Below are 110778 nucleotides of genomic sequence, written 5' to 3' on the forward strand. Positions count from 1 at the left end.
GCACCACGCAGTGACGCTGAACATACGGGGCAACTCGTACCGGCTGAAAGACAAACTCAAGGCCGGCCTCATCCGAACCAACGACAACGAGGGTTAACAACCGGGTGGGGAAATTTAGATTGCCATGGGTGGGGAAAATTGAAATGCCCTTGACAAGTTCGACTGGAGCGAGGAAGGCTGGGGGTGGGCGGCATCTACTACCGCGTGCAGGTGGCGCACATGAAGCTGTGTGCCTCGCGGGCGTTCTGGCTGGTGGCCTATCTCAGCCAGGGCCACGAGATGCTGTTCGACGCCCACACGCGGTCGTTTGCAGCGCTCGGCGGCGTGGCCCGGCGAGGCATCTACGACAACATGAAGGCCTGCGCGCACACCACCGCGCTCATCGATGCGTCCGGCAAGGGAATCGACTCGGCAGAGCCCGACAAAGCCAGTATGTCCGGAAAACTTTCGAGGAGTTCAAGGCGCATGGCGTCGATAGGCTCGACGGCCACGATGTTTCCGCCACATTGACGCAGTACGGGAATGAACTTTCTGTGCCCGCACCGAGTTCCAAGGTCGTGCGCCCAGGACCGAAGCCGACCACGTCTCGGAGCCATTCAGCCGCTTCAGGCGGATAGCCGGGTCGCCCGCCGGCATAGGTCTTCGCGGCCGTTTGGTAGCCTTTGACTGAGGTGTGGACAGGCACTGGGTCTCCTTCGAACAACAATGAAACGCCGACGCGACCCATTCGGGACGGTCCCAAAATAGCGGTCAGCCATTGCGCCTACCTGACTCTCCGGCCGTGCGGGTGGGTGGAAGTGGTCTTCGCTGCGTGAGTTGCATGCGCGAGGTATATCTCGGCGGGTGCCGGTTTGGCGCTGAAAGGATGCGTGAAACCTGTTTGAGCAGCAGGGGGCCGGCACGTGTCAACTGCGTGCTGTGGGTGATAGAACGAGCAAGCGCGCTCCAAGTCCGCGAACTGACTTGCACGCACTCATTACTGGAGGACTATTTTGATCAGCGCCAACAAAAGTCTCGCTTTCTTGGAAGCACGGATCCGGCAGTTAACCAAGGAAAAGGGGGATCTGGAACGCGAACAGAAGCGGATGAGGAAGATTGAACTTGAGGTTCTTGCGGATGCCTATGCACGTAAGCTGAGGGCCGCTGGCTTCACGATAGAGCAGGGGGCCGCTGCACTTCGAGGCTACAAGCACTTTGACGCGAAGCCGGCCAGCCGACACGTTCAGAAGCCTTCGATGGCGTCAGCCGACAGGTCGGTCTTCGCTACGGCGACACGCCTTATGGGCGACGATGCGAAGGCCTGGCTAGAGCGTCCTCACCCCCTGCTGGGTGGCATCTCGCCAGACGAGTGCTGCGCGTCCCCTGGAGGTGTCAAGAAGGTTCAGGCGCTTCTTGCCGCGTACTCTGAATGACGGGGCTATTGAGCGGGGACCTTCGGCGGGCTCTCATTGCACCAGATATTCTTTGGGCCTAATCTGCCACGTCAGAATAGTTGTCGCATCTGACCTTCAGCCGGTGGGCCGCGCCGCTTCAGCACGCGCAACGGCATGAATGGTCTTTTGGACCTTCACGGAGTCGTCTAGGCAGGACGCATTGACCCACCGGCTGGGCCGCCGAATCGCTGTTTTCCGAGTGGCGAGTGCGTGCCTGCTTTTCTAAATCAGGGCCGCCATATCTCGCAGGTGCGCGGCGGTCTGAGGCAGGCCGCGCTTTTCGAAGAGGGCGATCAAGGCCGCGGCGTCGTACTGTGGCCTTGCCCAGCGCTCGCGCATGCGCTTGAGTGCGGCAAGCGCGGTCATTTTCTCGAGCATCAGTTGATTGAGCACGAATTCGTCGGGCGTCTGGACCTCAATGCCGAATGGGTCCAGGATTTCGTTGGGGAAGTCCTTCCCGTTCCACGTCACGATGGCGTCCGCGTGACCTGCAATCGCAGCCGCCAGCACATGGCGGTCGTCAGGGTCTGGAAGTTCGAGCCCCGCGATCAGGTGTTCGTAGCCGGAAACCAGGCAATCTGGAATGGCCTCCTCCATGGCGTGCGCCGCCGCCGTGACCTTGTGGTCCATGCCGGGCCGGTCCCGCAGCAAACTGCGCGTCCATTCGTCTCGGATGTGGGCAGACCACTTGGCACTGTAGAGATCGGCGTTGGCCAAGCTCAGGAGCACATCGCGCAGCAACGCCGGGTACAGCACGTTGGCGTCGAGTACCGCCGTGTACCGCGCGCTCCCTGCCACTCACAGCTCCTCGCCCATCTCTTGAGAGAGGTCGTTGAGTTGTTTGAGGGCGCCCGCGGACCGTTGCTTTTGCTCCTCCTTGTATCGCATCAACTCCTCGAACTCGATGCGGCGATGGCGGTTGATCAGCCGACACTTCAACCGGCCCGCTTCGATCTCCCGGATGACAAAGGGGCGGGACACATTGAGGAGCGCCGCGGCCTGCTGCGTCGTGAGCTCCAGCTTCTGTGGGACCAGCATCATCGGCTCACGCTTGGCCATCTGACGCAACACGTCGGCAAAGAAGCGCAGGGCGCGCGGAGGCACAAGCAAAACGGGCGCTTCGCCGCCTGTTTCCTCATCGATTTCGATCGTCACTTTGACGGCCTTCGACTTGGAATGATCCAAGGCCGCCACGAGACATGCTGTCGCAGCACCCGCCATTTCCGCCTCCATTTCAGTAGCGGGGTCGAGTATCTGAGTCATGGTGCATCCTTTCTACGAGCGACGTCGTCGAGTTTAAATCGAAATAGACGCACCATTCGCACTATTCGAAACAGCTTGAGTGCTAGCGAGAGACCCAGGCGACAACCATCGAACGGCGGCTGCGATGGGTGGAGACGGCAGCGAGAAAGATCTGCTGGAGCTCCCTGTTCCCGTGCGCCGATTCTTCGGTCACGCGCTGGAAGTCGCGAAGCGCGGTGAGCAGCACAACCCGGCCAGGATGCGCAAGGGCATCTCGACGGAGCCGGCGTGCTGGAGGTCGGTGCGGACGGAACCTTCCCTTGCTATCTGTCGGCGGCTGAAGGCTTCGACCTGTCGCTCGCAAGGCGGCGACCCCTGCAAGGTGTGCGATCGGGTGCGTTGCCAAGCCTGCGCGTGCCGGCAGTTCCTGCCGTCCGGCTCTGCGGGCTTTGCCCCGGGCCGACGATGGCGTCCCGGCCTCCCGGCTTCGATCCCTCACGCCTACGGCCGCCGCCGTGCGACGGCCTGCGCGCTCCGCTTGCCCTTGGACAGGGGGTGGAGGGGGGGCTGGCTTGCTGGTTCCCTTCATCCTTGCACACCGTTCTCGCGGTCAAGGTCGGCGCGTGCTGCGCACGCTGGCGGCCTCACGGCCGTCTTCGAACCTGTGACCGCTGCGCTGCGGTGTGCCGGTTCCGGTCCCGGGCAATTCCGCCCGGTCACTGGAGGCCGTCATGGCGCACGATCTGTTCTCTTCCCTCGATCACCTTGGTTCTGCACCCGCTGCTTCGCTACTGGTCCAGGATCGTTCTGGCGAGTACCGACCGGCAACGGCCGATGAACTGCTTCTCGCGGCGCAGCAGGTGCTGGCGGGTCACGTGCGGGGCTCTGACGTGATGGACTCGCCGGCCGCCGTGCGGGAGTTCTTGAAGCTGCGTCTGGGTGTACTGCCGCATGAGGTGTTCGCCGTGATTCACCTGGATGCGCAACATCGGGTGCTGGATTACGTCGAGATGTTCCGGGGCACGGTGAACCAGACGTCGGTGTATCCGCGCGAGATCGTCAAGGAGGCGTTGGCGCGGAACTCGGCGGCATTGCTGCTGGTTCACAACCATCCATCGGGTACGGCGGAGCCGTCGCGGGCCGACGAGGTCTTGACGCGGAATCTCAAGGAGGCGCTGGCGCTGGTGGATGTCCGGGTCCTCGATCACCTGATCGTTGCCGGTCCCACGGTGCTGTCGTTTGCCGAGCGCGGCCTGCTGTGAGCGGAGGGGGCGGCCCCTCCTGCGGCTCACCGCGTCTCCTGGGGCTCTATGGCACAGGGCCCTCGGGAAGGTGATGTCGTGCTTGACGGGGAAGGGCTTGCTGCTCCCTTCATCCTGTCACGGCGTGCTCGGTCGTCAAGGGCGGCGCGCCGCTGGCGCTTGCGGCCGGACGGCCGCCTTCGGCCCCTGACCCCCTGCGCTGCGCCGTGCGGATCACGGTCCCGGGCAATCCCGCCCGCACAACCGGAGATCCTCATGGACGAAAAATCTTACGTGTCGCTGGAGCAGAAGTCGTGCCTTGTCTGTGGCCTGACTTTCGATACCGGCAACCTGCTGCTGGACAAGCGCCTGCGGCCGAACCTGGCGCGTCATACGACGACGGGCTGGGGCCTGTGCGCCGAGCATCAAGCGCTGTTCGAAGACGGCTTCGTCGCGCTGGTCGAGTGTGATCCCGAGCGCAGTGGCGTATCGGCAGGTATCGCGACGCTCAGGCCTGAACAAGCCTATCGGACAGGGCGTCTTGCACATCTCAGAAGGGAGGTGTTCAAGCGCCTTTTCAATGTGTCCATCACCGATGGGCAGGCGTGTGTCTTCGTCGAGCCTGGCGTGATTGCCCAGTTGGAGGCGATGGCGGCTGCACCACGCTGATCGGCGGCGACGGCCGATGACGCGCCGCCTGCTCCGGGCGGCGCGGATATGCGCCTCGAGGCCTTGGCCTGCAGGTCCGGCGCCTGCCCGGAAGCGGTGCCCCCTGCATGCCAGCGGGCGCGTCATCGTCCCTCGCCTTACGCGCGGCGTAGAACCTTGGCGGGCGCATTGGCGGCGGGCGACTGGGGCCGGCGGTTGGCGCGTCGCCATGAGTCATGCAGGCAGAAGCAGGCGGCCGAGCGGGGGATGGGCGCAACCAGGTTGACGTGGGCCGCGCCTCCCTGGAGCGTCTCGGGCACGTCTTGCCGTCGACGAATGCGGTGTTGCGCGTCGCTCCGCCCAGGACACGATGTCGACTGTGCTGTCCGGGTCTTGCCCCTGCGCCGAATGTGCTGGCTCTGCGGGTGTGGCCTGCGCCCTGGATTCCTTGCGAGTGACGGTCCGCTCCCCCGGCCTTGTCTTTGAGCGTGAATCCTGGCGTGGGCACGGCAGGCCTGCGCTTCGCTCTGCTGCGCTTCAGCCCGCCTCGGGCTTGATCGCCGCAACCGGCCTGCCCAACAAATTTCCCCTGCGCTGCGCGCATTCCTCGCGAGGCAAATTTGCCGGGCCTGCCGGTCCTCCACTGCGTTGCGGCCTCCGGTGCGACGCGCCCGACCCGCGCCGGCCGGATCACCGCACAAGGCCGCGATGGGCGCGGACCTGGCACCACCTCGAAAGGAAACACCATGAGCACCATCGGCCAATTCACCGCCTCGAGCAACAGCTACACCGGCACCGTGCGCACCCTCACGCTGAACGTCAAGGTCCGCATCGTGCCCAATGACAAGGGCAGCGACAACGCGCCGGACTTCCGCATCGTGGCCGGCAATGGGCTGGAGATCGGCGCGGCCTGGAAGAAGGTCAGCCGTGCGGAGCGGCCTTACCTGTCGGTCACGCTCGATGACCCGTCGTTCCCGTCCACCATCTATGCCCGCCTAGTCGAAGGCGAAGACGGTGCACACCAACTGATCTGGACGCGCACCAAGGTCGACTGACCGTCCAGCAAGGCGCCCCGCTTCGGCGGGGCGCCTTGCTGTTGTTCGGCGGGACCCAGGCCGGGCTCGCGGATGAGAGATATCTCTTGTCCCGGTAGCATGTCCTATTCGGCGTGAAGACGCTTCTATGGCTTGGCGGCTTTCAGGATCAGGCAGGAGGCCCGAGTCTGTGAAGGCTTGAGAACGTAGAGGCGTAGGGGCGGCTTGTTGACTCATCGGGGCATCGGTTCATCGAGCTCTCACAAAGGCGTGTGCGTGTTTGATCGGCGGTTGTGCGTCTGCGGCGATGCCGCACCGCGCTCTTGTGCTGACGCATCGAGCCACCCGGTCATGCGTGTCCGGGCGTCTCGACCCTGGCGGGCGCCGATCGCTGACGCCTTCGCGCCTTGCGGCGCTGCGCGCTGCGCTTGCGGGAGGATGCTGTGGAAAGGCTGGCTTGCTGTGGCGCCCATCGTGCCACGGCGGTCTGGCCGTCAAGGTCGGCGCGTGCTTTGCACGCTGGCGGCCTGGCGGCCGTCCTGCGGAACCTGTGACGGCGGCGCTGCGCCGTGCCTCGGCGGTCGCTGGGCAATCCTGCCCGGCAACCATGAAGAGGTTCATCATGACGACGCTCATCACCGAAGAACAACGTGTGCAACTGCTGGAGAACGGCCGGCAGTCCCGCGATGAACGGCAGTTCGATCCGATACCGGTGGTCAAGCTGTTCACGCCCGACGCAGGCGCGACGTGGCTGTTGACCGAAATCGACCCCGATGACGTAGACCGTGCCTTCGGGCTGTGCGACCTGGGGTGGGGCTGCCCCGAGCTGGGGTGGGTGAGCCTGCGGGAACTCGGAGCGTTGCGTGGTCCGCTGGGCCTGCCTGTCGAGCGTGATCTGGGCTTCCATCCGACGAGGTCCATCACGGCCTACGCGGATGAGGCGCGTCGGGCGGGGCGCATCGTGGCGTAGTCGCCGGGCGCCTGTGACCGCGTCGCGGGCCTGGGCTGAAGATTGGCGTGTCGTGGCGCTCTTCGACGGGCACTCGCTGGTCCACAAGACATGTGAGTCCGCAGGCGTGCAGTCCAACACAGTCGCTGCGCGCCATGCACGTCCCGGGCTCGCAACGGCACCGCTGGGTCGGCGCGGGCATCTTGCGCGGGGCGTGGCTCTGCCGGATCGCAATGCCCAGCCCCGGCGCGATCGATCAACGCAACTTCGCGGCCTCGCGTTCAGCCTTGGCCTCCTTGATTCGCAGTGTGCCGAGCTGCTCCAATGCCCACGTCTCGAGAGCTTTCGCATCGCGCGCCGTAGCGGTCGCCATCTCGACCACTTGGCCCCAGTAATCTTGGGTGATGCGGTTGTCTGAGGCCAGCGCCCGGGCCAGGATGGCCATTTGCCCGCACGAAGTGATCTGCATGTGCAGGATCGTGATGCCCGTGGGGTGATTCAACTCTGCGATGGGCAGGGCAGTGAGAAGCTGCTTGAGATCGTCCACCGTGGCGAGCAGGGATTGCGCGCCGACACGGTCCTGACGCTCAGCGATGTGGCGTGCCGTGTCCCACACCGAATGGGAAATTGCCGCGGCCTGCGCGGCTGCCTGGAGGTGGCGTATGTCCTGGCGCCGCTCGCGCTGGAGTTCGAGCTGCCTTTGGGCCTCGGCTTGCTTGCGCAGCATTCGCGAGCCGCCGTAGATCGTGACGGCCGCCACGCCGGCTTGGAGCCATGCGGGCGACCAGCTCATGAACTGGTCCATCGTGACGGTCATGCGAGCTCCTCCGGACGTCGACACCGCAGCATAGGGCCAGATCGTCCGAAATCATTCAGTGTGCACGACGACGGCGCGGCGGCGCGGCTATCGTTCAAGCCATCGAACCGGGGGATGCGCGACGATGATTCTTTGTACCTGGGCAGGTTTCACCGACACCGCCACCGACAGCGCGCTATGCGCCAGTTGGTGGCAAGCGTGGGGTTCTGTGCTTGCCATCGTGGCCGCCGTGGTGGTGGCTTTCGTTCAGCACCGGCAGAACCTCAAGGCGCATCAGCGCGCGGCCGACGATGCGCACGCACGTGCGTTGGCCGCACCCTTGGCGATTGCCGAGCATTTGGCTCGGAACCTGGCCGACCTCGACGCACTGGTGCGTCAGGCCGCCGACGAGCCGGCAACAAGCCCGCTGTCTTCTGAGATCCTGCTTCAAGCCGGAATAGAGTTGGAGGCCACGCGTCAGGACCTCGATGTGCTCAATGGCATCGTTGTGCAAGACGTGCCGAGCTATGCGCTCATTCGTTCGCTCAGGAGGCTGGCGCCTCGCTTCGGCGAAACCATCAACCTGTTGGAGCAGTTGTACGTCACGGTGCTGAATCGGGTTCCGATCATCAATGCCGCGGCGGAGCGCACCGCACAGCGCGTGTCGGTGCTGCTCGACCAGATCAACCACGAGGTGGACGTGCTGCGCGAAGCGCTGCCGCAGCATGGGCGGGATATCCGGTAAAGGCTTGGCCGATGAGGCCCCCGTCATGTTCCCCGCGTGCGTTCGATCGCCGCGCGCATCGCGCCACGAAGGGCTTTCAAAAGCGTCTCCATCGTCTATCGTTGGAGTACTTCAACGCAGCTTGGGAGTCCGCATGTCGCTTTGTGTCCGCGCTGTTCAGCAAAGCCAATGCGGCCTCTACCGTCTCGATGTGGCGGCAGCCGCCCGCGCCCCATGACGGGCAAGCTTTACCGCAACAAGGAATGGGCCGCGTACCGGGCCAAGGTGATCGAGGCCGATGGACATGCGTGCACCACGTGCGGCGCGCGGGCCAGCCATGGTGCGAAGCTGCAGGTTCACCATGTCGGCTACATCCCGGGCTTCAGGCCGTGGGATTACCCCTTGTCCGAATGCCGCACGCTGTGCAAGGGCTGCCATGCGGCCGAGCACGGTGTGGTGCCGCCAAAGGTCGGCTGGACGTTGTACAGCGAAGATGACCTCGGCGGCCTCAACGGCGAGTGCGAACTCTGTAGGCAGCCTCTGCGCTATGTGTTCTCTGTCTTCCACGCCCAGTGGGGAACGATGGATGTCGGAACCGATTGCTGCGACAACCTCACTGCCACCAGTCAGGCGGGCGAGGCGAAGGAGCGGCGGGAGCGGCGACTTGCCAGGCTGCGCACTTTCTTGAAATCACCGCACTGGCGACCGCACAGCACCTCGCATCATTGGATGCGCAAAGATGGCTTTGAGCTCATCGTGCGGCGGGCCAGCGATGGCTATCTGATCCAGGTGGACGACAAGCCCGGCAAGCAGCGGTTTGCCACGATGGCGGACGCCAAGAAGAAGCTGTTCTACCTGTTGGACTCGAACGAGCTGGCGGAGTACCGCATGAAGCGGCATGCAGCGGCCGAGGCCCGGCGTTGGGACAAGTTCCACGGACGCAGTTAGGCGAGGGCCGGATCGGCATCAGCGCCTCACCCTCTTCTGCTGCGCCGCAGCGGTCGTCCCCCTCGGCATGGCTTCGTTTCTGAGGGTGGGGCACGATGGCGGCGATCCGGTGGCAGTCATGCATTGCCGCCGGGCCGCCACTGGGCTGCCAGGCGCCGCAACGGGATGACTCCTTCGCTTGACTTCGTGTGGGGCCGGCCGCTGGGGTCGTGGGCGTGGCGTTGATGCGACCGAGCGAGGGAAAGCAGACGCCCGGCTGGCTGCTTGGGTCCTGCCGCGTTCATTTGGCCGGCGCCCATCATGGGCGCCTCCAGCACTGCAAGTACTCGTGTGCATGAAGGGGGAGCGCTGTAACCATTGCCTTTGCTCCGAGGGGTAGAAGTTGCCTGCCGAGCGCGTCAAGGTTCACTGCCTCGGGGCCTGGGGGGCCCGATATCCCACAGGCTGGGGCCGATGGCTCCGCGGGGCGCCGCTTCCGGGCTTGTGGCCGACAAAGCCCCGTGGACGATGGGCTTGCATGGCACCCTGCGAGACGTACCTCGCGGAGCACGCTGTGATGAGCTTTCCTTGCGCCGACGCACCCTGGCAGTCCAATGCCGCCTACCTCTATCTCCTTGACCTCGACGGCCACGACCTGGCGTGGGAGTATTTGCGTCGGCACCCGGGCTATCGGAGGGCTTGGCGGCGAGGTCAACCGCTGCGCCGCTGGGGCCTGCGATGTTGCCGCTGACCCCCGACTGGACGCGCGGGATGCGCATCCGGTGTGGCTGAACGACGGCGATGACGCATTGCACGTGCGCGCGTCGAGCACGCCGGAGACAAGTGCTCGCTGCTTTGACCTTTGGCGCATCCCTGGCCGCAAGCAACTGGCGGGCACCGCCGATGCCCTCCTCAGCGTCTCCGTCGGTCCGTGGCATGCGCGCATCCTGCTCGATGGGGCGTTGCCGGACGGCGCACCCTTCATCTGCACGGTGCCGCTGACGCCGCGTCTGCGCGGCCAGCTCCTGAGGTGGCAGGGGCTTGCCAGGCTGTTGCAAGGCGTTCTGCCGCCGACGTCGGCCGTCCTGCCGGCCAGCCGGAGCGCACTGCTGCACCTGCGCGCCTTGCAGGCGCTTGACGCCATGCAGTGGGGGGCGTCGCATCGCGATCTCGCCATTGCGCTGTTCGGCCTGGAGGCCGTCCGAACGGGGTGGCATGCCGACAGCACGCTGCGCGCGCAGGTGCGCCATCTGGTGGCGCGGGCTCGGGGTTTGATGCGCGGCGGCTACCTGGACCTGGCAGGCCTTCGCCCGGGAGACGCTGCCGCCCCCGGAGACGAAACCGCGCGCTGAATCTCTCCCTGCGCAGGTGCCGGGGATTTCCGGAGACTGCCTCCATCGGGCTGCGGATGGATCGCGGCCCTTCCACCCAGATGGAGTCCTCCATGGCGACCGCACACCCCTTTCCGCCGCGTGCCGCGGCAGCGGCTGCGACGCAGCCCGCTCATGCCGCACCTTCGGCCGACGCTGAATTCATGACGACCGCGGAAGCGGCGGCGCTGCTGCGCCTGTCGCCGCGCACGCTGGAGAAGCAACGGGTGCTGGGTGGCGGGCCGCGCTTTCGCAAGTTCGGCGCGCGGGTGGTCTACGCGCGGACTGACCTGCTGGCGTATGCCGACAGCCACACCTTCGGCATGACCTCCGATCCGGGCTATGCGGTCCGCGACGACGTCCGCTGACCGGGTCGGGAGGGCGAGATCTTGGCCAGACCATCCGGCGAACGCGAACAGCTCACGCTGTTTCGCGCGCTGCCCATCGAAGACATGGCGCCGCGCGACGCGCAGGACCTCATGGCCTATCCGTTCTTCAGCCTGGCCAAGTCGCGTCGGGTGGTGCCGATCCGCTTCGACGCCGGCGCCGTCTCGCTCACGGTCGAAGGTGTGCCGGAGCATGGCATCGCGACCATCTGGGATGCCGATGTGCTGATCTGGGCAGCCAGCCAGATCGTGCAGGCGCGGGACGAAGGCCGGCCCACCTCGCGCCTGGTGGCGGCCACCCCCTACGAGATCCTGCGCTTCGCCCAGCGTGGTACTGGTCGCACCGAGTACCTCGCGCTGCGCGCGTCGCTGGATCGGCTGCAGTCCACCACGGTGCAGACCTCCATCCGGCAGGCCGGCCGGCGCATGCACCGCTTCTCCTGGATCAACGAGTGGCGCGAGCACGTGCGGCCGGATGGCCGCAGCGACGGCATCGAGCTGATCCTGCCGGACTGGTTCTATTCCGGGGTGATCGACAACGCGCTGGTGCTCACGCTGGACCGCACCTACTTCCAGCTCACCGGCGGCATCGAACGCTGGCTGTACCGCCTGGTACGCAAGCACGGCGGACGGCAGCGCCACGGCTGGCGCTTCGAGCTGCGCTACCTCCATGCCAAGTCCGGTTGCCTGCAGCGCTACCGCGACTTCGTGCTGCACCTGCGCGCGCTCGCGCAGCGCCAGGCCCTGCCCGGCTACCGACTTGTTGTCGAGCGGATCGGCACCGCAGAGTGGCTCACCTTCCGGCGAGACGCGTGCGACGAGTTATCCACAGAAACCTGGGATGAAGCTGTGGATGGCGTGGGGACGGACTCGGGAGATCGGCGGCGCCGGGCACGGGAAATCGACGGCGCGCGACTCGGGAGATCACCGGCGCCAAACCTGCTGGAAGCCGCGCCCCGCAACGATTCCGGCCCTTCTTAACTTTTATCCATAACAGAGGCTAACTTGATGAATAGGAGAAGGGATGCCGCCTGCACTGCTCAACAGATGGGCAGTGCCGAAGACGTGCCGCGGCAAAGCCGCCCCTTGGAAGACCGGACCGCCCTGGGTGCCGCCCAGGCCAATGCGGTGGGCAAGGTCATCGCGCTTCTGAATCACAAGGGCGGCGCCGGCAAGACCACGCTGTCCACGCACCTAGCGGGCGACCTGGCCTGCCGGGGGCGGCGTGTGGTGCTGCTGGACGCCGACCCGCAGGGCTCGGCCCTGAACTGGGCGCAGCGTCGGCACCAGCGGGGCCTGAGGCGTCTCTACGGGGTCGTCGGGCTGGCGCGGGACACCCTGCACAAGGAGGTGCCCCAGATCGCGTCCCAGGCCGACTTCGTCGTGATCGATGGGCCGCCGCGGGTGGCGGCGCTCGCGCGCTCCGCGCTGCTGGCCGCCGACCTGGTGCTGATCCCGGTGCAGCCCAGCGCCCACGACGTCTGGGCGACGCAGGAGATGGTGCGCTTGATCGCGGCGGCACAGGTGTTGCGGCCGGGTTTGCGCGCGGCCTTCGTGATCAACCGGCGCGTCGTCGGCACGGTGATCGGCCGGGATGCGCGCGCCGCCCTGGCGGATCAGCCGTTCCCGACACTGCACGCCGACATCGCGCAGCGCATCGCGTTCGCCGACTGCGTAGCGGCCGGCAAGCTGGTGTGGGAAGTGGCGCCCAGGGGCGCTGCCGCGCGCGAGATCGCGGCGCTGGCGAACGCCGTACGGGAGGCATTGTGGTGACGCTGGATGGGGTGTCGAAGCCGCTGCGGCGGCCCGCCATCGGGCGCCGGCCAGCTGCCGACCCGGCGACGGCGTGGATGCACCGGGACGAGGGCGGCACATCCCAGGCCACGGCATCGGTGTTCACCGCCGGCCTGACGATCGATATGACGCCGGCACTGCGCGGGCGAATCCAGGTGACCGCATGCTGGGGCAGCGTGACTTTGGCCGATATGCAGCGCGATCTGCTGACACGGGCGTATCCGGAGGAACGTTCATGAGCGCGTTGCGCGGCGCCCTCGCGATTCGCAGCGCCTTGCCTCGCCTTAAGCCATCGCCGACAGCGTTGCGAGCACTTCGTTTCGTGTGCATCCTCGCGGGGCGGTGGACGCGCGCGGTGGCCATCCGGTGGGGCGCGCCCGAGCTCGGATGCGGGCGCCGCCTCTGTCGCAGAAGGTTCATGCGCCGCGCGAACTGCTGCCATGGCGAAAGGCCGTGCGACGACGCATGCGTGCTGCTGTGCCGGCACAGCAGGCCGCCTGCGCAGCTCCGTCGCGCCAGCATTTGCCGCATCCTGGCAGCGTGTCTGGGCATCCGCGTCCGTGTGATCGAACGAGGTTCGCCATGATGAAGCGCGCGCGCCGCCGGGCCGTGCTGCTGATCGTCGCCACGCTGTCCACGGCGATGTTGGCTGTGCCCGTTGAGCTGCCCCTTCCTGTGTGGGTTGTTTTCAACCCCAGCGCAAGCGTGGCGCGCGGCTGGTACCGCGTCGATGCGCGCCGCGATCCAAGCGCGCTGCACGTCGGCGACCTCGTGCTGGCCCGGCTTCCCGCCGAAGCGGCGGCGCTTGCCGCGCAGCGCGGCTATCTGCCTGAAGGTGTGCCGGTGATCAAACGTGTCGGCGCCGTGGCCCCGCAAGCGGTCTGCGTGTCCGAGGGGTGGGTCCGGGTCGATGGCGTTCCCGTCGCGGCCCTGCTTGGAGAGGACGGCGCGCGTCGCCCGCTGCATCACTGGACCCAGTGCCGACGCCTCGATGTGGGCGAGCTCTTCCTGCTCAGCACCACGCATCCGGCATCGTTCGACAGCCGTTACTTCGGCCCTGTGGGCGTTGCCGACCTGCTCGGTGTCGCGCAGCCTCTGTGGACATGGTGAGCGCTGTGAGCCTGCCCCTGCGCGTGCACCGATCGTGTCACCGGGCGGCTCCCGATGTGCACGTCCGTCGCCCAATGAGAGTCCACCTGGCGATCGCTGCAGCACGTCGCCTGGCATCGCCCGGGCACGGCGGCGCGCGTGCCGGAGGTCGGGCCTTGCCGAGGGCAGTGCCGGTTTCGGGGGGGGCTGCGGGGAGGCGGAGACCGAAGGCAAGAGAAAAGGATCGGCACGCCCCAGGGCGTTTCTTCCGTCTGCACAAGGGTTTGGCGCGGCACGCCGCAGACACCGCGGGTGCCGGTCCCGTGCGCCCGCGCACGGATGCGAGGGGCGGGGCATGACGCGCGCCGACGACGACCGCTTCCGACCGCGGCCCAGGCCGCCCAAAGCCCGCGGAGGGGCGCACCCCCAGGCTTTCGTGGCGCAGGTTCTGAAGGCCGCTTCTGTGGCCGGCGCCAAGTCCGCCCGGACGGCCGGCGGGCGACCCGCGTCGCGCTTCGGGCGCGGCCAGGTCGCCGCCGGCACCGCGGGGCGAGGCTTGTCTGCCAACGCGCGGCGCGTCGTGGTGAAGTCGCGGTTCGTGGTCCAGCGTCGCGCTGGCAAGGCCGGGGTGATGGCCCATCTGCGCTACATCGAGCGGGATGGCGTGACGCGCGATGGGCAGCAGGGCCGGGCCTATGGTGCCGACACGGACGCGGCTGACCTTCGGGCCTTCGAGGAACGCGGCCGCGGCGACCGCCACCAGTTCCGCTTCATCGTGTCGCCCGAGGATGCCGCCGAACTGGAGGATCTGCCGGGCTTCACCCGTCGGCTGATGCAGCAGATGGCCACCGATCTGGAGACGCCGCTGGACTGGGTGGCGGTGGACCATTGGGACACGGACAACCCGCACACGCATGTTGTGCTGCGCGGTCGGGTGGGCAGCGGCCGCGGCGAGCGCGATCTCGTGATTGCGCCGGATTACATCGCCCACGGCATGCGGCTGCGGGCGAGCGAGATCGCGACGCAGTGGCTGGGACCCCGCACGGAACTGGAGATCCAGCGCGCGCAGGAGCGGGAGGTGCAGCAGGAGCGGCTCACCGGCCTGGATCGACAGCTGCTGCGTCGGGCGCGGGAGGGCTCCGTGCTGCTGAAAGCCCGCGGACGCGCTCCGTCGCAGGACATGCTGTTGCGCGCGCGCCTGCAGCATCTGGAGGCCCTGGGCCTGGCACGGCGGCTGGACCCGCATGCATGGCAGCTGGCCGACGGGCTGGAGTCCACCCTGGCTGCCATGGGGCGGCGGGGCGACATCCTGCGCACCTTGCACCGTGCCATGGCAGGAGAACTGCGCGAGCTGGTGCCGGAGCCGGCGGCGCAGGCCCGGATCGTGGGACGCGTCCATGCCAAGGGGCTGCACGACGAGCTCTTGGAGCAGCCTTACCTGGTGATCGATGGCCTGGATGGGCGCGCGCACTATGTCACGCTGTCCGCTGGAAGCGACCTGGCCGACATCCCCGTCGGCAGCATCGTGGCGTGCCAGCCGGTGCCGTTGGGGCGCGCCGCCGATGGGCACATCCAGGCGGCTGCGCGCGACGGCATCTACCAGGCGTCGTCTCATCGCGCTTCGCTTCAAGCGGGCCGGCATCCCCGCGCCGAAGAGGTCCTGACCGCCTGCACGCGCCGGCTGGAGTCGCTGCGGCGGGGCGGCGTGGTCGACCGCCTGGGCGATGGCGTGTGGCGCGTTCCCGCGGATCTGGTCGAGCGGGCCCAGGCCTTCGATGGGCGCAAGCCTTCAGCCGGACTGGCGGTGGAGGTCCGCTGCCATGTGCCCCTGGAGCGCCAAGTCCATGCCACGGGCGCCACCTGGCTGGACCGGCAACTCGTCGGTGGCGAGGGCCATGAAGTGCCTGCCGCGGCCGGCTTTGGTGCACAGGTGCGTCAGGCCCTGGAAGACCGGCTGGACGTGCTGGAGACGCAAGGTTTGGCCCGGCGGCAGGGGCAGCGGGTCGTGCTGAGCCGGACCCTGCTGCAGACGCTGGCGGCGCGCGAAGTCGAACAGTACGGCCGCCTGCTGGAGGCCGAGCTGGGCAAGCCGTGGCGCGCCGTGCCCGACGGTCAGCGGATCCAGGGCATCTATAGAGAGTCGGTGCAACTGGTCAGTGGCCGCTTTGCCGTGCTCGACGAGGGCCGAAGCTTCTCCCTGGTGCCCTGGCGTCCAGTGATCGAGGCACGTCGAAGCCGGACATTGAGTGTGACGGTGAAGGGCAGCGCCGTGAGCTGGGACCTCGGACGCGGACAGGGCATCGGGCGGTGAGGGCTGCGAGGAAGAAGTGCTTCTCTCGGGGCCACCGCACGACCTGTCGCGGACGGGGGACGGCGGAGCTTGCCGTCAGGATGGAGGCACCGCGCCACGCGCGCTTCCACTGTGCTGGGGCGTGTCACGACGCGGACGGTGGCGCACCTCGGTGTCGGCCGACCCGCGAACGGCATCCGGCCAGCCCATCGTGTGGTGTGGCAAAGCGAAGCCGCAGGCGAAGAGATGCTGACCGTCGACATGCCGCGGCATGCCCAGCCGGGAATAGGTGAAGCCGCCACGATGCAGGATCCGCTCGATGGCCACGGGCGACACGCTGACGACCTGAGCGGCCCCGCGGCGCCAGGCTTCGCGCAGGCTCGCGCCGAGCAGATCGAGTGCGGCGGGTGAGCCCAGCGTGTGGCTGCTCGAAGGGGGTGCATCCGGATCCAGGGCCGCAAAGCGCGACAACTCCCAGACCGCGGCCGACCGTGGGCTGGGCGCACCGTCGAGCAGCTCGGGAAAGATGCCGGACAGCAGGTACGGGCCCGTGGTCGGCAGCAGGCGCGCGCAGCCCCGGATCCGGTCTCCCTCATTCAGGGCCAGGACGTAGACGGTGTCGGCTGTATCGAAGACGTCCCACTCGGCATCGTGACTGGCATCGGGGAGATCCCAGCCCAGCTGCTCGACAAAGACCCGGTGCCGATAGCGGCCGAGCGCGGCGGTCAACGGGGCGCCGAGTTGGCGGGCGTTGCCTGTCAGGTAGTGCATGAAACCTCCGGTTTGTTCACCGTAATTTCAGGCGCAGTCGGAGCGCGGAGCTACCTGCCGAATCTGGTAGTTGCGCCCCCGACCTTGATCGCCCTGCCTTGCCCCTGTAGGCGGGAAGACGACGGCATGCGCAGCAGGTCGGCGCGGCGTTTTGATGTTCGTCACACGCACAGCTGTTGCACAAAATGGGCACTTTTTATTAATCTTTTGTGATCCCGCTACCTGCGGGCCAACGAGTCGAGGAGGGGAAGTGCCATGGAGAGATGGGTGGGCGCACTGCTGGAGGCGCTGGACAGAACGACGTCCGTCAAGGGTGTCTTTGCGGCGGTGCAGGCGGGCGCGAGTCAGCTGGGCTTCGAGTGGTGTGCCTATGGGTATCAGTACCCGGTGCCGTTCACAACCCGACGCTGCTTCCTGATCAACAACTACGCCCCTTTATGGCAGGCGCGTTATCGGGAGGCCGAGTACGTGCGCATCGACCCGACGGCGATGCATGCGCGGGCCTCCTTGGAGCCCGTGCTGTGGAGCGATACCGTCTTCCGCCGCAGCGCGCAGCTGTGGGACGAGGCGCGCTCCTTCGGCCTGCGTTACGGCTGGGCGCAGGCCTGCTACGGGCCGGAAGGCGGTGTCGGGCTGCTCAGTCTCGCGCGCGCCGTGGAGCCGCTCAGCCCCGCGGAGCTGCGATCGAAGGAGGTTCGTATGCGCTTCCTGGTCAACGTGGCGCACAGGACCTTCTCGGAGCGTCTCGCGCAGTTCACCAGCATGCACCTGGAACCGCTGACTCCGCGGGAGCGCGAGGCGCTGCGCTGGGCTGCCGACGGGAAGACGTCCGTCGAGACGGCGCAGATCCTGTCGACGTCGTCGCACACGGTCGAATTCCACATGAAGAACGCCGGACGAAAGCTGGGAGCACGGAATCGGCCTTCCGCCACCGCCAGAGCGGCCGTCACCGGGATGCTCCGGTGAGAACGCTGGGGCGCCCTGCGGCGCCTCAGGGCCGTTTGCGCAGGGCGGCGGCGCCGGTTGCTGCGATCAGTGCCAAGCCCAGCCAGGTCATGGCGGAGGGCCGCTCCTGCCAGATCAGCATGCCCAAAAGGGTGGACCAGAGCAGCAGGCTGAAGCGCAGCGGCATGACCCGGCCCAGATCGCCCCGGCGCAGCGCCGCCACGAGCAGGAGATTGCCGGCCGTGGCGCCCAGGGCCGCTGCGGCCAGCCACACCAGGTGCGCGGTGGTGAGGGGCTGCGCAGGCGGGAGCACCTGCCACGCGATCACGCCGGCGATGCCCACGCTGGCACTGGTCATGAGCGTCAACTGCGGCGCCGACAGCGCCTGTGCCGCGCGCCGGGTGCTCAGGTCGCGGGCCGCCAGGCACAGCGCGCACACGAGGGCGGCCGCGACACCTGCAGGTGCGGGCGGCTGGTTCTGCCAGGGCTGTACGACGAGCAGGGCGCCCGCCAGACCGGCAAGAACGCCGAGCAACCGCGGCCATGCACGGATTTCCCAGCGAAGGAGTTGTGCGCCCATCACCGCCCACAAGGGGGCGGTCATGCTGATGGCCGTCACGACGCCAAGGGGCGCGAGGGACAGCGCCCACGTCGCGCTGGCGGCCGTGGTGACTTCAAGCGCGCATCGCAATGCCACTTCCGGTCGCAGCAGCCAGCGAGGCCTCGGCCGTTCGCGGGCCAGCAGCACCAGCGCCAGGGCGAGTGCGACCGCGAAGAGGCCCCGCACCGCCAGGATCTGAGGCACCGAAAGATCTTGGGCGCAGCGTTTGACCAGGGCGTCGTTGACAGCCCAGCAAGCCATGGCCGCCGCCATGGCTGCGGGTCCGCCCCGCCCGAGCGGATCAGGCTTCACCGGGGCGCTCGGCGTCTTCGGGTCCGGTCGGCGCGGTGGGCTGCGGCCACTCCAGATCCCGGTCGTCCAGCGCGGCACCACAGGCTTTCAGGGTGTCCCAGAGGGCTCGCGCCTTCAGCACGATCTCCTCGATCTCTGCGTCCGGGTCGGACAGGGCCACGATCGCACCGCCCGCGCCGATGCTGACCCGATCGTCCTGCACGACGAGTGTGCGGATCACGATGTTCAATCGCGCGGCCCCGTTGAGCGACAGATAGCCCAGGCTTCCGGAGTAGACGCCGCGGGGAGCGCCCTCCAGGGCGTCGATGATGCGCATCGTGCGCTTCTTGGGGGCGCCGGTCATGGAGCCTCCCGGGAAGGCCGCCCGCACGGCGTCGATGGCCGAGAGATCGGGGCGCAGGCGGCCACGTACGGTGCTCACCATCTGGTACACGCTTGCGAAGCGCTCGATGCCGAACAGCACCGGCACGTGGACGCTGCCGACCTCGCAGCTGCGATTGAGGTCGTTGCGCAGCAGATCCACGATCATGAGGTTCTCGCTGCGCGTCTTCTCGTCGGACTGGAGGGTGTGGGCGAGCTGCTCGTCCTCTTCGGGGGTCCTTCCCCGCGGCGCCGTGCCCTTGATGGGCTTGGACTCGATGGTCCGGTCCGGCAGGATGGCGAGGAAGAGCTCGGGCGAGGCGCTGAGCACGCTCAGCTCCGGCAGCGCCAGGTAGGCGGCGTATGGCGCGGCATTGCGCAAGCGCAGCGTGTGATAGAGCTCCAGCGCATTTACCCGCCCCATGCCCAGCAGTTGGTTCGTCAGGCAGACCTCGTAGCTCTCGCCCATGCGGATCTCGTGCTGGCAGCGTTCAATCAGCGTCCGATAGCTGCCGAGGGGCGTCAGCCACTGCATGCGCCGGACCTCGCTCGCCGCCTGTGCGCGGCAGGACGGGATGGGTGCCGGCGCGGCGCTGGCTTCGGCCTGCAGGTAGTCCGCGATGGAATCGACCCACCCCTGATGGGGGTCCTGGCCGCCTTCCGGTGTGAGCCAGACAAGCCACATCTGGGCTTGCGCATGATCGAACGCGAGGAAGCGGTCCACGAACAACCAGGCCGCGTCGGGGCCGGTTGCGTCATGCACGGCTTCGCCGTCGAGTTCCTGCTTGAGCTCGTAGCCGAGGTAGCCGACGAAGCCGCCGACGAAATCAAAAGGCAGGGGCGCATGCACTTGGGCCGGCTCGTCCGCCAGCCGTACGCCCAGGTAATCGAAGACACTCTGTGCCACGGTTTCCTCGCCATCGGGGCGCTGGATGTGCAAAGCGCCGGCTTCGCTGTCGTAGCTCAGGTACTCGCTCAGCGGGCCGCTGCCGTCGCCCATGAAGGAGAAGCGGGCGATGCCAGGCCCGTTCTGGCTGCTGTCCAGCCAGAAGGCCGGCCGCTGCGAGGCAAACAGGGCCTGGTACACCCGCGCCGGTTCTACGAAGAAATCCAGGCAGCGGGCGTGCACCGCCCAGGCGGGCTCGGGCGGTCCATTCGTCTCGGGAATCGTGACGAAGCTGCCCCAGGTGTTGCGGCGGACGCGGCCCTGCTGCCAATCCAGGGTCAGCTCCCGGAAGTTGCGAAGCAGGCGGGCGCCGTGCTCGGTGCAGATGGACTCCGGATGAAACTGCACGCCCCACCAGGGCTTGCGCACATGGCGAAGGGCCATCAGCGTGCCGTCGGGTGCCCAGGCGAGTGCCTCGAGGCTGGAGGGCAACTGCGTCACCGCGAGCGAGTGGTAGCGCACGGCCTCGAAGCGGTCCGGTATTCCCTGGAACAGCCCCCGGCCGCAGTGCGAGATGCGGTCGACGCGGCCGTGCATCGGCCGCATGGCCAGGTCGACCGTGGCGCCGCAGGCGTGGCCCATGGCCTGATGACCCAGGCACACACCCAGGATCGGCACCTCGGCCCGCGCCAACGCGTCCGCAGACAGCCCCAGGTCCGCCGGTTGTTGCGGCCGGCCGGGGCCGGGCGAGATCACGATGTTGTCGAAGCCCAGCTGGCAGACCTCATGCCAGTCCATCTCGTCGTTGCGCACCACCACCGGCGCCGCCCCGTTGCTGGCGGCCAGGTACTGGAAGAGGTTGTAGGTGAAGGAGTCGTGGTTGTCGATCAGCAGCGTGCGCATGGCGCCTCCAAGGTTGGACAGGGAAGCGGCCATCGTGATCGCGCAGTGGTGAAAAACAACCTCCTGAAAATGGGAGGTTTGCTGGAAGGTCGCGACACCCTGTGAAGGGCGCAGAGCGAGGACGCCACCGCGCCGGACGCACCTGGCACGAGGCGGGGCCGCCACAGGCCGCGGGGTGCGCCCCTTGCTGATCGTGCTGTCGAGGTGCCGTGCCTGCCGTGCGGTAGCCGTCCCTCAGGCGGCGCGTCGGCGGCTGGCGGCGCGTTCCTTGCGGAGCCTGAGCGCCGTGGCGTCGACCAGTTCGCCGGGCGATGCTTCCAGCCCTTCGGCCAGCCGGAACAAGGTCGTGAGGGAGGGACTGGTCTGACCCAGTTCAAGCTTCGCGATGAAGGTGCGGTTCAGACCGCACTGGAAGGCCAGCGCTTCCTGGCTGAGGTGGGCGGCGTCCCGGCGTGCGCGGACCTCGGCCGCAAAGGCTCGGAGGAGGTCGGGATCCTGGTGGGCGCGCACGCGCCGACTCTCCCGGGGTAGGCGTTCCTATGCACCCGCTTGTATGGTGCAAAACGGCTCGCGCTGTGCATGCGGTTCAACAGCAGGGCCCGCTGCTGCCTGGAAGACAGGCGGGTTGCTGCAACGGTCACGCCAACGGTGCCGATGGCCGGTCGCGGCACAAGGCAGGCGGTTTTGGGGGGGTGCTGCTTGCACCCGTGGGAGCCAAGACGGCGGGATACGCTGTCCGCCGTGCCATGGTGTCGACCGCGAGCCCAGCTCGCGCCCCAAGGGCCCGCCGGTGCTCAGGCCGCCGACGCACTGTCGGCCGCGCGCTCCTTGAGCAGCCGTGTCGCCACCGCTGCGACCAAGTCGGCCGGATGCATCGACAGGCCTTCGGCCAGCCGGAACAGCGCCGTGATCGAGGGGCCGCTTTCGGCGAGTTCCAGCTTGGCGATGAAGGAGCGATGCATGCCGCACTGGAACGCCAAGGCCTCCTGGCTGTGGCCCGCGGCATACCGACGCGCCCGGACCTCGTCCGCGAGCGCGCGGAGAAGCTGGGGGTCCTGTTGCATGCGCACCCACCGACTCTCCCGTCGGTGACCTGTTTATGCACCTGCCTGTATGGTACAAACTGGCGCTGTGGCCACGTGGTGCAACACCGCAGCAGCAGGTCCTCCCGGGTGTCTGCATCGGGTCTGCAACCGCGAGCTTCCCTCCGCCGCTTCCGCGCAACGGCCTCGTGCAGCGGGTTCTGGTTGCCTCTTGGGCAAGTCTTGAATCGAGGTGGCGTTGTTCGAAAACTTGCGGCTTTTCTGACGTCGACTTGCCGTGCTCCGGTCCCCTTCATTTCTTCCTCGTCGCGCTGGCTGCCGGGCACCCGCGCGCGGGGGCGCGACATCGCGTGTGCCAGCGTGGACGCGCAAGGCGCCGACGCCATGAGCCGTCCGCCCAAGGCATCGCCCCTGCCCACCGGTCGTGTCATCCCGATCCCGGTCTCGGCCCTCCCTCTGCCGCGGCCCCCGAAGGCGGGCGAGCCGACCTCGACCGTGTTCCGGGTAGGGGCTCAGATCCGGGCGCTGCGCAGTGCGGCCTCCTTGTCGGGGCTGGGCCTTGCGCAGGCGAGCGGGGTGTCCCGATCGCTGATCTCACGCATCGAACGCGGGCTCGTGTCGCCCTCGGTCGACACGCTGGAGCGCATCGCGCACGGATTGGGCGTGCCCGTGGCGCGCTTCTTTGCGGACCAGGCGGAGCGCATGGACTTCAGTCTGGTGCGGCGGGGGCAGGGCATGCGGGTGGACCGCTTGGGGGCCGTGGCGGGCTACCGCTATGAACTGCTGGGACACCTGCTGTCCGGTCAGATGTTCGTGGAACCCTACCTGGTGCAACTGGACTCGGAGGCGGCGCCCTATGCAAGCTTCCAGCATCCGGGCCTGAAGTTCATCCACCTGCTGAGTGGCCGGATCCAGTACCGCTACGGGCCCCGAGTGATGGATCTGAATGCGGGGGATTCCTTGCTGTTCGATGCCAGTGCGCTGCATGGCGTCGAAGCCGTCCTCGAGCGGCCGGTGTCCTATCTTTCGATTGTCTTCACGTTACGGGCCTGACTGCGCCGGCTAGGGATGCTCTTCACCATTCGCGCGGCGTAGGCCGGAGCGGTTTGAGCGTGCCCATTACTGGATGGAGACGGCATGCGGCGGGGCAAGCGGGCGAACACGTCGCTTCGGGGTGCAGATGGGCGGCAAAGTCGCCCGTTTTGCTGCCCACATGACCCTCACGTCGCTGCCGGGCGCACCTCGGCCACCACGGCTCGCCTGACCATCCACAGATTGCTCAGCGCAAACAACACCTTCAACTGCGCCGTGTTCTTCGCCGGCCCCCGATAGCGCACCTTGAGATGCCCGAACTGGCGCTTGATCACCCGAAACGGATGCTCGACCTTGGCGCGCACGCTTGCCTTCATTTGTCCGTTGGCCCGGCGTGATTGAACAGTTGCGATCGATGACTACGCATCGATCGCACGGCATCATCAACATCCGGCACGTCGTTCTTACGGACGCTGCGTCTTCTCATGCTGCGCCGGTTGCTGGAGCAGTCGCGCCGCATTGACGATTGACAATATGCTGTCAATAATGGGCATGTGGACACAGACAAGGCACGGCGGTTTCGCCGGTTTTCCCGCAGCTTGATCGCGGCCCAAGCCGTGCTGTTGAAGCATGGCGACGCGATGACGCGGCAGGTCGGACAGAGTTCGGCGCGTTGGCGGGTGCTGTTGAGGATCAGCGAAGGCGACCAGACCGTTGCCGTCATTGCTCGCTCAAGCCAACTGACGCGGCAGGCAGTGCAGCGCGTCGCCAACGAATTGGTGGCCGAAGGCTGCCTCGCCTTCTCGCCGGATGACGCAGACAAGCGCATGCAGAGGGTGTCGCTGACCGCCAAAGGCAACAAGGTTCTTGCCCAACTGGAGCGCAATTTCGCGGCTTGGGCCAATCGCACCGTCGAGTTGTTTCCGTTGGAAAAGCTGGAAAAGCTGGCGCGGCAACTCGATGCCGTTACCGAAGTATTAGCCGCCGATCTGGCGCGCGGCGTCACTGTGGAGCAGGACAATGACTGAACGCATCGCACTCGTCACGGGCGGGAACAAGGGCTTGGGTTTCGAGACGGCGCGCCGGCTGAAAGACATGGGGTTCCGTGTCTATATCGGCGCGCGCGAGGCCGAGCGGGGCATGGAGGCGGCCTCACAGCTCAACGTCGAGTGGCTTCAACTGGACGTGACCGACGATGCGAGCGTGCGCCATGCCGCTGCCCGACTGCGCGAGCGCGAAAACCGCTTGGACGTTCTCATCAACAACGCGGGCATCGCGGGTTCCAGAAAGGTCGCCGCAGAACTGACAGGCGAAGATGCCGAGTCCGTGTTTGCCACCAATGTCGTCGGGCCTGTGCGCGTCATGAACGCCTTCATTCCACTGATGGAAACGTCCACGCCCCCCCGTTATCGTGAACGTGTCCAGCGGACTCGGGTCGTTTGCCGTGACACAAGACCCGCAGCGGTACGAGTCGCAAGTTTGCTTGCCGCTCTACTGTGCTTCTAAAAGCGCATTGACGATGCTCACGCTTCAATACGCGCGCGCTTTACCTGCTTTCCGCATCAACGCGGCCGATCCCGGCTATACGGCCACCGACCTCAATGCGCACCGGGGCCTGCAGACTGTCGAAGAAGGCACCGATGCAATCATCCGGCTCGCAACACTTCCGCCAGACGGGCCGACCGGTACCTTCGTCGATCGTCACGGCCTGGTGCCTTGGTAACGCCGCATCGATCCTTTCGCCTAGGGATGTTCTTCACCATTCGCGCGGTGTAGGCCGGAGCGGTTTGAGCGTGAACCGCTGCTGCATGAAATGGATGCGCAGCAGCGTCTCCACCGCAAAGGGTTGCTGGCCGCGGCGGCCACTTTCGGGCGCGAAGGGCTCGAACAGCGCCACCAGATCACGCCAGGGCACCGCCCGGTCCATCGCATCGAGGAACTCGCATTTGCGCGTGCGCTTGGTCGACAGCGGCAGCCCCAGGCTTGTTTGTTTCATAGTCCCCATGCTCGGCGTTCACGCCGCCGCAGGCAAGCCCATGAGCGGGCTATTCGTGAAGAGCATCCCTAGGCAGATGCCGCAACGGGCGCGTCTCGGTCGGCATCTCTAACGCCTTGGGTCATGGGCGACCGCTGGGTCCCGTGGCTGCGCAGGGGGCGTCGCTGCGGTTCGGCCTGCCTGGAGGCAGGGCCGACAGCCGACGGCGGCGAGGCATCAATGCCCATCCTCTGGGATGCCGAACGCAAGAGGCTCAAGGGGCGCCGCCGTGCTCATCGCCCCGAAGCCACGCAAGGAACCGCACGCGCTGCTCTTCGCTGCGCAACTCCAGTTCCAGAAGAATGTCGGCGGTGACGTCGTCCTCGCAGTAGAGGTATGCGAGTGGGACGTGCAACGCAGCCGCAATGGCCCTGGCAGTCGGCAAGGCGGGTTCATGGGTGCCGGTCTCATAGCGCGAGATCCGCGCGCTGCTGCTGGACTCGTCCAGACCGATGAGCACGCCCAATCGATCCTGCGGCAAGCGTGCCCGGAGCCGGGCCTCGCGCAATCGGCGGCCAAAGATCTTGGAAGGCTTCTTCTCGCGGAGGGGCGTCACTCTACGATATTCGAAGAATCTCGGTTAAAGTTCTCTACGAATTACGTAGATGGCCGCGCTGTGGACGCGGGCCTCCGCCCTCGAAAGGACTTCGCGATGCAAGCTGCTTCTCCCATGCCGACGCCTGGACGGGTAAGCGTTCCGGCGCGCCTGCTCGCGACCGCGCGGAAGCCGAAGCGGGGCGTCGAAGGATCGATGGATGTGTGCATCGGGGCCCAGGTCCGCATCCAGCGTGAGCGCCTGGGGATGTCCCTTTCCGCGCTTGCGCGCGAGAGTGGCCTGTCTTTGTCCATGCTGTCGCGGGTGGAGCGGGGTCTGGTCTCTTCCTCGACCCAGACATTGGGGCGGATTGCCGCTGCACTGCAAGTTCGGATGGGTGTCTTCTTCGAGGAGGCGTTGCCACCGATCGCGAACGACGAAGACGCATCCCGCCCTTCCTCTGCGGGCACCTAGGGCCTGCCCTCGGGCGCTGTGCGCGCCTGCCGCCATCGCCCTCGGAGGCCCTGCCGCTTCTGGCGCAGCCAAGGCGCCCCGGGCGCGTCCTTGCCGAGACCTGTCGTTGCGGTGGTGGCAGCTGGCCTCATACACCACGCAACGGCCTCGTGCGCCTACCGGATCTGGGAGGTGTCCCCGCAACGTCGCCGGTCCTACGCTTGCCGGGAGATTTCCATGAGGAGAACTGGATGATCGCCTTGGTTGCCTGCCGCCGCATGTCCGGCTTGCTGGCTTTGTCCGCACTCATGTCGGCCTGTGCCGCGCCGCAGGTCGGTCCGGCCTGTGACATCTCCCGCCTTGTCGAGCTGAGTGCGGTTCGGCTCGACATCTCCCGCCAAGTGGCGCTCGCGAAATGGGACAACGGCTATCCCGTGGCGGATCCGCCCGACGATCCACGAGAGGCGCAGGTGATCGCTGCCGCGGGGCAGCAAGCCGCTGAACGCGGTGTGTCCTCCGAACTGGCCCGAGCCTTCTTCGCGGACCAGATCGAGGCCAGCAAGCTCATACAGATCGCGCTGATCGCCGAGTGGCGACGGTCCGACGCCGCACCACCGGGCAACCGGATGGACTTGAGCGCCCAGTTGCGTCCGGCCTTGGACAGATTGCGGCCGGCCTTGATCGACGCGTTGAAGGGCGCCCAGCCGTACCGGGGAACCTCTGAGTGCACACGCTGCGTCGCGCGCGCCACGGCAGACTATGCGCGTGCGAATCGGCTGCCAACCCTCTTCGCGCTGGGGCTGGATCGCGGACTGGCCCGCGTGTGCGGTGATTGAGGGCCGGCAGCCCCAGACCCGATCGCGTGCCTCAGAAGCGTTGGTTGAGGAATTGCTGGATCCTCGGGTCCTTGTTGTCGTCGAAGAAGCGCTCGGGCGGCGCCTCCTGCACGATCCGGCCGGCATCCATGAACACGACCTTGTCGGCCACGGCCCGCGCGAAGCCCATCTCGTGGGTGATGCAGATCATCGTCATGCCGTCGCGTGCGAGCAGGATCATGGTGTCGAGCACCTCCTTGACCATCTCAGGGTCCAGTGCCGATGTGGCTTCGTCGAAGATCATGACCGACGGATTCAGGCACAGCGCGCGGGCGATGGCGACGCGCTGCTGCTGGCCGCCTGAAAGCTGGGCCGGGTACGCCGAGCCCTTGTCGGCCAGGCGGACCTTGGCAAGATACGCCAGGGCGGCATCCTGAGCCTCACGCTTCGACCGGCGGCGCACCCAGCGCTGCGCCAAGGTGCAGTTCTCCAGGACGGTCAGGTGCGGGAACAGGTTGAACTGCTGGAACACCATGCCGATGTTGGCCGAGACCAGATCCGCATGGCGCATGCGCGGCGAGATCGTCCGTCCATTGACGATCACCTGGCCGCTGGCGTAGGGCTCCAGCCCGCCGACGCATCGGGCCAGCGTCGACTTGCCCGAGCCGGAGGGGCCGCAGACAACGACCCGCTCGCCGGCCTGCACCGTCAGGTGGATGTCGCAGAGCACCTGATGGGCGCCGAAGTGCTTCGAAAGACCGCCAACCTTGACGACCAGCGTCGGATCCGACGAGATCTCCGTCATGCAAACTCCTTGAACAGACCGCTGGCAGGGCTGTCCCGCCACGCCAGCAACTGGCCTTGGGTCACGCGGTTGCGACCGTAGACGATCCACACGTCGTCCACGGTGCCGATGAACTGCGTGACGCGAAGGAGATCCGGATAGTCCTCCGCCGTCGAGGCGTAGCCGACGCCCGCCGCGTAGGTCCCGTTGATGAGCCCGGTGGTGACTTCCGAGACGGTGGGCACCAGCTGGACTTCTTCCCAGCGGGACGCGTCGACATAGCCCAGCGTCGGGCTCATGATGGCCAGTGTGCGGGGCTGCGCTGCATCTCGGCGCTGGAGGATGGCCAGATCGCGGCTGGGCGAGATGAAGGTGTCCACGGCGAACAGGCCGCTGAAGGACTTGGCCATGGTCGTCGGACATTCCGGATGCACGGCGCACTGAATCATGAAGTCGGCGCTGCCGCTCAGCACGGCAGCCGCACCTTGCGAGAAGTCGGGCACAAACTCGATCACGGACCGTTCTCGCAGGCCGTGGAAGTCGAGATACCGCAACGTCACCAGCTCGTGGTTGTTGCCGGCGGGTCCAAGGGTGATGAATTTCATGGGGACGGAGAGGCGGTTTGGATGCTCAGTATGCGTTCCAGCTTGCGAAGGCCGGACATCAGGAGGTAGTTGATCGCGAGATACACGAGGCCCGCACCGAAGAACACCTCGTAGGGGGCGTAGGTCTCGGCGGTGAGCAGACGGGCCGTGCCGGTCAGTTCAAGCAATGTGACGGTGCTCGCCAGCGAGGTGGCTTTGCAGGTGAGGATGACATCGTTGCTGAGGGCGGGCAGCGTCGTGCGCAGCGCCAGGGGCAGATCGATCTGCCAGAAGCGCTGCGACCGGCTCAGGCCCAGCATGAAGGCCGCCTCCCGCAGGCCCTTGGGAACCGCATCGAGCGCTGCGCTCAGCGTTTTACCTGCGTAGGCCGCCGAATTGAGGCCAAGTGCGATGACCACGCACCAGAACGGATCGCGCAGCACGGGCCAGAGAAACGACTGGCGAACCCCATCGAACTGCCCCGCACCGTAGTACAGCAGGAACAGCTGAACGAGCGCGGGGGTGCCTCTGAAGAACAGCATGTACGCTTGTGCAGCGGCACGCACCGCCCAGAACCTGGCATTGGCGCAAAGCGCGACGGGCAGTGCCAGCGTCATTCCGAGGAGGATGACAAGGGCGGTGAGAACGAGCGTCAGCTGCGCGCCTGCCAGAAGCGTCGGCAGCGCGGACCAGAGAAGGCTCACATCAAACATGCGGCTCACCTTGCTGCCAGCGGCAATGATCGGCGTTCCCCCCATCCGAGACACAGCGTCAGGAGGGCGGTCAGCGCCAGGTAGATGCAGGCGGCGGCCAGGTACATCGTGAACGGCTGGCGCGTGGCTCCGGCAGCCTCCGCCGCCTTTCGCATCAGCTCGTCGCAGCCCACGATGGAGACGATCGACGTCTGCTTGAGCAGCACGATGGACTGGTTGCCGAAGGGGGGAAGCGCCGCGCGGGCCGCTTGCGGCAGCACGACGGTCCCCAGCGCTTGCGCCCGCGAAAGCCCCAGCATGCGCGCGGCCTCCCGTTGCGGGGCGGGCACGGACAGCAGCGCGCCTCGTGCGATCTCGGCCGCATAGGCGCCGAACGACAGCGCCAGTGCGACCACGCCCGCTGCAAAGGTGTCGATCTCGACATGGCGGCCGCTCAGGGTGGCCAGGGTGAGCGGACCCCCGAAGAATACGGCGAAGACGATGAGCAGATCCGGGACGCCGCGGGCGATGGCCACATAGGCGTTACCCACGGCTTGCAGCGGGCGAATGCCCGACAGCTGCAGCCAGCAGCAGACCGAACCCAGGGCCGTACCTACCAGCAGCGCGCATGCGGCCAACTGCAGGGTCGTGAGCGCGCCCTGCAGCAACTGCGCTTCATAGCCTTGTAGAAGTTCCATGGCGGGTCGTGCTACATCAGCTTGAAGGGGAAGTATTTGGCCGTGATGCGGTCGTAGGTGCCATCGGCGCGGATGGCCGCGAGCGCTGCGTTGACCTTGGCCAGAGTCTGCGGATCGTCCTTGCGCAGGGCGATGCCGTTGCCCTCGCCGAGCAGCCCGCCTTTGAGGTCGGGACCGACGAAGTCGAAGTCCTTCGCCTGCGGGGTCTTCATGAAGCCCACGTAATAGGTCACCATGTTGCCGAAGATGTACTCGACGCGTCCGGCGACCAGATCCAGCTCGGCGGCCTGGGGCGTGTCGTAGAAGCGCAGGTCCGAGTTCTTGTACTCGCGGCTCAGATAGCCAGCTTGGATCGAGCCGCGCTGCACCCCGATGGATTTGCCCTTGAGCGCAGCCGGGCTCACGTCCGCAGACGTCCCCTTGCGAGCGACGAAACGCGATACCGTTTCCTTGTACTTGTCCGAGAAGGCGACGCGCTGACGGCGTTGCTCGGTGATCGCCATGCTGGCGACGATCATGTCGTACTTGCGGGCCAGCAGGCCTGGGAGGATGCCGTCCCAATCCTGGGCGACGATCTCGCATTTGGCTTTCATCTTCTCGCACAAGGCATGCGCGATGTCGACATCCCAGCCCTGCAGCTCGCCTCTTGCATCCTTGAAGCTCCAGGGCGGATAGGTGCCCTCCGTCGCGATGCGATAGCTGTCTTGCGCACTCGAAGCGCCGGCCCAGAGAGAGAGGACCAGAAGCAGGAAGACCGATCGACGGCTGAACCGGGTGTCACCAGGAAGGAAAGGCATGGGAGGGTCCTTGATTGACAGTGGGAATGCCTGATCCTCTCGGTCGTTCGGTTCCCGCGCAACGCTTGCATGCCGAGCAACGGGGCCGCTGGCTTGCGGCGCTGGCGTTCCCCGGCTGGATCCCAGGGGCTGTTGCACGGATAGCAATGTCGCGCATGTGAGGCAATCTTGCGAGGCCGCACGTGGTGCTTCCGTTCGCTGGTCCCAGGGTGAGGCGGCCTTGGACGGGCATGGAGATGCTGACGTTGCGAGCAGCGCCTTCACCTTCAGCTTCGCGGCGTCGTCCCCCCTGCGCGGCCAAGCCGCCCGAGACCGCCTCCGAGTCGTGCCATGCAACGACGGTCGCCGCCCATGACGACGCCGCCCCGACCAAGGCGCCAGGTCGGTGGACAGACCGCCAGTTGCTGCCGTACAGGCGAGTCGCGGGACTGCGCTGAGACCGTCCTTCAGGCGGCGCGCGCCGCGACTCGCCTCATCCTCTGATCGCGCGAGGCGCTTCCGGCCGATCGCGGGCGTTCCGCTGCTTTGGTCGCAGGCTGCGCCGCTGGGGCGTCCACGCAGGTCCCCTGAACCCGTGCCTGCCAGATTCCGGAGGCTGCCGCGAAGCGCGCATCTCTTCACACTGGGCCCTGTTGGCGCTGGATGCTGTTGTCCGAAGCGTCGCGGCGCCGCGAAGCGGCCGAGGCATACCCATGATCCAAGGCATCAGTCTGCGCCACCTGCGCTTCTTTCTGGCCGTCGCGCAGGAGGCCAGCGTTCGTCGCGCGGCGGAGCGCCTGCCCACGGACGCCTCCAATCTGTCCCGGGCGATTCGTGAGCTCGAGCACAGGTTGGGCAACGTCTCGCTTCTTGATCGGCGCCGCCGACCGCTGCAGCTCACGCCCGCCGGCCTGACGCTCGCGCGGCAGGGGCGCGAGCTGGAGCGGCAGTTTCTGCGCGTGGTGGGGGAGTTGCGAAGCGTGGATGCCCATGGGGACGCGGATGCCGGTGGTCGGGAGTGACTTGAGCAAGGACGCGCGCCCGCATGGCTACGCCCTGCTGCGCCAGGGTGGGTGGTCGCAGCAGCGCTCTCTTTCGACACTTTGTTGCCCGTGTCCGCATGCCATTCGCATGCGTTCTCCGAGCCTATCGAGGAGTGTGATGTCGCAGGAAGTGCAAAGTGGTGTTCTGGTCGGCCGAATCGCCGCGGTTGGCGGCACCTCGCTGGGCGGCGTCTGGACCGCCACGCAGTGGACGGCCAGTGCCCTGGGGCATCAGCCGCGGCTTGGCGCACCGTGGTTCGAACTGCTCGGGCAGCCGGTCTATGAGCCCTGGAAGCTTTTCGAATGGTGGTACTGGTACGACGCTTATGCGCCCGAGATCTTCAGCCGAGGCGGCACTATCGCGGCGAGCAGCGGCCTCCTTGCCACGGGCGTGGCCATCGGCATGGCGGTATGGCATTCGCGGGTGTCGCGGCGTGTGACGACCTACGGCTCGGCGCGGTGGGCGGAGCGCACCGAGATCGACAAGGCCGGCCTGACCAGCCCCGCGGGCGTATTCCTTGGCCGTCTTCCCGCGCGCGAGGGCGCCTACCTGCGCCATGAGGGGCCCGAGCACGTGATGGCTTTTGCGCCGACGCGCTCGGGCAAGGGCGTGGGTCTGGTGGTGCCGACGCTGCTCAGCTGGCCGGGTTCGGCGGTGGTGCATGACATCAAGGGCGAGAACTGGCAGCTCACGGCGGGATGGCGGTCTCGCTTCTCTCACTGCCTGCTCTTCAACCCGACGGATGCACGGTCTGCCGCTTACAACCCGCTGTTGGAAGTGCGGCGCGGCGAACACGAGGTTCGCGATGTGCAGAACATCGCGGACATCCTGGTCGACCCCGAGGGCGCGCTCGAACGTCGCAACCACTGGGAGAAGACCTCCCATGCGCTGCTGGTGGGGGCAATCCTGCATGTGCTCTACGCAGGCGAGGACCGGACACTGCGCGGTGTCGCGAACTTCCTGTCGGACCCGGCCAGCACCTTCGAGCAGACCCTGCACCGCATGATGACGACGCTGCATCTGGGGACCGCGCCGCACCCGGTGGTGGCGTCTGCGGCGCGCGAGGTGCTCAACAAGAGCGACAACGAGCGCTCGGGTGTGCTCTCCACCGCCATGTCCTTCCTGGGCCTGTACCGGGATCCGACGGTGGCCGAGGTGACGGCCCGGTGCGACTGGCGCATCGCAGACCTGATCTCGGCGCAGCACCCGGTGTCGTTGTACCTGGTGGTTCCGCCCTCGGACATCAGCCGCACCAAGCCGCTGATCCGCCTGATCCTCAACCAGATCGGCCGTCGGCTCACGGAGTCGCTGGATGGCTCGGACGGCTTGCCGCGGCGGCACAAGCTGTTGTTGATGCTCGATGAATTTCCCGCGCTGGGCCGACTGGACTTCTTCGAATCAGCGCTGGCGTTCATGGCTGGCTATGGCCTGCGCGCCTTCCTCATTGCGCAGAGCCTGAACCAGATCGACAAGGCCTACGGCCCGAACCACGCGATCCTGGACAACTGCCATGTGCGCATTGCGTTCGCCACGAATGACGAGCGCACGGCGAAGCGCATCTCGGACGCCTTGGGAACGGCCACGGAGTTACGCGCCCAGCGCAACTATGCCGGCCACCGGCTCGCGCCCTGGCTGGGGCACCTGATGGTGTCGCGCCAGGAGACGTCGCGGCCACTGCTGACGCCCGGGGAGGTCATGCAGCTGCCGCCCGAGGACGCAGTCGTGATGGTGTCGGGTCACGCGCCCATCCGGGCGCACAAGCTGCGCTACTTCCTGGACCGCAATTTCACTGCGCGTGTACTGCCGCCGCCTGCGTTGAGGGCGGGGCGCTATGGCGACCGGCCGCCCGCCCGGCCGGACGATTGGCATGCACTGCCTGCGGGTGGCGGCGTAGGGGTACAGGCGGCGCAGCTTTGCAATTCGTCCTTGGATGAAGGCGGTCACCAGCTGAAGCCGGAGCTGGATCTCTCGCCCCCGCCGACGCCCGAGCCGGAGGCGGTGGATCTGCTGCTGCTCGACGAAGAGCTTGACGACGGGAGCATGCCATTGCCTCGCGGCCTCGCTGACGCCCGCGGTGGCCCTGCGGTGCGTGATCGGTCTCGGCTCGCCCGTCTGGCGGCGCTGGATCCGGACGACGGGATCGTGCTATGAGCCTCGGCACGCGGCGCACGCGCCTGAACATCTTCATCGAGCGGGACCATGCGCGCCGGCTGGATGACATCGCGGCCCATCGCGGCGTGTCGAAGTCGTCCGTGATCGCCGCAGCGCTGTCTGCCTACCTCGCGCCAGACGCAGCAGAGCAGCGCGAGCTTGCCTTGACCAAGCGGCTGGACCGGCTGTCCCGCCAGTTCGAGCGGCTGGAGCGTGACCAGGGCGTCCTGATCGAGACGGTGGCGCTGTTTGTGCGCCACTACCTGACCTTGGCTCTGCCCGTCCCAGAGCATCAGCAGGAGGCCGTCCGCGCCCAGGGGCGTGCGCGCTATGCGCAGTTCATTGAACAGCTGGCGCGGCACGTGCAGCGCGGGCGCAGCCTGGTCCGGGAAGTCGAGGAAGAGTCTGTGGTTGTCGGTCCTGTCCCGGACGACTCCGCCGGGTCGATGTCAGAAGCTCGGGAGGAGGGCGCATGACTGCCTCCGATGCATGGACCGATCGCGAACCGGCTGAGCGACGCATTCGAATGCTGCGCACGGCCATGGGGCCGGAGATCACCGCTGCTCTCGAAGACCGCGACGTGATCGAGGTCCTTCTCAACCCCGACGGCTCGCTCTGGCTGGACCGGTTGGGGACGGGCCGAGCGCCGACGGGCCATCGGATGGCCGCCGCCGATGCCGAGCGGATCATCCGGCTGGTGGCCGCGCATGTGCGCGCGGAGGTGCATTCGGGGGCGCCGCTGCTGTCGGCCGAGTTGCCGGAAACGGGGGAGCGCTTCATGGGGGCGCTGCCGCCCATCGTGCGGGCGCCGTCCTTTGCAATCCGCAAGCGCGCTCTGGCCATCATGACCCTTGCGGACTATGTGGCCGCTGGGATCATGAGCGAGGCGCAGGCCGCGTTTCTGCGCTGCGCCGTTCGAGCACGGCTCAACATCGTGGTGGCCGGTGGCACCAGCACCGGCAAGACGACGCTGGCGAACGCGCTGCTCGACGAGGTGGCCCGGACCCGCGACCGTGTCCTCGTGCTGGAGGACACCGTGGAGCTTCAGTGCCGCAGCGAGGACCACGTGAGTCTGCGCGCGGAACCGGGTGCGGCCACCATGGCCGACTTGGTGCGCGCCACCTTGCGCCTGCGGCCGGACCGCATCGTGGTCGGCGAGGTGCGCGGCGCCGAAGCGCTGGACCTGATCAAGGCCTGGGGCACCGGCCACCCGGGCGGCATTGCCACGGTGCATGCCAATTCTGCCGCGGGTGCCCTCACGCGGCTGGAACAGCTCATCCAGGAAGTCAGCCTCACGGTTCCGCGCGCACTCATTGCCGAGACGGTGAACGTGGTGGTGCATCTCGCGGGGCGCGGTCACGCCCGTCGGGTTCACTGCGTCGCGCGGGTCGTCGGCCACGACACCAACGGCTATCTGCTGGACGGCTCGCTGGAGTCCGCGCTGCCTGAGTCTTTCGAATCCGTGCCTCCTCAACCCCCGTCACCTCTTCCAGGAGACTCTTCATGATCCTTCGTCGCTGTTCCAGGCGGCCGCTACTGCGTGCCGCCTTCCCGCTGGTCACGCTGCTGGCGGTGGCTGCACCCGCCTATGCCGCTGGCTCCAGCATGCCGTGGGAGGCGCCGCTGCAGTCCATCCTCGAATCCATCCAGGGACCGGTGGCGCGCATCGTGGCGGTGATCATCATCATCTCGACGGGCCTGGCGCTTGCCTTCGGCGACACGTCGGGGGGCTTTCGCAAGCTGATCCAGATCGTGTTCGGCCTGTCGATCGCATTCGCCGCCTCTTCCTTCTTCCTGAGCTTCTTCAGCTTCTCCGGTGGGGCGGTGCTGGCATGAGCGGACCGGACGTCCCTGGCTTCGAGGTGCCGCTGCACCGGTCGCTGACGGAGCCGATTCTGCTGGGCGGTGCGCCGCGTACGGTGGCCATCGCCAACGGCACCCTGGCGGCCGCTGTGGCGCTGGGACTGCAGTTGTGGATTCCGGGTGCCGTGCTCTGGGTTGTCGGCCATGCACTGGCGGTCTGGGGCGCGCGGCAGGACGCGCAGTTCATGCCAGTGTTCATGCGGCACCTGAAGCATCGCGCGCTGCTGGACGTGTGAAGGCTCGGGCTCATGTTCAATCTGTCCGAATACCGCCGGCGTGCCGACCAACTGGCCGACTATCTGCCCTGGGCGGCGCTTGTGGCGCCGGGTGTCGTCCTGAACAAGGACGGAAGCTTCCAGCGCACGGCCCGATTTCGCGGCCCCGATCTGGACAGCGCCACGCCGACCGAGCTGATGGCGACGACCGCGCGGCTCAACAACGCGCTGCGTCGCCTGGGTTCCGGCTGGGCGATCTTCGTGCAGGCCGAGCGGCGCGAGGCGGCCGGCTATCCCGACTCGGCATTTCCTGAGCCTCTGTCGTGGCTCGTGGACGAAGAGCGTCGCGCGGCCTTCGAGGCGTCCGACAGCCACTTTGAGAGTCACTACCACCTCACACTCGTCTGCCTTCCCCCGCAGGAAAACCGCGCACGGGCGGCACATCTTCTCTACGAGAACCGGGCTGCGGAAGGCGTGGACTGGCGTGAGCGCCTGACGACCTTCGTGGCGGAGTCTGGCCGGCTGCTGGACCTGATCGAAGGCGTGATGCCCGAGGTCGGCTGGCTGGACGACGCGCAGACCCTGTCCTTCCTGCACGGCTGCATCTCGGAGCACGGGCACGCGGTCGCGGTGCCCGAGGTGCCCATGTATCTGGACGTGCTGCTTGCCGACCGACCCTTGGCCGGTGGTTTGGCACCCATGTTGGGCAGTCAACACCTGCGGGTCCTGACCGTCCGTGGCTTTCCCACATCCACCTGGCCCGGCATCCTGGACGATCTCAACCGACTGGGCTTCGCCTACCGCTGGTCGACCCGCTTCCTCTGCATGGACAAAGCCGAAGCGGAGCAGGCGCTCGTGCGGCTGCGGCGGCAGTGGTTCGCCAAGCGCAAGAGCGTCATCGCCCTGCTGCGCGAGAGCGTGTTCCAGCAGGAGAGCCCGCTGGTCGACAGCGATGCGAGCAACAAGGCGGCCGACGCCGACGCGGCACTGCAGTCCTTGGGCGGTGACCAGGTCGCTTTCGGCTATGTCACCGCGACGGTGGTGGTCATGGATGCCAACGCGGACGCGGCTGAAGAAAAGCTGCGGCAGGTTGAGCGGGTGATCCAGGCGCGCGGCTTCGTCACGATGCCGGAGACGCTCAATGCGGTGGAAGCCTGGCTGTCGTCTCTGCCCGGGCATGTGTATGCCAACGTCCGCCAGCCCATCGTGTCCACGCTGAACCTGGCTCACCTGATGCCCGTGTCGGCGGTCTGGGCCGGGCCGGAGCGCAACGCCCATCTGGACGGGCCGCCGCTTGTGATCACACGCACAGACGGAGCGACGCCGTTCCGGCTGGTGACGCACGTGGGCGACGTGGGCCATACGCTGGTGGTGGGCCCGACCGGCATGGGCAAATCCGTGTTGCTGGCCACGCTGGCGCTGCAGTTCCGGCGCTATGCCGGCTCCCGCGTTCTGGCCTTTGACGTTGGGCGGTCCTTGCGCGCGACGATCCTGGGGCTCGGGGGCGAGCACTACGACCTCGGCGCCGAGCACGGTATCGCTTTCCAGCCCCTGGCACGCATCGATGAAGGAGGCCATCGGGCCTGGGCGGCCGAATGGATCGAGGGGCGGCTGCGGCAGGAAGGTGTCGACGTAGGCCCCGCCGAACGCGAGGCGGTCTGGCTGGCTCTGGGCAGTCTGGCCAGCGCGCCGATCGAGCAGCGAACGCTGACGGGGCTCTCGGTTCTGCTGCAATCCAAGGCCTTGCGGCAAGCGCTGGCGCCCTACGTACTCGGCGGCGCCCATGGGCGGCTGCTGGATGCGGAGGCGGACAGGCTGGGCGATGCCGCCGTGCAGTGCTTCGAGATGGAAGCGCTGATGCCCAGCAAGACGGCGGTGCTGGCCGTACTGGGTTATCTCTTCGCGCGCTTCGAGGCCCGCTTCGACGGGGCGCCCACGCTGCTCATCATGGACGAAGCCTGGCTCTTCCTGGACGACCCGGTGTTCGCGGCACGCATCCGCCAATGGCTCAAGACGCTGCGCAAGAAGAACGTGTCGGTGGTCTTCGCGACGCAGAGCCTGGCCGACATCCAGAACTCCAGCATTGCGCCGGCCATCGTCGAAAGCTGTGCCAGCCGCATCTTTCTGCCCAACCCTCAGGCGACGGAGCCGCAGATCCGGCAGATCTACGAGGGCTTTGGCCTCAACGCTCGGCAGATCGCCCTTGTGGCGACGGCCATTCCGAAGCGCGAGTACTACTACCAGTCCCGAGTGGGCTGTCGGATGTTCGAGCTGGGCCTGGGGGCGGTGGCCCTGGCCTTCGCCGGAGCGGCGCGACCCGAACAGCAGCGGGAGATGGATGAGCTGCTGCGCGAGCACGGCCGCCCTGCTTTCGCCCGGCAATGGCTGATGCACCAGCGGCTGGGGTGGGCGGCCGAGCTGCTGGATGCCTTTCCCGGGCGTGGTCCCGAATCGTCCGATCTGAAGGAGAACGCTGCATGAACTCTTTGCACATCAATCACTGCTCGCTCCGTCGCGTGGCGCTGGCGGCCGCCCTTGCCTTGGGCGCCGCGGCTCCGGCCCACGCGCTCTTCGGGATCGGCGACATCGTGCTCGACCCTTCGAACCTGGCGCAGAACATCCTCACGGCGGCCAACACCCTGGAGCAGATCAACAACCAGGTGAAGCAACTGCAGAACGAGGCGCAGATGCTGACCAACCAGGCCAAGAACCTGGCACGACTGGACTTCAACGCGCTGGCGCAACTGCGCAGCACGCTCGCCACGTCGAACCGGTTGATCCAGGAGGCGCAGGGCCTGGCCCAGGGCGTGCAGGCCATGGAGGCGCAGTTCCAGGCGCTGTATCCGCAGGCCATGGGCGGCGCTGTGTCGCAGGGCCAGATTGTCGAGGATGCCCGCCGGCGCTGGTCCTTGTCGCTGGAAGCACTGCGCACCGCCACCAAGTTGCAGGCGCTGGCCCTGCAGAACTTCTCGGCGGATGAGCAAGTTCTGTCGGACCTGGTGGAGCGCAGCCAGTCGGCAAGCGGCGCCTTGCAGGCGGTGCAGGCGACGAATCAACTCCTGGCGCTGCAGGCCCGGCAGGCCATCCAGGCGCAGCAGCTTCAGCTGACGCAGGACCGTGCAGCCGCGCTGGAACAGGCGCGGCAGGCCACCGCGCATGAGCGCGCGCGGGAGACGCGGCGCCGCTTCCAGGGCAGCGGCACGGCCTACACCCCTTACCCGGTGAGCTTTCGTGGCACTCCGTGAGGCCGTGGGTGCGCCGGGCGCCGTCTACTGGCTGACGATGGGCATGCTGGTGGGCGCAGTGTTGGGCCAGGGCGGCTGCAGTCAGCAGGAGACATTGGCGTCTCCGGCGTCTGCGCAGGAACTGGCGGAGGATCCGAAGCGACTGTCTGCCTTGCAGTCCGCGTGTCGGCGGCGAGATGCGGCCGTGTCGGAAGCACAGTGCGCCGCTGCTTCGGAGGCCGCTCGGCGGCGCTTCCTGCGAGCGGCACCGTCGCCGTACGCTGCACCCGGTTCGACGCCGGCGCAGGCTGCTCAAGTTGCTGCGCCATGAACGACGTCGGGATCATCGACCGCTTCCTGGACGTCTTCTCCCGCTACATCGATTCCGGCTTCGGATTGCTTCAGGGTGAGGTGCGCTTCCTGACGGCGACGTTAGTGGCCATCGACATGACCCTCGCGGGACTGATGTGGGCATTGGGCCATGCGAGTGGGCAGGGCGATGACGTCATGGCGCGGCTCATCAAGAAGGTGCTCTATGTGGGTGCCTTCGCCTACATCCTTGGCAACTTCAACCGGCTGGCCAGCATCGTGTTCGACTCCTTCGCAGGGCTCGGGCTGCAGGCATCGGGCGCCGGTCTTTCGATGGGGCAGCTGCTGCAGCCGGGCCGCCTGGCGCAGGTTGGCATCGAAGCGGGGCGACCGATCATGAAGCAGATCGGCGACCTGACGGGCTTTCCGGAGGTCTTTGCCAACCTGGACATGATCGTCGTGCTCTTCCTGGCGTGGCTGGTGCTGATCGTGGCGTTCTTCGTGCTGGCCGTTCAGCTCTTCGTCACGCTGATCGAGTTCAAGCTGACCACGCTGGCCGGCTTCGTGCTGGTGCCCTTTGCGCTGTGGAACAAGACGGCCTTCCTGGCCGAGAAGGTTCTGGGCAATGTGGTGGCCTCGGGCATCAAGGTGCTGGTGCTGGCCGTCATCGTCGGCATCGGCTCGGGCCTGTTCGGCGAGTTCACGGCCGCGCCTGGGGAGGACCCCAGCATCGATCACGCGCTGGTCACGATGCTCGCGGCGCTGACCTTGCTGGGGCTCGGCGTCTTCGGCCCGGGCATCGCGATCGGGCTCGTGTCCGGCGCGGCGCAACTGGGTGCGGGTGCGGCAGCCGGTACTGCGTTGGGCGCGGTGGGTCTTGCGGTCGCAGGCGGTGCTGCTGCTGCGAGCGTGGGGTCGGCCGCAGCAGCTGGGGCGCGGCTCGCGCCCGGTGCGACGGGCGCTGCCATCCGAGGCGGCGTCGCGGCCAGCCGAACCGCGACATCACTGGCTCGTGAGGCCAGGAAGGCCTATGTCTCTGGCGCAGCCAGCGACGCTGCTAATCCAGCCCGGGCTGCCGTAGCGGGCGTGGCCAACGTGGCGCGTGTCGGCGCGAGTGCATTGGGGACGCGCCTGGCGGCTGGCTCCAACGCCCTGGGCGAACGCGTGGCGGACTTCGTGGCTGAGGCGGCTGTACCTGCCGGGGCCGAACCGGGCGTCGCAGACGCGGGGGACGAGCCATCTCGGACAGGTCAAACGCCGGAGCCAGCCTGGGCGCGGCGCATGCGGCGGCGCCAGCAGATGGGGCATGCGGCCACGACGGCCGCCCACACCTTGCGCAGTGGCGATGCCGGTGGCGCCGGCACCGGCCCGAGCCTGCGCGATTCGGATTCCTGAGGAGCACATCATGCGTTTCAAGCGACCGGCCGTGCGCTATGCGCACTCGCCGCAACCTGTCACTCCGTACCAGGCCGCTGGCCAGGTCTGGGACGAGCGGATCGGGTCCGCGCGGGTGCAGGCCCGCAACTGGCGGTGGATGGCCTTCGGCTGCCTGGGACTGGCCCTGCTGATGGGCGGCGGCTTGCTGTGGCGCGCGTCGCGCGCCACCGTGACGCCCTACGTCGTGGAAGTGGACGCAGCGGGCCAGGTCCGCGCCGTCGGCGAAGCCGCCACGCCTTATCGGCCGACGGATGCTCAGATCGCGCACCACCTGGCCCGATTCATCACACTGGTGCGCTCCCTGTCCATCGATCCTGTGGTTGTGCGGCAGAACTGGCTGGATGCCTACGACTACACCACGGACCGCGGCGCTGCCTCGCTGAACGGGTACGCGCGCGTGAACGATCCCTTCTCGCGGGTGGGGAAGGAATCCGTCACGGTCCAGATCAACAGCGTGGTCCATGCCACCGAGCAGTCCTTCAACGTGCGCTGGACGGAGCAGCGTTTCGTCAACGGCGCGGCGGCCGGCATGGAGCGCTGGACCGCTTCGGTCACGGTCGTGCTGCAGACGCCGCGCACCGAGCAGCGCCTGCGCAAGAACCCCCTCGGCATCTACGTCAATGGGCTGTCGTGGAGCCGCGAACTGGACGCCAATGAAGGAGTGAAGCAATGAGTGCGACTTTCAGGATCTGTGCCTTTGCGGTTGTGTCCGTGGGACTTGCTGGATGTGCCAGTCGGTTGGCACCGCCACCAGTGATTGCGTTGGACGAGCCGGTCGAGGCGACCCGCGTGCCAGAGCCCGCGTCGCCTGCCGCCGTGATTGAGGTACCGCAGGTGCTGCCCATGCCGGCGCAGCTGAAGCCGCTGGACACCGAGGCGCCCGCGCCTGTTGCGACCGAGCCTGCCGATGAGGCGAGGCGCGTTGCGCGCGCGAACGACGATGCCCGTGTGGCGCCCACGCGCGACGGGTACGTGAATGCGATCCAGGTCTGGCCCTACAGCGAAGGTGCCCTCTACCAGGTCTATGCAGCGCCTGGCCGAGTGACGGCGATCCTCCTGCAGGCTGGAGAGGAACTGGTGACGGTCGCGGCCGGCGATACCGTCCGCTGGATCGTGGGGGATACGGCCAGCGGTGCGGGAGAGACGGCCCGGTTCAGTGTGCTGGTCAAGCCCATTCGCGCCGACCTCAAGACCAACCTGGTCATCACGACCAACCGGCGGACCTATCTCGTTGAGCTGACTTCAACGCAACAAGCTTGGATGGCTTCGGTGTCTTGGGACTATCCCAAGGATCGCCTCATTGCGCTCAAGCGCGAGGCGGTGAAGGCGCAGGCCGCGACACCGATCGACAGTGGGTTGGCGCTGGAGCGGCTTCGGTTTCGCTACGCCATGCGCGGCGACAGCCCACCGTGGAAGCCGCTGCGGGCCTTCGATGACGGGGAGAAGGTGTACATCCAGTTTCCCGCAGGGATCACCCAGGGTGAGCTGCCTCCTCTCTTCGTGGTGGGGGCTCAAGGAGATGCGCAATTGGTGAACTACCGCTTCAGGCCGCCGTACTACATCGTCGATCGGCTGTTTGGTGCGGCCGAACTGCGGCTGGGCGCGGGCAAGGCCGACGTCGTGCGGATCGAGCGCTCCGATGGCCGCGCCCAGGGAGCGGGATCGTGACGACTTCGATTGAGGAGGGCGCGGCGACGTCGCCGAAGGCGCCGCCAGAAGGCATGGCGTTGCGTGCTCCGCCGCGCGCTGTCGTGCGGCTGAATCGGCGGATGATGATCCTTCTCGCGGGAAGCTTGTCGGTGGGCGTCCTGGGCGCCATGTTCTGGTCGCTGGAACCCCGATCAAGAAAGGCCGGAGGCGAGCCCGCGGAGCTGTACAACGTGGATCGCGTATCTCGGTCGGAGGGATTGGGCCAGTTGCCCACGGACTACTCGCAGGTGCGTGCATCCGTACCAACTGCATCCGAGTTCCCGCAGCTCGGCCCGCCGCTACCAGGTGACCTGGGGCCCGCCGTGCTCAAGGCACAGCAGCCCGTCGGCGCCAGGTACACACCGCCTGGCCATGACCCGCAGCAGGCCGAGCGGGACGCGCTGCACAAGGAAGAAGCACAGGCCCGGGCGTCGGGGGTGTTCTTCCGTTCAAGCGGGCAACGCGCTCCTTCGGTGGCGAGCAATCTGGCGTCGATGGAGAGCGAGGCTAGGTCTGGGGCGTCGTTGGCGTCGTCGGCTCAGGTACCTGTGCGTGATGGCGCCGCGTCCGGGGGAGGTGTAGCGCCTGCATTCGACGCGCTGCAGGCGCGTGCTCCGCAGCCCGATCAGAAAGAAGCATTCCTGAACGCTGGTCCCGGCCAGACTCGGAATGCCGGGTCACTGATGCTGCCCGCTTCTCCCTATCAGGTCATGGCGGGGACGGTGATCGCTGGCGCCTTGGTCACCGGCATTCAATCTGACCTGCCGGGTGATGTCATCGCCACCGTGACCGAACCCGTCTACGACACGGCCACCGGCCGCCATCTGCTGATTCCGCAAGGCGCGCGCATTTTGGGGCGCTACAACAGTCAGGTGAGCTTCGGGCAGAGCAGAGTGCAAATCGTCTGGCAGCGCGTCATCCTTCCCGACACCACATCGCTTGCCTTGGACAACCTCGTCGGCGCAGACCCTTCAGGTAATGCCGGCTCGGAGGACGGCGTGGACTGGCACTGGGACCGCGTCATGGCCGGTGCGGCGTTGACGACGTTGCTCGGCATTGGTGCCGAACTGGCGGCGCCAGAGAACCGAAGCGGCGGCGATCGCGTGGTGATCGCAGGTCGCGAGAGCCTGCAGGACAGCGTCAGTCGGGCCGGGCAGGAACTCACACGGCGCAACCTTGACATCCAACCGACCCTGACGTTGCGTGCCGGTCTACCGGTGCGGGTCATCGTGAATCGGGATCTGGTTTTGCGGCCCTACCAGCCGCTTCTCTTTGAACGAAGGGCTCTTCCATGACATCAACACGAAAGCTGCGGCTCGGGCCTTTGCCCAAGGCCGAAAGCGTGAAGTTCACGTTCCTGTGTCCTGTCGAGCTGAAGGATGATCTGGACCGATACGCCGCGCTGCATTCGCGGGTGTATGGCGATGCCGCGGATGCCGCCGCCTTGGTGCCACACATGCTCGAAGCGTTCATGCGGCGGGATCGTGTTTTCAAGCGGTCCGCGCAGACGCCTGGAATCCGTCGTGAGCAGGCCGAGACGACGTCAGCACCAGGGGGTGCGGCCGAACCCGACGACTCCATGCGGTGAGTGCACTGTGGCCGAGCGCCTACGGGACGGCGCGGCATGGTTGAGCCGGGACAGCCGGGCCGATCTCCCGCAGCACCGCGTCCATGACGCGGGTGCCGGGTGCGCTGAAGACGGGAGTGAGGTCTTTCCGCGAACTCGCGGGGCGAACCAGATCCGTCGAGGTATCGAGAATCAACGGATCCGAAGCAGAGGCGCCGTAGTAGCTCACCACGGCGCGCGTACTCGTCGAGCTCTGGTTGCGGACCAAGACGTATGTGATGCGCATTTGATCGTCCGGCACGTACAGAACGCGCAAGGTCGCATATTTGCTCACCGCGAGCATGCGGTCCAGGTCGTCCAGTCGCGTGCCTCCCGGCGATCTCCGGGGTTCGGCCGGGGGGCCGTCTGAGCCACTGGGATTCCCTGCGGCCCTCCAACTGTTCCAGAATTTGTTGACCTGCTCGATCTTCTGCGGGTCCGACAGATGTTGACCTTCCCGAACCAGCTGCTGCCAGCGAAGAAACGTCCACGGAGGCTGAGAACCAGCGCAGCGGTGAACAGCCTCGGAGGCGGTTCGCTCGAGCTCGAAGAGCATGACGCGCATGCAGAATCGTAGGTGTAGATCGTCGGCAACCCAGCGCGTGCGCCTGAAGTATCGTGGTTGAGCGCGTCGCTGCCCGCAGAGTGCTCTCGCCAGCTCTTCAGTCAACATTCGCTGCGTGGGGCGTCAGCGCATCGACGCTTGGTAGGTACTCCTGCACTCTCGTTTGGGCGGCTCGCCTGCGGTCAGATCGCTGACCCAGATTTTTCCTGCCTCGGCGCAGTACTCGCCGACGATCAAACGTGTCAGCCTCGCAACCGCACGCGCAGCTGGGACCGTGTCGCGCAGCTGGGCCACGGTGATCGTCGTGGGGGCAGCGCGGGGCCGTCGCGTACTTCCAGGCACCCTGCTTCCAGTTCGTCACGCACGAAAGTCGGCGGTATCGCGGCCACGCCGAACCCACCCTTTGTCAGTGGGGTTATGGGCTGCACCGAGGGAAAGCTGAACATATGTGGCTCGGCACCACGACCGACGAACAGCGCCCGCACATGGGCCCGTACCCACCCGCAGGCCTTGCGAACGGACCAGGGGCCGGAATTTACCAGCCGGACCTTCACGGCCTGGGCACAGTCCAAGGGCGTGTGCCACATCCTCAACCAACCGGGCAAGCCCACGCAGAACGCCTATATCGAGAGCTTCAACGGCAAGTTCCGCGACGAGTGCTTGAACGAGCACTGGTTCCAGAGCCTGAAGCGGGCACGCACCGAGATCGCACGCTGACGGATCGACCACAACGAGGTGCGGCCACACCGCAGTTGCGGGCGGATACCGCCAGCGAAGTTCGCTGCGCAGCAGCGTCGAACTACCAGCAGCGCTACGCCGGCGCAGCAGCAAACCAAGGAGCAATCTTCTTTCACCCAGCGGATCTCTCAAATCGACTGGTACGGGTTATGGGGGCAGGTCAAGACGATGGCGGCTTCTCTCATGACGTGGTTCGGCCAGGGGCGGTTCGTTGGGTGCAACAAAAGGAGATTCGCGCTTCGTCGGCGCCGCTCTCGTGTGAACTGGGAATAAATAACGGATCGTTGAGTAAACGATGTCTATGTTAAGATTCCTGCACTGTCAACAGGAATTCGGAGGACTTTCCCCATGCGCTATCCTGCTTCGCACAAGGAGGCAACGCGCAAGAAGCTCCTGGCAAGCGCGCGAGCCATCATGAAAAGAGGCGGCTTCGGCGCGACCAGCGTCGATGAGCTCATGGCCAGCATCGGATTGACCGGCGGGGCTTTCTATGGGCACTTCCCCAGCAAGGAAGCCTTGTTCGCCGAACTTGTGCTTGAGGAGGTCGCGAACAGCACCGAGATGCTTGCGGGCGACGAGAGCTCGCCACCTGACCATGTCGCGAAAAACCTTCGTAGCTATCTGAGTTCGTTTCACGCGCTGAATCCTGAAGCCGGGTGCGTGCTTCCCACACTTGGGCCGGAGATTGGCCGTGGTGATTCTGCGGTGAAGGCCATCGTCGAGAAGGGGCTCAAGCAGCTGCAAAAGAGTTGGTGCAGCCGAGTCGGCAACCCCGATGCGTCGTGGGCGCTCATCGCGCAATGCGTAGGCGCAATCCTGCTGGCGCGGTGCGTCGAAACAGAGCGCACGCGCAAGGAGATCCTTGCGTCCAGTCGCCGGTTTATCGACGAAACGCATGCGCTTAATTTGCCGGCAGCGGAGCCGCGGCGCAAGCGCGCTGCGGAATGAGATGGTCGCGGCTATGGAAGACTGCGCATACGCCAAGTTGCGTCGTCTGACGCGCTGTGTCGCGCAACACTTCGACTCGGAACTCGCAAAGGCCGGCTTGAAGGCGACCCAGTTATGGCTTCTGTCCGAGGTGCGACGGCTGCAGCCGGTGGAGCCCGGTGAGCTGGCTCGCTCCCTAGGCATTGATCCTTCTACCCTGACGAGAGCGCTGAGGCCGCTACTATCGGCAGGATGGATCGAACTAGGTGCAGGCAAGGATGCGCGCAGCCGCAGCATTCGCCTTACCGACAGCGGACGGGCAAAGCAGGCGATAGCGGGGCGCCGCCTGCGCATCGCGCGGCGCACCCTGGATGAGAAGCTCGGCCCGCTCCGCGTTGCAGAACTGAAGGCACTCATGGACGAGTCGCTCCAGATCTTCGCAGCCGTGTGACGTCGAGTGCGCATTCCGCGTAGGTAACGTCGGCGAATTTAGGCAAATGCTCTGTCGACACGCCGTTAGGGATGCTCTTCACGAATGGTCCGTTAGAGTGAATCCTGGGGCTGGACCACAGAAGTAGCACAGAACTAAGCTGCTTGCTGGGCGAGTTGATCTTCGAATTCGTTGGGTGGGACGTAGCTCAGCGCCGAGTGCAGTCGAGTGGCGTTGTAGACCTGGTCAATGAACTGAGGCAGGTGGCTGACGACGTCCTGGAAGTCTTCGTAGCCGGCCAGATAAACCTGCTCGACCTTCAGCGTCTTCATGAAGCTCTCGGCCTGGGCATCGTGATACGGGTTGCCTGCGCTGCTCATCGAACTGCGCAGCTCCGCCTCCTGCAATGCCTTGCGGTAAGCACGGCTGGTATACGGCGCACCGCGGTCGCTGTGATGAATGCAGCCCGCAGGTGTCGTCGCAACTGGACTGCTGCGGCCAGCGCCGCCAGTGCCAAGCGCGTGTCGATCTCGTGCGAGATTGCATAGCCCACCACCTTTCGACTGCACGCGTCCAGGATCGCCGCCAGGAAGCAGAACTGCTCACCGATGCGGATGTAGGTCATGTCGGCCACTCACACCATGTCAGGCCTGGGCGGCACGACATTGGCGTACAGGTTGGGCGAGACGGCATTCGCGTGCTGGCTGTCGGTCGTGCGCACGGAGCGGCGCTTTGGCTGCACACTCAGTCCATGCGTGCGCATCAAGCGCGCCACCCGCTTGTGGTCGACGCAGTGGCCGCGCCGCCTGAGTTCATGCGTGATGCGTCGATAGCCATAGCTGGGCCACGCCTCACGCACCTGTCCAATCAGCTCGACAAGGCTCTCATCGCTGAGCGCATCAGCGCTGGGGCTGGCGCGGTAGTAGTAGGTGCTGCGCGGCAGCTCGATCACTTGGCATCCCCGTCGTACGGAGGTAAGCGTGTCCCCACGGCCCTCTGGACAGAGCCTTGCCGCTCAGATATCTACGACGTGGCGTAATAGGGGGAAGCCGACGCGCCAGGTAGTGCCATCGCCGGGATCGATGCTGGCGGTGCGCTGGTTGATGCGCACGATTGTTCCCACGATGGTGTTGAGGTACTTGTCCTCGAAGGCCACCTTCTCGCCGCAGCGGAAGTCGTTGCGTCCTGGCTGGGGCGCGACCGGGGCTTCAGGTGCGGCTGCAGCTTGAGCCGTGTGCGCCGGCGGCTCGATGGCCGTATAGGGCACGGACCAGGCGATGCGCCTGCCCTCTTCCTGGATCGTGGCCTGCGTCTCCTTCAGGGCCAGCACCGTGCCCGCGCACATCCGGCCGTCCCGCCAATCCATGAACCGCACCGCCTGCCCCAGATGCAGATTCAGGCGGATGGGCACGATGCGCCTCGGATCAGCCAGCATCCGCTCGATCACGCCCTTGAGCCGCAGCAGCTCCAGACTGCTGGCGCGCCCGAGCACTTCCAACAGGCGCGAGTCAACCCCAGCCGCACTCACGCCGCCTTCCTTTGCGCCCACGGCTGCGCGGCCATGTTCCACGGCAGCAGCTCCTCGATCCGATTGACCGGGTGATCGGCAATGCGCGCGAGCACCTCGCGCAGCCAGGTCTGCGAATCCATCGCGTTGAGCTTGGCCGTCTCCATCAGGCTGTATAGGCTGGCGGCGCGGTGCCCGCCGTCGTGCGAGCCCATGAACAGGTAGTTGTTGCGCCCCAGCGCGATGCCCCGGATGGCGCGCTCGGCCGCCAAGTTGTCGATCTCGATGCGCCCGTCGTCGACATAGCGCGTCAAGGCAGGCCAGCGTGCCAGGCTGTAGCGCGCAGCGCTGGCCAACTCCGACTTGGCCGAGACCTGAGCAGCACGTCGTGCAGCCACGCATGAAACGCCTGCAGCAACGGTGCGGCCCGCGCCTGGCGCTGGGAACGGCGCACGTCCGGCGGCCGCCCTCGGATGTCCTCTTCAATGACGTACAGCGCCCGGATGCGCCGCAGCGCCTGCGCAGCCAGGCCATCCTCGTCGCGGTGCCGCTCGTACAAATCCCACCACGGACGCCGTGCATGGGCCCAGCAGGCCGCCTCGGTCACGCCCTGCTCGTACAGGCCGCCACAGCCGGCATAGGCAGCGGCCTGCAGGATGCCGAAAAAGCCGTGCAGGTGCGCGCGTGGGTGCTCGCCCTTGCAGTCGGGGCTGTAGCGAACCCAGGCCGCCAGCGCCGCGGTGCCGGCACTGGGCCGGTCGTCGCGCACATACACCCACAGCCGCCCGGTGAGGGTCTTGCCACGCCCCGGTGCAAGCACCTTGACCGGGGTGTCGTCGGCATGCACCTTCGCGCCTTGCAGGACGTGTCGCCCCAGCGCAGCGACCAGCGGTTCGAGCAGCGTGTGGACCTGCTCGACCCAGCCGGCCATCGTGGCACGCTCGATGTGCACGCCCTCGCGCGCAAAGATGCGGCTGAGGCGTTTCAGCGGCAGGTGGTCGCCGTATTTGCTGACCATCACGTGCGACAGCAGGCCGGCACTGGCCGGGCCCCGGGGGATCGGACGGCTGGGCGCGGGGGCCTGCCAGATCGCCTCGCAGGCCGTGCACACCTGCTTCTCGCGCATGGCACGGATGACCTTGAAGCAACCGGGCACGTACTCCAGGTGATGCGAGACATCGTGGCCCAATGCCCGCAGCCGCCCTCCGCAGGCGGTGCAGCCGCATGGGCGGCCTTGCGCGTCGTGGCGCGCTTCGCTCGCCGGCGGGCGCAGCAGCAGTTGTTCGTGGGGCAGGTGGGCGGGCAGGCTGCGGTCCAGGCCTTGGTTGGCGGCAGCGGGTGCCGGCTCCGCCCCGGGTGCCGCGGATGGCTCGGCCTGAGCGAACTCCGCCTCAATCAGGCTCGCCTGGCCGTCTGCGTAACGCTCGCTGCTCGCGCCGAATCGCGCACGCTGCTGGCGTGCCAGTTGCAGCGTCAGCTTCTGCACCAGCAGTTCCAGCCGCTTGACCTCGCCCTTGAGCCACTGCGGGTCGTCGGGCAGTCGGTCGGGATGGGCGCTGGGGCTCGGCACGGGCCGTAATGTGCCCGAGGTTCGGCGCTGCGTCACGCGCCACGCGTGCTCGCGTGCGCACGCGAGCCCTCGCCCAGGGCTCAGGCCGCCAGCGAGGGCGTGTGCGTCCTGGCGGGCATGCGCCAGTCGATGCCCTCCAGCAGCATCGACAGCTGCGCCGCCGTCAGCACGACCCGTCCCTGCGTCGCGCTGGGCCAGACGAATCGCCCGTGCTCCAGACGCTTGGCCAGCAGCAGCAGGCCCTGGCCGTCGAACCACAGCAGCTTGACGATGTCGCCGCGGCGCCCGCGGAAGACGAAGACGTGGCCCCCGAAGGGGTTGGCCGCCAGCGTGCCCTGCACCTGGGCGGCCAGGCCGTCGAAGCCCTTGCGCATGTCGGTGTGGCCGGCAGCCAGCCACACGCGCGTGTTGGCGGGAAGGCCGATCACCGCGGGGCACCTCGCAGTGCTTCGAGCACAGCCCGAAGGGTCTGGGTGTCGGCACCAGCGTGCACCCGCACGGTGACCTCGGCGATGCACAGTTCGATGCAGGCCCGGGGTGAGGCCGCAACGGAGGTAGGCAGCGGCGCTGCTGCGAGCGTAACGGGCAGCATCAGCGGCGAGGGTTCGGCGCCGCGCGGCCTTTGCAGCACGACGACCCAGCGGCGCAACTGGTTCGCGTTGATTTGATTGCGCATGGCCAGGCCTGCCAGCGACATGCCCGGCAGTTGCGGCTGCTGGACGATCCAGTCCTTGAAGGCTGCATGGTAGCGATGACGGCGTCGTGCATTGGTGCTCTTGAAGCGCTCACCGGGCCAGATCGGGATGTGTCCGCTGTCTTGCATGTGCACGCATGCTGCCGTGTTGCAGCATGCACTTCAAGGCGGTGGTGAGAGGACGCTTACGTACGGAGCAGGCGGCGGGCCGCTGATGATCGAGCAGTTGGCGTTGTCGCTCTCAAGAAACAGAACTGAAGACAGCTGATTTCATGCAGCGGCCTCCACGGGATTGATCTGGAAGCCCAGCGCGGCGGCGCGGCGCTTGAGGGCGGCGATGCTGCGCTGGCGCTGCTGCTGCTCGTAGCGCTGCTGGCCCTGGTCAACGAAGGCCTCGCCCTGGGTGAGCATGAAGTACACCATGCGTGCCAACTTGTGCGCCGCGGCGGTGTTGGCCTTGGGCTTGTCCATGCGCGATGACAGCCGTCTGTAGAACGCCCCAGCGCCGACTCGCTGCGCCGCAGGCTCTGCGCGGCCAGCTTCAGGGCCTGCCGCGCCCGGTTGGCCGAGCGCTTGGTGCCCGAGGACAGCACCTTGCCGCCGCTGATCTTGGTGCCCGGGCACAGCCCCAGCCAGGAGCAGAAGTGCTTGACGCTGGCGAAGCGGCTGATTTCCGGCCCGATCTCGCTGAGCAGCTTCATGACCACTGTCACCCCCAGCCCGTTGATGCGCGTGAGGTCCACGCCCGCCCAATTGGCCAGCCGCTGGCGGATGTCGTGCTCGGTGCGAGCCTTGCTGGCGGCGCGCGGCAACTTGTCGATGTCCACCTTGGCCGTGCCGCGCGCATCCAGCAGCGCGTCCATCGTTGATGAACGGCAGCACCATGCAAGGCGTCGATCTCGACTCGATCTCTCAAGGGGGATGCGGCTCGCGCCGCTCACCACTGTCGCCGACGACCTGCGGACCATGCTCACAACCGGGCTCGCACCACAGCGTCCGACAACGCCGCGGGCTCGCACCAATGATATGTCGGTCATCGGCGCTGCCGTTCACCTTGTAGCGCAGCAGCACCGTCGTTTCTTCGCGAACGCCGGGCGCTGTAATGGGCCTGGAATGCTCACAAGGCGCAGGCGCGGAGTTTTTTTCAGCAGGCCCATCTCCATGGTGAGCTGCCCGATCTTGCGCCCGAGCGCCGTGATCTTGGCTCCGTACTCGGCCACCATGAGGGGAGCGGGTGCCTGCCCTTCCAAGCGTCCGTCGTCGAAGCGTGTTAACCATGTCTGGATCAGCGCCGCCGAGAGCTTGTGCTTGCGTTGCGCATCCGGCCGGCGAAGGCCGCCCAGGCGGATTTCCCGGCAAACCTGCAACTTGAACTCCAGCGAATGCTGGCGGCCTGTCGAGCTTGCGGTCGTGAACCTTCTCCTGGTGAAGGTCCAGCCAGCGTATCAGTCTCTGCAACTATCGGTGGTCCAGCCGAAGGGGGGCACTCCAAGTTCGTCCAGAAAATTCTGACGACTCGCAAAGAAGTTTCTGAGTGCGTCCAAACGACATCCGGAGAAAACTGCTCCCAACACGCAAGGCGCATGTGCCGGTGTCAAAGGAGACAGGATGAGTGAAGACGTAACGGTTCGCCAGGACGGCAACGTTCTCGTCATTGCGCTGAGCCGGACCGAAAAAAGGAATGCGCTGACCGCGTCGATGTACGCGAAGCTGGCTGAGTCATTCCAGGATGCAGAGGCTTGCAATTCCGTCCATTCGATTCTGCTGCGCGGAAACGGCGGAGTATTCACCAGCGGCAATGACATCGGCCTGTTCCTGGATCAGGACGCCGAAGAACCGCACGAACCCGCCGCTGCGTCCTTCATTCGCGCCGTCATTTCCCTGAGCAAGCCATTGGTGGCGTGCGTGCGCGGACATGCGGTAGGGATCGGCGCGACGGTACTGCTGCATTGCGACTATGTCGTTGCCTCCGATGACGCCCGGTTGCGATTTCCATTCGTGGATCTCGGACTGTGTCCGGAGTTCGCGTCGACTCTTGTCCTGGAAAGAATCGTCGGGCGTAACAAAGCCACGGAATGGATGCTGTTGGGCGCGTCGATACCCGCGGGCGAGGCTCGATTCGCAGGCTTGGTGAATCAGGTCATGCCGGCCGAGTTGGCCGAGGAAGAGGCCCTGTCCGTCGCTCAGCGGCTCGCGTCCAAGCCGCAGATGGCGCTTCGGGCCACACGAGCTTTGCTCCGCCAGGGCTGGAACGACTCGCTGGCCGCGCGTATTGACCGGGAGTCGGCGGTCTTCGACGCGTTGCGCCGCACGCCGGAAGCGCAGCAGATCTTCCGTCGCTTTCTCGACCGCACGCCGCAGGCAATCCTCACTCACGTCTGATCCATCTGAAATCAAACGCCCATACCATGAGTACTACTTATGAAGTTCGCGGAAGCGTTGCGCTGATCGCCATCGCGAATCCTCCCGTCAATAGCCTGAGCAGTAGTGTCTGCCTGGGCATCGTCAACGACATCGATCGCGCCGCAGGCGATGTGAATGTTCGCGCCATCGTGTTGACAGGTCACGGAAGATCCTTCTCAGGCGGTGCCGACATGCGGGAGTTCGACTCACCGCACTCCGTCAAGGAGCCGGGTCTGCATGCGGTTCTTCTCGCCATCGAAGCCAGTTCCAAACCGGTTATTGCCGCCATTCACTCCGTCGCCATGGGCGGCGGCCTGGAATTGGCGCTGGCATGCCACTACCGCGTTGCGTCGTCCGGCGCCCGGATAGCGCTCTCCGAAGTGACGATGGGCTTGCTTCCGGGTGCGGGTGGCACGCAGCGACTGCCTCGCCTCATCGGTCTGGAGATCGCCGCCAACATGATCGTCCACGGAACCTCGATGCCCTCTCAGGCGCTGGCGGACTCAGGGCTCTTCGACCGGATGACCGACGGGGACGCCGTCAAGGCCGCGTTGGAGCTGGCCGAAGAAGTCGTCGGGCGCCCAGGCCCTCATCCGCTGGTGCGCGACATGAAAGTCAAGCACGGCAATCCAGAGGGTTATCTGGCCATTGCACGAGCGGCTGCAGCGGCGCGGTACAAGAACCTTCCCGCGCCGCAGTGCTGTCTCGATGCGATCGAGGCCGGCTTCAAGCTGCCTTTCGACGACGGCCTTGCCCTAGAACGCAGGCTTTTCTCGGAGCTGATGAACGGTGCCGTATCCCGATCATTGCGACATGCTTTCTTCTCCGAACGCGCGGCGGCGAAGTTGAGCGATGTTGCAGATGCAGCCGCAAGGACAGTACATCGGGTCGGGGTCATCGGCGGCGGACTGATGGGTACCGGAATCGCCATGAACTTCCTGAACGCTGATCTTCCCGTGATCCTCGTAGATCTGGGAGAAGAGGCGCTCCAAAGGAGCGTGTCGAACATTCGCGGCATTTATGGCGCAGGTGTCTCGAAGGGCAAACTGAGCAAGGAGCAACTGGAGCGGCGACTCGCCCTGCTCGATACGACGGTCGACCTGACAGCCGTACGCGACTGCGATCTGGTGATCGAGGCCGTGTACGAGGAGTTGGATCTGAAGCTGAGCATCTTTCGCGCGCTGGACCAAATCGCGAAGCCTGGCGCAGTCCTGGCAACGAACACTTCTACCTTGGACGTGAACAGGATTGCGGCGGGGACGAGTCGACCGCAAGACGTGCTGGGCCTGCACTTCTTCAGTCCAGCTCACATCATGACGTTGCTCGAGGTCGTCCGTGGCGACAAGACTTCCGGCGAGGTGATGCAAACGGCCATGAGCCTGGCCAAGCGGATCGGCAAGATTGCCGTCGTCTCGGGGGTGTGCGATGGGTTCATCGGAAACCGCATGATCAACGCCTATTTCCATCGTGCCGGAGAGCTATTAGAACAAGGCGCCCTGCCGGAGCAGGTCGACCGGGCCATCGAGAAGTTTGGCATGGCCATGGGACCGTTTCGCATGTCGGACCTCGCGGGCAACGACATCGGCTGGGCCATTCGCAAGCGCCACTACGCCGAGGACGCGGCCTGCCCGAAGTTCGAGCTCGGCGACCGCCTTTGCGAGGCGGGCCACTTCGGGCAGAAGACCGGATCGGGCTGGTACGACTATGAAGCCGGCAAGCGGACCGCCCAGGCTTCGCAGCGGACACGGCAGATGCTTCAGGCGTACTGGCAGGAACGCGGCATCCGGCCGCGCCGCTTCGACGGCGACGAGATCGTCGACCGCTTGATCTATGCATTGGTCAACGAAGGAGCCCGGATCCTGGAAGAGGGAATCGCGGCCCGCGCCTCGGATATCGATGCCGTCTACCTGCATGGTTATGGCTTCCCCAGGTGGCGCGGCGGCCCCATGTTCTACGCGGACACCGTGGGGGTCTTCAACGTGCATCGACGCGTGCTGGAATTTTCCAGGGCGGATGCGAGTTGGAAGCCCGCTCCGATGCTCGAAAGGCTGGCTGCGCAACGCGCGAGCTTCAATGCCTGAGAACCGAACGTCAAAGGACAAAAGATGGATGAGGCTGTGATCGTTTCGACCGCGCGTACCGGACTGGCGAAGAGCTGGAAAGGCGGATTCAACATGACTTTCGGTGCGACCCTGGGGGCCCATGCCGTGCGGCATGCGGTAGGCCGCTCAGGGCTCGATCCTGCGGAGATCGAGGATTGCATCATGGGCGGGACGTTTGGGGAGGGCACCACGGGCGGGAACATTGCACGCGGTATTGCGCTGCGCGCAGGGCTGCCCGTGACGACGGGGGGCGTGACGGTCAACCGCTTCTGCTCGTCCGGACTGCAGACCATCGCCATGGCGGCGCAACGCGTGATCCTGGAGGGGGCGCCTGCCATCGTGGCAGGGGGGGTGGAATCCATCTCCTGTGTTCAGAACCAGGCCAACACGCACATGGCCCAAGACCCATGGCTGGCCGAGCACAAGCCGGCGTACTACTGGAGCATGCTGCAAACCGCCGAGCAGGTGGCCCAGCGTTACGGCATCAGCAAGCAGGCCCAGGACGAATATGGCGTGCGCAGCCAACTGAGGGCAGCCGCAGCGCGGGACGCCGGAAAGTTCGACGACGAGATCGTCCCCATGACCACGGTCATGGGGGGCGTCGATGCATCCGGTCGGGTGACGACGCGCGAGGTCACGGTCGCATCCGACGAGGGCATTCGCGGCGACACCACTTTGGAAGGGATTGCGCCCCTTCGGCCCGCCCTGCCTGGAGGCATGGTGACCGCAGGCAATGCAAGCCAGTTCTCGGATGGATCGTCGGCTTGCGTGGTGATGAATGCCAGGCTGGCGGAACGTCGTGGCATCGAACCGATGGGTCTCTTTCGCGGCTTCGCCATCGCGGGTTGTGAACCTGACGAGATGGGGGTTGGACCAGTGTTCGCCGTCCCTCGTTTGCTGGAGCGGGCCGGCGTGAAGATCGAAGACGTGGGACTGTGGGAACTCAATGAAGCCTTCGCTTGCCAGGTCCTGTATTGCCGGGACCGGTTGGGAATTCCGGACGAGCGTCTCAACGTCAACGGCGGAGCGATCGCGGTCGGGCATCCCTATGGCACCACGGGGTCGCGGCTTACGGGCCATGCCTTGATCGAAGGCAAGCGCCGTGGCGTGAAGTTCGTGGTCGTGACCATGTGCATCGGTGGTGGCCAGGGTGCTGCCGGATTGTTTGAAGTTCTGTGAACAGGAATTGGAAATGACAGTGGTATCTCAGCTTTTCAGCCTCAAGGGACGCACCGCGCTGGTGACAGGCGGCTCCAGCGGCCTGGGTCTACAGATCGCCGAGGCACTCGGCACGCAGGGCGCCCGCGTTGTGATTTCGTCGCGCAAGGCGGAGTCCCTCGAGCAGGCGGCTTCGCATCTGAAGGGGCTCGACATCGACGCGGCATGGATCGCGGCCGACAGCGCAAAGGAAGAGGATGTCGAGCGTCTCGCCACGCAGGCCGTGGAGCGGCTGGGCCGCATCGACATCCTGGTCAACAACGCGGGAGCAACCTGGGGTGCCAGCACCGCCGATCACCCGCTCACGGCGTGGGACAAGGTGATGAACTTGAACGTCCGGTCGATCTTCCTGCTGACGCAGAAGGTGGGACGACTCTCGATGATTCCGAATCGCTTCGGGCGGATCATCAATCTCGCATCGGTCGCAGGCCTCAGGGGCAATGGGCCGAACGCGCAGGCCACGCTGGCCTACAACACCAGCAAGGGCGCCGTCGTGAATCTCACACGCGCACTCGCCGGTGAATGGGGACCGCACGGCATCACGGTCAATGCCCTGGCACCCGGCTTCTTCCCTTCGAAGATGACCAAGGGAACGATCGCAGCGGTCGGTGTCGAGAAACTCGCCGAGAACGTTCCACTGCAACGCATCGGTGACGAGGACGACCTCAAAGGCGCCGCGGTGCTCTTCGCCAGCGACGCCGGCAAACACATCACGGGCCAGATCCTGGCTGTCGACGGCGGACTGACCGCCTGCTGATTTCCCATCACCAAAGAGACAAGGACGCAACATGAGCAACGAGACAAACACCCCCGAAGTGCGCATGACGGTGGACGGGCATATCGCCGTCATCTCACTGGACAACGTCGCCAAGAAAAATGCCATCACGCCCGAACTGATGCACCAGCTTTCCCAGCGCCTGACCGAGTTCGACAACGACGACAACCTGTGGGTTGCCGTGTTGGACCCCGCGGGGGAACACACCACCGCGGGCCTGGACATGCCCAAGTTCTTTGGACCGACGGCGACCGCCAAGCCGATCCCCGCTGACCAGATCGACCCCTTCGCGTTGGAGACGCGCTGCCGCAAGCCGGTGATCTCCGTGGTCCATGGCATTACCTACACCATCGGCATCGAGCAGATGCTGGCGTCCGACATCGTGATCGCGGCCGACACGGCGCGCTTCTGCCAGTTGGAATCCAAGCGCGGTATTGCGCCGCTGGGCGGAGCGCACTTCCGCTATCTCACGCGAACGGGTTGGGGCAATGCCATGTACCACCTCTTCCTTTGCGACGAGTTCAATGCGCAAGAGGCCTACCGGTGCGGCTTCGTCCAGGAAGTCCATCCCTACGGAAAGCATCGGGAGAGGGCCATGGAGATCGCGCGCCTGATCTGCAAGGTTGCTCCGATCGGGCTGAAAGCCACCAAGGCCGCAGCGCTGACCTACATCGCGCATGGCGAGAAAGCCGCCATTGCGGTGATTCCCGATATCCAGAAGACCGTCTTTGCATCCGAGGATTTCAAGGAGGGCATCCAGTCCTTCGTCGAGCGTCGCGAGGCGAACTTCCAAGGACGTTGAGGATTCACCGCCGCAAGCGAAAGGAGACGCAGCATCATGAAGACGTTCTCATCCATCCAGGAACTGCAGGCCTTCAAGGGCATGGAGGCGGGGCCCAGCGAATGGCATCGAGTGACGCAGGAAGAGGTAAATCTCTTCGCTGACGCGACGGGTGACCATCAATGGATTCATGTCGACCCCGAACGCGCGAGGCGCGAGTCGCCTTTCGGTGGACCGGTGGCTCACGGCTTCTTCACCTTGTCGCTGCTGCCGATGATCACGGAACGTATCACGCTGGTTCATGGCCTCAAGAGCCGTGTGAACTATGGCCTGGACAAGGTCCGGTTCACGGCGCCGGTGCCTGTCGGCGCCAAGTTGCGTATCCGCGCCACGCTGCAGACCGTCGACGACGAGGGGGACGGTGTCGTCAAGGTTGCCTGGCTGGTCACGTTCGAGATCGAGGGAGGTGACAAGCCTGTGTGCGTGGCCCTTTCCCTCGCCAAGCTCTATTTCTGAATGTTCCCGATGGACCGGGCATGACCCGGCAGGCCCGGTGCGATGACTTTCCGAGCCTTCTTCTCGAAAAAACTGGAGACAAGCAATGAACACATCTTCATGCCTGAGGCGTTTGGCCGCGTCGCTCTGCGTAGTTGCAGCCGCCGGACATCTGGCGTACGCGCAGATGCCTTCCGCCTCCCAGGCGTCGCTGATCGTTCCTTATCCCGCGGGGAGTGCGTTCGACATCGCCGCTCGACAGATCCAGACGGAACTGGGGAAGAACCTCGGCAAGACCGTCATCGTCGAGAACATTGGCGGAGCCAGTGGCTCCATTGGCGCGCAGCGCCTGCTCAGTGCCGATCCGAACCATCTGACGATGATGATCGGATCGCCCAATGAGCTTGCGTTGCCGCCGCTCATGCTGTCCGGCGTGCGCTACCAGCCCCAGGATTTCCGGATGGTCGCCCACGTGACGACCGGAGTGTTGGCGATCCTGGTGCGGCCGGACTATCCCGCGACGGATCTGTCCGAACTCATCGCGCGTGCTCAGGCACCCGGTGCCAAGCCCATATCCATCGCCAATGTGGGACTCGGATCCATCTTTCACGTTGCCGCAGCAGACTTCAGTCAACGCGCAGTCCTGCCGGTGACCCACGTTCCCTACAAGGGTGGCGCGCCCATCATGCAAGACCTCATGGGCAAGCAGGTCGACATGACGGTGCTGCCGCTGATCCCGAGCAGCATTCAGGCCGCGAAGGAGGGAAGGATCCGGGTGCTTGCGGTGCTGGGCCCCAATCGGCATGCGGCCATGCCCGATGTGCCGTCCGTCGACGAGGTCCCATCGCTCAAGGGCATGCACTACGCCATGTGGACTGGCATTTTCACTGCCTCCAAGCTTCCCATCGCGATGGCGGAGAAGATCAACAAGGCAGCCAACCCCGTCGTCGCCAGCGCCTCATTTCGCAAGTGGTCCGAAGAGCAAGGCAACTTGGCAGGCGAGGTGATCGACCTGAACCAGGCTGCGGAGTTCTACGGCCGGGAATCCGAAAAATTCAGGAAGCTCGCGACCGAGATCAGGCTCGAGCGGCAATGAGCGGACCGGAGACAAGCATGACGCCGAACACCCATCCTGCCTACTGGCCGCAGGAAACACTCCTCTCGTTGGAGGATGTCCAGCGCTTCGAGCGTGTCCCGCTGTCGCAGCGCAGCCTGCCGGCATCGACGTACGAAATGCTGATGGATGGCTGTGCCATCGACCCTTCCAAGGTCGCCATCGACTTTTTTGCCGATGGCTCCCGGATTCAGGAGACCGCGCGCAAGGTGACGTTCGCGGAACTGCGCAGTCGGGTCAACCAGACCGCCAATCTGCTGACCAGCCTTGGTGTGTCCAAGGACGATGTCGTGTCCGTCCTGATGCCGGCGGTCCCGGAGTCCCAGTTCTTGCTCTGGGGCGCCCAGGCCGCGGGAATCGTGAATCCCGCGAACTGGATGCTGGAGCCGGAGATTCTGGTCCACATGTTCCGCTCCGCGAGAACCAAGGTGCTTGCCGTGTATGGGGGCGAGGAACTGGGGCCGATCTGGCCCAAGGTCGAGGCCGTGGCGCGCGAACTCGGCACACTCTCGGCGATCATCCGCGTAGGCGGCACGTCGCCGTGCCCGGCGGAGGTGGCGGGAGTGCGCGTGATCGACTATGAGTCCAGCGTCAGCAGCTTCCCAGCAGATGCTCTGAGCGCTGGCCGCGTGTTCTCGCCGGACGACACTGCCTCGTTGTTCCACACTGGCGGTACGACGGGTGCACCCAAACTGGCCCGTCATCTCCATCGCAACCAGGTCTACTGGGTTTGGGCATTTGCCCACGTGGTGGGAGCTGCTGGCGCAGGGGTCGTAACCCTCGGGGTTCCGGTCTTCCATGTCGCCGGCGCGATCGTGTGTTGCTACAGCACTCTGGCCAGGGGTGGGCGCGTGCTGATGCTGACGTCAGCCGGGTTCCGGAACCCGTCCGTCTTGCCCAATATCTGGCGCATCGTGCAGGCGTATCGGGTCAACCTTCCCGTGTTCGTGCCCACACTGGTGAACCAGCTCCTGTCGGTGCCCATCGGCGACAGCGACATTTCCTCGATCCAGTACGTTGGCTCTTCGACCGCGCCGCTGTCCGCGACGGTCGCGGAGGCCTTCCGCGAGATGACGGGCTCGGGCGTGCGCGAGAGCTGGGGCATGACGGAAACCGTGGCTGTGACCTGCGTCACGCCGCCGACTGAAAGCTTCAAGCCTGGCAGTTCGGGCATACGGCTGCCGTACACCCAGGTCCGGATCGTTCAGGCCGACGAGGCCGGCAGGGTGGTCCGGGACTGCGCGCCTGGAGAGTCGGGCCTGGTTGTCGTGCGTGGACCGTCCGTGTTCCCCGGCTATCTCGACCAGGACCATGGTCCGCGATGGATCGACGGGGACTGGCTCGACACCGGTGATCTGGGGCACCTGGACCACGATCAGTCGCTCTGGATCACGGGACGCTCCAAGGATCTCATCATTCGCGGCGGGCACAACATCGATCCCAAGATGGTGGAGGAGTCGCTGTTCGGAATGGCCGGCATTCAGGATGCTGCCGTGATCGGCGCTCCCGATGCGCATGCCGGGGAAGTGCCGGTGGCGTACGTGGTTCTTAAACCGGGTTCGAAAGTTACGGCGGAGGACGTCATCGCCCATGCCGCCAGTAGCCTGTCGGAACGCGCTGCGGTTCCCAAATTCTGCTACCTGGTGCCGGAGATGCCCAAGACGCTGGTCGGCAAGATCCAGAAGAACGTCCTTCGTGTAGACGCCATTGAACGCATGTTCCGGTTGGCGCTGGAGACGAGCGGTGTCGGCGAAGGCCTGGTCATCAAGGTGGTGGACCTGGGCAGCAAGGGGTTTCACGTCGACGTTGGGCTGAAGGGCTTGAACTCCACCGACAGGCGGGTGCGCGATGCGTTGAGGCCCTTCACCGTGTCGTACGAGATCAAGGATCTGCCGTGAGAGACGAACTGGCTCGCGGGGAGCCTGATCAGTGCCTCTTTCGAGAGTCTTCAAAACCGTAGAAATCTTTTATGGCGACCCAATACAAAGCACCCGTCGAGGACTACGTCTTCTTGCTCCATGACGCGCTCGGCGAGGAGACCGCTGCCATGTCAGGGCGTCTCGACCGAGACGACACCCAACAGATCCTGGAGCAGTCCGCGCGCTTCTTCGAAGAGCGATGGGCACCCCTGGACGCCGCAGGAGATGCGCAAGGCTGTCGATTTACCCAGGGCGAGGTGACGACGCCAGAAGGCTACCAGGCGGCCTACGACGCCATGCGCCAGGGGGGGTGGAACAGCGTCTCGGCGCCTGCCGAATACGGAGGGGGCGGGCTTCCCGGCCTGCTGGGACAGGCCGTCCGGGAATTCGCGGCCTCATCGTGCGGCGCCCTCAGTCTCTATTCCGATCTCACCGCTGCGGCCCACGACACCATCATCAGGGCTGGCGAAGACTGGATGCGGCGCTGGATCGTGCCGCGCATGGTGGCGGGAGACTGGACGGGAACGATGTGCCTGACAGAACCGCACTGCGGTACGGATCTGCGACTCATGAAGTCGCGTGCAATCCCGCAGCAAGACGGTTCCTGGCGCGTCACGGGCACCAAGATCTTTATCACCGGTGGAGATCACGATCTGGCGCAGAACATTATTCATCTGGTACTCGCGAAAGTGCCCGACGAGAACGGACGCGTGTCGGACGACCTGTCCTCGGTGAGCCTCTTTCTGGTGTCGAGGCGAGTCCTCGATCCCCAAAGTGGCGTGACTGGACCGCTCAACGGGGTCACGGCCGCGGGTATCGAGCACAAGATGGGCCTGAAGGGCAGTGCGACCTGCACGATGGTGTTCGAGGACAGCGTGGCCTACAGGCTCGGCGAATCCCGGAACCTGACGGGCGGCCAACGGAAGTCGTCTGCCGGCATGAGCGGCATGCTCGACATGATGAACTTTGCCCGGCTCGGCACTGGCTTGCAGGCCCTCTCTACTGCGAACCGCGCTTACGGCAAGGCGGCCAACTACGCCCGTGAGCGGCTGGCGGGGCGTGCGGCAAAGAAGCAAGACCGTACGGGTGGCGCGTCCGATCCCATCATCGTGCATCCCGATGTCCGCCGGCTGTTGCTCAGGCAAGTCTCCTTTCTCGAGGGGGGACGTGCGCTCGGCCTCTATGTCCGCATGCTTCTGGACGACCAGAGGACGGTCAGTGGCATCCCGAGATCTTGGGTTGGGAACCTGCTGACGCCTGTGGTCAAGGCCTTCTTCAGCGATCGCGCGTTCGAAGGCGCGAACGATGCGATGCAGGTGATGGGGGGGCACGGCTACATCCGCGAGAACGGAGTGGAGCAACTGGTCCGCGACTGCCGGATCTTTCAGCTCTACGAGGGAGCCAATGGCGTTCAGGCGCTCGATCTGGTCATGCGCAAGCTGCAGGGCGAGCAAGGCAGCGCATTGACCGTCTTGTTGGAGCTCGTCCAGGCAGAAACGGAGCGGGCGAGCTCATTCGAAACGCTGCGTGCGCACGCGCAGAACATCAGGCATGCATGGTTGCAGGTGGAGGCGGCAGCGGCATGGCTCAGGAAGCCTGAACGCGACCCATACGACATCGGTGGCGCTTCCTACGACTTTCTCACCATGGTGGGAGTGCTTTCAGTGGCCTTTATGTGGATTCGACAGTCCCGTGTCGCGCTGGAACATCTGCGCGATAGGGGCGATCGACCGTTCCTTCGAAGAAAGCTGGTGTTAGCCAACTACTGGATGAACCACGAACTGTCAGTGGTTCAGATGCTTTCCCAGCGGATCGAAAGTGGTTCGACGTATCTGATGGAACTTCCGTCGGCCCAGTTCTGAGCATCTGCCACAACACCCTACCGATCTTCTTGGCAATGAGGCCTGCACGAGTCATGAAAACCCGCATCACCGAACTCTTTGGAATTGCACATCCCATCATTCAAGGCGGCATGCACTACGTTGGCTATGCCGAGTTGGCCGCAGCCGTGTCGAACGCCGGTGGACTCGGCATACTGACCGCATTGACGCAGCCCACTCCCGATGATCTTGCCAATGAGATCCGGCGCTGCAGGGAGATGACCGACAAGCCTTTCGGCGTCAACATCACCTTTCTTCCTGCCCGCAATCCGCCCGACTACCCGGGCTATGTCCGCACGGTGATCGAGGGTGGGGTGAAGATCGTCGAGACGGCCGGCAACAACCCGCAGAAGTGGCTGGCCATGCTTCATGAAGCTGGCATCAGGGTCATCCACAAATGCACCTCCGTGCGGCATGCGCTCAAGGCGGAGAGGATCGGCTGCGACGCGGTGAGTGTCGATGGCTTCGAATGCGGCGGCCACCCCGGAGAAGACGACGTCCCGAACTTCATTCTGCTGCCTCGGGCCGCCGACGAACTGCGGATTCCGTTCGTTGCCTCGGGCGGCATGGCTGATGGCCGCTCCCTTGTCGCCGCGCTGGCCATGGGGGCGGCGGGCATCAACATGGGAACCCGGTTCGTCGCGACCCAGGAAGCGCCGGTTCACTCCAACGTGAAGCAGGCGATCGTCGACGCCAGCGAGCTCGACACGCGGCTGGTCATGCGGCCGCTGAGAAACACCGAGCGTGTTCTAGGCAATGCCGGCGTCGACCGGCTGCTTGCCAAGGAAAGGGAACTGGGGCCGGACATTCGCTTTGAGGACATCGTGGACGAAGTGGCGGGTGTCTACCCTCGGGTCATGCGAGACGGAGAACTGGATGCTGGCGCCTGGTCCTGCGGCATGGTGGCCGGACTCATCGACGACGTGCCAACGGTCCAGGAACTCATCCAGAGAATCATGGTGGAGGCCGAGGACATCGTTCGCGTCCGTCTGCAGGGAATGCTTGCTTGAGCCGATAGCGCCCATGGCTCGCACGCCCCGACGTCCCGGATGACTTTCCGACGATTGCAACCGAGAAAGAGGCCTTCAATGGGTGATTTCATAAGTCTTGATGGCGAAGCCTTGCAGTTCGAGGGCAAGTGCGCACTGGTCACCAGCACCGCCAACGAAACAGGATTCCAGATCGCCGACATGCTGGTGAAAGCGGATGCAACGGTTTACCTAGTGAATCGCGATCAGCGTGAGTGCAGCATGCAGGTCGAAGCGCTTCGCAGGTCGGGAAAGGCCAAGGGGTACGCGGTGAATCTTCAGGATCCCTTGACGCTCTCCCATTTCTTGCACCTGCTCAATGAAGAGATCTCGAAGCTGCACATTCTCGTGAGCGTTGAAAGGCTCGCTCGGATTGCACAGTCTTCCTCATCTGATTTCGCCCTGCGCGCAAGAGAACAACTCCAGGGTGAGCTGGATCTGATCCAGGAACTTATCCCGAGTCTGCACGCTGGCTCCACGGCGGTCGATCCGGCGCGCGTGATCCTGATTGGAGATTTCGCCGGGCTGCGGCTGTCGCAAGTGCCCCTGAGGCATGGGGCATTGCCGAGGACTGAGAGTTCGACCGCGACAGAGATCGCGCAGCAATTCGTCGAGCACCGGATCAACTTGAATTTCGTCGATCTGGCACCGCCCTACATTGCAGCGGGCGCGTCGCATGCATCCCCGCTACTGGCGTGTGTACGGCAGCTCACGTCGATTCGCACCGCGCACACCCGAGGAGAAGTCCAAAGTGTCGCGCCGGCTGGATACGGGGACGCGAATGGGCTTGCATGAAGTCTGCGTGCTTCGATGCGGCAGAACCAAAGGATCAATCGAATGAGTGTCAATGAGCCCATCACGACTTACCAGCATCGTCTGGCATTCAGCGTCGAGGGCAGCGAATACGGCGCCACCGGACGAATGCAGATCGAGGACGAAATGAAGAACCCTTTCGGGACGGTGCACGTCGGCGCGTTCATCTGGTTCGCCGATGTGGTTGCGACGCATGCCGCCCTGGGAGGAGGCCATTGGAGAGCAGGGACAGGGGCCCCGCTGGCGGTCACGCTGGATGCGAATTTGCTCTCCAACCGCGGAGGAGGGGTCCTTCATGCATCGGACCAGGCCCGTTCGGCGCGGCGGGCGCTTGACCGCGATGCGGACGGAGGTGCGCGACGAATCGGGTGCACTGCCTCTCGATCTCACGTCGTTCCACATGTCCGCGCGATCGGCTTGACGAAGACGGGGCAAGGCCGTGGCATCGCTGGGTTCTCCCGTCGTTGATTGCACCCACTTGAGGGTGCGAAAGCTCAGCCGCGCGATCGGCAGGCTGTATGACGCGGAAATGGCGGGCATCGGTCTTCGCATGACGCAGTTCTCTCTATTAGCGTGCGTTGAACAGTTAGGTCCCGTGTCGCCGTCCGTGCTCGCCGAGGCCATGACGATGGATGCGTCCACGCTGACGCGCAACCTGCGTCCGCTGCTCGCTCGGCGATGGGCTGCTCAAGAAAGCGGGCAAGACGCTCGCCAGCGGATCGTGACCCTTACGGAGCTGGGGGCGGCGACGCTCCTGAGTGCCCGGGGTCGATGGCGGAGAGCGCAGAAGCATGTGCGGGCAGTTCTCGGCGATGCCGATTTGACGACCCTGAATTCGTTGATCGATCGCATCCAGGACAAGCTCGCGGGGGGGGCTTGAATGCTTGACCTGCCATTCCTGGCGCGCCGTGGTGGGTGTTCTCCCGGTGACCACTCGATGCATCGCGCGCGATTCTTTTGCATGAAGGAGCATCGGATCTTGAAGAAATACCAGCATCGATTCGCGTACGCCAACCGAATTCGAATCCATTACGTTGAAGAAGGCGAGGGTCCCCTGGTTCTTCTCTGCCATGGGTGGCCGGAGTCCTGGTACTCGTGGCGGCATCAAATCAATGCGTTGGCCGCACAGGGCTATCGCGTCGTTGCGCCAGATCAGCGCGGCTATGGATTGACCGACGCTGCACCCAGAGTCGAGGACTACGGCGTCCTGCAGTTGGTGGGAGACCTGGTCGGCCTCGTCCAAGAGCTGGGTGAGAGCAATGCCATTCTCGTAGGCCACGACTGGGGTGCGATGGTTGCCGCACCAGCCGCTCTCCTGCGGCCGGACATGTTCACCAAGGTCGGCCTGCTGAGTGTTCCCTACATGCCCCGAAGACCTGTCCGGCCTGCGGCTCGATTCCACATGAGCAGCCAGGAGAAGCACTTCTACCAGGAGTATTTCCAGCAAGTCGGGAAGGTCGAGTCCGAACTCGAGATCGATGTCCGCCGTTCATTGCTTGGAGTTCTATACACAGGATCGGGCGAATGCCGAAAGCATCCAGAACATCGGAAAAGCTCATTCCTTTCGTTTGACAAGCGCAAACACTTCGTGGACTCATTGATCGTGCCCGATGCGCTGCCGGAATGGTTGACCGCTGAAGATCTCGATTTCTATGCGTCCGAATTCAAGCATTCCGGATTCCGTGGGTCGATCAATTGGTACCGGAACGTCGATCGAAATTGGGAAAATACGCCGTTCCTCGACGGTGCGAAGATCAGGCAACCCGCTATTTTCATCGCCGGTGAGTTCGATGGGGTATTGAAGATGGCAGCGAAGGAGTACGAAGACTTAGAAACCAATGTTCCGGGGCTGTGCGGAAAGCATCTCATCAAGGATGCGGGGCATTGGGTCCAGCAGGAGAAACCCGGGGAGGTCAATGGCCTGCTGCTTGATTTCTTCAGGAATGGCGCCGAACAGGAGAACCGGAATGTCCAGGCATGTCATTTTGGCCAAAGTCGATGTGGTTCAGGAATGCCGAGAAAAGGTTTTTACGGCGCTTCTGGAGCATCATGATCGGTCTGAGAGAGGAGGCCGGGACTCTTGTATTTGACCTCCTTCTTGCGTCGGATACACCGCACCGTATTCTTCTCTACGAGGTCTACGAAGACCGAGCGGCTTTCTACATTCACTTGGATGGCTCTAGCATGGTGATCTTTCGTCAGCAAACAATGGATCAGATAAAGGACATGGCTGGAGGGGGCCGTCAGTTTGGCATTGGATGAAGCCGATCCAGTGACTTTGGATACGACTTTCAAATCGAGGAAAAAATGATCGCTATTCTCGCGCGCGTGAAAATTAAGACGGATTCCACATCTCACTTCCTTGAGGTGGCATCGAAGCTGGTTGCGGCGTCTCGAACCGAGCCGGGTTCATTGGGCTATGAACTTCTACGGGAGAGCGAAAACCGCTATTCATTCCTAGAGCGCTACGTTTGTGAAGCTGCCATGGAAGCGCATAAGAAGACAGAGCATTTCAGGATATTTGGGCGCCAGTTGGGTGACTACATGGATGGCAAGCCCGAAATCATCCGTCTCGAGAGTGTCACTTGAACCCGAAGGCTCGCGTTCTCGTTATCAATCCTGGAGTAGCAACGACATGAAAGGACGGATTCAAACCTGAAGTGCAACACCTGCTCTCCGCTAGGGACGCTCTTCACCAATCGTGCGCTGCGCGTCAGAACAATTTGACCGCCCCGTCTTGTTGGCTGCCAGCGGCAGGTGCGGGAGCCAAGTCGGCAAGGGCCTGCGGCGTAGGGTGGAAGTGGGTTCCCAAAGCTTCCGTCTAGCAGTTCTGTGTCCGTCACGCCGTTGCAGGACGCACCTGGGCCATCAATGTCTGTCTGACCATCCACAGGTTGCTCAACGCAAACAGTACCTTCAACTGCACGGTGTTCTTAGCCAAGCCGCGGTAGCGAACCTTCACATGTCCGAATTGGCGCTTGATCACCCGAAACGGGTGCTCGACTTTGGCTCGTACGCTTGCCTTCAGCTGCTCGATCCTGTCGGTCAGTGCATCCACCGCGCCGGTTGCGGGTTCAAGCGCGCGGCGCAGCCCCGGACGCATCGCCACATGCCAGCGCACGTGCGCCCTCGCATCAGCACGCTTGTTCACGCCCTGGTAGCCCGCATCGCCGAACGCGAACTCCTCCTGCCCGTGCAGCAGGCTGTTGCCCTCGACCACGTCGTTGACGTTGCCAGCGGTGCCTCGCACCGTATGTACCAGCCCCGAGTCGGCACCCGTTGCGTCCGATGCGGGCGATGGTCAACGAAGCGTTGGTGAAGATGGATGGCCTGTTCGCCGGCATGTACGAGGCCGACATCAAGGGCGGGCGACCCAGCATTGCGCCAGAGAAGTTGCTGCGCGCAATGCTCGTGCAGATCTTCTTCAGCGTGCGCTCGGATCGCCAGCTCATGGAGCAGACCCAGTACAACCTGCTGTACCGCTGGTTCATCTGTTCGTGCTGACCATGACGGCGTACAACCTGACGCGCATGCGTTCGCTGGGGCAAATCCGCCCGCAGCGGTGTGAGGCGCGAAAAGAAGCGCCAGGTGCTTCAGCAGTCAGCCCAAACGACTCGAAATATCGCCCCGCAGCTCGCCATGTGAAAAGCAGCACTTGCAGAGGAGGGGGCTCATTCGCCGCGGGGAGTATTTCAGCAGCCTGCTAGGGACGTTCTTCACCAGCGGTGCCCTGCACCGTGTGCACCGGCCCCGAGTCGGCAGCCGAAGGGATTCACTCCGACTCGCGCGAAGCACGTCAGTCGATCAAGTGATGTTGCAAGGCATAGCGCGTCAACTCGGCATTGCTACCGATGCCCAATTTGCTCAGAATTCGAGTGCGATAAGTTCCAATGGTCTTCACGCTCAGGAACATCTGCCGGCCGATCTCCGTCAGTCTGATGCCCTGTACCAGGAGCAGCATGATCTCGTACTCTCGAGGCGAAAGCTGTTTGTGTGCCACCGATGTGTCGCTCCGGATCGGGCCGATCAGAAGCTGCTCCATGACCGCCGGCGTCATGTACTTCTCCCCCCGAGCCACCTTGCGAATGGACTCGATCAACTCACGGGCGTCCATGTCTTTGGTGACGTATCCCGAGGCGCCCGCCTGGAACGCCCGGAGGGCGTATTGCTCTGCCGGATACATGCTGAGAACCACGATGGGAAGTGCCGGCCGTGCAGCTCGAAAGGATGGAAGCATTTCCAACCCGCTGCGCCCCGGCATGTTGACGTCCAGCAGCGCCACGTCGAACTCACTCTCCCGCATGTAGCGCAGTGCCTGGAGGCCATCGCTTGCCTCTGCTCCAACGGCAAACTGCCCATGCTCGGACAGCAGCCTCTTGAGACCCTCGCGGAATATCGTGTGATCGTCGATCAGAAGGAGGCGAATCATTGCTTGTCTCTTCGGCTTTTCGGCGCGTCGATCGCCCGAGTGAGGGGAATGGTGATGCGAACTCGAGCACCAGATTTCGGGCTCGTCGTGAACTCCGCGCGACCGCCCAGTTCCCTCGCCCTTTCCTGCATGCCCAGAAGACCCAAGTGACCGGCATGCGACATGTCGTCGTTTGCGAATCCAGTGCCGTTGTCCTGGATCTGGACTGACAGAAAGTCATCGACGAAGGAGAGATCGACTTCGACTTCCGTGGCCCTGGAATGTCGGGCGACATTGGTCAAGGCTTCCTGGAAAACTCTGTAGATGCTGAGTTCCGTTGCCTCGGACAGAGCGCAGCTCTCACCTTGCGTGTGCATCCTGGCCTTGATCCCGTACCGGCGCTCAAAGCGGCTCAGGCTCTGGCTGAGCGTTTCGCACAGACCGAGATGATCCAGTGCCCCGGGGCGAAGGCCTTCGGAGACTGCTCGCACGGCCTCGACCGTCTCCTGGGTCAACTGAATCAGTTCGTTGACGGTGTCTTTCAACGGCGTTGGCGCAGGCGATCTTGTTCGCCCAACCACCTCCTCCGTCGAGCCCGATGTCAGTCCTTCCACGGCCCAGGAGACACGGGAAAGATCGAACTTGATTGCCGTCAGCATGCCCCCGACGACATCGTGCAGTTCGCGCGCGACGCGGTTGCGCTCCTTCTCCCGCACCATGTTCGCGTTCGACACCAGCTCCTGCAGCCTCGCGCTCGCGGCCATGAGATCCTTCCGCTGCCTCTCCTGCTCCGTGATGTCTATGCTCACGCCCACGATCGCCGGCCTGCCCATCAGGATCACTCGGGTGCCGTAGATCTCGAAGCTTCCAGGACGATGCCGCAGGGTGCGCCGTATCACGAAGCGCTCTCCCTGCGCGCCGCCCTGAATGAGACGCGCGTACTGCGCCATGAGGTCGGTGACCTGCTCAGGATTGGCCACATCACGCAGCCGCGCTCCCATGAGCTGATCTCGGTGAAGACCGCACATGAAAGCAAACGTCTCATTGACGTACTGGAACCGCCCGCGCTGAAGGATGTAGATGCCGGCAATGGACTGCTCCACGATTCCTTTGAAGGGGACTTCGTAGTCGATCAGATCCACAGCACACTCCCAGAGAAATTTCACTGCGTCCAGGCACCTTTGAGGCTGCAACACCCCTGACTCATGAAGCGATGCGCCTGCCCTGGACAGCCTCGATCTCGACTGCTTCCCTGCTCGCACAGACCTCGGCAACGCAGACTCAATCAGCGTCGCAATCGCCCATGAGCATGATGCTTGTCATCCTGGATGATGATGGCCATAATTTAGAAAGTCAATAGCCCTTTCCCTGGTTCACATGGGTCACTCGCAGACAGAAAAAGCACAGAACCGTGAACGTATCGTGGATCGTGCAGCAAAGCAGATTCGGAAGAATGGCTTGCAGTCAGTGAGCGTGGGAAAGCTCATGTCGGCAGTCGGACTCACCCACGGAGGGTTCTACGGGCATTTTTCTTCCCGCTCCGAATTGCTGGCGGTCGCCCTTGAAAGGGCCATGAGTGAAGGGGCCGAGAGTTTCCACGCCGAGCATCCGCAATCGCATGCGGCGTTCGAGACGATTCTGCGTCGCTATCTGAGCCGTCGGCATAGAGACCATCCTGCCGATGGTTGCGCGGTCGCTGCACTCGCCGGCGATGTGGCGCGCTCCGACGAAACCATTCGACAGGCGATGTCGAGTCACATCCAGGCGTTCGCGGACGAGATTCTGGACAGTCTGAATGGCGACGACCGCGGGACAGCCCTTTTCATCATCGGTGCTTTGGTCGGAGCATTGACGCTTTCGCGTGTACTTGACACAAACGATTCGGATGCGTTGTTAGCTGCTGCGAAGCGCGAGTTATTCACGCTTGATGCAGGCCGGGACTCTCATTAGATATCTTCGCAGTGGATGACGTTGAATCAACTTCTCCGCGTCCGGGGATCAAGATTTGTTGGCGCCGACCGGAAACTGAGCCACTTTTGTAGTCGGCCCTGCAAAATTCATCCGCCCACCCACGCCATTTGCGGCTTGCCGGTCGTTCTGGCTGCCACGGCGTTCGCGAGCGCCGCGAGGAGCATTTCAAGCAGCGCAAACACAGGCGCGGCAAGGCCCGCGAGGCCCAGGCGCACGATGGCCCGCAGTAGCCAGCGCACGTTGTAGCCCGCCGCGCACAGCACCGCGTGCAGCGCATCGCCAGCGGGCCCCTTCAGCCAGCACCGATCCATCCCGTTGTCGTGCTTAAGGTGCCCGATGACCGGCTCCACCGCCTGACGCCGCCTGAGCCAGCGCCGCTGCTGATGCGTCAGGCTCTTGAACTTGCCGCGGTGAATGATCTGCACGCCCGGGTTTTGCGCATCGACGCCCCGAAAGCCAAGGTCCACGACCACCTGCCGGGGCTTGGCGCCTGTGTCCTCGGTCAGGATCGACACCTGCTCCAGTTGTTCGTTCAACGTGTGGCCGTCGTAGGGGTTGCCCGTGAAGCTGCGCGCACCCACCATCAGGCCTTGCTGGTGCGTGATTGCCACGCTGACCTTCACGCCGAACTCGTAGGGCTGGCGGGCTTTTCCTTTCCCGATGCACTCCACCTCGGGCGCGTGCAGGGCATAAAGCTTGTCCTTGTCCTTCGGGCGTTGGCGGCGGATACGCTCGGCGCGCTGCACCAGCGTTTGCAGATCCGACAGGGCGGCTGCAGCCATTTCGCTGCTGACCTGCCCGGTCTTGCGCTGCACCTCGCGCAGCACGATGCCCAGGACCGTGCGCTGGCGCTTGAGCACCTTGCGCAGGCGTTTGAATTGCTTGGCGTGGGCGTAGCCGCCAGCTTTGCGCCGCAGCGTCCTGGCTTCTTTGACGAAGGTCTGCTTCAGGGTGATGCCCGCACGCCTGGCGGCAGCCACCACCTTGTGGCGCGCGATCTCCAGCAGGCGTGAATCCACCGGGTGGGCAATGGCCTTCTCCTGCACCGTGGTGTCCACGATCACCCGCTCGAACTCGGCCGGCTTGATCGCCTTGGAGGAAACGGCCGTGTCGATGGTGGCCTTGAGCAGTTCCTCCACGCCGGCCTCGCCAATGGCGGCGCGAAAGCGCCCGACCTGCGTGGCATCGCAGGGCAGGCGCGGCTCGTAGTAGGTCATGCCGCTGAAGTGCTGCCACACGACGTTCTCGGCCCAGCGCTCGACCAGTTCCTCGTCGCTGAGCTTGTAGGCGTGCTTCAAGTACAGCAAGCTGGCCATGAGGCGGATGGGAAGGCGCGGGCGCCCTGCGGCGGCGACACCGGCGCCGGCGAGCTGCAGCGAGGGGCCGAAGAGATCGTCTTGTTCGAGCAGTCGGCCGGCGCGTGCGCGACGTTCGAAGTAAGGCGCCAGGGCCGCTTCGATCTGCGCCCAGGGCAGGCGGCTGGCCAGCACCGCCAGCGGATGGCGAAGGTCGATCATCTCGGCCGGGCGTGGGCGAAAGAAGTCGGGCGTGTCGCTGCGCTCGGCCATGCAAATCCCTCAGAAATCAGCTGTCTCTACAACGATTCCTGGGGGATTCGGTGCACCGCAAAGCGCTGGCAATCCAGTGTTCATGCGGAGTGGCGAGGTTTAGCAGGGCCGACTTTGTAGGTTGGAGTGAACCCCTTCGGCTGGACCACAGAGGTGGCACAGAACTAAGCGCGGCTAACAAAACGGTGCGAGATGGCGAATGCAGATGACGCAGCAAGCCAGAGAAAGCAGCGAGACATGAATGTCGATGCGGCGCTCGAAGCGAGTACGCAGCTTGCCGAAGGCAGCCAACCAAGCGTGCGTGCGCTCTACCACCCAGCGATGATGCCCGAGCCGGTCATTGCGCTCGATGCCACGCCGGGCAATACGCGTCGCAATGCCGAGCTTGCGCAAATGAGCGCGGCAACGCGCAAAGTCATAGCCTTTGTCGGCATGCAACTTGTGCGGCCAGCGCCGGGGTCGACCGCGACAGCCGCGCACCGCTGGCAAGGCCTCGACCAGTCCCTCGAACACCATCGAGTCATGCCGATTTGCGCCGTGACGCAGAAGATCAACGAGATGCCCTGGCGGTCCGTGATGATGTGGCGCTTGCTGCCGAGCTTGCCCCTGTCCGTCGGGTTGGGGCCGGTGTATTGGCCCCCCGGGGGGGCTGGCCACGCTGGCCGCATCCATGCTGGCTCGGCTGAAGTCCAGCTTGCCGGCGCCGCGCAACTCATCGAGCAACAACAGATGCAGGCGATCCCACAGGCCTGCGGCTTGCCAGTCACGCAGACGCCGCCAGCAAGTCATGCCGCTGCCGAAGCCCAGTTCCTGGGGCAACTCCTCCCATGGGATGCCGGTGCGTAGCACGAACAGGATGCTGTTGAGGGCCATCTCGTCGCTCACTCGCGGGCGACCGCCCCTGGCCGAGGCGACTACTGCCGGCAACAGCGGCGCGATCTTCTTGAACAGCGCGGCGCCGATCTCTTTGTTCTTGTTTCGACCCATGCAGCGTCAAACGCCGATCAGGTGTTTGACGATGACATGCTTGTGTTAGCCGCTCTTAAGCTCGGGCCAGGGCTTCGCGAACGAAGTCCATACGGTCCTGGCCGAAGAACATCTCGTCGCCCACAAACAGCGTCGGAGCCCCGAAGACGCCGCGTTGAACGGCTTCCTCGGTGGTCGCCTTCAGCGCCGCCTTGGTGTCCGGCTCTTGTGAGATTCGCTGGATCTCGTCTGGGTTGAAGCCGCCATCGGTGAGGATCTCTGCGGTGAGCCGGGCCTGATTCAGGTCCAGAGCATTGATCCATAGCGCCTTGAAGACACATGCGAGCAGTGGCTGCAGCCGCAAGGGCTGGCGAAGTTGAACGCCGGTCACCGCACGCATGAGAAACAGGGTGATGATCGGAAAGTGCGGGTTTGTTCTGAACGGAACACCGTAGCGACGGGCATGGCGTTCGTAATCCATGTGCGTGTAGCGCCCTTTCGCGGGAATCGTTGCGGGAGAAGCGTTGCCGGTAGCCTGGTACACGCCGCCAAGCAACATCGGCCGGTACACGATGTCTGCTCCATGCTCCTCGCAGATCACCGGCAACTGCGTCCAAGCCAGGTATGACGCGGGGCTGCCGACATCAAAGAAAAAGTCAAGAGTTTTGCGCATGCGTCTCTTTCAATGAACGAACGTTTAATAAACGAAACGTAATGCATCAGAGAAGGGCTGTCAACGGTGATAGCCAAGCATCGCTCGTTTGACAAACGATCGTTTAACAAATATCTTCTGGTTGAATAAACGAGCGTTAAATATAGGAGTGCTTATGGACAGATCAGGTGGCCAGCGTGGTGTGGCCCTCGTCATCGGTGCCGGCGACGCCACCGGCAGCGCGATCGCCCGGCGGTTTGCTCGCGAAGGGTATGTGGCGTGCCTCACGCGCCGCGCGGCGGACAAGCTGGGGCCGGCTGTCGAACGCATCCGTGCGGCTGGGGGCCAGGCATTTGGCTACGGTAGCGACGCGCGCAAGGAAGATGATGTCGTTGCGCTCATCGACCGGATCGAGAAGGAGCGCGGACCGATCGAGGTCTTTGTGTTCAACATCGGTGCGAACGTCCCCAGCAGCATCCTTGAAGAGACCGGGCGCAAGTACATGAAGATCTGGGAGATGGCCACGTACAGCGCATTCCTGAATGCACGGGAAGTCGCGCATCGGATGGTGGCGCGAGGCCGCGGCACGATGCTCTTCACCGGCGCCACCGCGGGCATCCGTGGCTCCGCGAAGTTCGCTGCCTTCGCTGGTGCCAAGCACGCCCTGCGCGCACTTGCGCAAAGCATGGCGCGTGAACTTGGTCCCCAGGGCATCCACGTGGCACACCTTGTCATCGACGGCGCAATTGACACCGAGTTCATCCGGACCGGCTTCCCCGACCGTTACGCATTGAAGGGCCAGGACGGCATCCTGAACCCCGAGCACATTGCGGAGAACTACTGGTATCTGCACACGCAGCCGCGTGACGCCTGGACCTTCGAGATGGACCTACGCCCCTACATGGAAACCTGGTGAAAGAAGAAATGAAGACCCGTATCACTGAGCTCTTCGGCATACGCCATCCCATAATCCAAGGCGGGATGCACTACGTCGGCTTCGCGTCCCTTCGCGGCAGCTGTATCCAATGCAGGCGGCCTGGGCCTGATCACCGGCCTGACGCAGAATACGCCAGAGCTGCTCGCAGACGAGATCCGACGCTGCCGTGACATGACCGATCAGTCCTTTGGCGTAAACCTCACGTTTCTGCCCACGCTCAGTTCACCACCCTACCCAGAGCACATCCAGGCCATTGCCGAAGGCGGAGTCCGGATCTTTGAGACGGCTGGGCGCAGCCCGGAGGCCTACATGCCAGCGCTCAAGAAGGCCGACATCAAGGTGATCCACAAGTGCACATCCGCGCGCCACGCACTCGAGGCCGAGGCGATCGGCTGCCACGCCGCCAGCGTCGACGGCTTCGAGTGCGGCGGCCGTCCGGGCGAGGACGACGTGCCCAACTTCATCCTACTGCCGCGCGCAGCCGAGGAGCTGAAGATCCCCTTCGTCGCTTCGGGAGGCATGGCTAACGGCCGCAGCCTGGTGGCCGCGCTTGCGCTGGGCGCGGACGGCATCAACATGGGCACCCGCTTCGTCGCGACCAAGGAGGCGCCGGTGCACCAAAGCGTCAAGGACGCGATCCTCGTTGCGACCGAGCTCGACACGCGGCTAGTGTTGTGTCCCGTTAATTCGTAGGCACATAACCTGCATGGGTTAGCGCATCCTCGGAGATGCCTCATGCCCAACGCCCACATTCGCACCAGCAACATAGAGCTCACCGAGAGCGAGCGTACGGAGCTCGTCTCGATGGCCAGGTCGCGGTCGCTGCCAGCTGCGTTGGCGCTGCGCGCGCGAATCGTCTTGGCCTGCGAAGGACGCGGCAAGGCCAACACGGAGGTCGCAAGACGCTGGGATCGACCGCAACACTGTCAACAAGTGGCGTGCGCGATATGCCCGGGACCGCATCTCTGGTCTGTATGACGAACTGCGTCCGGGACGGCCTCGAACGGTGGACGACGAACGAGTGTCGGAGTTGATCAACAAGACCCTGCACACCAAGCCCACAGATGGCTCGACGCATTGGAGTACCCGAGGGCTTGCCAGCGAAACAGGCATCAGCAAGAGCACTGTGGCACGCTACCTCCAGCTCTTCCAGCTCAAACCGCATCGCGTCGAGAGCTTCAAGCTCTCAACCGATCCGCTGTTCGTGGAGAAGCTGCGCGATGTGGTGGGCCTGTACCCGCAGGCCGTGCGAACGGACCAGGGGCCGGAATTCACCAGCCGGGCCTTCACGGCCTGGGCGCAGGCAAAGGGCGTGCGCCACATCCTCAACCAACCAGGCAAGCCCACGCAGAACGCCTACATCGAGAGCTTCAGCAGCAAGTTCCGCCACGAGTGCTCGAACGGTATGCGTCCGCCCAAGTCACCTTGAAGTCCGGTGACCGGACTTGGATGCTTGTGTCCACGACGAAATGCGTGGACATATGGGCACTTCAGACTTGAGCACAGAGGAACCGACGACACCGACTGGGCGTAGCTGGCGCCGGCATTCGGCGGAGTTCAAGGCGCGAGTCATCGACCTGGCTCGCCAGCCCGGCGTCTCGACGGCGGCGGTGGCTCTGGCCAATGGGCTCAACGCCAACATGCTGCGCCGTTGGGTTCGAGAGGCCGATGGGTGCGCGCCGAGCAGTGCACACAAGGACACTGTGGCGGTGGTGCCGGCGTTTGTGCAGCTACCCATGCCGCCGCAGACGCCGCCCACCTTGCCGCCAGCCTCGACGCAAACGCCGAGCACCGTTGCGGTGGAGATCCGCCGTGGAGGCACCACGGTGCAGGCCGAGCTACCGCTGGACACGCGCAGCGCCGCCTGGCTGCGCGAGGTCCTGGGTTGATCCGCGTCGACGCCGTCTGGCTGGCCGTGCAGCCGCTGGACATGCGGCTGGGCACCGAAGCGGCGCTGGCCCGCGTGGTCGGCATCTTCGGTGCCGCGCATCCCCACCATGCCTACCTGTTTGCCAATCGGCGCGCCAACCGCATGAAGGTCCTCGTGCACGACGGCATCGACGTGTGGCTCGCGGCCAGGCGGCTCAATGCCGGCAAGTTCGTTTGGCCACTGGATGGCGCGAGCACGCTGAGCCTGACGCGCGTGCAGCTCGACGCACTGGTGCTGGGCCTGCCATGGCAGTGCCTGGGCGAGGCCGGCATCATTCGCACGATCTGACGGTCGACTGGGGAATGACCTCAGGCTGATCCTTGGCGGCGCTTCTCGGCTAACGCTGCATACCGGGTCTCGACATAGATCGTCGACAGGCCCCAAAGTGTCTTCAGGCCTTCGTCCCAAGTAGATGCGCCAGCGGGCGGTGGCCGATCATCGAGACCATCACGATGGAACAAGCCTCGCAGGCTCGCAGCGGCACGAGCCTGCAACTCCCAGTCGCTCGAGTCACGAAGTGCAGCCGCAACCGCACTCAGTTGGCCGCCACTCGCCGGGTCGCTGGAACGAACGGCTAAAGCGACCCGCTCGCAGGCCTCCAAAAGCCTCACGCGCTCCCTGTTGAATTGCTCGTTGACATTGCTCATCTGCCACCGGATTCTGTCCTACCAAATAAGCGGGGGATCGCCGGACGCTTACCTCGAACGAGCACTGGTTCCAGAGCCTGGCGCAGGCGCGCACAGAGATCGCACGTTGGCGCGCGGACTACAACGAGGTGTGGCCACACAGCAGTTGCGGGCGGATGACGCCGGTGTTGGAATCGGCAACGGCAAAAACCTCGGCGTCTGTGGCGGCGTGGTCGTTGACGTGGTTGCCGGGCTCGCTCTGCGGGACTCGCTCGCTGCCCTGCTGCGCTGAATCTCCGCACCGACCTAGGCGTCCTTTACCCATCGACGCACAGGGCTGGCATTAATGCCATTCGCCATCGCCGCAGAAGCCGACGACACGCCAGGCTGGCAGCAGGCCGCCACAATATGCGCTTTGAACTCGGCGCTGTGGAGCCGCCGGCGACGCCGACCGTCCCTGAGGGCTATGGGAGTGTCCATTTCTCCAACCAAAAATTAGGTGGAGAAGAGCATCCTTTGCTTTTCACAGGAATCAGGTGGGCAGACTGGACGCTCATCGCGTTTCGCTTGCCGCCCTCAATTCGCCGGCGTGAAGCCCGGCAGCCGCTGCATGCGATGACGCAGCGCTTCTACGAAGGCCGTCACACGCGCGGGGCGGTAGAGGCTAGGAGGCATGGCCACATGGATCCGCACCGGCTCGAGCCACCAACGCGGCAGCACTCGTGCCACGCGCCCCGCATCAATGTCGCCTTGGCACATCCAGGGTGCCGCAGCCCCGATGCCAGCGCCGTTGAGGATAGCGCGGTAGCTTGAGAGAAGGCTGTCTGTGCGCAGCGGCGTATCGATAGACACCATGCGAGAGCGACCAGCCTTATCCAGCAGCCGTAGTGTGCCCGTCACATGTGGTACCAGCCCCACACAGGGCAGGTCGGGCAACCGAGCGAGTGTGACCGCCCCGGTGCGTGCGAGCAGCGCCGGGCTGGCAACAAGCATGCGCTCCATCGCGCCCAGGGTGCGGCTGACCAGGCCGGGATCGCGCACCTCGCCCACGCACACCCAGCAATCCGCGCCTGATCCGGCCAGATCCACCAGCCGATCGGTCAGCGTCAGTTCGACGCGCAACAGCGGCCAAGCGGCGCGCAGGTCAGTTACGGCATCGGTGAGGAATCCCGTGCCGTAGCCCGAGGGTCCCACCACGCGCAGCGTGCCTTCCGGGCGACTGCGTGCGCCCGAGATGCGCTCGGCCAGTCCCGCCCAGCCGTCAGCTAGCGCGCGGGCTTCCGCCACCAGGCGCCGGCCTTCGTCGGTGAGCGAGAAGCTTGCGGTTGTGCGCAGGGCGAGCTTGCAGCCCAGCATACGTTCCAGTTCCAGCAACCGACGGCTCACAGTGGGCTGCGTAATGCCCATTGACCGGGCCGCTTTGCTGAGCGAGCCGGCTTCGGCTACGCGCACGAAGGTGTCGAGCAGATCAAGGCGGTCGTGGATTAGCTTCATGCGGGTTACGTATAAGACTTCATCGTTCCATGCGTCTACTGTAAATGTCGGGACCAACCTATCGTTCGACCCCATGACTCCCGCCGTCCCCGAACTTCACCGCCCCCCACTTACCTCGGCCTCGGCGCCTGCGCGCCTGATCGGCGACACCCCGCGCGGCGGCTCAGTGCTCAGCTTCTACAGCCCGGCCGGCGCGGCACGGCCGCCGCGGGTTGGCCGCGGCGAGGGCGTCTGGCTCTGGGATGCGGCCGGTCGCCGCTACCTCGATGCCACGGCTGGTGCCGTTGTCGCCAACATCGGCCACGGCAACCGCCACGTGATCGCCGCCATGCAGGCGCAGGCCGAGCGCGTCAGCTTCGCCTATCCGCGCTTCTTCGAGAGCGAGCACAACATCGCCCTGGCCGACCGGCTGTGCGCCCTGGCGGGTGAGGGCTTCGACCGCGCCTTCTTCGTCTCCGGCGGGTCGGACGCCAACGAATCGGCCCTCAAGCTCGCGCGGCAGTACGCCGTCGTCACGGGCCAGGCAGGGCGCTGGAAGGTGATTTCGCGCGACCCGAGCTACCACGGCTCCACCCTGGGCGCCCTGGCCGTGACCGGCGACGCCCACACGCAGTCGATCTACGGCCCCATGGTCCGACCCATGCCCAAGGTGCCCGCGCCTCTGAGCTACCGCGTGCCCGACGGCCACACGGCGGAGACCTACGCCATGGCCTGCGCCGACGCGCTGGAGCGCACCATCGAGCAGGAAGGGCCGGAGAGCGTGCTGGCCTTCATCCTGGAGCCCATTGGCGGCCTGTCCACCGGTGCCGTGGTCTCGCCGGCGGCCTACTTCCAGCGCGTGCGGCAGATCTGTGATCGCCACGGCGTGCTGCTGATCTACGACGAGATCATGAGCGGCGCTGCCCGCACCGGCGAATTCCTCGCCGCCCACCACTGGCCGGGCGCCCGGCCGGACCTGGTGACGCTGGCCAAGGGCCTGGCCGCCGGCTACACGCCCCTGGGCTGCCTGCTGGCGCCGGCGCGCATCGTCGACACCGTGGCGGGCGCGGGCGGCTTCGTGCACGGCCACACCTACTTCACCAATCCGATGTCCTGCGCCATCGCCAATGCGGTGATGGACGAGGTCGAGCGGCTGGACCTGGTCACCCAGGCCCGCGAGCGTGGCGTGGGCCTGCGTCGACGGCTGGAGACTATCGCTGCACGGTCGCCTCTGGTGGGCGACGTGCGCGGCCTCGGCCTCTTCAGCGCCATAGAACTCGTGGCGGACAAGGCCACGCGCCTCTCGTTGCCCGCCGAGTTCAATGCGCCCGCGCGGCTCACCGAGCACGGGCTGCGCCATGGCATCGCGCTCTACAACCGCCGCGCCAACCTGGGCGCCTTCGGCGACTTCCAGATGATCACGCCGCCCCTCACGATCACTGAGGCCGAGCTCGACGAACTTGCGGACCGCCTGGGCCGCGCCCTCGACGACCTGGCGGACGAGGTGGCGCGGCGCGGCCTGACCTGAGTCTGCATCCGATCTCGACACCGTGCGCTGAACAACCGATCTCGAGACGAACGGTGAATTACCCCCCTTTCCCCCCGACCTGTCGAAAGAAGCCATGACTCTGCCCACCTTCCTCCGCCTCAGCCTGGCTTGCGCCGGCCTGGCATTCGCCTGCGCCGCACCGGCCCAGGTGCCCATGGGCAAGGGCCCGCTGCGCCTCGTCGTCGGCTATCCGGCGGGCGGCTCGGCCGACGTGCAGGCACGCACGCTCGCCGACAAGCTGGCGGCCGACCTCGGTGTGGCCGTGGTCGTAGAGAACCGCACCGGGGCCGGCGGCCAGATCGCCGCTGACTACGTCCGCGGCACCGCGCCCGACGGCCTGACGGTGCTGCTGGCCAACATGCACATGATGGTGATGCAGCCCCTTACCGCGCGCTCGGTGCGCTACGACCCCGTGAAAGACTTCGCCGCCGTCGGCCGCATCGCCACCTTCTACGAAGGCCTGGCCGTGCCCGCGGCTCTGCCGGCCAGGGATGTGCGCGAATGGCTGACGCTGGCCCGCACTGACCCGGCCCGTGGTAGCTACGGCGTGCCGGCGCCAGGCAGCGTCTCGCAGTTCATCGGCTTCCGTCTGGGCAGCGAGGCCGGCGTGGCGCTTACCGCCGTACCCTACCGCGGTGCCGCGCCGCTGGTGCAGGACCTGCTGGGCAACCAAGTGGCGGCGGGCATCACGCCCATCGCCGACCTGGTGCAGTACCAGCAGGCCGGCAAGATCCGGGTGCTTGCTGTCAACGGCGCCCAGCGCGCCGCTCAACTGCCGGACGTGCCTACGCTCAAGGAACTGGGCCAGCCGCATTTCGACAACCTCGAATGGACCGGCCTGTTCGTGCCGGCTGCCACGCCGGCGGCTACCGTGGCGCAGTTGCATGCTGCGCTCGGCAAGGCGCTGGCGCAGGCCGACGTGAAGGAGCGGCTGGCCAAGCTGAGCAGCGATGCCAACCCTAGCACGCCTGAGGCACTGACGCGGTTAATTGCGGAGGACCTGAAGCGCTGGGGTCCGGTCATCAAGGCCTCTGGTTTCTCCACTGAATGAAGGCGGCCATCCCGCCCCACCGCGCGCTGGCCCTGCCGGGCGTCCATGGCTACACGGACGCCAAGACCGTCCATGCAGGCGAGGCCATCGCCCTGCACCTGAGCGTGGATCGGCCCTGTCGGCTGGGCATCTTTCGCTTGGGCGACGATCCGGAGGACCGAGCCAGCGACCGACTGGTGGTCGACCTGGGCGAGGTGCAGCTGAACGTGCAGCAGATACATCCAGGCTCCTACGTTCACGTGCCCCGTGGCCTGCCCGCCGGCATCGCCCTGCCGGGCCTCACGCTGGAATGCTGGGTGATGCCCTGGCGCGTCGACGGCCCGCGCCAGGCGCTGATCACGCAATGCGACAGCTTGGCGGCGGGCGGCTTCGGCCTCTTCATCGAGGCCGACGGCGCGCTGGGCCTGGCGCTGGCCGATGCCGGCGGCTCGCCCGCCCACTGCTGGACGGCCGGACGGCTCGCTGCGCGTACTTGGCAGCACGTGGCCGCAACGTGGGATGGCCAAGTGTCGGCACTGTGGATCGACGGCGTGTGCGTAGGCCAGCAGGCTTGGCCGGGGCCGCTTCGGCCGGGCGCTGCGCCACTTCGGCTCGGCGCCTGCGGCGAGGAAGGCGCGGCCGAGGCCTTTGCCGACGTCGACCTCGCACTGCCGGCCATCCACGAATGCGCGCTGCCGGCCGAAGCGCTGGCCCGGCGCGTGGCCCAGCGCGGCCGGAACCTGCCCGCCCATCCTGCCCTGCGCGCCTGTTGGCCGCTGCGGGAGGGACGGGGTGGGGTCGTCGCCGACATCAGCGGTCACCAGCGCGACGGCCGCATCGTCAACCATGGCACGTGGATGATCCGCGGCCCTGGCTTCGACGAGGCCACGGCGGCGGCCGACGGCGATCCCTTTGCCACCGCCGGGCAATGCCAGGGCCTACGGCTGGCGGCCGACGACCTTTATGACTGCCGCTGGGCAGCCACGCACCACGTGACGCTGCCGGCGGACGCAAGGCCGGGCCTCCACGTCGCGCGCCTGCGCTTCGAGCTGGACGGGTGCGAGGCGGTCTACGACGTCACCTTCCTGGTCCGGCGCGCCGCTGACGCGCCACCCGCGCCGCTTCTGGTGCTGTGCGCCATGAGCAGCTGGCTGGCCTATGCCGCCACGCCCTTCGCACGCAACACAGTGCAGGACCCGGTCTGGCCGCGCCGCTCCGTCGGTCTGCCCAACAGCCATCCCGAGGCGCCGGCTTTCTGCAGCTACACCTTCCATCGCGCCGGCCAGCCCAGCTACTTCACCGGCCTGCGCATGCCCTGGCCTCACGCCAGCCCGGCGGCCCTGTACGACCCGGCCGGCAGTGGCTTCGCGCAATGGACGCGGCTGGAGCGCCGCCTGCACGTCTGGCTGGAGAAAGAGGGCTACGACTTCGACCTGCTGGCCGATTTGGACGTGCACCGCGACCCGGGGCTGCTGGCGCGCTACGGCACCGTGCTGGTCAACGGCCACAGCGAGTACTGGTCTACGCCGGTTGTCGATGCCTTTGACGCCCTGCTGCGGCGCGGCGGTAGCGCGATCGTGCTGTCGGGCAACACCATGTACCTGCGCGTGAGCTTTGATGAGGACATGGCAGTGATGGAGCAGCGCAAGACCGAGGACCGCGGCGCCGATCCGGCCCAGGCCGCGCAACGCCCGCCTGCCGGTCCTTTCGGCGAGGAATTCCACAGCCAGGACTGGATGCGCGGCGGGCAACTGCGCGCGGTGGGTCGTTCGGCTGCCAGCATCATCGGGCTGGAGACGGCCGGCTGGGGCTTTGCCGACGCAGGCGACTTCGGCGTATACCACGTGGCGGCGGCGCAGCACCCCTTCTTCCAGCATCCGCAATCGGTCGGGCTGGCCGCAGGCGACACCTTTGGGCACGCGCCAGACGGCGGCCTGCCGCGCGCCATCGGTCACGAATGGGACCTGACGGTGGCGAGCCTGCGACGGAGGACACGCGGCCCTGCCCCCGCCGGGGAAGACCTGCCAGAGGCCCCGAGCGGCCTGCAGGTCATCGCACAGGGCCGCCGTCGCGTGCCAGGAGCCCTGGACACGTACCTCGACTGGTTCTCCCGCCCGACCGAGCCGCTGGACGGGGGGCTGTCGGCGGAGATGATCGACTGGCATCGCCCGCAGGGTGGACGGGTCTTCCACGCCGGCGCCGTCGGCGCAGCATGGGTCGTGGGGCATGACCCGGCCTTCGACGTACTGCTGAAGAATGTGATCCATCACCTCAACGGCTCGCACCGCTAGCCAGTCTTGCTCGACGTGGCTGGACATCCGCGAATGATCCGGCCCGGGTCTTTGCATCTCCCAACACCTGTCCTCATGCAAGCTGACTCCCTTCCAGACGGCCACGGCCAGCTTCTATGGTCTCCCTCGACGGCACAGGTCAGCGCCAGCCGCCTGCACGACTACCAGCGGTGGATGGCGGCCCGTCACGGTGTACCGCTCGGCCTTACCAGGATCTTTGACAGTGGTCGGTGGACAACCTGGATCCATTCTGGTTGTCCATATGGGACTATTTCGACGTGATCGGCGAGGGTGACCGCGAACCCGTATTGGCCACGCGCAACATGCTCGGTGCAACCTGGTTCCCCCACGTCCGCCTGAATTACGCCGAGAACGTGTTTCGCCACGCCGGCCTTGACCGAACGGCCATCATCTCGCGCCAGGAGGACATGCCACTGGTAGAGATCTCCTGGCGTCAGCTGGCGCGCGACAGCGCCGCTCTTGCCGCCAGCCTGCGCCGCTGGGGTATTTGTCCGGGTGACCGGGGCGCCGCCTACCTCCCCAACTGGCCGCAAACCGTCACGGCCTTTCTCGACTGCGCCAGCATCGGCGCCGTCTGGTCGAGCTGCGCGCCGGACATGGGACCGACGGTGGTGCTTGACCGCCTGCGCCAGATCGAGCCGCGTCTTCTGCTTGCGACCGACAGCTACCGCTACAACGGGAAGGTTCATGACCGTTTCGAGCAAGTGACCGAGCTGCTGGCCAGCCTGCCGAGCGTAGAGCGCGTGGTGCACGTCCCGGGGCCGCGCGCCGCCCAGCACGCGAACTCCTGGCGCAACCAGGTGAGCTGGGACGACGCGATCCGCGACACGGCCGAGCCGAGCTACGAGCGCCTGCCTTTCGACCATCCGCTTTGGATCGTCTACTCATCGGGCACCACGGGCTTGCCGAAGGCCATGGTGCACGGCCATGGCGGCATCGTGCTCACGCACTTGAAGACCATGTCGCTACAGCAGGACCTTCGCGCCGACGATCGGCTCCTGTTCCTGGGCAGTACCGGCTGGATCGTCTGGAACTTGCAGGTCGGGGCCTTGCTGACTGGCGCCAGCATCGTGCTGTACGACGGCAATCCGGCGTGGCCTGACGAACAGGCGCTGTGGCACCTGTTGGACGCGCAGTGTGTCACCTTGTTTGGCGGCGGTGCAGCATACCTCGTCAACTGCATGAAGGACGGCCTGCGTCCGCGAGACTTTGCGCGGCTCGACAAGCTTCGCGCCATCAACGTGACTGGCTCGCCGCTGCCAGTGGACGCCTACCGATGGGTGTAGGACGCCGTGAAAGCCGATGTGTGGCTGGCCTCCATCAGCGGCGGCACGGACATCGCCTCCGGCTTCGTGGCCTGTGCCCCCCACGCTTCCGGTGCATGCTGGCGAGATCCAATGCCCCGAACTGGGGCTGACCGCCTATGCCTACGACGGGGCTGGCCGGTCCGTCGTCGGCAGCGTCGGTGAGCTGGGCATCACGCAGCCCATGCCGTCGAAGCCGCTTTACTTCTGGAATGACGACGATCAGCGGCGGTACCGCGAGAGCTATTTCGACACCTATCCTGGGGTCTGGCGTCATGGCGACTGGATCCGCTTCTCCGAGACCGGTTCCTGCGTCATCTACGGCCGCTCTGACAGCACCATCAATCGATTCGGAATCCGCATGAGCACATCGGAGATTTATCGGGTGGTGGAAGCCCTGCCGGAAGTCCGGGACGCCATGGTCGTCGACCTCGAGTACCTTGGCCGGCCGTCGTTCATGCTTCTGTTCGTAGTGCTGCAGCCAGGCTTCGAATTGAACGATGCGTTGAAGGCTCGCATCCGTGCAACCATCCGCACCCATGCCTCGGCACGCCACGTTCTCGACGACGTGGTCGAGGTGTCCGCAATCCCGCGCGCGCTGACCGGCAAGAAGATGGAGGTTCCAGTACGCAAGCTGCTGCTGGGTGCATTGCCGAGTAAGGTGGCCAGCCCCGACAGCATGCAAAATCCTGAAAGCTTCAACTTCTTCGTCCACTACGCAGGCTACGTGAGTCGCCGCGGGAGGCACGGAGGCTAGTGGTGCCAGGTCGATGGCCTGCCGACGGACCTTCAGGTTGAACAGGGTCCAATGGGTGGGAAGCAACCGAGATACGCGTGAAGGTGGGACACCGTCCCGAAGACCGGCGCGCATGTGCAATCGTCTTGCCTCAAGCGCGGCAGGCCCTTCAGCAATCCTCGGGGCTTCGAACAGCAGAAGGTGGGCATGTAATGCCGCAGCTGCCCTTCTGAAGCCGTTTGACGGCCATGTCTTCACCCCGTCCGGGATTGCCCTGCCAGACCCATCTGCGGCGTCATGTGGCGGATACAACCGGGACCCAATGCAGAACTTCATCAATAGGAGCGGCTGCCGGGAGTATGGATGGTGAGGGATGGCGGCGATCCCACACGATCTTCGCGTCCTCCGGCCGTTCAGGCGGCCTGAAGTATTCCTTGTCCGCCGGGGTTTTTGAGGCAGCACCGGCGTCCGTAGGAGCGCCGCGGCATTGACACATGCGCGACGACGTCGTCGACAGACGGCCGGGCGAAGATCAGTCCTGCTTCCGTCCCCCTGCGCCTCGAACCAGATTGGCATCGATCCAAGCGGCCACATCCGTGACGGCAATCCCGCGCTGGTGGTTGAACGTCCCGCGCTTGTCCCATGCCATACCCCGCCCCTGCGCGAAGACCGCCCGGTACTTGCGCATCATGTCGTGCGGCTCGTGCGCCAATTCGGCCAGCAGGTCCTGTTCGCTCCACGTCAAACGGCGGAAGGGGCGACCAAGGGCGGCCTGCAGCTTGTCGGCCACCTCGCCATAGGTCACCGTGTCGCCGGCAAGATACACGATCTCGTTGCGGATGCGCGGCCGTGCGAACACGATCTCGGCGGTGAGCGCGCCGATGTCGGCGGGCGTTGTGAGCGTGACGGCGGTATCAAGCGTCCCGAGCGCGTGTACGACATCGTTGCGCAGGTCCACCACGCCAAACTCCGGCTCGAACAGGTAGCTCATGAACATGCCGGTCGAGATGACGACCCACTCGGTGTGCTGCTGGCTGCGCAGCAACTCGCGCACGTCCAGTTGGGCGTCGAAGATGTCCTGCGGACTGCCGCGGCCGATCACGTCGAAGTCGACGCCGAACTGCCAGGGGAAATAACGCGGGATCCGCGCCTGCAGGGCGGCCCGCGCGAGCTTCATGGGCGTGTCGGTACCGGCGGCGTAGCCCGCGCAGCCAATGACGGTGTCGTAGCGGGCGAACACCGCCGCAAGGTCGTCGATGGAACTTCTGACGAGGTCGCCTTCGACGATCGCTATCCCCAGGCTTTGGATCTCGGCGATGACGTTGCGCTTGGCGGGCTCGGTCGACGCGATGGCGCTGGCGCGTAGCAGCACGCTGACCTGTGCGCCTTCCTCATCCCTGGCGCGGCGAGCCACATGGCGCAGCACCGGCAGGCCCAGCTCGCCGGCACCCAGGACCAGGATGTTTCTGGACGTGGCGTTAGCATCTTCCTGGATTTTTTGAGCACTCAGCGGTGCCAGCTGTTGACCGTTTGTGGTGGACATATGTGGATTGCTCCTGTGCCTGTGATGTCTTCGCACTCTAGCGAACGGGATGTCGCGGAAACAGCGGGGAGGGCCGGTTTCATCCTTCGGTGAATCCGAACAATGACGAGCGCGCGGCCGCCGGCTGGGCCGCAGTTCAGGACAAAGGCATGGATCGCTTACAAGCAATGCAGGTATTCCTCCGCGTGGTCGAGAGCGGCAGCTTCGTTCGCGCGTCCGAGAACCTGGGGCTGCCAGCCTCGTCGGTGACCGACATCGTCAAGAGGCTGGAAAGGCATCTGCAGGCGCGGCTGCTCAACCGCTCCACCCGCAGGCTCGGCCTGACGCCCGAGGGCGAGCGCTACGTCCAGTGCTGCCGGGAAATCCTCGCGTTGATCGAAGATGTGGAAGCGGGCCTGCGCCCTGCCGAGCGTCCGCGCGGGCGGCTGCGGGTGGACATGCCGAGCGGCATCGCGCATGCGCTGGTTCTGCCTCAACTGGGGAGGTTTCAGCAACGCTATCCGGATGTGCACCTGATGATCGGCGTGAATGATCGCCAGGTGGATCTGATCCAGGAGGGGGTCGACTGCGTCTTCCGCGCCGGGCACCTCGACGACTCGGCGTTGGTGGCCCGTCGCCTGGGGCTCTTGCGCTGGGCCACCTGCGCAGCGCCGTCCTACCTGGCCGAACAGGGTGTCCCTACGACGCTGGAGCAGTTGAAGACGCACCGCGCCGTCCACTACTTCTCCAGCACCACGCGGCGCGCGGGCGCACTGCAGTTCGTCGAGAAGGGCGCCGGCATCGCCGTCGTTGTGCCCGGTACGGTGGCGGTCAACGAGACCGGGCTCTACATCAAGCTGGGCCTCCAGGGGCATGGCCTGATCCAGCTGCCAAGGGTGCTGGTCGCCGGTCATCTTGCCGCGGGAGAGCTGGTCGAGGTGCTGGCCGATCGGCGTCCGGCGCCGATGCCCGTGTCCCTTCTGTATCCGCATCACGACTTCGTCTCTCCAGCGATGCGTGCGTTTGCCGAGTGGGCCGTCGCACTCTTCGGCGAAGTTGACGGCGAGGAGGTAGGTGCACCGTCTTAAGCCGGGCGGACCACGCATGCTTTGCACAATAAAGGATAATCGGTATACTGAAATACCGATTTTTCTTATCCTTGGATGCTTCCATGAAGTCCATCGTTTCGACTGCGGCCGGAGACTGGGTCCGGCCCGACAGCGTGCACCGCTCCGCCTACGTTGACCGCGATGTCTTCGACGCGGAGCAGCGACGTTTCTTTGGTGCGACCTGGAACTTCGTCGCGCACGACAGCCAACTGGCGAAGCCCGGCTCGTACGTGACGCTCGACCTCGCCGGCCGACCCCTGCTGGTCCTGCGCGAGGGGGACGGCAGCGTCGGGGTCTTCTACAACCGCTGCGCACACAAGGGCACCAAGCTGTATACCGACGAGGCGGGTGAGGCGGGGCGCATGCTGCGCTGTCCGTACCACGCCTGGACCTACAAGCTGGACGGTTCTCCGTTGGGCATTCCGCTGCGCCGGGACTACGACTTGCAGGCGCTCACGGACTGCGAGGCCGGCCGGGGGCTCACGCGCGTGGGCGCCGTCCGCAACTACCGCGGCTTCGTCTTCGTCAGGCTCGACGCGCAAGGCGTGGGCTTCGATGACTATTTCGGCGCGTCGCTGGTGTGGCTCGACAACATGGCCGACCGCTCGCCGACAGGGCGGCTCCAGGTCGCCGGCGGGGTGATCCGCAACGTGATGCGTTGCAACTGGAAGATGTACCTCGAGAACATCAACGACTCGGTGCATCCGGTGTCCGCGCACGAATCCGCCGGCAAGTCGGCCAAGGCGCAGTGGGAGGAAAGCCGTCCGCCCGGCCAGGCGGCGTTGCCCATGGCCGTCGAGCAGCTCCTGCCCTTTGCGTCCGGCTATGACTTCTTCGAAGGCATGGACGCCGAGGTTTATCCCAACGGCCACAGCGCCATGGGTGTGAGCGTCAGCTCGCATTCCGCCTATGCCCAGCCGGCAGGCTACGAAGAGGCATTGAACGCGGCCCACGGCCCGGAGCGCACGCGCGAGATCCTGGGGCGCTCGCCCCAGAACGTTGTGCTGTATCCCAGCATCGCCATCAAGGGCGCGCCGCTCGCGATGCGCGTCATCCGGCCGCTGGCCGTCGACCGCACCCTGGTGGAGGCCTGGAGCTTCCGCGCTGAAGACGCGCCCGACCTGCTGCTCCAGCGCGCGCTCAGCTACAACCGGCTGGTCTTCTCGCCCATGTCCATCCTGGCGCACGACGACGTGCACCTGTTCGAAGCCGTGCAGCAGGGCTTGCAGGCCGACGCCAACCCGTGGGTCAGCCTGCACCGCAGCTTTGATCCCGCGGAGCTCGAGGCCACCGGCACCCAGCATTGCAAGGGCACCAGCGAACTGCTGATGCGCAACCAGCACCGTGCCTGGAGCCGCTTCATGAACACAATGGAGGCCGAATGATGGTGATCGAATCGACCCTGCGCGGCGACATGGCTGCGCCCGAGACCTTGGCGCGCTTCGTCGTCGAAGAGGCGCAATTGCTCAATGCCGGCGACTTCGACGCCTGGCTCGCGCTCTTCGACGAGGACGGCCGCTACTGGGTGCCGCTGGCCGGCGCGCAGCAGGCCGACTCGCCACTACTGGCCAGCCTGGCCGACGAAGACCGTTACCTGCTCGCCACCCGCATCCGCCGGCTGAAGAGCCCGGTCGCCCATTCGCTGGAGCCCGGCGTGCGCAGCTTCCACGTGATCCAGGCACCTGAGGTGAAGCAGGCCGCGGACGGCGAGCCTGTCGTGCACACGTCTTTCCTGTACACCGAGATCGCGGGTGCGCGGCAGATCAGCCTGACGGGCACCTGGCGCCACCGGCTGCGCGCCACGCCGGCTGGGCTGCGAATCGTGCAGAAGCGCGTCGACCTGCTGAACGCGGGTGCCGCGCACGAGATCATCCAGCTCTTTCCCTGACGGAGACGACCCGATGCCCGCACTCCACGAGCGCCTGCGTTTCCACACGGCAGAAGGCGAGGTCAAAGATGCCGACCGCCGCTATGTGCTGATGCGCGCGGACGTGCTGATGGGCGCCTTCGACGCGCTGCCGTCCCCCGCCCGCAGCCAGGCGCTCGAAGCGCTCGCGCGTTCCGTCCAGCAGCAGGGCGCCGACAGCGTGCGTGCCTATGAACGCGAGTTCGGCACTCAGGCGCTGCTCGAGAGCGTGGGGCAAGGCGCCGCGTCGCTGGGCTGGGGCTGCTGGACCTGGACGTCAGCGCCCGGCGCGCTGCAGCTGCAGGTGGTGAACAGTCCCTTCGCGCGCATGACGCAGCACCATGACGGGCCCGCCTGCCATGCCATCGCCGGCATGCTTGCGGCCGTCGCCGGCACCTTGTGGTCGGGTCCCGTGGATGCGCGCGAGACCGCCTGCGCTTGCGTCGCGCGTGCCCATCCCTTCACCTGCCTGTTCGAGGCGCATCCCGGGCCCGAATGACAAATCGTCCTTGGGGAGCCATGCCAGCCGGTTAAACCGTTCGCCCCGAGCTTGTCGAAGGGCTTGCACCCAGATGGAGTGAATTAATCTGGCGTGGGGCCGGGCGGGCTGCGAAAACGCGGCCAATCCACGCGCAAAGCGCAGCCATGGCTCGGGCCATGGCGAGCAGTCGCAACGCGGAGTGGGCGGGCTTTCGCACCACGAGTGAGAGGCATGGCGGGTTCGTTCACACCTTCCCGGGCTTCGACAAGCGCAGCCCGAACGGCATTGGTTAACGGACTACTCGCATTGGTCCCGTGGACGGCTTCGGCCTCACGAGGGGGCGGTGGGGCGTCAGTCGACCACGACCCCGGTATCCACGATCACCGGACGGATCTTGGCCGTCTCCGACTGGATGTAGGCATCCAGGCGCTCGGGCGTCATCGACACCCTCGTGTAGCCAATCTCGGTGAACTTCTTGGCGTTTTCAGGGCTGGCCACCGCCTTCTCGAAGGCGTCGTGCAGCCGGCTGACGATCGCACGGGGGGTGCCCTTCTTCACGGCGGCTGCAATCCAGAACTCGTTGACGATCTGGGGCAAGCCGATCTCCGCCGTCGTCGGTACGTCGGGGATGTTTGGGTTGCGCTGCGTGTCGGCCACGGCGATCGGCACGATCTTGCCGGTGCGCATCATGTTGAGCGTCCCGGGAATCCCATCGAACAGGAGGTCGATCTCGTTCGTCATCAGCGCTTGCATCGCGGGCGGGAATCCCTTGTAGGGAACATGCGTGAAATTCGCGCCCGGAGCCTTCTTGGACAGCATATGGCCCAGCAGATGCGGCGCCGTGCCAGGCCCGTAGGAGCCGTACAACACGCTGCTTCCGGGGGCCATCGCCTGCTTGAGTGTCTCGACGTTCCTGATCTTGCCTGCCACGTTGCCGAGCATCACCGAGGGAGCCTTGACCATGATGGCAACGCTCTCGAAGTCGCGGGCCGGGTTGTAGCTGAGGTTCCTGTAAAGCACCGGGTTGACCGTGAAATCACCACCCTGGGCCACAAACACGGTGTAGCCGTCCGCGGGTTGCGCGAGCAAATCGTTCGCGGCAATCTGCGAGCCGCCGCCGGGCTTGTTGAGGATGACGATGGGCTGGCCCAACTGATGCCCCAGTTCGGGGCCGATGATGCGCGCGAAAGTGTCGACCGCGCCGCCGGCGGGAAAGGGAATGACGAGCCGAATCGGCTTGTCCGGATAGGCGGCCTGGGCCTGGGCCTGTGCCGCGATGCCGGCTAACAGGGTGGCCGCGCCGGCGACGAGCAGTTGCAGGACGAGCGCGCAACGGGAACGATGAGGTTTCATGGGAATTCTCCGTGGGTGGGACTGAGGAAAGCGAGCGGACCTCTTTCAGGGCCGGGTGAAGAGACTCAGAGCGGTAGGCGCGTCGCCAACTCGCGCTCGAAGCGGGTGAAGAATTCGGCGGCGATCTTCTGGGCCGCCGCGTTCACCAGCCGCGCGCCGATCTGCGCGATCTTTCCGCCGACCTGGGCGACGGCGTCGTAGGTCAGCAGGGTGCCGCCGTCGGGCAGCGTCGTGAGCTGGACCACCGCCGTTCCCTTGCCGAAGCCGGCCATGCCGCCCTGGCCGTCGAATACGAGGCGGTAGCCTTCGGGCGGCCGCACGTCTTCCATGCGGACGGTGCCGCTGAAGCGGGCCTTGACGGGACCGACGGCCAGGCACACCGTGGCCACCAGCATGTCCTGGCCTTCGCGCGCCAGCGACTCGCAGCCCGGGATGCAGCGCCTGAGCGTCTCGTCGTCGTTGAGGGCGGCCCAGGCCGTGGCCATGTCCACCGGCAGTGGGCGTTCGCTGCGCAGTTGCATGCTCATGCGGGCACTCCCTGGGGCACGGCCGCCTCGGGGTGGAAGTGCGTGAGGTCGGTGTGCCACCGGCGCCAGTCCCGGCCCGGATGCACCCGTCCGCAGCCCGGGCAGGTCCGCTCCGTCTCGGCGGTGTCGTAGAAGGCGGAGAACACCTGGGGCAGGTCGGTGACGATGCTCTGCAGCTGCACCTCCTTGCGCACCACCAACTGGCCGCAGGCCGCACAGTGCCATTCGAAGCCGTCCACCTCTCCGGCGGGGCGCGCGCGCTCCACCACCGTGCACAGGCTGCCCGGCTGGGGCCGCTGCGGGGAATGCCGCACGTGCGGCGGCAGCAGGAATGCGTCGCCCTCGTTCAAGGTGATGCGTTCATAGCGGCCGCGGTCGCAGATCAGCAGGTGCGCCGTGCCGCGGAACTGGTGAAAATATTCCTCCAAAGGATCGTCGTGGAAGTCCGAACGCTGGTTCGGTCCGCCGACCACGGTGCAGACCAGATCGGCGTCGGCCCAGATCTGCTTGTTGCCCACCGGGGGCACGAGGCTGGCGGCGTTGTCCGCCAGCCAGCGATCCATGTTGATGGGGAGCCCGTACTTGAGATTCATGCTGTCCTCGTCATGAAAAAGGAAAACCGGAACATTTCTCTGAAGCAGATGCGCGCCTTTGTGGCGGTGGCGCAGGCCGGCAGCTTCACGCGCGCGGCCGAGCAGATGTTCATCACGCAGTCCGCCCTGTCATCGCTGGTGCGCAACCTCGAGGCGGAGCTCGACCTGCGCGTGTTCGATCGCACCACGCGGCGGCTGGAACTCACCGACGCCGGCCGTGAGCTGCGCCAGTCGCTGGAGCAGCTGCTCGGCGACCTCGACCGCATCACCACCGATCTGCAGGACGTCACCGCCATCCGCCGCGGCCGCGTGCGCATCGGCACCACGCCGCTGCTGGCCTCGACCTTCATTCCCGCGGCCATCCAGGCCTTCCGGCAGGACCATCCCGAGATCACCGTGCGGGTGCTGGACGATCCCGTGGCCGCCCTGATGCCGGCGCTGTACGAGGGCGACATCGACCTCATGGTCGCCACGTTGGAGAGCGAACCCGCGGAGCTGAGCTCGACCGTGCTGCTGAGCGACCGCATGGTGCTGGTCTGCGACGCCGCGCATCCCTTGGCCGGCCGCTCGGAAGTGGGCTGGGCGGAGTTGTTGGCCGAACCCGTCATTGCCCTGCGCAAGGGCAGCGGTCTGCGCGCGATCACGGACCAGGTCTTCCAGGCGATGGGCGCCGAGATGCTGCCGGCGCAGGAGGTCAGCCATGTCTCCACGGCGCTGTCGATGGTGGCCAGCCGGATGGGCGTGTCGGTGTTGCCCGCCTATTCCGTTCGCTACAACGAGGGCCTGGGCCTGCGTGCCGTGGCGCTGGAGGCGCCTGTGGTGCAACGACATGTGCGACTGGCCATGCTCCGGCAGCGAACGCCGTCCGCCGCCTCGCAGGCCATGCACGACCACCTGATGGCTTTCGCACGCGGCATCTGAGCCGTGCGGAGCTGCTTGAACGGCGCTGTCTGCGCCTGCTCTGCGCGCAGTCATGCCGCCCCCAGGCCGAAGTGCATCGCGATCTCGTCGACGATGCTGTAGGCCGTCACGCGCGAGGTTTTCGGATTGCCCGGCATGGGCAGGTTCTCCACCGACAGGCGGAAGATGCCGGCATCGCCCTCGGCGGACACGTGGTGGCTGTTGCGCGTCGACTGCGGGTCGGCGATCAACTCGACGCTCACGGCGTCGGCGTCGCCGACGGCCAGGGCCAGCGCCGCGACGACGTTGGCGTTCTGCGGAAACAGCCGGGCCGCATCCCGCGCGCTTCCTCGAAAGAAGGCTGTGGCGCTTTCGATGCGTCCCAGATCGACCAAGGTCTCGGCCGCCGTGCCGCGCCAGGCCAGCACGGGTTTGCGGCCCTGGTAGTGCACCCAGATCGGGCCCGTGCGCCGGGCAGCACGCAGGTAGTCCAGTCCGCCGAGCGCGCCGGAGGGGACATGCAGCAGGCTACCGCCTTCATGGGCAGCTTCCTTCAGTTGCCCGTGCAGCACCGGATCCAGCAAGGCGCCGACGGACGCTGCAACCAGGTCCAGGCCCGCCTGAAGGCAGGCGCGGCCATGTGCCTGCAGGGCGCCGTGGCCTGCGGCTTCGACCACCAGATCCGGTCCGGCAGCGATCAACGCCTCCACATCGTGCCAGACCTGCGGCACCGCATCCGTCTGCTGGCCGGCAGGAAGAAGCGCACCCAGTATCCCTACGCCGCGAAGCCGGCCTGCCGCCAGTTCGGCGGCGATGGCCTGGCCCAGGCTGCCGAAGCCGATGAGGGCGATGCGGAATCGGATCGGGCTGGAGCGCCCTGGAGCGTGGGTCATTGGCAGCCTTCCTGGGCAAACAGTGCGACGGCACGACGGCACAGCACGGCCGCCATGTGTGCGCGGTAGTCCGCGCCTGCATGGATGTCCTGCGGCATCAGTCCTTCATCGAAGGCGATGCCCTTGAGCGAATCGGGATGCAGGCGCGACTGCAGTGCCTGCTCGAAGTCGGGCGCCCGCACCGCGCCTTCAACCGTCCCGTTCACGGCCACGCGGACGTGGTCGCCGAAGTCGGCCACGGCGACGCCGACCAGCGCAAAGCGCGAGGCGGCCTGTTCGTGCTTCAGGTAGCACAGACGGCGCGGCCGCCGCAGTCTCACGCGCATCAGCACCTCGTCCTCTTCCAGTGCGGTGGCAAACAGGCCCTGGAAGAAGTCGTCGATGTCGATGAGCCGCCGAGAGGTCTCGATCTCGCCGCCCGCAGCCAGCGCGCCGGCCGCCCAGCACGCAGAGGGGTCGTAATTGGCCAGTGAGCCACCGATGGTGCCGAAGTTGCGGACCTGGGCATCGGCGATGTGGCAGGCCAGTCTTGCGAGTCCAGGCGCGAAGGCCTGCAGCCGTGAACTGGCCGCCAGGCTGGCATGCGTGGCCATGGCGCCGAGGTTGATCAAGCCGTCCGCCGTCTCTTCGATGCCGTGGAGTTCAGGCACTTCCTGCAGGTCGACCAGCAGGTCGGTCGTCAGCAGGCCCATCCGCATCGACGCGAGCAGGCTCTGGCCACCCGCAAGCAGTTTGGCACCGGGCCACTCCCGCAGCAGCGCCGAGGCCTCGGCGGCATCACGCGCGCGGCGGAATTCAAAGTCCTGCATGGCCGCACGGCTCCGTGTCGCTGGCGCGCATCTGCACGAGGCCATCGGCGACGGCTTTCACGATGCCGTCGTAGCCAGTGCAGCGGCACAGGTTGCCGCACAGGGCAAGGCGGATGTCCTGGTCGCAGGGCTGGACGCCTTCGGCTTCCATGGCCACGCCACGCATCACCATGCCCGGCGTGCAAAAGCCGCACTGCAGTCCGTGGTGGGTCGAGAAGGAACGTTGCATGGGATGCAGATCGCCGCTCGGCGCCAGGCCCTCGATGGTCTGCACATGCCGGCCCGCGACCTGCGCCACCAGCACGTTGCAGGACTTGACCGCCTTGCCCCCGACCAGCACGGTGCAGGCACCGCACTGGGCGGTGTCGCAACCGACATGCGTGCCGGTGAGCCGGAGCTCGTCGCGCAGCAGCTGCACCAGCGTCGTGGACGCTGGAACGCGGTGCAGCGCGGCCCGCCCGTTCACGGTGAGTTCGAAGTCCGGCATTGCCGTGCCTCAGCCCAGAACCAGGCCGCTCTGGGCGAACAGCTGCCGCGTGAGCACGCGCTGTTCTTCCGTCAGCCCGATCAGCGGCCGGCGAACCGGCCCGCCTACCTGGCCCAACAGCTCCTGCCAATACTTGGTGTGGGCCTGGGGCGTGCCGGCGGGGCGGCTCAGCTTGAAGGCACGGCGTGCGGGCTCCAGGCTGTCCCGCACGGCCCGCGCGTCCGCATGATGACCCTCGAACGCCAAACGGGTGTATTCGTGGATGCGCTGGTCGGCCTTGGTCTGCAGCAGCAGCGGCGGGGTCGAGCACAGGTACAGGCGCCAACCCAGGTCGATGATGTTGTCCAGCCACTCCTCTTCGGAGGCGGTGCTGACCTGGATGCGGTCGCCGACCAGGCGGGTGAGCTCGGCGTACTGCGGCCGCGGCACGCTGTACTTGATCGCGACGATGTTGGGCAGCTCCGCGATGCGCGCGCACAGCTGGGGCGACATCACATAGCCGCAGTCGGGGTGGTTCCACATGGCGATGCCGATGTCGAGCTGCTCGCTGAGGTGGCGGTAGTACTCGTACACCGTCTCTTCCACGTCGTTGCAGAAGTGGAGCACGGGGCTGTGGACGATGATCCAGTCGCCGCCCACCTGCTCGGCGTGGCGCGCGAGTTCGATCACCGCGTCGAGATTGGTGTCCGAGCAGGACATCACCGTCCCGGCACGGCCGCGGCAGACCTGTGCCGCGATCTCGAAGCTGCGCTTGCGCTCGGGCATGGACATTGAGAAGAACTCGCCCTGCTTGCCGGTGATGAAGAGCCCTGCCACCTTCAGGTCGCCGATCCAGTGGTCGATGTTGCGGGCGAAACCCTCTTCATCGAAGGACAAGTCCTGCTTGAACGGGGTGATGCTTGCCGCCCACACCCCGGTGAAGTGCTGCTTGGCGTACGGCTGGGCGTTGTCTTTGGTGTAGTTCATTCGGATGGTCCTCGAGGTCAGTGGTCGGCGGCGCGCATGGCGCGCCAGAGCCGGTCCGGCGTGAGCGGAAAGGTCAGCGTCAGATCCGGAATGTGGGAGAGGGCGTCGTACGCCGCATTGAGCAGGGCCGCGGGCACGCCGATGCATCCGGCCTCCCCAACGCCCTTGGCACCCAGCGGATTGGCGGCGCTCGGCGTGGGCCGGCTCGCCATGTGCACGGCGCGCGGCATGTCGTCCGCACGGGGCATCGCATAGTCCATGAACGAGCCGGTGAGCAACTGCCCGCGTCCGTCGTAGACGACCTGCTCCAGCAGGGCCTGGCCCACGCCCTGAGCGAGGCCGCCCCACATCTGGCCGTGCACCATCGTCGGGTCGACGACATGGCCGGCATCGTCGATCCAGACCAGGTCCTCGATGGCGAGCACGCCGGTGTCCGCGTCGACGCGCACCTGGCACATGACGCAGCCGGAGGCCCAGGCCTCGTGTGCGGAGGTGTGGCGCAGCTCGACTGTGTGCGGCAGTGCCGCGCCTTCTGCCAATTCGCGCATCAGCTGGCCGGCCGCCTGCAGCACGGCCGAGCCGCCGATGGCCGTGCTGCGGCTGGCCAGCGCGCCGATGCCTTCCGGGCAGGTGGAGGTGTCGCCGTGCAGCACCTCGATGGAACCCGGCGGGCAGCCGAGCACCTGGGCCGCAATGGCGGCGTAGGCTGTCTCCCGCCCCTGGCCCTGCGCCGAGGCGCCAGTGGCGATGACGAAGCGGCCGGGCGCCGTGCACGTCAGGCGCGCGCTTTCCCAACCCTGGCCGCAAGGCTCGACGTAGAGCCCGATGCCGATCCCGACGAGCTCCCCGTTGCGGCGTCGGGCAAGCTGTTCGGCGCGACGCCGGGCATAGCCGAAGGCCTCGCTGGCAGTGTTGAGCAATCCGGGAAGGTCGCAGGTGTCCAGCCGCTCGCCATTCGGCAGATCGCGGGGCAGTTCCTGCGCCTGCCAGACGCTGCGCATCCGCAGCGCAAGCGGGTCGATGCCTGCCGCCGCCGCCGCCGCGTCGACCAGACGCTCGAGCAGCACGGCTGCCTCGGGCCGCCCTGCGCCGCGGTAGATGTTCACGGCTGCCGTGTGCGAACGGTGCGCCGTCGCACGCGACGCGAGGTGTGCAACGCGGTAGGGACCGGGAACAATGCGCTGCGCATTGCGCATGGGTGCCACTGCGCTGTAGGGCAGCCAGTGGCCGAGGGAGAAGGCAAAGTCCGCCTGCAATGCGTCGATGCGGCTTTCGGCATCGTCCAGCCAGATGGCGCCCTGCGCCTGCGAGCCACGCCCTTGCGTGGCGTACTGAAGGTCTTCGCCGCGGCTCGCCTGCCAGCGCACGGGTCTGGCGAGCCGCATTGCCGCTGCAGCCACCATGAGCTCCTCGGGCGAGACCGAAGCCTTTCCGCCGAACGCACCGCCCACGTCCGGCGCCACCACGTGAACGCCATCGAGCGGCAGGGCGAGGGCGCGCGCAAAGTCGTGCCGGGCACGGCTGGGTGTCTGTGTGGACAGCCACACCGTGAGGCGGTGCGCGCCTGCGTCCCAGCAGGCCAGGCAGGCCCGCGGCTCCAACGGAGCGGGCGAGACGCGCGGCATGACCACGCTCGCCGTGGCGGTCGGTGGCGTTGCGGGCAGCCCCCCGTCTTCGAAGCGACATTCGGCCACCGAGGCCGTCGCGCTCGCCTCGACATCGAAGGGCAGAAGCGGATCGAGTTCTTCGTAGTCCACCTGGACCAGGGCAACTGCTGCCTCGGCCTGCGCGGGCGTGTCCGCCAGCACCAGCGCCACCGGCTCGCCCACGGCCCGCACGTGCGTGGTCGACAGCAGCGGCCCGGCCGGAATGCTCATGTCGGCCAGCAGCGGATTCACGAGCGGTGCAGGCAGATCGGCCAAGTCCTGGGCGGTGAGCACCGCAGCGACCCCGTGTGCCGCGCAGGCGTCCTGCGTCTGCACGGCCAATACCTTTGCATGGCTGTATGGGCTGCGCACGAAGGCCGCCACCAGCATGCCTGGCAGCGCCATGTCGCCGACGAAGCGTCCAAGGCCCTGCACGAGCTTCAGGTCCTCGCGGCGGCTGATGCCATGGGCGTTGGCGGTTGATTCGTACGTCGACGGATGGGACATGCAGCGATTACAGGTCCTGCGCCATGCCGACACAAACGGCAAATTTTTGAGCGCTCAGAAAGTCGTCTTCTGAATCGGATGGACGTGGGTGCAGGGCAGCAGCGCGCAGGTACAGCGGCCCATGCGCACGGCGATATATGGATGGAAATGGCCTGGGTGGGCGGGCGGCTGCCGCGGCCATGCGGCAGCGATGGCCGGTGGCAGGCCGTCGACGGAAGACCTTGACCTTGCGCCGAAGTTGAACAAGTGCGGGCTCGTCGCCGGGGCGGGGCCCGGCAACGCCCTCTGCGCTCAGTCCGTCTTGGCGGCGGCGGTGATCTGCGCGAAGTCGCGCTCGGCAGCCAACACGTGCCTCAGCATGGCGTCGCCGGCAGCCACGCTGTCGTGCCGAGCAAAAGCCTCGCGCAGGTTCTCGTAGCCCGCGATCACGGTGCGTTGCCGGTCGGGATGGTCGAGCGTCACGTGCCGGACCAGGACCACCTGGTCCGCATAGCGCGTGATGCTGGCCACGAGGCGGGTGTTGCCCACGGCGCGCAGCCAGGCATCGCGAAATGCACGTCCCGCGCTGAAGAAGCTGTGGGCGTCCTTGGACGCGTGGGCTGAGCGCGCATCGGCGATGGCCGAGTCTGCGTCGCGCAACTGTTCGGGCGTGATGTCGCGTGCCGCGATGGCCGCGGCCCGGGGCTCGAGCAGCAGTCGAAGCTCGAAGACGTCCTGCACGTCCTGCTGCGTGAGCGTGGGCACTCGATAGCCCCGCGGCGTGCTGACAAGGTAGCCCTCCGCCACCAGTTGCAGTAGGGCCTGGCGCACCGGAACCCGCGAAACCCCGAGCTGGCTGGCGATGTCGGCCTCCACCAGCCGCTCGTTGTCGCGCAGATGGCCGCCGCGCAGCCGGGCCAGCAGGTAGCCATAGGCGGATGCACTGAGGCTCTTGGTTGCGGGGGCGTCGGCTTGGTCGGTGGGGGTCATGGGCAGGCGGCAGCGGGAACAACTTCGCAGCTTAGCAAGCGGCGGCGGGCCCGCCCCGTCACTCGACCAGCGCGAGGACGCGCAGGGGGCTGCCCGAGCCCTCCTTGATCTTGAGGGGCGCCGAGACGATCAGTGCGCCGGTGGGCGGAAGCTGGTCCAGGTTCTTCAGGCATTGCAGGCCAAAGCGGCCCGCGCCGTGCATCAGCGTATGACAGGGATAGGGCAGCGGCCATTTGTAGGACTGCCCGGCATCGGTGTTGATGGTCTCCACGCCGAAGCCATGGACCTTGCGCTCGCGGATCAGCCATTCCACCGTTTCCTGTGTCGGCCCGGGCGTGTGGGCGCCGTCTTCGCGCATGTTGACGAAGCGCTCGGCGTCGTCGACGCGCTTCGACCAGTCGGTGCGAAACAGCACCCAGCTGCCTTCGGAGATGCGTCCATGCCGTTCTTCCCATTGCTGAAGATAGGGCACGGTGAGGAGCCAGTCGGGGTTATCGGCCACTTCGCGGCTGGCGTCGATCACCACGGCTGGTGCCAGGAAGTTCTGGGCGTCAATCGTGTCGACGGTGTTGCCGGCCAAGTCACGGCCGGTGATCCAGTGCGCAGGCGCGTCGAAGTGAGTGCCGGTATGTTCGCCGCAGGTGAAGTTGTTCCAGTACCAGCCCGGGCCGGCCTCGTCGTAGCGCGAGATGCGCTCCACGCTGAAGGCCTTGACCTGGCCGAATTCCGGCGGCAGCTGCAGCGCCGGAAAGTCTTCACTCAGGGTCTGCGTGAGATCGATGGTGCGCAGCGTGCGGTTGCGCACGCCCTCAGCGAGTTGGGCAAGAAGGCTCATGGGGCGGTTTCCTTGTGAAGGATGGAGGCGAATCGACGGGTGTGAAAAGGGATGTGGCGTGGAAGTGGGCGGACGCCGCGCAACTGCGGCGCCTTCAGGGCGACTCGTGCGCGAGCTCGCGCTCCAGCGCCTTGGGATTGCTGTGCAGGCGGTCGCGCCATTCTTTGGCGATATCGCCGGGAAAGACGTCCTCCACGCCCTGCCGCAGGGCGACGACTATGGCCGAGGCCAGCGCGGCGGGTCCGAGCTTCGGGCCTGCAACGTTCGCATGCGCTTCGTCGTCGAGTGGGCCGGGCAGCACATGGACGACGCGGACGCCGCTGCCCAGCGCTTGCGCACGCATGCCTTGCGACAGCGACAGGGCTGCGGCCGCCGAGGCGCTGTAGGTGCCCAGGGTCGCAAAGTGCTGCAGCGCATAGACCGAAAGCACGTTCACCCATGCTGCGAGCGGGCCCTGATTGCCGGCGCCTCGCGCGCGAAGGACCGGGCCCAGCGTAGTCCAGAGCTGCAACAGGCCGAGGTAATTGACGGCCATCTCGGCGGCTGCATCGTCGACGATGCTGACCTCCGCTCGGCGGGCACGATTGACCTGGGCGTTGTTCACCACGATGTCGAGTTCGTTGCCCAGCATCGGTCCCAGCGCCGCCACCGACGACAGGTCGCCCAGGTCCAGGGGGACGACCTGGACTTCCGGCCGCGTGGCCAGCCTGTCCGGCGTCTGACGCAGCCTCACCGCCCGCGCGTGGCCGACCCACACCTTGCGGGCGCCGGCGGCCAGCAAGGCGTCGACCAGCGCTTGGCCATGGACAGTGGCACCGTCGGTCACCAGCACCACGCGGCCACGGGGGTCGCAGCTCATCTGCTGTTGAAGTTTCGAATCCGCAGCCATGCTGGCCTCCTGTTCCGGCTGGCACACCAGCACCGCCTCGCCCGCGCGGTCCAGCCGCAGCGAGACCGTGACCCGCGCAGCATCCGGGGTGACGCTTTCGCTGAGGAACGCGATCACGGTCGGGCCCGCGTCGAGCTTGATGGTTCCGATGCGCCAGGGCAGGTGCTGCGCGAAGTAAGCATCGTTGCTGTGACGCAGCGTGGACTGAGCGAGTAGCTGGCCCCCGCCAGGTTGGGGCTGCCATCGCAGCGTGTCGGCCAGGCACTGGCCGCAGGCTTCCCGAGGCGGATACTGCAACGCGCCGCAACGATCACAGCACTGCAGGTGCAGGATGTGGCCCGTTGCTGCCGCAGCCGTCAGCCCACGTGCGACTCGGCTTCTTGCGGCCGGCGGCAGCGCCATGGCGCGGTTTGAGGTCTGCGTTGCTGTCAGGTCGGCGCAGGGCCGTGCCATGTCGGTCGGCGCATTCATCGGGCGCTCTCCAGGATGACCGCGCCCGTGCATACACAGCGGTCGTAGTTGACCATGCCGAAGCCGCTGGCAAGGCCCCACCGCGCGTCGGCCACCTGGCGACCGTGGGCCTGGCCGATGACTTGACGCAGGATTTCGTTGACGCCCATGAAGCCGCCCGCGGCACCGGCCTGGCCGGCGGAAAGCTGACCGCCGCTGGTGTTGTGCGGCAGGTCGCCGTCGTGGGTTAGCGTGTGCGTGCGCACGTAGTCCGGGGCTTCGCCGGCTTCGCAGAAGCCGAGAGCCTCCAGTTGCAGCATCACGATCACGGGATAGTCGTCGTAGGTGTGCAGCACATCGATGGTGGCGGCATCGATGCCGGCTTGCGCGAACAGCTCGTCGCGGTCCATGCGCCAGCCACCGCGGACCATCACCGGGTCTTCCGTGTAGGCGTTGTGGCGCTCGATGGCGCCACGCAGGGCCGCGTGGGCCAGGCCCAGAGCCTGCGCCCGCTCTTCCCGCATCACCAGGAAAGCTTCTGCACCTGCGCAGGGCATGGGGCAATCCAGCAGATGGATGGGGTCGGCGATGGCGCGAGCGCCCAGGTACTCGTCCATCGTCATTGGCCGACGCAGGAGTGCGTTGGGATTGCCGGCCGCATTCGCACGCTGGCTGACCGCGATGCGCCCGAAGTCTTCGCGGGTGGCGCCGTGGCGGTGCATGTAGTGGTCGGTGATGAGCGCGAAGATGGAGTTGGGCCCCCCTGCGCCATAGGGGAAGGTGGCATCGCGCGCGAACTGGCTGAAGTTCGCCAGGCTGCTGCGGAAGGAGTCGACATGGTTGGTGTCGGCGCCGATGCAGGCCACGATCTCCGCGTCGCCGGCCTGCACGGCGCGCGCGGCGCGGCGCAGGGCCATCACGCCTGCGGCGCCCCCGGTGGGCAGAAAATCCATCCAGCGCGGCACCAGGCCCAGCTGCTGGGTGACGCCCACGGTGGAGTCGGGCGCCAGCGAGAAGCTGCTCACGATGAGGCCGTCGACCTGAGACTTGTCCAGGCCGGCGCCTTCGAGCAGGCCCTGCAAGGCCTGCGCGACGAAGTGCTGGGCGCTGCGGTGGCTGTAGCGCACATAGGGGACCGTGACCGGCACGGCCACGGCAACGCCCTCGTAGCCAAGGCGGGACGCGTTCATCGGGCGGTCACCGGACGGCTGTTGGCGTCATCCCTGAGGCATGGCCCACCAGGGGCGGCCGGGCGCGGGCTCATACCTGCCTCGTCTTGAGTGCGCGGGTGTCGACGCAGCAGGCCTGACCCGGCAGCGTGCCGGCGAGCGTGCGCAGCTCTCCGCGCTGGATCTTCTGCGAGGCGGTGACCGGAAGCGCATCGACGAACGCCACATAGCCCGGTGCCTTGTAGTAGGCGAGCTGCTCCAGCGTGTGGCGAACGATGTCCTGTGCCACTGCGGCTTGCTCGGTGGCCGTCAACGTCTCGCGGGCGATGACGCAGGCCAGCACCTCGTCGCCGCGGACCGGGTCGGGCGTCGCGGCAACGGCCACGGTCTTGATGGCGGGATGCTGCGCCAGCACCGATTCGACCTCCACCGCAGAAATGTTCTCGCCGCTGCGACGGATCACGTTCTTCTTGCGGTCGACGAAGAACAGGGCACCGTCGGCATCGGCACGCACCACATCGCCGGTATGGAACCAGCCGTTCTGCCACGCCTCCTCGGTAGCCGCCTCGTCCTTGAGGTAGCCCGAGAAGAAATGGCGACGGGGATCGTCGCCACGCGAGCGCACCAGCAATTCCCCCTGCTGGCCGGGCGGCACGGGCGCGCCGGCGTCGTCGACGATGCGGACCTCCACATCCCCGTCGGCCTGGCCGATGGCATGGACGCCGATCTGGCGCGGCCCGTGATTGGTGTGCAGTCCACCGCCGGCGCCAGTTTCGGTCATGGCCCAGCCTTCGATCAGCGGAAAGCCAAAGCGCTCCTCGAACCGCGCGTGGTCCTTGGCGCCCACTCCCGCACCAAAACCCCAGCGCACCTGATGCGCGCGATCCATCCCGGAGGGCTCAGCGCCCATCAGCATGGCCGGCATCACGCCCAGGTAGTGGACGATGGTCGCCCCGCTTTCGCGTACCGACTCCCACCACGTGCGCGGATGAAAACGGTCCAGTTGCACCAGGCAGCCGCCCGAGGTGATGACGGCCATGGTGGAGAAGCACATCGCGTTGACATGAGTTCGCGGCAGCGGCGTGAGGATGCGCTCCTCGTCCGGCCGGACTGGGCAGTGCCCGCCCAGCGCCACATACCAGTCGCCCACATGCAGGAAGTAGTCGTTGGACAGCCGGCAGCCCTTGGGGCGGCCGGTGGTGCCGGAGGTGTAGAGCAGTGCGCACTCGGTCTCACGGCCTGGTGCGCCCGCCAGCGGCGCCGCGGTGGGTGCGGCCGGAAAGTCCGTGCAGTCCAGCGTCACGACCTGCGTCGGCAGGCCGGCCGCCTTTGCGGCGGCGCGCATCGCGTCCAGCCGTTCGGGCAGCACCACGGCGAGGACGATCTCGCTGTGGCCGACGAGGTATTCGAGCTCCGCCGCGCGCATCTCCAGGTTGATGGGCACGGTGCTCACGCCCAGCGCGTTGAGCGCCAGCCAATGCAGCAGCGAGTCGGGCCGGTTCTCCATCAGCAGGCCGACGCGGTGGCCGTTGCCGTAGCCGGCCGCGGCGTAGGCCGCGCGCAGCCGCTCGACCGCAGCCAGGGCGCAGGTCCAGCTCGTCGCCCCGGCGGCGATGCCGTAGGTGCGCGCGGTGACTGCTTCGACATAGAGGAAGTCGGCGTCGCCCCGACGTTGGGCGCCCTCGCGGAATCGTTCGTAGACGGTGTGCATGACGGACCTGTGCAAGTGATTGAAGACAGAATGTGTTTCGTTATTCGACTTTCAATGTATACCAAAACAACGAGTGCGCAAAGATGCTTCGTCGTGGGCATGGCACGACAGGAGCGCATATGCCGCGGAAATTGCGGTGATTGCTTGCGTTGGGACTTGGAAAATTGCGGTCCGAGCGGTCCCTGGTTGCCGGTCGACCTTGGTGCCGCCGGCTAAGCCCGCAATAAAGGTATACCGTTATCCGCGCGCGATCGCCGTGTCTAAGCGATGGACGAACGCCCGCCCGGCGGCGCGGCGAAGGCCGGCGCCCGGCCGGCCTCGTCTACCCGCAGCTCCCGCGGCCGCGGCCCGCGCAGGTCCAGGCACAGGCCCTTGAAGAGCTCCAGCGCGTTCATCTGTACGTTCTTCCGGTGGATGAGCCCCACGTCCACCACCAACGGTGACGACGCCAGCCGCAGGCAGTGCAGGGGCGGGGTGACACCGTCCGCGGCGAGCGCGTAGGCCACCATCAACGCGCTGGCGTCGCTGATCGACACCATGCGCTTGATGAACTGGGCGTCGTTCGACTCGGTGAGCACCGGGGGGTGGCCATGCTCGCCGAAGATGCGGTCGGTCAGCGAGCGGGTGCCGCTCTTGGGCTGGAACAGCGCAATCGGAAAGCCGCGCAGCTGATCGGGCGTCACCTGCGCCAGCCCGGCCAGGGGGTGGCCCTGGCGCACGACGAAGGCATGCTCCGCCCGCGCCAGCTTCACCTCGGCCAGCGACTCGTGCTGCTGCGCAAGCGGCCCGAAGGCGACATCGGAGGCGCCCGACAACACGCGCCGCACGGCCTGCTCGGCGCTTTCCGCGGCGGTGAAGACGAGCTCGACCTGGGGGTAGGCATGCCGAAAGGCCTCGCACATGTCGCCCAGCACATAGGTGAAGGACATTGCCGTGGCCGCGATGCGCAGCGTGCCGGTCACCGGCCCGCGCCGGGCGCTGGCGAACCGGTGCTCGAGCGCGGCGACCTCCGCCGCGATCCGGCCCGCAGCCGCCAGCACCACCTCTCCGGCGGGCGAGGGATAGGTTTTGGGGCGGGCACGGATCAGCAGCGTCTGGCCCAGCTCATCCTCCAGCTGCCGCACCTGGTGGCTCAGCGCGGACTGGGTCAGGCCCAGCAGTTCGGCCGCCTCGCCGAAGCTGCCGGTAGCGGCGATGGCCTGCAGGGCCCTCAGCTGGCGCAGTTCCATGGGCGTCGAAGCGGGAAAGGGAGGGGGGAGGGGCGACGATGAATTCCGCTCATGGCATGACGCGGAAATTCGCGTTGTCGCATCGTAGTGGCGTTCCTACAGTCTTGCGCCATGGCTGAAAGATCGTTCAAACAGGAAGTGCGAAAGCTGCGTGCAGCGGCCGGCGAAGAGTTCTCGGGCGAGGGCATCCTCGCGGTCACCAAGGCGCTGCTGCAGTCGGGGGTGGCCTACGTGGGGGGCTACCAGGGCTCGCCGGTGTCCCACCTCATGGACGTGCTGGCGGATGCGAGCGAGGTGCTCGACGAGCTCGGCGTGCATTTCGAGAGCTCGGCGAGCGAGGCCACGGCGGCGGCGATGTTCGGCGCCTCGGTGCACTATCCGCTGCGCGGCGCCATCACCTTCAAGTCCACGGTCGGCACCAACGTCGCCTCGGACGCGCTGTCCAACCTGGCGTCGGGCGGCGTGACGGGCGGCTGCCTCGTCCTGCTCGGCGAGGACTATGGCGAGGGCTCGTCCATCATCCAGGAGCGCTCGCACGCCTTCGCGATGAAGTCGCAGATGTGGCTGCTGGACCCGCGCCCCGGCCACGACAGCCTGGTGCGGGCGGTCGAGCAGGGCTTCGCGCTGTCCGAGGCGAGCCACACGCCCGTGATGCTCACGATGCGCGTGCGCGCCTGCCACGCGCACGGGCGCTTTATCGCCTCGGACAACCGGCCGCCGGCCTTCACGCTGAAGGAGGCCATCGACCAACCCCGGCGCGACGTGCAGCGCATGGCGCTGGCGCCCGCCACCTTCGTTCACGAGCACGAGAAAGTGCACGAGCGCTGGCCTGCGGCCGTGCGCTTCGTGAAGGAGAACGCGCTCAACGAGTTCCACGGCGACGACACCGGCGGCCCCACCCCGGTGGGGCTGATCGTGCAGGGTGGGCTCTACAACACGCTGATTCGCGCGCTGGAGATCCTGGGCCTGGCCGACATCTGGGGCACGGTGCGGCTCCCGATTTACGTCATGAACGTGGTCTACCCAATGGTTGAGGACGAGGTGCTCGGCTTCTGCGATGGCCGCGAGGCCGTACTGATGCTGGAGGAAGGGCAGCCCGAGTTCATCGAGCAGACGCTGCAGACGGTGCTGCGCCGCGCCGACGTCGATACGCGCGTGCACGGCAAGGACATGCTGGTGCGTGCCGGCGAATACACCACGCTGGTCATGGTGAAGGCCCTTCGCAAGTTCCTGCAGCGGTACGCGCCCACCCTGCTGGGGGGGCTGGCCCTCGACCCAGGCGTGGCCTCGATGCTGGCGCCCAAGGTGATCCCTGTGGTGCCCTCGATGCCGGGCGCGGGCCTGCAGGAAGCCCCCGGCGTGCTGCCGCGGCCGCCGTCCTTCTGCACGGGCTGTCCGGAGCGTCCGATCTTCACGGCCATCAAGCTGGTGGAGCGCGAGATCGGCAAGCACTATGTCAGCGCCGACATCGGCTGCCACCAGTTCGCGGCCCTGGCGCCCTTCGACTTCGGCGCCACCTCCATGGGCTACGGCCTCGGGGCCGCGGGCGCGGCGGCGCTGAACGTGCCGGGTGCCGCGCGCCGCACGATGAGCGTCATGGGTGACGGCGGCTTCTGGCACAACGGCCTGACCTCGGGCGTGGGCAACGCCGTGTTCAACCAGAGCGACAACGTGATCGTCGTCGTCGACAACGGCTACTCGGCGGCCACCGGCGGGCAGGACATCCTCTCTTCCAAAGCCAGCAACCCCACCCGCACCACCGCGCTGCCCATCGAGGCGGCCCTGCGCGGCGTGGGAGTGCGCTGGGTCCGCAAGGTGTCCCACACCTACCGCCTGCCGAAGATGATGGCGGCGGTGCGCGAGGCGCTGACCACCTCCGAAGCCGGCCCCAAGGTCGTGCTTGCCCAGTCCGAATGCATGCTGAACAAGCAGCGCCGCATCAAGCCCCAGCTGAAGGCGCGCGCCGCGCGCGGCGAGCGCGTGGTGACAGAGCGCTTCGGCATCGACCCGGACACCTGCACCGGCGACCATTCCTGCATCCGCCTGTCCGGCTGCCCCTCCCTCAGCATCAAGGCCAACCCCGACCCGCTGCGGCCCGACCCGGTGGCCACGGTCCAGTCGAGCTGCGTGGGCTGCGGCCTCTGCGGCGAAGTGGCCCATGCGGCTGTGCTGTGCCCGTCCTTCTACCGCACCGAACTGGTGACCAATGCGGGCCGTGCAGAGCGGTGGCTGCATCGCCTGACTCGGCCCATCATCGCCCTGCTGCAGCGCCGCGTGGCCGCCCGGGAGTTCGTCCATGTCGCCTGAAACCGCAAACCTTTCCTCGGCTCGGCCGATCAAGATCGCCATCCTGGCCATGGGCGGCGAGGGCGGCGGCGTGCTCGCCGACTGGATCGTCGATGCGGCCGAGGCCCAGGGCTTCTATGCCCAGTCCACCTCGGTGCCGGGCGTGGCCCAGCGCACCGGGGCCACGATCTATTACGTCGAGGTCCTGCCCGCGCTGCGAACCGAGGGCCGCGAACCCTTCTTCGGCCTCATGCCGACCCCGGGCGACGTGGACGTGGTCATCGCCTCCGAACTCATGGAGTCGGCCCGCGCGGTGCAGCGCGGGCTGGTGACGCCGGACAAGACCCTGCTGATTACCTCGTCCCACCGCGTCTACGCCATGCCCGAGAAGATGGCCATGGGCGATGGCCGCGCCGATGCCGGCCAGTTCACAGAGACGGGGCGGAAGGCCGCGCAGCGCTACGTGTCGCGCGACTTCGCGGCGCTGGCCGAGCGCAGCGGCAGCGTCATCAGCGCCACGCTCTTTGGCGCACTGGCCGCCGCGGGGGTCATGCCGTGGAACCGCGGCGCTTTCCAGGCCGCCATCGAGCGCGGCGGCGTCGGCGTGGCCGCCAGCCTGAAGGCCTTCGAAGCGGGCCACGACGCCTTTCTGCGCGACGAGGCGCCGGCCACGGCCGCCGTGCCGCCCGCCGACGCCGGGGCCGATTCGCGGCTGGCGTCGAGGGTCGAGCAGGTGCGCCGCGACTACCCGGCCGAGTGCGTCGACGCCCTCGTGCACGGCCTGGCGCGGACCGCCGACTACCAGGACCTCGCCTATGCCGACGACTACCTGGCGCGCTTGGCCGAGGTGCGGGACGCCGACCGCCGCTGGGGCGACGGCAGCTGGCGCATGACGCGCGAGGCGGCGCGGTACCTGGCGCTGTGGATGACCTTCGAGGACACCGCGCGCGTGGCCGAACTCAAGCTCAGGAAGCACCGCTTCGAGCGCGTGCGCCGCGAGGTGCGGGCCACGGAGCAGCAGCTGATGCACATCAACGAGTACTTCCATCCGCGGGTGGAGGAGATCGCCGACACCCTGCCTGCGTCGATGGGCCGGTGGCTGCTGGGCAGCGGCGCCCGCCGCGGACTGCTCGAACGCCTGACGCGCGAGGGCCGGGTGATCCGCACCAGCGCGCTGGGCGGCTTCCTGATGCTGTACGCCGTGGCGGGCTGCCGGCGCTTCCGGCGCAGTTCCCTGCGCTACGAGCGCGAGAACGCCGCCATCGAGGACTGGCTGGCGCGCATCTGCCGCACGGCGCCGCAGGACTACGCGCTGGCCTGCGAGATCGTCGAATGCCAGCGGCTCATCAAGGGCTACGGCGACACCCACGCGCGGGGCGCGGCCAGCTATGCGCTGATCCTGTCGGCGCTGGACGGTGGCGCGCAGGACGCTGC

At 66.1% G+C, this 110778-nt stretch carries 113 protein-coding genes and 13 pseudogenes (1 of these 126 only partly in view); 75 read left to right on the forward strand and 51 right to left on the reverse strand.

The window, feature by feature from the left end; all coding sequences use genetic code 11:
- Positions 1-154: 154 nt before the first annotated feature.
- Positions 155-357: pseudogene (locus ABIC63_RS13645) on the forward strand (IS21 family transposase); the annotation flags it as partial.
- On the opposite strand, the gene ABIC63_RS13650 reads toward ABIC63_RS13645, so the two are convergent.
- On the reverse strand, positions 342-596 hold the full coding sequence (locus tag ABIC63_RS13650) for a methyltransferase domain-containing protein (RefSeq protein ID WP_354320119.1): 255 nt from the start codon (positions 594-596) through the stop codon (positions 342-344). The pseudogene ABIC63_RS13645 and the gene ABIC63_RS13650 overlap by 16 nt on opposite strands.
- Positions 597-992: 396 nt before the next feature.
- On the opposite strand from ABIC63_RS13650, the gene ABIC63_RS13655 reads away from it, so the two are divergent.
- Positions 993-1412, forward strand: coding sequence for an MbcA/ParS/Xre antitoxin family protein (locus tag ABIC63_RS13655; protein ID WP_354320120.1), 420 nt, complete (start codon positions 993-995; stop codon positions 1410-1412).
- Between the two features lie 243 nt (positions 1413-1655).
- Here ABIC63_RS13655 and ABIC63_RS13660 read toward each other — a convergent pair whose 3' ends face one another.
- Complete coding sequence (locus ABIC63_RS13660) at positions 1656-2231, reverse strand: PIN domain-containing protein (RefSeq protein ID WP_354320121.1); 576 nt, start codon at positions 2229-2231, stop codon at positions 1656-1658.
- Positions 2232-2696, reverse strand: coding sequence for a helix-turn-helix domain-containing protein (locus tag ABIC63_RS13665; RefSeq protein ID WP_234195428.1), 465 nt, complete (start codon positions 2694-2696; stop codon positions 2232-2234). It lies immediately after the preceding gene.
- A gap of 710 nt (positions 2697-3406) precedes the next feature.
- Here ABIC63_RS13665 and radC point away from each other — a divergent pair.
- The 4 genes from radC (at position 3407) to ABIC63_RS13685 (ending at position 6568) form a co-directional block, all read left to right on the forward strand.
- Positions 3407-3937 carry a RadC family protein gene (radC, locus tag ABIC63_RS13670; RefSeq protein ID WP_354320122.1) on the forward strand — a complete coding sequence of 177 codons (531 nt, stop codon included), beginning with the start codon at positions 3407-3409 and terminating at the stop codon, positions 3935-3937.
- A gap of 255 nt (positions 3938-4192) precedes the next feature.
- Positions 4193-4585: an ATPase gene (locus tag ABIC63_RS13675; protein WP_354320123.1), complete on the forward strand. Its 393-nt coding sequence runs from the start codon at positions 4193-4195 to the stop codon at positions 4583-4585.
- A gap of 725 nt (positions 4586-5310) precedes the next feature.
- Entirely contained in the window at positions 5311-5619 is a 309-nt protein-coding gene (locus ABIC63_RS13680; protein WP_354320124.1) for a DUF736 domain-containing protein, read from the forward strand.
- Positions 5620-6217: 598 nt separating this feature from the next.
- Positions 6218-6568, forward strand: a complete 351-nt coding sequence (locus ABIC63_RS13685) for a DUF2958 domain-containing protein (RefSeq protein WP_354320348.1) — start codon at positions 6218-6220, stop codon at positions 6566-6568.
- Positions 6569-6803: 235 nt separating this feature from the next.
- Here ABIC63_RS13685 and ABIC63_RS13690 read toward each other — a convergent pair whose 3' ends face one another.
- Positions 6804-7364, reverse strand: coding sequence for a hypothetical protein (locus ABIC63_RS13690; protein WP_354320125.1), 561 nt, complete (start codon positions 7362-7364; stop codon positions 6804-6806).
- A 124-nt stretch (positions 7365-7488) separates the two neighbouring features.
- On the opposite strand from ABIC63_RS13690, the gene ABIC63_RS13695 reads away from it, so the two are divergent.
- From ABIC63_RS13695 to ABIC63_RS13740, 10 genes and pseudogenes are all read left to right on the forward strand, one after another.
- A complete protein-coding gene (locus ABIC63_RS13695; protein WP_354320126.1) occupies positions 7489-8088 on the forward strand; it encodes a hypothetical protein in 600 nt (199 codons plus the stop codon).
- A 213-nt stretch (positions 8089-8301) separates the two neighbouring features.
- Positions 8302-9015: an HNH endonuclease gene (locus ABIC63_RS13700; protein WP_354320127.1), complete on the forward strand. Its 714-nt coding sequence runs from the start codon at positions 8302-8304 to the stop codon at positions 9013-9015.
- Between the two features lie 556 nt (positions 9016-9571).
- A complete protein-coding gene (locus ABIC63_RS13705; protein ID WP_354320128.1) occupies positions 9572-9745 on the forward strand; it encodes a transcriptional regulator domain-containing protein in 174 nt (57 codons plus the stop codon).
- Between the two features lie 31 nt (positions 9746-9776).
- Entirely contained in the window at positions 9777-10346 is a 570-nt protein-coding gene (locus tag ABIC63_RS13710) for a DUF2285 domain-containing protein (protein ID WP_354320129.1), read from the forward strand.
- A 92-nt stretch (positions 10347-10438) separates the two neighbouring features.
- Positions 10439-10732, forward strand: coding sequence for a helix-turn-helix domain-containing protein (locus tag ABIC63_RS13715; RefSeq protein WP_354320130.1), 294 nt, complete (start codon positions 10439-10441; stop codon positions 10730-10732).
- A 21-nt stretch (positions 10733-10753) separates the two neighbouring features.
- Positions 10754-11554, forward strand: a pseudogene (locus tag ABIC63_RS13720) (replication initiator protein A); the annotation flags it as partial.
- 282 nt (positions 11555-11836) lie between these two features.
- Positions 11837-12523 (forward strand): ParA family partition ATPase, encoded by a 687-nt coding sequence (parA, locus tag ABIC63_RS13725; protein ID WP_354320132.1) that lies wholly within the window; start codon positions 11837-11839, stop codon positions 12521-12523.
- Positions 12517-12783 carry a chromosome partitioning protein ParB gene (locus tag ABIC63_RS13730; protein ID WP_354320133.1) on the forward strand — a complete coding sequence of 89 codons (267 nt, stop codon included), beginning with the start codon at positions 12517-12519 and terminating at the stop codon, positions 12781-12783. Before parA ends, ABIC63_RS13730 begins: the two co-directional genes overlap by 7 nt.
- Before the next feature lie 343 nt (positions 12784-13126).
- Positions 13127-13654 (forward strand): S26 family signal peptidase, encoded by a 528-nt coding sequence (locus ABIC63_RS13735; protein WP_354320134.1) that lies wholly within the window; start codon positions 13127-13129, stop codon positions 13652-13654.
- A gap of 610 nt (positions 13655-14264) precedes the next feature.
- Entirely contained in the window at positions 14265-15944 is a 1680-nt protein-coding gene (locus ABIC63_RS13740) for a DUF3363 domain-containing protein (RefSeq protein ID WP_354320135.1), read from the forward strand.
- Positions 15945-16019: 75 nt separating this feature from the next.
- Here the strand turns inward: ABIC63_RS13740 and ABIC63_RS13745 are convergent, their stop codons facing one another.
- A complete protein-coding gene (locus ABIC63_RS13745) occupies positions 16020-16694 on the reverse strand; it encodes an acyl-homoserine-lactone synthase (RefSeq protein ID WP_354320136.1) in 675 nt (224 codons plus the stop codon).
- Between the two features lie 267 nt (positions 16695-16961).
- Between ABIC63_RS13745 and ABIC63_RS13750 the strand changes: the two genes are divergently transcribed.
- Positions 16962-17660: an autoinducer binding domain-containing protein gene (locus tag ABIC63_RS13750; protein ID WP_354320137.1), complete on the forward strand. Its 699-nt coding sequence runs from the start codon at positions 16962-16964 to the stop codon at positions 17658-17660.
- A gap of 25 nt (positions 17661-17685) precedes the next feature.
- Here the strand turns inward: ABIC63_RS13750 and ABIC63_RS13755 are convergent, their stop codons facing one another.
- The 4 genes from ABIC63_RS13755 to ABIC63_RS13770 all read right to left on the reverse strand — a co-directional run bounded on the left by ABIC63_RS13755 (position 17686) and on the right by ABIC63_RS13770 (position 21765).
- Entirely contained in the window at positions 17686-18513 is an 828-nt protein-coding gene (locus ABIC63_RS13755) for a DMT family transporter (protein WP_354320349.1), read from the reverse strand.
- A 28-nt stretch (positions 18514-18541) separates the two neighbouring features.
- Positions 18542-20734 carry an aminodeoxychorismate synthase component I gene (gene pabB, locus ABIC63_RS13760; protein ID WP_354320138.1) on the reverse strand — a complete coding sequence of 731 codons (2193 nt, stop codon included), beginning with the start codon at positions 20732-20734 and terminating at the stop codon, positions 18542-18544.
- Positions 20735-20935: 201 nt separating this feature from the next.
- On the reverse strand, positions 20936-21211 hold the full coding sequence (locus ABIC63_RS13765; RefSeq protein WP_354320139.1) for a helix-turn-helix domain-containing protein: 276 nt from the start codon (positions 21209-21211) through the stop codon (positions 20936-20938).
- A 284-nt stretch (positions 21212-21495) separates the two neighbouring features.
- On the reverse strand, positions 21496-21765 hold the full coding sequence (locus ABIC63_RS13770; RefSeq protein ID WP_354320140.1) for a helix-turn-helix domain-containing protein: 270 nt from the start codon (positions 21763-21765) through the stop codon (positions 21496-21498).
- Between the two features lie 474 nt (positions 21766-22239).
- Here ABIC63_RS13770 and ABIC63_RS13775 point away from each other — a divergent pair, with 474 nt between their 5' ends.
- A complete protein-coding gene (locus ABIC63_RS13775; protein ID WP_354320350.1) occupies positions 22240-22797 on the forward strand; it encodes a helix-turn-helix domain-containing protein in 558 nt (185 codons plus the stop codon).
- Positions 22798-22964: 167 nt separating this feature from the next.
- Here the strand turns inward: ABIC63_RS13775 and ABIC63_RS13780 are convergent.
- Positions 22965-23153 (reverse strand): annotated as a pseudogene (locus ABIC63_RS13780) (transposase); the annotation flags it as partial.
- Positions 23154-23330: 177 nt separating this feature from the next.
- Between ABIC63_RS13780 and ABIC63_RS13785 the strand changes: the two are divergent.
- The 3 genes from ABIC63_RS13785 to ABIC63_RS13795 are packed head-to-tail and all read left to right on the forward strand — an operon-like array spanning position 23331 to position 24499.
- On the forward strand, positions 23331-23804 hold the full coding sequence (locus ABIC63_RS13785) for a MarR family winged helix-turn-helix transcriptional regulator (protein ID WP_354320141.1): 474 nt from the start codon (positions 23331-23333) through the stop codon (positions 23802-23804).
- Complete coding sequence (locus tag ABIC63_RS13790; RefSeq protein ID WP_354320142.1) at positions 23797-24282, forward strand: SDR family NAD(P)-dependent oxidoreductase; 486 nt, start codon at positions 23797-23799, stop codon at positions 24280-24282. The genes ABIC63_RS13785 and ABIC63_RS13790 overlap by 8 nt, the downstream gene beginning before the upstream one ends.
- Positions 24221-24499 carry a Rossmann-fold NAD(P)-binding domain-containing protein gene (locus ABIC63_RS13795; RefSeq protein ID WP_354320143.1) on the forward strand — a complete coding sequence of 93 codons (279 nt, stop codon included), beginning with the start codon at positions 24221-24223 and terminating at the stop codon, positions 24497-24499. The genes ABIC63_RS13790 and ABIC63_RS13795 overlap by 62 nt, the downstream gene beginning before the upstream one ends.
- Positions 24500-24565: 66 nt before the next feature.
- On the opposite strand, the pseudogene ABIC63_RS13800 reads toward ABIC63_RS13795, so the two are convergent.
- Together ABIC63_RS13800 and ABIC63_RS13805 are read right to left on the reverse strand one after the other, a co-directional pair.
- Positions 24566-24772: pseudogene (locus ABIC63_RS13800) on the reverse strand (transposase); the annotation flags it as partial.
- A 253-nt stretch (positions 24773-25025) separates the two neighbouring features.
- Positions 25026-25367 (reverse strand): helix-turn-helix domain-containing protein, encoded by a 342-nt coding sequence (locus ABIC63_RS13805; RefSeq protein ID WP_354320144.1) that lies wholly within the window; start codon positions 25365-25367, stop codon positions 25026-25028.
- Positions 25368-25463: 96 nt separating this feature from the next.
- Here ABIC63_RS13805 and ABIC63_RS13810 point away from each other — a divergent pair, with 96 nt between their 5' ends.
- Both ABIC63_RS13810 and ABIC63_RS13815 read left to right on the forward strand, forming a co-directional pair.
- Positions 25464-25820: a helix-turn-helix domain-containing protein gene (locus tag ABIC63_RS13810; protein WP_354320145.1), complete on the forward strand. Its 357-nt coding sequence runs from the start codon at positions 25464-25466 to the stop codon at positions 25818-25820.
- 230 nt (positions 25821-26050) lie between these two features.
- On the forward strand, positions 26051-26635 hold the full coding sequence (locus tag ABIC63_RS13815) for a chorismate mutase (protein ID WP_354320146.1): 585 nt from the start codon (positions 26051-26053) through the stop codon (positions 26633-26635).
- 31 nt (positions 26636-26666) lie between these two features.
- Here the strand turns inward: ABIC63_RS13815 and ABIC63_RS13820 are convergent, their stop codons facing one another.
- Genes ABIC63_RS13820 through ABIC63_RS13840 form a run of 5 tightly spaced genes read right to left on the reverse strand, consistent with a single transcriptional unit; the run spans position 26667 to position 30169 of the window.
- Positions 26667-27419, reverse strand: a complete 753-nt coding sequence (locus tag ABIC63_RS13820) for an amino acid ABC transporter ATP-binding protein (RefSeq protein WP_354320147.1) — start codon at positions 27417-27419, stop codon at positions 26667-26669.
- Positions 27416-28003: a hypothetical protein gene (locus ABIC63_RS13825; protein ID WP_354320148.1), complete on the reverse strand. Its 588-nt coding sequence runs from the start codon at positions 28001-28003 to the stop codon at positions 27416-27418. Before ABIC63_RS13825 ends, ABIC63_RS13820 begins: the two co-directional genes overlap by 4 nt.
- Positions 28000-28695 carry an ABC transporter permease gene (locus ABIC63_RS13830; protein ID WP_354320149.1) on the reverse strand — a complete coding sequence of 232 codons (696 nt, stop codon included), beginning with the start codon at positions 28693-28695 and terminating at the stop codon, positions 28000-28002. The genes ABIC63_RS13825 and ABIC63_RS13830 overlap by 4 nt, the downstream gene beginning before the upstream one ends.
- Before the next feature lie 5 nt (positions 28696-28700).
- Complete coding sequence (locus tag ABIC63_RS13835) at positions 28701-29372, reverse strand: ABC transporter permease (protein ID WP_354320150.1); 672 nt, start codon at positions 29370-29372, stop codon at positions 28701-28703.
- Between the two features lie 11 nt (positions 29373-29383).
- Positions 29384-30169, reverse strand: coding sequence for an ABC transporter substrate-binding protein (locus ABIC63_RS13840; protein ID WP_354320151.1), 786 nt, complete (start codon positions 30167-30169; stop codon positions 29384-29386).
- A 692-nt stretch (positions 30170-30861) separates the two neighbouring features.
- On the opposite strand from ABIC63_RS13840, the gene ABIC63_RS13845 reads away from it, so the two are divergent.
- The 14 genes from ABIC63_RS13845 (at position 30862) to ABIC63_RS13910 (ending at position 43668) form a co-directional block, all read left to right on the forward strand.
- Positions 30862-31170, forward strand: coding sequence for a LysR family transcriptional regulator (locus ABIC63_RS13845; RefSeq protein WP_354320152.1), 309 nt, complete (start codon positions 30862-30864; stop codon positions 31168-31170).
- A gap of 139 nt (positions 31171-31309) precedes the next feature.
- On the forward strand, positions 31310-33343 hold the full coding sequence (locus tag ABIC63_RS13850; RefSeq protein WP_502935876.1) for a conjugal transfer protein TraG: 2034 nt from the start codon (positions 31310-31312) through the stop codon (positions 33341-33343).
- Entirely contained in the window at positions 33340-33819 is a 480-nt protein-coding gene (locus ABIC63_RS13855; RefSeq protein ID WP_354320153.1) for a CopG family transcriptional regulator, read from the forward strand. The genes ABIC63_RS13850 and ABIC63_RS13855 overlap by 4 nt, the downstream gene beginning before the upstream one ends.
- Positions 33816-34850: a P-type conjugative transfer ATPase TrbB gene (gene trbB, locus ABIC63_RS13860; protein ID WP_354320154.1), complete on the forward strand. Its 1035-nt coding sequence runs from the start codon at positions 33816-33818 to the stop codon at positions 34848-34850. The genes ABIC63_RS13855 and trbB overlap by 4 nt, the downstream gene beginning before the upstream one ends.
- Positions 34847-35179, forward strand: a complete 333-nt coding sequence (locus ABIC63_RS13865) for a TrbC/VirB2 family type IV secretion system protein (RefSeq protein WP_354320155.1) — start codon at positions 34847-34849, stop codon at positions 35177-35179. Before trbB ends, ABIC63_RS13865 begins: the two co-directional genes overlap by 4 nt.
- Positions 35176-35442, forward strand: coding sequence for a VirB3 family type IV secretion system protein (locus tag ABIC63_RS13870; protein WP_295372657.1), 267 nt, complete (start codon positions 35176-35178; stop codon positions 35440-35442). Before ABIC63_RS13865 ends, ABIC63_RS13870 begins: the two co-directional genes overlap by 4 nt.
- A gap of 12 nt (positions 35443-35454) precedes the next feature.
- Positions 35455-37902 carry a conjugal transfer protein TrbE gene (trbE, locus tag ABIC63_RS13875; RefSeq protein WP_354320156.1) on the forward strand — a complete coding sequence of 816 codons (2448 nt, stop codon included), beginning with the start codon at positions 35455-35457 and terminating at the stop codon, positions 37900-37902.
- Positions 37899-38666, forward strand: a complete 768-nt coding sequence (gene trbJ, locus ABIC63_RS13880; RefSeq protein ID WP_354320157.1) for a P-type conjugative transfer protein TrbJ — start codon at positions 37899-37901, stop codon at positions 38664-38666. The genes trbE and trbJ overlap by 4 nt, the downstream gene beginning before the upstream one ends.
- A gap of 43 nt (positions 38667-38709) precedes the next feature.
- Positions 38710-38976, forward strand: a complete 267-nt coding sequence (locus tag ABIC63_RS13885) for a hypothetical protein (RefSeq protein WP_354320352.1) — start codon at positions 38710-38712, stop codon at positions 38974-38976.
- A complete protein-coding gene (trbL, locus tag ABIC63_RS13890) occupies positions 38973-40349 on the forward strand; it encodes a P-type conjugative transfer protein TrbL (protein ID WP_354320158.1) in 1377 nt (458 codons plus the stop codon). Before ABIC63_RS13885 ends, trbL begins: the two co-directional genes overlap by 4 nt.
- A gap of 10 nt (positions 40350-40359) precedes the next feature.
- The gene (gene trbF / locus ABIC63_RS13895; RefSeq protein WP_354320159.1) at positions 40360-41064 is read left to right on the forward strand and encodes a conjugal transfer protein TrbF; all 705 of its coding nucleotides are present in this window, start codon (positions 40360-40362) and stop codon (positions 41062-41064) included.
- On the forward strand, positions 41061-42059 hold the full coding sequence (trbG, locus tag ABIC63_RS13900) for a P-type conjugative transfer protein TrbG (protein WP_354320160.1): 999 nt from the start codon (positions 41061-41063) through the stop codon (positions 42057-42059). Before trbF ends, trbG begins: the two co-directional genes overlap by 4 nt.
- Before the next feature lie 53 nt (positions 42060-42112).
- Positions 42113-43375: a TraB/TrbI/VirB10 family type IV secretion system protein gene (locus tag ABIC63_RS13905; protein ID WP_354320353.1), complete on the forward strand. Its 1263-nt coding sequence runs from the start codon at positions 42113-42115 to the stop codon at positions 43373-43375.
- Positions 43372-43668: a DUF2274 domain-containing protein gene (locus ABIC63_RS13910; protein ID WP_354320161.1), complete on the forward strand. Its 297-nt coding sequence runs from the start codon at positions 43372-43374 to the stop codon at positions 43666-43668. The genes ABIC63_RS13905 and ABIC63_RS13910 overlap by 4 nt, the downstream gene beginning before the upstream one ends.
- A gap of 19 nt (positions 43669-43687) precedes the next feature.
- On the opposite strand, the gene ABIC63_RS13915 is transcribed toward ABIC63_RS13910, so the two are convergent.
- A complete protein-coding gene (locus ABIC63_RS13915) occupies positions 43688-44251 on the reverse strand; it encodes a hypothetical protein (RefSeq protein WP_354320162.1) in 564 nt (187 codons plus the stop codon).
- A 492-nt stretch (positions 44252-44743) separates the two neighbouring features.
- Here ABIC63_RS13915 and ABIC63_RS13920 point away from each other — a divergent pair.
- The 3 genes and pseudogenes from ABIC63_RS13920 to ABIC63_RS13930 form a co-directional block, all read left to right on the forward strand.
- Positions 44744-45046: pseudogene (locus ABIC63_RS13920) on the forward strand (integrase core domain-containing protein); the annotation flags it as partial.
- A 291-nt stretch (positions 45047-45337) separates the two neighbouring features.
- On the forward strand, positions 45338-45937 hold the full coding sequence (locus ABIC63_RS13925; RefSeq protein ID WP_354320163.1) for a TetR/AcrR family transcriptional regulator: 600 nt from the start codon (positions 45338-45340) through the stop codon (positions 45935-45937).
- A gap of 13 nt (positions 45938-45950) precedes the next feature.
- Positions 45951-46367, forward strand: a complete 417-nt coding sequence (locus ABIC63_RS13930; RefSeq protein WP_354320164.1) for a MarR family winged helix-turn-helix transcriptional regulator — start codon at positions 45951-45953, stop codon at positions 46365-46367.
- Positions 46368-46501: 134 nt separating this feature from the next.
- Here the strand turns inward: ABIC63_RS13930 and ABIC63_RS13935 are convergent, their stop codons facing one another.
- The 9 genes and pseudogenes from ABIC63_RS13935 to ABIC63_RS13980 all read right to left on the reverse strand — a co-directional run bounded on the left by ABIC63_RS13935 (position 46502) and on the right by ABIC63_RS13980 (position 51484).
- Complete coding sequence (locus tag ABIC63_RS13935) at positions 46502-46726, reverse strand: integrase core domain-containing protein (RefSeq protein WP_354320165.1); 225 nt, start codon at positions 46724-46726, stop codon at positions 46502-46504.
- The gene (locus ABIC63_RS13940) at positions 46723-46971 is read right to left on the reverse strand and encodes a DDE-type integrase/transposase/recombinase (RefSeq protein ID WP_354320166.1); all 249 of its coding nucleotides are present in this window, start codon (positions 46969-46971) and stop codon (positions 46723-46725) included. Before ABIC63_RS13940 ends, ABIC63_RS13935 begins: the two co-directional genes overlap by 4 nt.
- A 9-nt stretch (positions 46972-46980) precedes the next feature.
- Positions 46981-47298 (reverse strand): IS3 family transposase, encoded by a 318-nt coding sequence (locus ABIC63_RS13945; protein ID WP_354320167.1) that lies wholly within the window; start codon positions 47296-47298, stop codon positions 46981-46983.
- A gap of 63 nt (positions 47299-47361) precedes the next feature.
- Positions 47362-47916, reverse strand: coding sequence for a hypothetical protein (locus ABIC63_RS13950; protein WP_354320168.1), 555 nt, complete (start codon positions 47914-47916; stop codon positions 47362-47364).
- Positions 47871-49423, reverse strand: a pseudogene (gene tnpC, locus ABIC63_RS13960) (IS66 family transposase). The gene ABIC63_RS13950 and the pseudogene tnpC overlap by 46 nt, the downstream one beginning before the upstream one ends.
- An 80-nt stretch (positions 49424-49503) precedes the next feature.
- Entirely contained in the window at positions 49504-49851 is a 348-nt protein-coding gene (tnpB, locus tag ABIC63_RS13965) for an IS66 family insertion sequence element accessory protein TnpB (RefSeq protein WP_354320169.1), read from the reverse strand.
- Positions 49848-50246, reverse strand: a complete 399-nt coding sequence (locus tag ABIC63_RS13970; protein WP_354320355.1) for a transposase — start codon at positions 50244-50246, stop codon at positions 49848-49850. The genes tnpB (ABIC63_RS13965) and ABIC63_RS13970 overlap by 4 nt, the downstream gene beginning before the upstream one ends.
- Before the next feature lie 141 nt (positions 50247-50387).
- Positions 50388-50971: pseudogene (locus tag ABIC63_RS13975) on the reverse strand (transposase); the annotation flags it as partial.
- Positions 50972-51166: 195 nt separating this feature from the next.
- Complete coding sequence (locus ABIC63_RS13980) at positions 51167-51484, reverse strand: transposase (RefSeq protein ID WP_354320170.1); 318 nt, start codon at positions 51482-51484, stop codon at positions 51167-51169.
- A gap of 241 nt (positions 51485-51725) precedes the next feature.
- Between ABIC63_RS13980 and ABIC63_RS13985 the strand changes: the two genes are divergently transcribed.
- The 16 genes from ABIC63_RS13985 (at position 51726) to ABIC63_RS14060 (ending at position 67234) form a co-directional block, all read left to right on the forward strand.
- Entirely contained in the window at positions 51726-52499 is a 774-nt protein-coding gene (locus ABIC63_RS13985; RefSeq protein WP_354320171.1) for an enoyl-CoA hydratase-related protein, read from the forward strand.
- A 26-nt stretch (positions 52500-52525) separates the two neighbouring features.
- Positions 52526-54601, forward strand: a complete 2076-nt coding sequence (locus ABIC63_RS13990) for a 3-hydroxyacyl-CoA dehydrogenase NAD-binding domain-containing protein (protein ID WP_354320172.1) — start codon at positions 52526-52528, stop codon at positions 54599-54601.
- Between the two features lie 24 nt (positions 54602-54625).
- Positions 54626-55801 (forward strand): acetyl-CoA C-acyltransferase, encoded by a 1176-nt coding sequence (locus tag ABIC63_RS13995; RefSeq protein ID WP_354320173.1) that lies wholly within the window; start codon positions 54626-54628, stop codon positions 55799-55801.
- Between the two features lie 13 nt (positions 55802-55814).
- Positions 55815-56597, forward strand: a complete 783-nt coding sequence (locus ABIC63_RS14000) for an SDR family oxidoreductase (RefSeq protein WP_354320174.1) — start codon at positions 55815-55817, stop codon at positions 56595-56597.
- 31 nt (positions 56598-56628) lie between these two features.
- Positions 56629-57417, forward strand: coding sequence for a crotonase/enoyl-CoA hydratase family protein (locus ABIC63_RS14005; protein ID WP_354320175.1), 789 nt, complete (start codon positions 56629-56631; stop codon positions 57415-57417).
- A gap of 36 nt (positions 57418-57453) precedes the next feature.
- The gene (locus ABIC63_RS14010; RefSeq protein ID WP_354320176.1) at positions 57454-57912 is read left to right on the forward strand and encodes a MaoC family dehydratase; all 459 of its coding nucleotides are present in this window, start codon (positions 57454-57456) and stop codon (positions 57910-57912) included.
- An 85-nt stretch (positions 57913-57997) separates the two neighbouring features.
- Positions 57998-58987, forward strand: coding sequence for a Bug family tripartite tricarboxylate transporter substrate binding protein (locus tag ABIC63_RS14015; RefSeq protein WP_354320177.1), 990 nt, complete (start codon positions 57998-58000; stop codon positions 58985-58987).
- Positions 58988-59004: 17 nt separating this feature from the next.
- Positions 59005-60903, forward strand: coding sequence for an acyl-CoA synthetase (locus ABIC63_RS14020; protein WP_354320178.1), 1899 nt, complete (start codon positions 59005-59007; stop codon positions 60901-60903).
- Between the two features lie 71 nt (positions 60904-60974).
- Positions 60975-62786: an acyl-CoA dehydrogenase C-terminal domain-containing protein gene (locus tag ABIC63_RS14025; RefSeq protein ID WP_354320179.1), complete on the forward strand. Its 1812-nt coding sequence runs from the start codon at positions 60975-60977 to the stop codon at positions 62784-62786.
- A 53-nt stretch (positions 62787-62839) separates the two neighbouring features.
- Positions 62840-63814, forward strand: a complete 975-nt coding sequence (locus ABIC63_RS14030) for an NAD(P)H-dependent flavin oxidoreductase (RefSeq protein WP_354320180.1) — start codon at positions 62840-62842, stop codon at positions 63812-63814.
- A 78-nt stretch (positions 63815-63892) separates the two neighbouring features.
- Complete coding sequence (locus ABIC63_RS14035) at positions 63893-64627, forward strand: SDR family NAD(P)-dependent oxidoreductase (RefSeq protein WP_354320181.1); 735 nt, start codon at positions 63893-63895, stop codon at positions 64625-64627.
- 42 nt (positions 64628-64669) lie between these two features.
- Positions 64670-65113, forward strand: a complete 444-nt coding sequence (locus tag ABIC63_RS14040; protein WP_354320182.1) for a hotdog fold domain-containing protein — start codon at positions 64670-64672, stop codon at positions 65111-65113.
- Between the two features lie 16 nt (positions 65114-65129).
- Positions 65130-65525 carry a MarR family winged helix-turn-helix transcriptional regulator gene (locus ABIC63_RS14045; RefSeq protein ID WP_354320183.1) on the forward strand — a complete coding sequence of 132 codons (396 nt, stop codon included), beginning with the start codon at positions 65130-65132 and terminating at the stop codon, positions 65523-65525.
- A gap of 99 nt (positions 65526-65624) precedes the next feature.
- Positions 65625-66698: an alpha/beta fold hydrolase gene (locus ABIC63_RS14050; RefSeq protein ID WP_354320184.1), complete on the forward strand. Its 1074-nt coding sequence runs from the start codon at positions 65625-65627 to the stop codon at positions 66696-66698.
- The gene (locus ABIC63_RS14055; protein WP_354320185.1) at positions 66695-66907 is read left to right on the forward strand and encodes a putative quinol monooxygenase; all 213 of its coding nucleotides are present in this window, start codon (positions 66695-66697) and stop codon (positions 66905-66907) included. Before ABIC63_RS14050 ends, ABIC63_RS14055 begins: the two co-directional genes overlap by 4 nt.
- Before the next feature lie 45 nt (positions 66908-66952).
- Positions 66953-67234, forward strand: a complete 282-nt coding sequence (locus ABIC63_RS14060; RefSeq protein ID WP_354320186.1) for a putative quinol monooxygenase — start codon at positions 66953-66955, stop codon at positions 67232-67234.
- A gap of 250 nt (positions 67235-67484) precedes the next feature.
- Here ABIC63_RS14060 and ABIC63_RS14065 read toward each other — a convergent pair.
- Positions 67485-67919: pseudogene (locus ABIC63_RS14065) on the reverse strand (transposase); the annotation flags it as partial.
- Here ABIC63_RS14065 and ABIC63_RS14070 point away from each other — a divergent pair.
- A pseudogene (locus ABIC63_RS14070) lies at positions 67910-68137 on the forward strand (transposase); the annotation flags it as partial. The pseudogenes ABIC63_RS14065 and ABIC63_RS14070 overlap by 10 nt on opposite strands.
- Before the next feature lie 304 nt (positions 68138-68441).
- On the opposite strand, the gene ABIC63_RS14075 reads toward ABIC63_RS14070, so the two are convergent.
- A complete protein-coding gene (locus ABIC63_RS14075; protein WP_354320187.1) occupies positions 68442-69074 on the reverse strand; it encodes a response regulator in 633 nt (210 codons plus the stop codon).
- Entirely contained in the window at positions 69071-70195 is a 1125-nt protein-coding gene (locus tag ABIC63_RS14080; protein WP_354320188.1) for a sensor histidine kinase, read from the reverse strand. The genes ABIC63_RS14075 and ABIC63_RS14080 overlap by 4 nt, the downstream gene beginning before the upstream one ends.
- A 235-nt stretch (positions 70196-70430) precedes the next feature.
- Here ABIC63_RS14080 and ABIC63_RS14085 point away from each other — a divergent pair, with 235 nt between their 5' ends.
- Positions 70431-71003 (forward strand): TetR/AcrR family transcriptional regulator, encoded by a 573-nt coding sequence (locus ABIC63_RS14085; RefSeq protein WP_354320189.1) that lies wholly within the window; start codon positions 70431-70433, stop codon positions 71001-71003.
- Positions 71004-71110: 107 nt separating this feature from the next.
- On the opposite strand, the gene ABIC63_RS14090 is transcribed toward ABIC63_RS14085, so the two are convergent.
- From ABIC63_RS14090 to ABIC63_RS14100, 3 genes are all read right to left on the reverse strand, one after another.
- On the reverse strand, positions 71111-72592 hold the full coding sequence (locus ABIC63_RS14090; RefSeq protein ID WP_354320190.1) for an IS5 family transposase: 1482 nt from the start codon (positions 72590-72592) through the stop codon (positions 71111-71113).
- Between the two features lie 174 nt (positions 72593-72766).
- Positions 72767-73579, reverse strand: a complete 813-nt coding sequence (locus ABIC63_RS14095) for an IS5 family transposase (protein WP_354320191.1) — start codon at positions 73577-73579, stop codon at positions 72767-72769.
- A gap of 55 nt (positions 73580-73634) precedes the next feature.
- Entirely contained in the window at positions 73635-74231 is a 597-nt protein-coding gene (locus tag ABIC63_RS14100; protein ID WP_354320192.1) for a 2-hydroxychromene-2-carboxylate isomerase, read from the reverse strand.
- A 154-nt stretch (positions 74232-74385) separates the two neighbouring features.
- On the opposite strand from ABIC63_RS14100, the gene ABIC63_RS14105 reads away from it, so the two are divergent.
- The 5 genes and pseudogenes from ABIC63_RS14105 (at position 74386) to tnpB (ABIC63_RS14125) (ending at position 77365) form a co-directional block, all read left to right on the forward strand.
- Positions 74386-75126, forward strand: a complete 741-nt coding sequence (locus ABIC63_RS14105; RefSeq protein WP_354320193.1) for an SDR family oxidoreductase — start codon at positions 74386-74388, stop codon at positions 75124-75126.
- Positions 75127-75134: 8 nt separating this feature from the next.
- Positions 75135-75837 (forward strand): annotated as a pseudogene (locus tag ABIC63_RS14110) (NAD(P)H-dependent flavin oxidoreductase); the annotation flags it as partial.
- A 45-nt stretch (positions 75838-75882) separates the two neighbouring features.
- A pseudogene (locus tag ABIC63_RS14115) lies at positions 75883-76549 on the forward strand (helix-turn-helix domain-containing protein); the annotation flags it as partial.
- Positions 76550-76628: 79 nt separating this feature from the next.
- Entirely contained in the window at positions 76629-77036 is a 408-nt protein-coding gene (gene tnpA, locus ABIC63_RS14120; RefSeq protein WP_354320194.1) for an IS66-like element accessory protein TnpA, read from the forward strand.
- Positions 77033-77365, forward strand: a complete 333-nt coding sequence (gene tnpB / locus ABIC63_RS14125; RefSeq protein ID WP_354320195.1) for an IS66 family insertion sequence element accessory protein TnpB — start codon at positions 77033-77035, stop codon at positions 77363-77365. The genes tnpA and tnpB (ABIC63_RS14125) overlap by 4 nt, the downstream gene beginning before the upstream one ends.
- Before the next feature lie 20 nt (positions 77366-77385).
- Here tnpB (ABIC63_RS14125) and ABIC63_RS14130 read toward each other — a convergent pair whose 3' ends face one another.
- A complete protein-coding gene (locus ABIC63_RS14130) occupies positions 77386-77724 on the reverse strand; it encodes a hypothetical protein (RefSeq protein ID WP_354320196.1) in 339 nt (112 codons plus the stop codon).
- A 56-nt stretch (positions 77725-77780) separates the two neighbouring features.
- Here ABIC63_RS14130 and ABIC63_RS29925 point away from each other — a divergent pair.
- A pseudogene (locus ABIC63_RS29925) lies at positions 77781-77888 on the forward strand (integrase core domain-containing protein); the annotation flags it as partial.
- 121 nt (positions 77889-78009) lie between these two features.
- On the opposite strand, the gene ABIC63_RS14140 reads toward ABIC63_RS29925, so the two are convergent.
- Together ABIC63_RS14140 and ABIC63_RS14145 are read right to left on the reverse strand one after the other, a co-directional pair.
- Entirely contained in the window at positions 78010-78183 is a 174-nt protein-coding gene (locus ABIC63_RS14140) for a transposase (RefSeq protein WP_354320197.1), read from the reverse strand.
- 96 nt (positions 78184-78279) lie between these two features.
- Positions 78280-79197, reverse strand: coding sequence for a LysR family transcriptional regulator (locus ABIC63_RS14145; RefSeq protein WP_354320198.1), 918 nt, complete (start codon positions 79195-79197; stop codon positions 78280-78282).
- A 73-nt stretch (positions 79198-79270) separates the two neighbouring features.
- On the opposite strand from ABIC63_RS14145, the gene ABIC63_RS14150 reads away from it, so the two are divergent.
- The 4 genes and pseudogenes from ABIC63_RS14150 (at position 79271) to ABIC63_RS14165 (ending at position 86128) form a co-directional block, all read left to right on the forward strand.
- Positions 79271-80704, forward strand: coding sequence for an aminotransferase family protein (locus ABIC63_RS14150; RefSeq protein ID WP_354320199.1), 1434 nt, complete (start codon positions 79271-79273; stop codon positions 80702-80704).
- Between the two features lie 94 nt (positions 80705-80798).
- Positions 80799-81776 carry a tripartite tricarboxylate transporter substrate-binding protein gene (locus tag ABIC63_RS14155; protein WP_354320200.1) on the forward strand — a complete coding sequence of 326 codons (978 nt, stop codon included), beginning with the start codon at positions 80799-80801 and terminating at the stop codon, positions 81774-81776.
- Entirely contained in the window at positions 81773-84046 is a 2274-nt protein-coding gene (locus ABIC63_RS14160) for a N,N-dimethylformamidase beta subunit family domain-containing protein (RefSeq protein WP_354320201.1), read from the forward strand. Before ABIC63_RS14155 ends, ABIC63_RS14160 begins: the two co-directional genes overlap by 4 nt.
- Before the next feature lie 75 nt (positions 84047-84121).
- Positions 84122-86128 (forward strand): annotated as a pseudogene (locus ABIC63_RS14165) (acetoacetate--CoA ligase).
- A 511-nt stretch (positions 86129-86639) separates the two neighbouring features.
- Here the strand turns inward: ABIC63_RS14165 and ABIC63_RS14170 are convergent.
- Positions 86640-87650, reverse strand: coding sequence for an aromatic alcohol reductase (locus ABIC63_RS14170; RefSeq protein WP_354320202.1), 1011 nt, complete (start codon positions 87648-87650; stop codon positions 86640-86642).
- A gap of 89 nt (positions 87651-87739) precedes the next feature.
- Between ABIC63_RS14170 and ABIC63_RS14175 the strand changes: the two genes are divergently transcribed.
- The 4 genes from ABIC63_RS14175 (at position 87740) to ABIC63_RS14190 (ending at position 91143) form a co-directional block, all read left to right on the forward strand.
- Positions 87740-88717 carry a LysR family transcriptional regulator gene (locus ABIC63_RS14175; protein WP_354320203.1) on the forward strand — a complete coding sequence of 326 codons (978 nt, stop codon included), beginning with the start codon at positions 87740-87742 and terminating at the stop codon, positions 88715-88717.
- 83 nt (positions 88718-88800) lie between these two features.
- A complete protein-coding gene (locus ABIC63_RS14180; RefSeq protein ID WP_354320204.1) occupies positions 88801-90123 on the forward strand; it encodes an aromatic ring-hydroxylating dioxygenase subunit alpha in 1323 nt (440 codons plus the stop codon).
- Entirely contained in the window at positions 90123-90626 is a 504-nt protein-coding gene (locus ABIC63_RS14185) for an aromatic-ring-hydroxylating dioxygenase subunit beta (protein ID WP_354320205.1), read from the forward strand. The genes ABIC63_RS14180 and ABIC63_RS14185 overlap by 1 nt, the downstream gene beginning before the upstream one ends.
- 13 nt (positions 90627-90639) lie before the next feature.
- Complete coding sequence (locus ABIC63_RS14190) at positions 90640-91143, forward strand: V4R domain-containing protein (protein ID WP_354320206.1); 504 nt, start codon at positions 90640-90642, stop codon at positions 91141-91143.
- A 333-nt stretch (positions 91144-91476) separates the two neighbouring features.
- On the opposite strand, the gene ABIC63_RS14195 is transcribed toward ABIC63_RS14190, so the two are convergent.
- The 3 genes from ABIC63_RS14195 to ABIC63_RS14205 all read right to left on the reverse strand — a co-directional run bounded on the left by ABIC63_RS14195 (position 91477) and on the right by ABIC63_RS14205 (position 93598).
- Positions 91477-92478, reverse strand: a complete 1002-nt coding sequence (locus ABIC63_RS14195) for a Bug family tripartite tricarboxylate transporter substrate binding protein (protein ID WP_354320207.1) — start codon at positions 92476-92478, stop codon at positions 91477-91479.
- A 65-nt stretch (positions 92479-92543) separates the two neighbouring features.
- A complete protein-coding gene (locus ABIC63_RS14200) occupies positions 92544-93005 on the reverse strand; it encodes an SRPBCC family protein (RefSeq protein ID WP_354320208.1) in 462 nt (153 codons plus the stop codon).
- On the reverse strand, positions 93002-93598 hold the full coding sequence (locus ABIC63_RS14205; protein ID WP_354320209.1) for a 3-hydroxyanthranilate 3,4-dioxygenase: 597 nt from the start codon (positions 93596-93598) through the stop codon (positions 93002-93004). Before ABIC63_RS14205 ends, ABIC63_RS14200 begins: the two co-directional genes overlap by 4 nt.
- Before the next feature lie 12 nt (positions 93599-93610).
- On the opposite strand from ABIC63_RS14205, the gene ABIC63_RS14210 reads away from it, so the two are divergent.
- Positions 93611-94519, forward strand: coding sequence for a LysR family transcriptional regulator (locus ABIC63_RS14210; RefSeq protein ID WP_354320210.1), 909 nt, complete (start codon positions 93611-93613; stop codon positions 94517-94519).
- Between the two features lie 50 nt (positions 94520-94569).
- On the opposite strand, the gene ABIC63_RS14215 is transcribed toward ABIC63_RS14210, so the two are convergent.
- The 11 genes from ABIC63_RS14215 to ABIC63_RS14265 all read right to left on the reverse strand — a co-directional run bounded on the left by ABIC63_RS14215 (position 94570) and on the right by ABIC63_RS14265 (position 107058).
- Positions 94570-95391 (reverse strand): aspartate dehydrogenase, encoded by an 822-nt coding sequence (locus tag ABIC63_RS14215; protein ID WP_354320211.1) that lies wholly within the window; start codon positions 95389-95391, stop codon positions 94570-94572.
- A complete protein-coding gene (locus tag ABIC63_RS14220) occupies positions 95388-96200 on the reverse strand; it encodes an FAD binding domain-containing protein (protein ID WP_354320212.1) in 813 nt (270 codons plus the stop codon). The genes ABIC63_RS14215 and ABIC63_RS14220 overlap by 4 nt, the downstream gene beginning before the upstream one ends.
- Positions 96187-96687, reverse strand: a complete 501-nt coding sequence (locus tag ABIC63_RS14225) for a (2Fe-2S)-binding protein (RefSeq protein WP_354320213.1) — start codon at positions 96685-96687, stop codon at positions 96187-96189. Before ABIC63_RS14225 ends, ABIC63_RS14220 begins: the two co-directional genes overlap by 14 nt.
- A gap of 9 nt (positions 96688-96696) precedes the next feature.
- A complete protein-coding gene (locus tag ABIC63_RS14230; protein ID WP_354320214.1) occupies positions 96697-97653 on the reverse strand; it encodes a dihydrodipicolinate synthase family protein in 957 nt (318 codons plus the stop codon).
- Between the two features lie 17 nt (positions 97654-97670).
- Positions 97671-99806 (reverse strand): xanthine dehydrogenase family protein molybdopterin-binding subunit, encoded by a 2136-nt coding sequence (locus ABIC63_RS14235; RefSeq protein WP_354320215.1) that lies wholly within the window; start codon positions 99804-99806, stop codon positions 97671-97673.
- Positions 99807-100097: 291 nt separating this feature from the next.
- A complete protein-coding gene (locus ABIC63_RS14240; RefSeq protein WP_354320216.1) occupies positions 100098-100775 on the reverse strand; it encodes a GntR family transcriptional regulator in 678 nt (225 codons plus the stop codon).
- A gap of 58 nt (positions 100776-100833) precedes the next feature.
- On the reverse strand, positions 100834-101610 hold the full coding sequence (locus ABIC63_RS14245) for a cyclase family protein (RefSeq protein ID WP_354320217.1): 777 nt from the start codon (positions 101608-101610) through the stop codon (positions 100834-100836).
- A 94-nt stretch (positions 101611-101704) separates the two neighbouring features.
- Entirely contained in the window at positions 101705-102970 is a 1266-nt protein-coding gene (locus tag ABIC63_RS14250) for an SDR family NAD(P)-dependent oxidoreductase (protein ID WP_354320218.1), read from the reverse strand.
- Positions 102967-104139, reverse strand: coding sequence for a thiolase family protein (locus ABIC63_RS14255; protein WP_354320219.1), 1173 nt, complete (start codon positions 104137-104139; stop codon positions 102967-102969). Before ABIC63_RS14255 ends, ABIC63_RS14250 begins: the two co-directional genes overlap by 4 nt.
- A 70-nt stretch (positions 104140-104209) precedes the next feature.
- Positions 104210-105829 carry an AMP-binding protein gene (locus ABIC63_RS14260; protein ID WP_354320220.1) on the reverse strand — a complete coding sequence of 540 codons (1620 nt, stop codon included), beginning with the start codon at positions 105827-105829 and terminating at the stop codon, positions 104210-104212.
- A 260-nt stretch (positions 105830-106089) separates the two neighbouring features.
- A complete protein-coding gene (locus ABIC63_RS14265) occupies positions 106090-107058 on the reverse strand; it encodes a LysR family transcriptional regulator (protein WP_354320221.1) in 969 nt (322 codons plus the stop codon).
- A 111-nt stretch (positions 107059-107169) separates the two neighbouring features.
- Between ABIC63_RS14265 and ABIC63_RS14270 the strand changes: the two genes are divergently transcribed.
- Positions 107170-109365, forward strand: coding sequence for a thiamine pyrophosphate-dependent enzyme (locus ABIC63_RS14270; protein ID WP_354320222.1), 2196 nt, complete (start codon positions 107170-107172; stop codon positions 109363-109365).
- A protein-coding gene (locus ABIC63_RS14275; RefSeq protein ID WP_354320223.1) for an indolepyruvate oxidoreductase subunit beta family protein crosses the window boundary here: on the forward strand, positions 109355-110778 show its 5' portion. The gene runs 82 nt beyond the window's last position; 1424 of the gene's 1506 nt are visible here — the first part of the coding sequence; it begins with the start codon at positions 109355-109357; its stop codon lies beyond the right edge, outside the window. Before ABIC63_RS14270 ends, ABIC63_RS14275 begins: the two co-directional genes overlap by 11 nt.

It is taken from the genome of Pseudacidovorax sp. 1753 (assembly GCF_040544975.1).
Lineage (GTDB): Bacteria > Pseudomonadota > Gammaproteobacteria > Burkholderiales > Burkholderiaceae_C > Xenophilus.

Coding starts and splice junctions, on each gene's coding strand:
- ABIC63_RS14225 (WP_354320213.1), bottom strand. CDS start 96,687: ATGCCGGACTTCGAACTCACCGTGAACGGGCGGGCCGCGCTGCACCGC.
- ABIC63_RS14095 (WP_354320191.1), bottom strand. CDS start 73,579: ATGGGTCGAAACAAGAACAAAGAGATCGGCGCCGCGCTGTTCAAGAAG.
- trbG (WP_354320160.1), top strand. CDS start 41,061: ATGAGTGCGACTTTCAGGATCTGTGCCTTTGCGGTTGTGTCCGTGGGA.
- tnpA (WP_354320194.1), top strand. CDS start 76,629: ATGGGCACTTCAGACTTGAGCACAGAGGAACCGACGACACCGACTGGG.
- trbE (WP_354320156.1), top strand. CDS start 35,455: ATGTTCAATCTGTCCGAATACCGCCGGCGTGCCGACCAACTGGCCGAC.
- ABIC63_RS13745 (WP_354320136.1), bottom strand. CDS start 16,694: ATGCACTACCTGACAGGCAACGCCCGCCAACTCGGCGCCCCGTTGACC.
- ABIC63_RS14090 (WP_354320190.1), bottom strand. CDS start 72,592: ATGGCCGAGCGCAGCGACACGCCCGACTTCTTTCGCCCACGCCCGGCC.
- ABIC63_RS13915 (WP_354320162.1), bottom strand. CDS start 44,251: ATGCGCGTCATGCTCTTCGAGCTCGAGCGAACCGCCTCCGAGGCTGTT.
- ABIC63_RS13935 (WP_354320165.1), bottom strand. CDS start 46,726: ATGAGCAGCGCAGGCAACCCGTATCACGATGCCCAGGCCGAGAGCTTC.
- ABIC63_RS14015 (WP_354320177.1), top strand. CDS start 57,998: ATGAACACATCTTCATGCCTGAGGCGTTTGGCCGCGTCGCTCTGCGTA.
- ABIC63_RS13910 (WP_354320161.1), top strand. CDS start 43,372: ATGACATCAACACGAAAGCTGCGGCTCGGGCCTTTGCCCAAGGCCGAA.
- ABIC63_RS13845 (WP_354320152.1), top strand. CDS start 30,862: ATGATCCAAGGCATCAGTCTGCGCCACCTGCGCTTCTTTCTGGCCGTC.
- ABIC63_RS14035 (WP_354320181.1), top strand. CDS start 63,893: ATGGGTGATTTCATAAGTCTTGATGGCGAAGCCTTGCAGTTCGAGGGC.
- ABIC63_RS13815 (WP_354320146.1), top strand. CDS start 26,051: ATGATCGCCTTGGTTGCCTGCCGCCGCATGTCCGGCTTGCTGGCTTTG.
- ABIC63_RS14245 (WP_354320217.1), bottom strand. CDS start 101,610: ATGAGCCTTCTTGCCCAACTCGCTGAGGGCGTGCGCAACCGCACGCTG.
- ABIC63_RS14270 (WP_354320222.1), top strand. CDS start 107,170: ATGGCTGAAAGATCGTTCAAACAGGAAGTGCGAAAGCTGCGTGCAGCG.
- ABIC63_RS13735 (WP_354320134.1), top strand. CDS start 13,127: ATGATGAAGCGCGCGCGCCGCCGGGCCGTGCTGCTGATCGTCGCCACG.
- ABIC63_RS14000 (WP_354320174.1), top strand. CDS start 55,815: ATGACAGTGGTATCTCAGCTTTTCAGCCTCAAGGGACGCACCGCGCTG.
- ABIC63_RS13715 (WP_354320130.1), top strand. CDS start 10,439: ATGGCGACCGCACACCCCTTTCCGCCGCGTGCCGCGGCAGCGGCTGCG.
- ABIC63_RS14085 (WP_354320189.1), top strand. CDS start 70,431: ATGGGTCACTCGCAGACAGAAAAAGCACAGAACCGTGAACGTATCGTG.
- ABIC63_RS13770 (WP_354320140.1), bottom strand. CDS start 21,765: ATGCAACAGGACCCCCAGCTTCTCCGCGCGCTCGCGGACGAGGTCCGG.
- ABIC63_RS13905 (WP_354320353.1), top strand. CDS start 42,113: ATGGCGTTGCGTGCTCCGCCGCGCGCTGTCGTGCGGCTGAATCGGCGG.
- ABIC63_RS13695 (WP_354320126.1), top strand. CDS start 7,489: ATGATTCTTTGTACCTGGGCAGGTTTCACCGACACCGCCACCGACAGC.
- ABIC63_RS14260 (WP_354320220.1), bottom strand. CDS start 105,829: ATGCACACCGTCTACGAACGATTCCGCGAGGGCGCCCAACGTCGGGGC.
- ABIC63_RS14040 (WP_354320182.1), top strand. CDS start 64,670: ATGAGTGTCAATGAGCCCATCACGACTTACCAGCATCGTCTGGCATTC.
- trbJ (WP_354320157.1), top strand. CDS start 37,899: ATGAACTCTTTGCACATCAATCACTGCTCGCTCCGTCGCGTGGCGCTG.
- ABIC63_RS14075 (WP_354320187.1), bottom strand. CDS start 69,074: ATGATTCGCCTCCTTCTGATCGACGATCACACGATATTCCGCGAGGGT.
- ABIC63_RS14030 (WP_354320180.1), top strand. CDS start 62,840: ATGAAAACCCGCATCACCGAACTCTTTGGAATTGCACATCCCATCATT.
- ABIC63_RS14195 (WP_354320207.1), bottom strand. CDS start 92,478: ATGAAACCTCATCGTTCCCGTTGCGCGCTCGTCCTGCAACTGCTCGTC.
- ABIC63_RS13705 (WP_354320128.1), top strand. CDS start 9,572: ATGAGCTTTCCTTGCGCCGACGCACCCTGGCAGTCCAATGCCGCCTAC.
- ABIC63_RS14190 (WP_354320206.1), top strand. CDS start 90,640: ATGCCCGCACTCCACGAGCGCCTGCGTTTCCACACGGCAGAAGGCGAG.
- ABIC63_RS14055 (WP_354320185.1), top strand. CDS start 66,695: ATGATCGGTCTGAGAGAGGAGGCCGGGACTCTTGTATTTGACCTCCTT.
- ABIC63_RS13995 (WP_354320173.1), top strand. CDS start 54,626: ATGGATGAGGCTGTGATCGTTTCGACCGCGCGTACCGGACTGGCGAAG.
- ABIC63_RS14170 (WP_354320202.1), bottom strand. CDS start 87,650: ATGTCCACCACAAACGGTCAACAGCTGGCACCGCTGAGTGCTCAAAAA.
- ABIC63_RS13675 (WP_354320123.1), top strand. CDS start 4,193: ATGGACGAAAAATCTTACGTGTCGCTGGAGCAGAAGTCGTGCCTTGTC.
- ABIC63_RS13665 (WP_234195428.1), bottom strand. CDS start 2,696: ATGACTCAGATACTCGACCCCGCTACTGAAATGGAGGCGGAAATGGCG.
- ABIC63_RS13990 (WP_354320172.1), top strand. CDS start 52,526: ATGAGTACTACTTATGAAGTTCGCGGAAGCGTTGCGCTGATCGCCATC.
- ABIC63_RS14010 (WP_354320176.1), top strand. CDS start 57,454: ATGAAGACGTTCTCATCCATCCAGGAACTGCAGGCCTTCAAGGGCATG.
- trbF (WP_354320159.1), top strand. CDS start 40,360: ATGCGTTTCAAGCGACCGGCCGTGCGCTATGCGCACTCGCCGCAACCT.
- ABIC63_RS13985 (WP_354320171.1), top strand. CDS start 51,726: ATGAGTGAAGACGTAACGGTTCGCCAGGACGGCAACGTTCTCGTCATT.
- ABIC63_RS13835 (WP_354320150.1), bottom strand. CDS start 29,372: ATGGAACTTCTACAAGGCTATGAAGCGCAGTTGCTGCAGGGCGCGCTC.
- ABIC63_RS14140 (WP_354320197.1), bottom strand. CDS start 78,183: ATGGACACTCCCATAGCCCTCAGGGACGGTCGGCGTCGCCGGCGGCTC.
- ABIC63_RS13855 (WP_354320153.1), top strand. CDS start 33,340: ATGAGCCTCGGCACGCGGCGCACGCGCCTGAACATCTTCATCGAGCGG.
- ABIC63_RS13740 (WP_354320135.1), top strand. CDS start 14,265: ATGGCCCATCTGCGCTACATCGAGCGGGATGGCGTGACGCGCGATGGG.
- ABIC63_RS13755 (WP_354320349.1), bottom strand. CDS start 18,513: ATGGCGGCGGCCATGGCTTGCTGGGCTGTCAACGACGCCCTGGTCAAA.
- ABIC63_RS14100 (WP_354320192.1), bottom strand. CDS start 74,231: ATGCGCAAAACTCTTGACTTTTTCTTTGATGTCGGCAGCCCCGCGTCA.
- ABIC63_RS13925 (WP_354320163.1), top strand. CDS start 45,338: ATGCGCTATCCTGCTTCGCACAAGGAGGCAACGCGCAAGAAGCTCCTG.
- ABIC63_RS13840 (WP_354320151.1), bottom strand. CDS start 30,169: ATGCCTTTCCTTCCTGGTGACACCCGGTTCAGCCGTCGATCGGTCTTC.
- ABIC63_RS13690 (WP_354320125.1), bottom strand. CDS start 7,364: ATGACCGTCACGATGGACCAGTTCATGAGCTGGTCGCCCGCATGGCTC.
- ABIC63_RS14025 (WP_354320179.1), top strand. CDS start 60,975: ATGGCGACCCAATACAAAGCACCCGTCGAGGACTACGTCTTCTTGCTC.
- ABIC63_RS13940 (WP_354320166.1), bottom strand. CDS start 46,971: ATGACCTACATCCGCATCGGTGAGCAGTTCTGCTTCCTGGCGGCGATC.
- ABIC63_RS14145 (WP_354320198.1), bottom strand. CDS start 79,197: ATGAAGCTAATCCACGACCGCCTTGATCTGCTCGACACCTTCGTGCGC.
- trbB (WP_354320154.1), top strand. CDS start 33,816: ATGACTGCCTCCGATGCATGGACCGATCGCGAACCGGCTGAGCGACGC.
- ABIC63_RS13850 (WP_502935876.1), top strand. CDS start 31,310: ATGTCGCAGGAAGTGCAAAGTGGTGTTCTGGTCGGCCGAATCGCCGCG.
- ABIC63_RS14230 (WP_354320214.1), bottom strand. CDS start 97,653: ATGAACTACACCAAAGACAACGCCCAGCCGTACGCCAAGCAGCACTTC.
- ABIC63_RS14205 (WP_354320209.1), bottom strand. CDS start 93,598: ATGAATCTCAAGTACGGGCTCCCCATCAACATGGATCGCTGGCTGGCG.
- ABIC63_RS14185 (WP_354320205.1), top strand. CDS start 90,123: ATGGTGATCGAATCGACCCTGCGCGGCGACATGGCTGCGCCCGAGACC.
- ABIC63_RS13865 (WP_354320155.1), top strand. CDS start 34,847: ATGATCCTTCGTCGCTGTTCCAGGCGGCCGCTACTGCGTGCCGCCTTC.
- radC (WP_354320122.1), top strand. CDS start 3,407: ATGGCGCACGATCTGTTCTCTTCCCTCGATCACCTTGGTTCTGCACCC.
- ABIC63_RS14160 (WP_354320201.1), top strand. CDS start 81,773: ATGAAGGCGGCCATCCCGCCCCACCGCGCGCTGGCCCTGCCGGGCGTC.
- ABIC63_RS14105 (WP_354320193.1), top strand. CDS start 74,386: ATGGACAGATCAGGTGGCCAGCGTGGTGTGGCCCTCGTCATCGGTGCC.
- ABIC63_RS14150 (WP_354320199.1), top strand. CDS start 79,271: ATGACTCCCGCCGTCCCCGAACTTCACCGCCCCCCACTTACCTCGGCC.
- ABIC63_RS13680 (WP_354320124.1), top strand. CDS start 5,311: ATGAGCACCATCGGCCAATTCACCGCCTCGAGCAACAGCTACACCGGC.
- ABIC63_RS14265 (WP_354320221.1), bottom strand. CDS start 107,058: ATGGAACTGCGCCAGCTGAGGGCCCTGCAGGCCATCGCCGCTACCGGC.
- ABIC63_RS14215 (WP_354320211.1), bottom strand. CDS start 95,391: ATGACCCACGCTCCAGGGCGCTCCAGCCCGATCCGATTCCGCATCGCC.
- ABIC63_RS14005 (WP_354320175.1), top strand. CDS start 56,629: ATGAGCAACGAGACAAACACCCCCGAAGTGCGCATGACGGTGGACGGG.
- ABIC63_RS14240 (WP_354320216.1), bottom strand. CDS start 100,775: ATGACCCCCACCGACCAAGCCGACGCCCCCGCAACCAAGAGCCTCAGT.
- ABIC63_RS13830 (WP_354320149.1), bottom strand. CDS start 28,695: ATGTTTGATGTGAGCCTTCTCTGGTCCGCGCTGCCGACGCTTCTGGCA.
- pabB (WP_354320138.1), bottom strand. CDS start 20,734: ATGGCCGCTTCCCTGTCCAACCTTGGAGGCGCCATGCGCACGCTGCTG.
- ABIC63_RS14060 (WP_354320186.1), top strand. CDS start 66,953: ATGATCGCTATTCTCGCGCGCGTGAAAATTAAGACGGATTCCACATCT.
- ABIC63_RS13825 (WP_354320148.1), bottom strand. CDS start 28,003: ATGAAATTCATCACCCTTGGACCCGCCGGCAACAACCACGAGCTGGTG.
- ABIC63_RS14250 (WP_354320218.1), bottom strand. CDS start 102,970: ATGAATGCGCCGACCGACATGGCACGGCCCTGCGCCGACCTGACAGCA.
- ABIC63_RS14155 (WP_354320200.1), top strand. CDS start 80,799: ATGACTCTGCCCACCTTCCTCCGCCTCAGCCTGGCTTGCGCCGGCCTG.
- ABIC63_RS13885 (WP_354320352.1), top strand. CDS start 38,710: ATGCTGGTGGGCGCAGTGTTGGGCCAGGGCGGCTGCAGTCAGCAGGAG.
- ABIC63_RS13870 (WP_295372657.1), top strand. CDS start 35,176: ATGAGCGGACCGGACGTCCCTGGCTTCGAGGTGCCGCTGCACCGGTCG.
- ABIC63_RS13700 (WP_354320127.1), top strand. CDS start 8,302: ATGACGGGCAAGCTTTACCGCAACAAGGAATGGGCCGCGTACCGGGCC.
- ABIC63_RS14200 (WP_354320208.1), bottom strand. CDS start 93,005: ATGAGCATGCAACTGCGCAGCGAACGCCCACTGCCGGTGGACATGGCC.
- ABIC63_RS13930 (WP_354320164.1), top strand. CDS start 45,951: ATGGAAGACTGCGCATACGCCAAGTTGCGTCGTCTGACGCGCTGTGTC.
- ABIC63_RS13650 (WP_354320119.1), bottom strand. CDS start 596: ATGGCTCCGAGACGTGGTCGGCTTCGGTCCTGGGCGCACGACCTTGGA.
- trbL (WP_354320158.1), top strand. CDS start 38,973: ATGAACGACGTCGGGATCATCGACCGCTTCCTGGACGTCTTCTCCCGC.
- ABIC63_RS14130 (WP_354320196.1), bottom strand. CDS start 77,724: ATGAGCAATGTCAACGAGCAATTCAACAGGGAGCGCGTGAGGCTTTTG.
- ABIC63_RS14210 (WP_354320210.1), top strand. CDS start 93,611: ATGAAAAAGGAAAACCGGAACATTTCTCTGAAGCAGATGCGCGCCTTT.
- ABIC63_RS14020 (WP_354320178.1), top strand. CDS start 59,005: ATGACGCCGAACACCCATCCTGCCTACTGGCCGCAGGAAACACTCCTC.
- ABIC63_RS13810 (WP_354320145.1), top strand. CDS start 25,464: ATGCAAGCTGCTTCTCCCATGCCGACGCCTGGACGGGTAAGCGTTCCG.
- ABIC63_RS14180 (WP_354320204.1), top strand. CDS start 88,801: ATGAAGTCCATCGTTTCGACTGCGGCCGGAGACTGGGTCCGGCCCGAC.
- ABIC63_RS13820 (WP_354320147.1), bottom strand. CDS start 27,419: ATGACGGAGATCTCGTCGGATCCGACGCTGGTCGTCAAGGTTGGCGGT.
- ABIC63_RS13970 (WP_354320355.1), bottom strand. CDS start 50,246: ATGCAAGACAGCGGACACATCCCGATCTGGCCCGGTGAGCGCTTCAAG.
- ABIC63_RS14235 (WP_354320215.1), bottom strand. CDS start 99,806: ATGTCCCATCCGTCGACGTACGAATCAACCGCCAACGCCCATGGCATC.
- ABIC63_RS14255 (WP_354320219.1), bottom strand. CDS start 104,139: ATGAACGCGTCCCGCCTTGGCTACGAGGGCGTTGCCGTGGCCGTGCCG.
- ABIC63_RS14220 (WP_354320212.1), bottom strand. CDS start 96,200: ATGCAGGACTTTGAATTCCGCCGCGCGCGTGATGCCGCCGAGGCCTCG.
- ABIC63_RS13790 (WP_354320142.1), top strand. CDS start 23,797: ATGACTGAACGCATCGCACTCGTCACGGGCGGGAACAAGGGCTTGGGT.